General features: G+C 45.3%; 57 protein-coding genes. 26 read left to right on the top strand and 31 right to left on the bottom strand.

Going from position 1 to position 86699, the window contains the following annotated elements; genetic code table 11:
• Window positions 1-8440 (bottom strand): tandem large repeat (locus tag L1076_RS24900; RefSeq protein ID WP_237304685.1); only part of this gene is annotated, 8440 nt, incomplete at its 3' end.
• Between the two features lie 291 nt (window positions 8441-8731).
• On the opposite strand from L1076_RS24900, the gene L1076_RS24895 reads away from it, so the two are divergent.
• From L1076_RS24895 to cqsA, 3 genes are all read left to right on the top strand, one after another.
• On the top strand, window positions 8732-9697 hold the full coding sequence (locus L1076_RS24895; RefSeq protein WP_237304684.1) for a peptidoglycan DD-metalloendopeptidase family protein: 966 nt from the start codon (window positions 8732-8734) through the stop codon (window positions 9695-9697).
• Window positions 9698-10017: 320 nt separating this feature from the next.
• Window positions 10018-10962, top strand: coding sequence for a ribosome biogenesis GTPase YlqF (gene ylqF / locus L1076_RS24890; RefSeq protein ID WP_038867858.1), 945 nt, complete (start codon window positions 10018-10020; stop codon window positions 10960-10962).
• Window positions 10963-11259: 297 nt separating this feature from the next.
• The gene (gene cqsA / locus L1076_RS24885; protein WP_275424176.1) at window positions 11260-12561 is read left to right on the top strand and encodes an alpha-hydroxyketone-type quorum-sensing autoinducer synthase; all 1302 of its coding nucleotides are present in this window, start codon (window positions 11260-11262) and stop codon (window positions 12559-12561) included.
• A gap of 99 nt (window positions 12562-12660) precedes the next feature.
• On the opposite strand, the gene L1076_RS24880 is transcribed toward cqsA, so the two are convergent.
• Window positions 12661-14706, bottom strand: a complete 2046-nt coding sequence (locus tag L1076_RS24880) for a hybrid sensor histidine kinase/response regulator (RefSeq protein WP_237304682.1) — start codon at window positions 14704-14706, stop codon at window positions 12661-12663.
• Between the two features lie 309 nt (window positions 14707-15015).
• On the opposite strand from L1076_RS24880, the gene L1076_RS24875 reads away from it, so the two are divergent.
• Window positions 15016-15633: an HAD family phosphatase gene (locus L1076_RS24875; RefSeq protein WP_039977003.1), complete on the top strand. Its 618-nt coding sequence runs from the start codon at window positions 15016-15018 to the stop codon at window positions 15631-15633.
• 75 nt (window positions 15634-15708) lie between these two features.
• On the opposite strand, the gene L1076_RS24870 is transcribed toward L1076_RS24875, so the two are convergent.
• Window positions 15709-16257, bottom strand: coding sequence for a GNAT family N-acetyltransferase (locus L1076_RS24870; RefSeq protein ID WP_038867865.1), 549 nt, complete (start codon window positions 16255-16257; stop codon window positions 15709-15711).
• 297 nt (window positions 16258-16554) lie between these two features.
• On the opposite strand from L1076_RS24870, the gene L1076_RS24865 reads away from it, so the two are divergent.
• The 4 genes from L1076_RS24865 (at window position 16555) to L1076_RS24850 (ending at window position 22107) form a co-directional block, all read left to right on the top strand.
• The gene (locus L1076_RS24865; protein WP_038878823.1) at window positions 16555-17679 is read left to right on the top strand and encodes a fatty acid desaturase; all 1125 of its coding nucleotides are present in this window, start codon (window positions 16555-16557) and stop codon (window positions 17677-17679) included.
• A 375-nt stretch (window positions 17680-18054) separates the two neighbouring features.
• Window positions 18055-19422 (top strand): anaerobic C4-dicarboxylate transporter DcuC, encoded by a 1368-nt coding sequence (dcuC, locus tag L1076_RS24860; protein WP_042602435.1) that lies wholly within the window; start codon window positions 18055-18057, stop codon window positions 19420-19422.
• A gap of 226 nt (window positions 19423-19648) precedes the next feature.
• Window positions 19649-20239 (top strand): LemA family protein, encoded by a 591-nt coding sequence (locus tag L1076_RS24855; protein ID WP_198593965.1) that lies wholly within the window; start codon window positions 19649-19651, stop codon window positions 20237-20239.
• Window positions 20239-22107, top strand: a complete 1869-nt coding sequence (locus L1076_RS24850; protein ID WP_237304681.1) for a M48 family metallopeptidase — start codon at window positions 20239-20241, stop codon at window positions 22105-22107. Before L1076_RS24855 ends, L1076_RS24850 begins: the two co-directional genes overlap by 1 nt.
• Window positions 22108-22163: 56 nt before the next feature.
• On the opposite strand, the gene L1076_RS24845 is transcribed toward L1076_RS24850, so the two are convergent.
• A complete protein-coding gene (locus L1076_RS24845; protein WP_045407565.1) occupies window positions 22164-22526 on the bottom strand; it encodes a hypothetical protein in 363 nt (120 codons plus the stop codon).
• Window positions 22527-23102: 576 nt separating this feature from the next.
• Between L1076_RS24845 and L1076_RS24840 the strand changes: the two genes are divergently transcribed.
• On the top strand, window positions 23103-24335 hold the full coding sequence (locus L1076_RS24840; RefSeq protein WP_042602439.1) for an OFA family MFS transporter: 1233 nt from the start codon (window positions 23103-23105) through the stop codon (window positions 24333-24335).
• 95 nt (window positions 24336-24430) lie between these two features.
• Complete coding sequence (locus L1076_RS24835) at window positions 24431-26077, top strand: VRR-NUC domain-containing protein (RefSeq protein WP_237304680.1); 1647 nt, start codon at window positions 24431-24433, stop codon at window positions 26075-26077.
• A 253-nt stretch (window positions 26078-26330) separates the two neighbouring features.
• Here L1076_RS24835 and L1076_RS24830 read toward each other — a convergent pair whose 3' ends face one another.
• Window positions 26331-27404, bottom strand: a complete 1074-nt coding sequence (locus tag L1076_RS24830) for a HEAT repeat domain-containing protein (protein WP_237304679.1) — start codon at window positions 27402-27404, stop codon at window positions 26331-26333.
• Window positions 27405-27414: 10 nt separating this feature from the next.
• The gene (locus L1076_RS24825) at window positions 27415-28737 is read right to left on the bottom strand and encodes an anaerobic sulfatase maturase (protein WP_237304678.1); all 1323 of its coding nucleotides are present in this window, start codon (window positions 28735-28737) and stop codon (window positions 27415-27417) included.
• A gap of 176 nt (window positions 28738-28913) precedes the next feature.
• On the opposite strand from L1076_RS24825, the gene L1076_RS24820 reads away from it, so the two are divergent.
• The 4 genes from L1076_RS24820 to L1076_RS24805 all read left to right on the top strand — a co-directional run bounded on the left by L1076_RS24820 (window position 28914) and on the right by L1076_RS24805 (window position 32028).
• Window positions 28914-29702 (top strand): SUMF1/EgtB/PvdO family nonheme iron enzyme, encoded by a 789-nt coding sequence (locus L1076_RS24820; protein WP_237304677.1) that lies wholly within the window; start codon window positions 28914-28916, stop codon window positions 29700-29702.
• A 205-nt stretch (window positions 29703-29907) separates the two neighbouring features.
• Entirely contained in the window at window positions 29908-30891 is a 984-nt protein-coding gene (locus L1076_RS24815) for an HAD family hydrolase (protein WP_237304676.1), read from the top strand.
• A gap of 136 nt (window positions 30892-31027) precedes the next feature.
• A complete protein-coding gene (locus L1076_RS24810; RefSeq protein ID WP_237304675.1) occupies window positions 31028-31675 on the top strand; it encodes an AcfA family outer membrane beta-barrel protein in 648 nt (215 codons plus the stop codon).
• Window positions 31676-31692: 17 nt separating this feature from the next.
• Complete coding sequence (locus tag L1076_RS24805; RefSeq protein ID WP_039976903.1) at window positions 31693-32028, top strand: NirD/YgiW/YdeI family stress tolerance protein; 336 nt, start codon at window positions 31693-31695, stop codon at window positions 32026-32028.
• A gap of 66 nt (window positions 32029-32094) precedes the next feature.
• Here the strand turns inward: L1076_RS24805 and yegS are convergent, their stop codons facing one another.
• The 20 genes from yegS to L1076_RS24705 all read right to left on the bottom strand — a co-directional run bounded on the left by yegS (window position 32095) and on the right by L1076_RS24705 (window position 51780).
• Entirely contained in the window at window positions 32095-33000 is a 906-nt protein-coding gene (gene yegS, locus L1076_RS24800) for a lipid kinase YegS (RefSeq protein ID WP_237304674.1), read from the bottom strand.
• A gap of 12 nt (window positions 33001-33012) precedes the next feature.
• Complete coding sequence (locus tag L1076_RS24795; protein WP_038867898.1) at window positions 33013-33915, bottom strand: LysR family transcriptional regulator; 903 nt, start codon at window positions 33913-33915, stop codon at window positions 33013-33015.
• Between the two features lie 140 nt (window positions 33916-34055).
• A complete protein-coding gene (locus L1076_RS24790) occupies window positions 34056-34481 on the bottom strand; it encodes a bifunctional diaminohydroxyphosphoribosylaminopyrimidine deaminase/5-amino-6-(5-phosphoribosylamino)uracil reductase RibD (RefSeq protein WP_237304686.1) in 426 nt (141 codons plus the stop codon).
• Between the two features lie 249 nt (window positions 34482-34730).
• On the bottom strand, window positions 34731-35168 hold the full coding sequence (locus tag L1076_RS24785) for a F0F1 ATP synthase subunit epsilon (protein WP_054757072.1): 438 nt from the start codon (window positions 35166-35168) through the stop codon (window positions 34731-34733).
• Window positions 35169-35183: 15 nt separating this feature from the next.
• A complete protein-coding gene (gene atpD / locus L1076_RS24780) occupies window positions 35184-36569 on the bottom strand; it encodes a F0F1 ATP synthase subunit beta (RefSeq protein WP_042602448.1) in 1386 nt (461 codons plus the stop codon).
• Between the two features lie 23 nt (window positions 36570-36592).
• A complete protein-coding gene (gene atpG / locus L1076_RS24775; RefSeq protein ID WP_038867903.1) occupies window positions 36593-37453 on the bottom strand; it encodes a F0F1 ATP synthase subunit gamma in 861 nt (286 codons plus the stop codon).
• A 21-nt stretch (window positions 37454-37474) separates the two neighbouring features.
• Window positions 37475-39013: a F0F1 ATP synthase subunit alpha gene (gene atpA / locus L1076_RS24770; RefSeq protein ID WP_038878846.1), complete on the bottom strand. Its 1539-nt coding sequence runs from the start codon at window positions 39011-39013 to the stop codon at window positions 37475-37477.
• Window positions 39014-39025: 12 nt separating this feature from the next.
• Entirely contained in the window at window positions 39026-39568 is a 543-nt protein-coding gene (locus L1076_RS24765) for a F0F1 ATP synthase subunit delta (protein ID WP_039976908.1), read from the bottom strand.
• Window positions 39569-39576: 8 nt separating this feature from the next.
• On the bottom strand, window positions 39577-40047 hold the full coding sequence (locus tag L1076_RS24760; RefSeq protein ID WP_038867908.1) for a F0F1 ATP synthase subunit B: 471 nt from the start codon (window positions 40045-40047) through the stop codon (window positions 39577-39579).
• 43 nt (window positions 40048-40090) lie between these two features.
• On the bottom strand, window positions 40091-40327 hold the full coding sequence (gene atpE, locus L1076_RS24755) for a F0F1 ATP synthase subunit C (RefSeq protein ID WP_004730405.1): 237 nt from the start codon (window positions 40325-40327) through the stop codon (window positions 40091-40093).
• 48 nt (window positions 40328-40375) lie between these two features.
• Window positions 40376-41143 carry a F0F1 ATP synthase subunit A gene (gene atpB / locus L1076_RS24750; protein ID WP_038867911.1) on the bottom strand — a complete coding sequence of 256 codons (768 nt, stop codon included), beginning with the start codon at window positions 41141-41143 and terminating at the stop codon, window positions 40376-40378.
• Window positions 41144-41542, bottom strand: coding sequence for an ATP synthase subunit I (locus L1076_RS24745; RefSeq protein ID WP_005431832.1), 399 nt, complete (start codon window positions 41540-41542; stop codon window positions 41144-41146).
• 606 nt (window positions 41543-42148) lie between these two features.
• A complete protein-coding gene (locus L1076_RS24740) occupies window positions 42149-43456 on the bottom strand; it encodes a BatD family protein (RefSeq protein WP_237304673.1) in 1308 nt (435 codons plus the stop codon).
• Window positions 43453-45198, bottom strand: a complete 1746-nt coding sequence (locus tag L1076_RS24735) for a VWA domain-containing protein (RefSeq protein ID WP_104038362.1) — start codon at window positions 45196-45198, stop codon at window positions 43453-43455. The genes L1076_RS24740 and L1076_RS24735 overlap by 4 nt, the downstream gene beginning before the upstream one ends.
• Window positions 45191-46282, bottom strand: a complete 1092-nt coding sequence (locus L1076_RS24730) for a VWA domain-containing protein (protein WP_039976350.1) — start codon at window positions 46280-46282, stop codon at window positions 45191-45193. The genes L1076_RS24735 and L1076_RS24730 overlap by 8 nt, the downstream gene beginning before the upstream one ends.
• Window positions 46275-46826 (bottom strand): DUF4381 domain-containing protein, encoded by a 552-nt coding sequence (locus L1076_RS24725; RefSeq protein WP_237304672.1) that lies wholly within the window; start codon window positions 46824-46826, stop codon window positions 46275-46277. The genes L1076_RS24730 and L1076_RS24725 overlap by 8 nt, the downstream gene beginning before the upstream one ends.
• Entirely contained in the window at window positions 46827-47789 is a 963-nt protein-coding gene (locus tag L1076_RS24720; RefSeq protein ID WP_042606039.1) for a DUF58 domain-containing protein, read from the bottom strand. It lies immediately after the preceding gene.
• Between the two features lie 12 nt (window positions 47790-47801).
• Window positions 47802-48785: a MoxR family ATPase gene (locus L1076_RS24715; RefSeq protein ID WP_038867926.1), complete on the bottom strand. Its 984-nt coding sequence runs from the start codon at window positions 48783-48785 to the stop codon at window positions 47802-47804.
• Window positions 48786-48850: 65 nt separating this feature from the next.
• Complete coding sequence (locus L1076_RS24710; RefSeq protein ID WP_237304671.1) at window positions 48851-50167, bottom strand: anaerobic sulfatase maturase; 1317 nt, start codon at window positions 50165-50167, stop codon at window positions 48851-48853.
• Between the two features lie 95 nt (window positions 50168-50262).
• Complete coding sequence (locus tag L1076_RS24705) at window positions 50263-51780, bottom strand: arylsulfatase (protein ID WP_237304670.1); 1518 nt, start codon at window positions 51778-51780, stop codon at window positions 50263-50265.
• Window positions 51781-51906: 126 nt separating this feature from the next.
• Between L1076_RS24705 and L1076_RS24700 the strand changes: the two genes are divergently transcribed.
• Entirely contained in the window at window positions 51907-52776 is an 870-nt protein-coding gene (locus L1076_RS24700; protein WP_237304669.1) for a LysR family transcriptional regulator, read from the top strand.
• Here the strand turns inward: L1076_RS24700 and L1076_RS24695 are convergent.
• Window positions 52763-55114 (bottom strand): multiheme c-type cytochrome, encoded by a 2352-nt coding sequence (locus tag L1076_RS24695; protein WP_237304668.1) that lies wholly within the window; start codon window positions 55112-55114, stop codon window positions 52763-52765. The genes L1076_RS24700 and L1076_RS24695 overlap by 14 nt on opposite strands.
• 151 nt (window positions 55115-55265) lie before the next feature.
• Window positions 55266-56813: an arylsulfatase gene (locus L1076_RS24690; protein ID WP_042603309.1), complete on the bottom strand. Its 1548-nt coding sequence runs from the start codon at window positions 56811-56813 to the stop codon at window positions 55266-55268.
• Between the two features lie 345 nt (window positions 56814-57158).
• Between L1076_RS24690 and L1076_RS24685 the strand changes: the two genes are divergently transcribed.
• The 6 genes from L1076_RS24685 to L1076_RS24660 all read left to right on the top strand — a co-directional run bounded on the left by L1076_RS24685 (window position 57159) and on the right by L1076_RS24660 (window position 65758).
• Window positions 57159-58724 (top strand): arylsulfatase, encoded by a 1566-nt coding sequence (locus tag L1076_RS24685; protein ID WP_038867939.1) that lies wholly within the window; start codon window positions 57159-57161, stop codon window positions 58722-58724.
• 206 nt (window positions 58725-58930) lie between these two features.
• On the top strand, window positions 58931-59689 hold the full coding sequence (locus tag L1076_RS24680; protein WP_039976363.1) for a response regulator transcription factor: 759 nt from the start codon (window positions 58931-58933) through the stop codon (window positions 59687-59689).
• The gene (locus tag L1076_RS24675; protein ID WP_186175463.1) at window positions 59686-61026 is read left to right on the top strand and encodes a sensor histidine kinase; all 1341 of its coding nucleotides are present in this window, start codon (window positions 59686-59688) and stop codon (window positions 61024-61026) included. The genes L1076_RS24680 and L1076_RS24675 overlap by 4 nt, the downstream gene beginning before the upstream one ends.
• A gap of 108 nt (window positions 61027-61134) precedes the next feature.
• Window positions 61135-63060, top strand: a complete 1926-nt coding sequence (locus L1076_RS24670) for a TonB-dependent receptor (RefSeq protein ID WP_237304667.1) — start codon at window positions 61135-61137, stop codon at window positions 63058-63060.
• Window positions 63061-63190: 130 nt separating this feature from the next.
• Complete coding sequence (locus L1076_RS24665) at window positions 63191-65548, top strand: fatty acid cis/trans isomerase (protein WP_237304666.1); 2358 nt, start codon at window positions 63191-63193, stop codon at window positions 65546-65548.
• An 18-nt stretch (window positions 65549-65566) separates the two neighbouring features.
• Window positions 65567-65758 (top strand): hypothetical protein, encoded by a 192-nt coding sequence (locus L1076_RS24660; RefSeq protein WP_005447215.1) that lies wholly within the window; start codon window positions 65567-65569, stop codon window positions 65756-65758.
• Between the two features lie 82 nt (window positions 65759-65840).
• Here L1076_RS24660 and torS read toward each other — a convergent pair whose 3' ends face one another.
• Window positions 65841-68804: a TMAO reductase system sensor histidine kinase/response regulator TorS gene (gene torS / locus L1076_RS24655; RefSeq protein WP_237304665.1), complete on the bottom strand. Its 2964-nt coding sequence runs from the start codon at window positions 68802-68804 to the stop codon at window positions 65841-65843.
• 43 nt (window positions 68805-68847) lie between these two features.
• On the opposite strand from torS, the gene torT reads away from it, so the two are divergent.
• A complete protein-coding gene (torT, locus tag L1076_RS24650; protein ID WP_080774396.1) occupies window positions 68848-69897 on the top strand; it encodes a TMAO reductase system periplasmic protein TorT in 1050 nt (349 codons plus the stop codon).
• 64 nt (window positions 69898-69961) lie between these two features.
• Complete coding sequence (locus tag L1076_RS24645; RefSeq protein WP_038867953.1) at window positions 69962-70417, top strand: methylglyoxal synthase; 456 nt, start codon at window positions 69962-69964, stop codon at window positions 70415-70417.
• A gap of 98 nt (window positions 70418-70515) precedes the next feature.
• Here L1076_RS24645 and helD read toward each other — a convergent pair whose 3' ends face one another.
• Complete coding sequence (gene helD, locus L1076_RS24640; RefSeq protein WP_045422263.1) at window positions 70516-72585, bottom strand: DNA helicase IV; 2070 nt, start codon at window positions 72583-72585, stop codon at window positions 70516-70518.
• A gap of 293 nt (window positions 72586-72878) precedes the next feature.
• Here helD and yccS point away from each other — a divergent pair, with 293 nt between their 5' ends.
• The 3 genes from yccS to L1076_RS24625 all read left to right on the top strand — a co-directional run bounded on the left by yccS (window position 72879) and on the right by L1076_RS24625 (window position 75834).
• Window positions 72879-75032 (top strand): YccS family putative transporter, encoded by a 2154-nt coding sequence (gene yccS / locus L1076_RS24635; RefSeq protein ID WP_042606028.1) that lies wholly within the window; start codon window positions 72879-72881, stop codon window positions 75030-75032.
• 259 nt (window positions 75033-75291) lie between these two features.
• Entirely contained in the window at window positions 75292-75453 is a 162-nt protein-coding gene (locus tag L1076_RS24630; protein ID WP_164492032.1) for a hypothetical protein, read from the top strand.
• A gap of 114 nt (window positions 75454-75567) precedes the next feature.
• Window positions 75568-75834: a hypothetical protein gene (locus L1076_RS24625; protein WP_038867958.1), complete on the top strand. Its 267-nt coding sequence runs from the start codon at window positions 75568-75570 to the stop codon at window positions 75832-75834.
• Window positions 75835-75981: 147 nt separating this feature from the next.
• Here the strand turns inward: L1076_RS24625 and L1076_RS24620 are convergent.
• Window positions 75982-86699: cadherin-like domain-containing protein (locus L1076_RS24620; RefSeq protein ID WP_237304664.1), on the bottom strand; the 10718-nt coding region annotated here is incomplete at its 5' end.

Below are 86699 nucleotides of genomic sequence, written 5' to 3'. Positions count from 1 at the left end.
TCTGCAATGAGGCCGCATTGCTACCATCCACATTGCCTACTGGCGTGATCGCCAAGATTGGCGTGATTGGCATTGAGTGGCTGCTGTCATCTGCGCCTGTGTTACCTGACAAATCTTGATAGTCTTTCACCACCAAGCCTACGGTCAGCTCTGACGTGACGGGCACGACAACGTCACCAGTCCAGACTTTCGCATCCGCTGTCTTGGTCAGTGTGAAGGCGGAACCACCCAGCTCTGCACTCGCTGCTTGCAGCGCTTTATCAAACTCCAGTGTGACCGCGACATTTTGCCCTTCCAACTGGTGCGTTGGATTGAAGGTCGCACTGGTTAAGGTTGGCAATGCCTGCGATAGCGTTAAGGTGCTCGTTTCTGTGACCTCGACATTGGATGCGTTGGTCCCCGTCACCACCACGTTGTAGGTGCCATTTGTCTCACCACTGATGTCCATCGCGTTGCTCGTCCAAGCCCCGCCGCTTTGCACCGTGGCATTGCTGCTCACGATAGGCGTTTCAATGCCTTGCGCTTTGATTTCTACGTTCACCGTTTGGCCATCAAAGCGTGTTGACGTCCCCGCAATCTGCAATGAGGCCGCATTACTGCCATCCACATTACCCACTGGCGTGATCGCCAAGATTGGCGTGATTGGCAATGTATATGACGTATTATCCTCACCCACATTACCTACTAGGTCTTTATATTGACTCACCACTAAGCCAACACCGAGTTCTGGTACGTCTGGGACATTAACGGTTCCGGTCCAAACTTTCTTATCAGCAGGATCAGCCGTTAGCGAAGTAACATTGTTCGCACCTAATGTTGCCGTTGCTTCTTGTAACTCTTTGTCAAACTCAAGCTTAACGTCTACTGCCTTTCCAATTTCTTGATGCAGTGGATCAAACGTTACTTTAGTAAGCGTAGGTAACACACCTTCTACCCCCAGAATCAAACTATCCCCTTTTCCGGGGATATTGTTGATGCTCTTATAGCTTCCATCATCGACCCGTATGGTTATGTCTATATTTTCTCTTTCTGGTGTTATGTATCTGACTGTCCAAGTTATGTTGTCAGTGGTACTCCAAGATAAAGGTTTTAACTCACCGCCATTATTCTCATCTAACTTTACGTCTGAAATATCAAATTCTGTGACTTCTTCAGTAAACGTAAACGTAAGCGGGACTTCGACGCCACCAGCCAAAGGTGTGCTTGCAGTCGTCGATATTGTTAGCTCAGGGACTGTCGCTGCCACCACTTCGTAAGTTGTCTGTCCATCCTTTTGATTGCCGACAGCATCAGTCGCGATTACTTTTATCGTGTAATTTCCTGGCGATAATAAGTAGTGAAACACATAAGGGTCGCCATCGTTGGTAGGCTCCGTGATTGACTGTGGCCCTACTGCTAGACCTGAGCCGTTGTCAGCTGTTGATGCTACTGAACTTAAGTTTTTGTCTGTTACCTGAGCAGTTACATCCAACTGATATTTGCCATCATCTGTCGCTTTGTCATCCTGCGTGGTATCGACAATCGACACTTCAGGGTCTTCATAATCAACAACTGATGCGATACCCTCGGCATTATAAGTGTTATTAAAAAGCGTAAAGTCTTTAATAGCACGTCCCATTGAGTCAGTGACTGTCACTTTGTATATGTATTCAGCTTGGTCATCAATTGCAAAATCCATGGTACCAGTCGCGCTTGACGACACAATATTGCCGTTGAAGTTAAGCGGGTCTCCGGTAGTTGGAACCATATCAATGAAATAATGAGTTGCCTTGACATGCTCCCCCTCTGTAGACGTAATCGTGAACGATTGACTCTCTTTAGTGAATGCTAGCTTGCCTCCCAGCAAGCTAGCCATATCATTAAATGAGAGACTAATAGTCGGCGCAGTCAGATCGATAGTCTTGTTTTCACTACTCTGGTTATCTACCGCATCAGTCGCGATTACCTCAACCGTTATTTGATCACGACCTAAGAGCTGATCTTTGGATAGCTCGAAATAAGTCATGTTTTCCGTTTTTTCTTCTTCAAAGCCAAGCGCTCGCACAGTGTACTTAACCTTAGCTAAACCACTGACGTCATCTTTCATCTCGACAAAAGTGAACCTAACTTTGTCATCTGGTTGCTCAGTAACCGTGATCACATCTCCAATGACAGGAGCAGTATTATCGAATCTAATATCTTTAACGGCTTTACTTCCACGGTTATCCCAAACATCTGTGACAGTCACATTTACAGTTAATGCCTTGTTTTCTAGAGAGCTTTCCAATTGTTCACTAGAAAATGTTGAACAGCGATACTTGTCATCATCAGCACAGGTTGTGAAATCTCTGAAGTTGTCAGCATTATTTTTTAAGTCATAGAACTCTCCACCAAAGGTAACACTGACGTTTTCTATATCCGAGTATTCGGCAAGCTTAACTCTAAAATCTACATCGAGAGTTTTACCATTTAGTAGCTCCCCTTCTTGAGGGCTTGTAATTTCAACTACCGGCTTTTCAGTTGGTAATATGAATTCAAACTCATGCTCTGCTGCTAAGTTGCCTGCATTATCAGTAATGTTGGAAATTTTGTAGGCATGCGTAACCGCCGTCTTTTGAATAATATCGGCATACTTTTCTTTGTAACGGCAAACAGCTTCACCATTGGCATTCAAAACACAACTCTCAGCGCTAAACGGAATAGCTCCAGTCATTCTAATTAACGTTGGGTAATCCGCGTTGTCGGTAATATTTACTCCTGACAACTCATCTTTAAATGTAAGGTCGAACGCTAGATACTTTGTATTGGTTGGGTCATCTTTTAAATAGGTCACCTCATAACCCTGAAATACGTATTGATCCGTTTCAGGTGAAACTGTCTTTGGAGCCTCTGCATCCATCATTTTAAAGTCAAACTTCCGCACTGCTTTGGCCCCATTCGTGCCCGTAGTTTGGACAATCAAAACAGCAGGTGAATACGAATCATTTTCCGAGTCAACGCTACAACTAGGCTCTTGTCCCAAAGAAATATTCTTCACGCCAGAAGTAGGCTTTTCTCCACTAGGGGGGGCATCGTCACCATTGTGTTCCTGACGAACCCAACACTCTATGCTTTTTGCTTTTACTTCACTTTTAGTTACGAATTTGACGTCTAATACCCCGTCAGACACATAGTTCTGAAAATCTTTAGGCTCATCAATATCAATAGCTACACCATTACGCTGGACGCTTAACGTACGGTTAATGTTGCTAACTAGTGGAGTACCGTTATGTTGGACATTATTTTCAATACTAATACTTAACGCATAGTTCCCATCAAGACTTAGGTCAGACTGGGTTAACGTCGCTTCCCAAGTGTCCTCTGAACCGTCGACTTTAGAAAATGGAAAGTCTGTCGCTTTACTTTCACCCGAGTATTTATAAGTAGATTTAATTTCTTTAACACCACTCACATCGGTTACTTTTAACGTCAGCTTGATGTCACCTTCGTTATATACAACTCGGTCAATTGGTTCACCACTATCTGCGTAAGCAATCGTAAGATCCCATTGGGGAAGCTTACTGCTCACGTTAACTAAAAAGTCGCTTGTCGATGAGTTGCCACGAGTATCTGAACCTTTAACTCTAATTGTATGCTCACCATCACTTTGCCCACCTAAAGGAATTTTAAGAGCGTCGGCATTGACTATTTTCGTCCCCGGAGTTCCCGGAGCTAGTTCACCATCAAATATCCAATACTCTAGACTTTCTCGATCTACTCCTTCAGGAGAATCGTTGCCATTCGGGCCTAAGTCTGTAGCTCTCAGTTCAAAAATATAATCACTATTGTAATAACTATTAACATCGTACCCCATCAAGCTAAATTCTGGGCCTTGATTATCAAAAACTACACTATTTGTATTCGATTGACTTTCAAAACCATGAACATCTTTTGCTTTAACATAGAGACGGATGCGATTTCCTTCATTCAGGTCAATATTCTTAGTCTCATCTTCCACAAGTGGCATTTCGAACTTTTGACTTGGGTTCTCAGGCTTAAACGTTTTTAACACTGTAGGGTTATCTACCTGGAACAAGGATACTTCTTCAATACCGGAATCATCTGTCACAGATTCAAAAAGCACATTGAACTCACGTCCTACTACGGTGTTTTCTTTATTCAAAGCGTCTTCAATCCAAGGGGTAGAAAGTAGAATTACTGGTCCCTTATTATCAACTTGAAAGCTGAACGTCCCCTTCCTACTCTCGTTTGCTGGATAGGCTTTATCCGTTGCCGTTACATAAAATTCATTTTTGGAATCGTAATTAAAGGCTTCAGCAACCAATTGAACTTTAACATCCGGCTGCTCGCCAATGAGGTATGGTTGATCACAAACGCTTGTTTCAGGATCGCAAGCTTCTAACGTTTGGGATTGACCTGAGCCTTTCCTTAGTTCGACTTTTACATTGCTACCTTGACTAAGATCACCCCAATCGATCACCGGAGTCCAAACATCGTTGCCACCCAATCGCTCTGTAATTTCCACATCATTAACAACCGGTGACTCAGAGTCGATATAAATACGAAACCTTGGGGCCCCATTGTCGGCATCTGATACCGCGTTCCCCAAGTTATCTTCGGCACTAACTACCGCTAACCAGTCACCATCTCCTGGGTTAATTGTTGTTCCTTGAGTCGAGCAATCTTCCTGACCGCATAGGCGTACGACAAACCGATCGCTTTGGTTAGTATAAAACTGCTCATATGAAACTGGGTATCTTTCGCCAGATGTCTTATAGAAAAGTAAGCTACGTTTCTCGAGTTTGTCATCAACCACATCCTCCAACTCAAAAGTTAGATCGTGGATGTTATTTTTAATACTCAGATAAACATCTTCCCCTATAGGGTTTTTATCTGGACCTATAGGAGGGATGTAACTCGCATCGGGATAGTCATTGTCCACATACAAACGCTCTACAAGAGGCTCGGCCTCAGTATATCCATTACCTTTGGTATCGAATACCGCTGTCTCCAGTGCAAACTCGATGATATCGGTGAGATCTGCTGATTCTGTATTTAAGGTAAAGAAGTACTCTTTTCTAAATTTGTTACTATCGCCAGATTCTTGTGGTTTAAGTTCCAATGGAATAGCAGTATTAGGGTCACCCATGGCATACCACATGCTTTGGAATTTCGGGGCTTGGTCACCTTCCTCTACAACCCCAGATGGATCTTCTAACACTACTCTAGATACCACTTCACCCGCGACATAAAGCTTGTCGCCAACCATTGTTTCGCGGCCAGTCTCGATTGTTAACGTTTGTTTCGGAGGGTAAATATCAATACTGCCGCCACCACTATCAAAGATATTGTCTTCGCTAAGTTTAGGATTAGCCGTAGAAATATCATCGGCATAAAGCTGAGCAATATTATCTGGGATACCGTATTTTTCAGTCATGATGTTGTAGTAGGACTGAGCAAGATCTTTGCGGTAGGTATCAGATTTAAATACATAACCATCTAGTTGGATTTGGTTCCCACCATCACCAATACCGTTTGCTTTACCATCGTAGCTAAGATCGTCATAAATAGCGGAAGCGAAATCAGAAGAGTTATTACGAGGTGTGTCCTGAGCTAAGTCATCAATTGCTTCAACAAGAAAACGATGCAGGTAGTCGTTAGATAGATCGCTAGGAATTGGCTCCTTCAGCATCTCGTTTGTAGCGTAAGCCGTTACGGTTGGATCGAATCCAAAGAATGAATCATTACCGCCAGCTAGCGCGTATTTCACTTCCGTAAGAATTTGCGAGGCGCGTTCTGATGTTTTGTCACCGGCTTCTACCTGATTCCAACGATAATCAAACAAACCTGTCTGGTAAGTGGCAAGCTCGGTCACGTAATACGTATTCGAACCGTCAAGTTCAAAATATGCGCCGATATTGGCATTATTTAGATTAACGCTCGCTTTAGCGCCTGCATCGTCTTTCCATTGATAGTAGTGAGGGTCCGTCCCTTCTACACCAATTAAACGTACTCGCATGAATTCATAATTGACAACGTCCGTCGTGGCTTCACACGAAGCCACATCAAGCGCGGTAGTTTGATCACTTTCTGGTTGCTGAATGGTGGTACAACTTGCTAGAGAGGTAAATTCGCCATTTGGGTCCAAACCTTCTAATTGCACACGTGCCCCAATGAAAGGAGTCACAACCGTCATCGTAGGTAGGTCAAAACTACTTCGGAAATAAACTTCTTGAGTCGCACTTTCGTTGTCGGATTCGTCGATAGTTTGAATCACCAGTTTCTGACTGGCGTTTTCTGAAACGTTTTTAAAACCATCACCAAGTACCTCTTTTACGAAAGGGACGTAGTAAATAACTTCATCGACTCTGCCTTCGCTATCTAAAATAGTTTCGTGAGGGATACTCGCGGTGATAGTGTCCGTCGAGGCCAAGGTTTGTGTTGTGTTTTGAAATGCGTAGTTGTTGTCATTGTTTTGGCTTACGTAGTACTTCACGACTAGTTTAAGTTTGTCAGCACTTGAGCCTAAAACCGTATCGGAGTTCACATCAGAAACTCGAACTCGTACGTAAGGGATCTTATTCTCTTTCAATACGTTGACGTGAAAATCGGCGAAATCAACGCCATCAATTGATTTTAAGCCAGAAGCAGCATAGACATAATCGATCTTCAAGTAGTCTCTACTCGACTGAACATTGTCTGATGTATAAGTATCTTGCGTGTAAACCCCTTCGTACGTAGACCTTTCTCCATCGACGGTCACATTGACGTAGTTCATCGATGCCCCTTCAGGGTATGTAATGATCTGAGCAGGCGCTTGATCGTCACGGCTTACTGCATGCTGGTACTCACCGACGTTTTCTTTGGTATCGGTCGCCTTGATATCGAACGTAGTCGTAGATAAGAAATCGTCTGTCGAATACGGTTCGTTAAACTCACAAGCGCTGCCCGACTCTGCGGTCACAGGAGAACAAGACACATCTTTCGGTAGCCCACTCTTAAAAGATACGCTGACAGATTTAATGTCTTGAGACGCTTCTTTTACTATACCTTTTAATACGTACTCTTTAACTACGTTGTTAATAGCGCTTGCCGAAGTAACAGAAATGACAGGTGCATCATTATCCCACTCAAAATTAACGTAATGACCTGAATTGCTACCAGGAACAAGTTCATTGCCTAAAACATCTGCCGTGTAAAACACCAAACGAGCAGCAGTCACGTTAGAAAGGTCGGTTTCTGAGTCAACCTCAACGGCATCAATAGCTTTTGTATCGACACTTACTTTGATGTTTGCTTCACGAACACCAACTTCAAATTCGCTTGCGTCTACCGAACAAAACTCACTGCCAGAAGTCTGTTGGTCGTTACATTTGAATTCGCCTGACCAAGCACCATGTAATTGGTATTCCACATAAGCAGAAACAGATTGAACACCGATATCGTCATTAAGTCTGATATCTACGCTATCTGTTCTTGCTAATACATCACTATCGGTGCGCGTTACGGTTGGTGGTGTTGTATCGATTTCGGTTTCATCGCGTGGTGGAATAACACCATCGGTCGTACCATGACTTCCCAAGTCATTAATTTTTTGACTAAAAGCAACGTAATCATCAGCATCCGTCCCTGAGATATTAAGCTCTGGGTCGTTCACTACAATCAAAACGTGTTGAGAAAGGTCTTGAGTGTAAACGTCGCTAGTAATTCTCTGCTGACCAAACGTAAGCGGCGTCACTGCACCTGTCGAGTCACTGATTTCTAAGCCGTCTAGAAGACCATCAGCGATGACATCACGAAATTGAATATCAGCAAAATGCATTGAGGTATAGACGTTATCTTCTGACTGATCGTATTTTTTAATAAGGTCATAAGAAAATGAAGAGTATGCTGTTAGCAAAGCCCCGTATTGGTGACCAGGAGTGGCAAAGCTACTTTGACCACCTTTCGTTATGTCAATCGGAGTGGTTTCATTGACATTGAACCCGTACATCCCATTGATACTATCTAAGGCTTCAGAGACCGCATCTGAGCCAGATTCGCCGCCAGAAATCTTATACTTAGCTAAACCAGAAACGATATTAGTCAGTGGTGTGAGCATTAATTTCTGATCGCTACCTTCACTAAAATTCACTACCCCTTCTAAGCGCAAAGTCTTGCCCGCGCTCGATGACACAATTTCTTTTGTGAGAGGATCGGTGTAGCTACCTTGCTGCGCGACGACATACAAAGGCATCGAAGAGGATTCGAATTCAAGCTTGTAATCACCAAAGGCATCAGAAGTCGTACCCGCAAGCAATCTGCCGACTTTTCCATCCTTGTATTCAAACACCTCGATCTTGGCACCGTTGACTGGAGCGTCAAAAACGTTACCTGAGATGCTTCCTGTATTCCTAGCTGGCGGGGTGTTATCACCACCATCCCCACCACCACATGCACTCAATAAAAGTGAAGCAGCCATGAGACCTAACGTTGGTTTTAGTGTATTTTTAGTGAACATAGTAATTTGGCAGAGTCTATTTTGCCGAGATTATATTATTGTCTGGAATTTTCTCAACGTGACAAAATAACCATTAAATCAAACATAAACGCTAAGAAAATAGGTAGTTTTAAACCTCTTTAGCAGCGCTACTTCACATCTATCGTTATTTAATTAGTAAAAAAACAGGAATTGGCTATAACGGCGTGTAAGATTTTATTTTAAATATTATACTCCCCTCAATTTTTCGGCCCTAAGCACAGTTTTATTTTAATGACAAGTTTAATATTAAGACAACATGCGCAAAACTTTGCTCTACCCCTTGTTATCATTGCGCTCGCGATCGTTACGGGTGTGTCAGTTACCCATCAATTACTCTCCCCCACGAATGAGATTCAAGCCATTGTTCCTAAAGTAGTAATTCACAGCAACATTCGCCAAATATACAAAACCAACTTTCGTCGCACGACCATTAAAACGGGCCGCATTGATTACTCGTTTGTAACATCTCTGATAAACGCTGGATTATCTAAAAAAGAAATAAAATCACTACTGAAATTAATTGAAAACGAATTTGACATTATTGGCTCCGTTCGAAAAGGCGATAAATTTTCAATAAAAACCCGAACTAATAGGTATAACGAAAAATACATCAGTTCTTTTTACTATTCCGGTAGTAAAAGAGACTTTTTCGTTATTAGTGATGGCAAAAACAACGCATACGATGAATATGGCAATAAGCTCATTCGAAAGCCATATTACTCATTTCCACTAGCAAAAAAGCACAAAGTTAGCTCTGGTTTCAATTTAAAACGAAAACACCCAGTCACTGGATTGATTGCCCCACACTTGGGCACCGATTACGCAGTCCCAATTGGTACACCGATACAGAGTATTGCGGACGGTGTTGTTGTTAAATCACGGTATAACCGCTTTGCGGGCAACTACGTTAATATTCGTCACACCAACGGCTCAATGTCTCGTTATCTACATCTATCTAGTAGCGACGTTCGTGTGGGTGACAATGTCACTAAAGGACAAACCATTGGCCGAACAGGTAATACGGGAAGAACAACCGGTCCACACCTGCATTTAGAGCTGATCGTTGATGGTGTTCCTGTTGATTATGCACGTCGAATCAGAACCAACCCTGCTCCCCCCGTAAACATGCAAATGATGTTGGCGGCAAGAAAAGAGCGTGTAGAGCTCATTAAAGAGTTACATAAATACGCCTCTTAATATCGTTTTGGTTTCTTTTTTCAGTTCATCGCAACACAGAACTTGGCTAGTGAATACCTAAAATCTCGTCACTGTCTGTGAGCTTCGATTCGAAAGTGACCAAATCGGAGCGCCAGCAGTGCTTAAGTCGTTAAATATCTTCCGGTCACTCTTGCTCTAACATTTCCGCTCCCCCAATAAAGTGTTAAGATCATCACATGCTCGCTGTAGTGGTAACGAGTGGTGATAATTAGCCCCACTCCCTTAACATCTTCATACGTGATGTAAATAAGACGAATAACCCACCAGCATAACCATGAAACAATAAGGCGATTTTTCAGATGGTTAACAACTCTATCCAGTGGTTTCCGGGCCACATGCATAAAGCCCAAAAAGAGATTGCAGAAGCAATCCCTCAAATAGATGTCATTATTGAAGTGCTTGATGCTCGTATCCCTTTTAGTAGTGAAAACCCTATGATCGCGGAGCTCAAGGGAGATAAGCCAGTAGTAAAAGTACTGAACAAACGTGATCTCGCGGATCCAGAGTTAACCCAAGTTTGGATTGACCATTTCGAGAAAGAACACAACGTAAAAGCGATTGCCATTACTACCTCTCAACAGCCCGAAGTCCAAAAAATTATGGAGTTAGTACGTAAGCTTGCTCCACATCGCGAAGAAATCGGCAAAAACATCCGCACCATGATCATGGGTATCCCCAACGTTGGGAAGTCGACCATTATCAATGCTTTGGCGGGTCGAACTATCGCAGTAACAGGCAACCAACCGGCGGTTACACGTCGTCAGCAACGTATTAACCTTCAAAATGGTATCGTTCTTTCTGACACTCCGGGGATCCTGTGGCCAAAAGTAGAAAACCCACACAGTGGTTTCCGTCTGGCAGCAACTGGCGCAGTAAAAGACACGGCAATGGAATATGATGAAGTCGCCTTCTATACCGTTGAATACTTGGCCGCTCATTACCCTGAACGACTAAAAGAGCGCTACCAAATTGAAGAGCTTCCTGAATCTGATATCGAAATAATGGAAGAGATCGGGCGTCGTCGCGGTGCTTTACGTGCGGGTGGACGTGTAGACCTTCACAAAGTATCTGAAATCCTTCTTCACGAGCTGCGTCAAGGCACTCTAGGTCAAATCACTCTAGAGCTTCCAGAAATGATCACTCAAGAGCTAATCGAAGTAGAAATCGAAACCGCGCGTAAAGAAGAAGAAAAAGCCAAGCGTAAAGAAGAGCGTCGCAAGCGTTACCTTCGTAACAAACGCTAACCAACACTTGTTCAATACTCATCATTTTGAAGGCGCGTATTTATCGCGCCTTTTTTGCATCAAAAATATATTCTTCTTTTCGTAAAAGTCAGACATTCGTTCTCACATTTTGTGGAACTAAGACCTCTAAAAGCCCTCCCTTTTTTCTCTTTGTAATTTGCTTTCTTCGTTAAGTTTTGTAGGAAATATCAAACAAAATCATTAATTTTTATTACGTAAACTAACGGTTATTTTTCAAGCACGATCTTAGTTAGACCCCCGAATGGTAAGGAGTTACAAACCTCACCCAACCCTTAAATGCCGAGTTTGCAAGGACACGCAAAGTTATGCAACTTGACTAATGACAGTTCATTCATATTCGTCAAACTATATAGCTGTCAGCGCTGGCGTTTTTCTGTATTACGAAGAGAACTTATTATGAGTGATAAATCGAAAACGAAACCACTTCCTTCTTTTGTTGAGGAACGCCTGGATTTTTACCTTCAAGATTTGATTGAACAAAACGAGAACCAAAAGCACTTGGTTCTTGGTAAACGTCCAAAAAGTAACGCGGTAATCATGCAAAGTAATGACTACCTAGCGTTGTCTCATAACGAACAAATCCAGAAAGCACATCGGGATGCGATCGTTGAACACGACGATAACGTGGTGATGTCAGCAATCTTCTTACAAGACGAGTCCTCCAAGCCTGCTTTCGAAGCATTGTTAGCCGACTATGTTGGAATGGGCAGTTGTTTACTTTCCCAATCGGGATGGGCTGCTAACATTGGTTTGCTGCAGACCATTTGTCCGCCTGAAACACCGGTCTATATCGACTTCTTTGCGCATATGTCATTGTGGGAAGGTATTCGGGCAGCAGGAGCGCAAGCGCATCCATTCATGCACAACAACATGAGCCACTTGCGTAAGCAGATCCAGCGTCATGGCTCAGGCGTAATCGTGGTAGATTCGGTCTATAGCACGATTGGTACGATCGCCCCACTCCACGACATCTACGAAATGGCGCGTGAGTTTGATTGTGCTTTAGTGGTGGATGAATCCCACTCATTAGGAACACACGGGCCTAACGGCTCTGGCTTGGTAAAAGCGCTGGAACTCACTGATAAAGTCGATTTCATTACTGTCAGTCTGGCAAAAACCTTTGCTTATCGAGCAGGAGCGATTCTCGGCCCAGAAAAACTCGCGAAAACACTTCCTTTTGTTGCTTATCCAGCGATTTTTAGCTCGACGGTATTGCCTCAAGAAGTGATTCGCTTGGAGAAAACGTTGGACGTCATTAAAGGGTCCGATCATAAACGTAAAGACCTTTTTCAGCGCGCCAAAGAGCTCAGAACTGGATTAAAACAGATTGGGTTTAATATTCGGAGCGAATCTCAAATTGTTGCCTTAGAGTGCGGTAGCGAACGAAATACTGAACGTGTGCGTGACTTTCTCGAAGACCGTGATGTTTTTGGCGCAGTATTCTGTCGCCCTGCAACAGGAAAGAACAAAAACATCATACGTTTCTCGATCAACGCCGATATGACACCACGAGACATCGACCACGTGCTTACGGTATGCCAGGAGGCGTTTAACCATCCAGAATTAGTGTTCGTATAATAAGAAAAGACAACGGCCCTTTTGAATGGAAGCTTGTATATTGCCGCTAAAATAAAAGAGCTCAGCGTGTTGCTGAGCTCTACTCGTTATTGATTTCAGTTAGATCCAGTTTGCAATCTTATCGAAGAGTCGGTTCTTATCTGCGGGCTTAACAATAAAATCAGACATCCCAGAAGAACCAATCTTATCTAATGTTACCGGAGAACTATCACCAGTATGTGCAATAATAGGTACAGCCGAATACGCTTTATTTGCCCCACGAATACGTCTTGACGCCTCTACGCCATCCATTACTGGCATCTCAATGTCCATCAAGATAAGGTCGATGCTATCGGTATCCAACGCATCTAAAGCCTGTTGTCCATCTTCTTTTTGAATAACATCAAAACCTTGCTTTTCTAACAACATTGCGGTGAATTTTCGTAAAGATTCATTGTCATCAACTACCATTATCGTGCGCTTATTTGTCGCGTCTAAAGGGCGCACTGGCAGTGCTGTGACAACATAGCTCGCATCATAGAGCAAACGGTCAATAGTGGCTTTGGTGTTCAAGAGCCACGCTTGAGTTTCGACCCAAATCGCGTCAAAACTCACATTACGAACTCGTTCTATTGGATGGTGCTCAAACAAATAGACGATACGAGCTTCTGTGAACGATAGCAAAGACTCAATTTTATCGAGGTGACTTCCTCTAGAATCCAAGCTTTCCATATCAACAAAAATAAGGTCAAACTCGAACTCATATTCTTTCTTCTTGAGGGCTGACGCAATATCCAAAACGGTCAATTCAAACCCCATAAAGCGCGCAATATCAGTAACTTTTGCAACCAATATATTTTGTTCCGTAACCATTAAAACGGTCTTCAGCTTGGTCAGCTCATTTTTAATTTCTTTAACCGAGTTTGAGGTAATCAGTGGAAACGTCATGGTGAACTGAGACCATTCACCAACTTCTGATTGGCACTTGATGTCGCCGCCGAATGAACGCATCACCTTCTTACAAAATGGCAATCCTAATCCATAATTACCTGATTTACCGGTCGTGTAAAAATCTCTAAAGATGCTGCGAATCACCTCGCTCGGAATACCTGAACCGTTATCCGTAACAACAATTTGGTTCACGACCTCATCACTGTACATGGTGACGTGAATATGAAAATCTTCGGAACTGCGATGATGAAAGGCATTCTTGAATAGGTTGTACATCACATACTTCAACAACGTATCACTACCTAAGAAATCAAATTCACTTCTTACATCCAAAGAGATAGCAAAACGGTCTGTCGAACGTTTATAGCTGAAGCTCTCGATAGCACTCTCCACGACACTTTGTGCCGAGTGTTTCTTGAATGTTGAGCGAGAGACACGATTTTCATCAATCGAGGTAAGCAACAAATCAATCGTCTCGTTTCCAGAGTGAATGATGTTCATTGCGTCATCGCTCACTTCCCGTAACAGTGTCACATCTTCATCACTTAAAACATATTGTTCTTTCCTCCCCTGTTTAGGGTTGGGCAGCACGGATTGAATAACATCAATCGACGTTAGTAAGCCGCTAAGAGGGTTGCGCATTTCATGGGCGATACCAGCCCCAAAAGACTTAGCCAAAGAAACCTTTGCTTCGTGCTCGACCTGATTACGGAAGTAAAACAAGTTGCCAAACAGGTAAATAAACAAAAAGATTGGCACGTGAGTCCAATCCATCGTGAGTTCTAAATGGAAACCTTGAGCAACCCAAGCAAAAAACGTCGCTAGCCCAATCCCGGCAAATGTTTGAGCAAACATTACTCGCGTAATATGTACCAACAAAATATGCAGAAATATCGCCGACATAAAGGACATGACCCACACGTTGGACCAATTATTCATCAACAACATGTAGAAAAAGAAGCAAGGTAAACAAAGTGTGACCGCAACTTGGTAGTAAGCAGGTAAATATCGGCGCCATTGAAAAGGCATACGATTACGAGCAATGATGCCGAAGAACAAAACGGAACACAGTAAACGTAGCGGTAGATTTTCATAGGGTTGCGGGAACATAAACTCCCACACTACGTAATAGATTGGGAATCCAACAAAGCCCATCCATCCTACTAGCGTTAGGTTTGGTTCTGCGTACTGATAAACTTTGCGAATCGCGTCCATATTGAATACTTTATTAACTAAGCCTTAACGTTGTTGACTAATTTTATGGTTTGCTTTGTTTTCATTCTATTTGCCCTTCAATTATATATTACTTAAGGAGCATAAGCAGTGAGACTTCAATCAAATATTTCGCGACGCTCTACTTTAAATTCAGCTCGTTATATTCACAAAATTAATAATTAAGCAAATTCGAATATTAAATAAACAAAAACGCGAACTCGCGCAATGTCTCATGCAGGAAAGCCGTGCAACATCAATTTCTAGAGAGAACACGCTCTCACCGGCTCAACTTATCAAACAAGGAAGCCTATGCAACCAATAGCAATCAAAAATGTCGTATTCGATGTTGGAAATGTACTCGTTAGATGGTCGCCAATCGAAATTGTTAGACTCACTTTTGGCAATGATGCCGATGTGGAATGGCTCGTCAAAGATCTGTTCACAAGCTCAATTTGGACGGACTTAAATAAAGGCCTGATTAGCGAGTCGCAAGCCAAACAGCGTTATCAACAAGAGAAGCAACTTTCAGCAACAGATTGTGAACGACTCTTTTATTATGTAAAACAAACACAATTGCTGATTTACGGCAGTGTCGATTTACTGAAACGTTTAAAAGCTGCGGGTTATGGCGTCTATGCGTTAACCGACAACGTGGTAGAAATTGTTGAGTATCTCAAATCAACGTATCAATTCTGGCCGCTGTTCGATGGCACGACGGTTTCTGCCGAATTGGGGTTATTGAAACCTCAACCAGAAATCTATCAGAACCTTCTTGAGGCTCACCAACTTGTTGCTTCAGAAACGGTGTTTCTTGATGATATGCCTTATAACGTAGAGGGGGCAAAAGCGGTTGGTATGGCTGCAATTCAGTTTGAAAATGCTCAACAATGCGAAACTGCCTTGAAACAGCTTGGATTAATATTCTAATCTTCTGCTTTCCTGTCAGCCATAAAAAAGAGCAGCGAATTCGCTGCTCGTTCATGTTTGATACGTGAGTAATGTCTAAGAATAAATTACGTTTTCTTCAATCCCGCTCACTAAGGATTGAGCACTGGACCAACGGAATACTTTTTCCATGACCTCATTTCCACTAGGCGCTTTCCAACTGCGCTCTTGACACTCTTGCCCACCGATATGCTGATAAAATTCTACCGCGGGTTCATTTTGTGAAACTACCTCAAGATATAAACCACTATCTTTGAAATATTGTTGGTGCCACTCCGCAACCGCAAGTAAAAGCTGTTTACCGATCCCACGCCCTTGATAACCACCATCAACATGTAGCGCTTCAATGAAGCTGCCACGTTCAAAGTCATGATTACCGAACACACAAACAAAACCAAGAAGAAGACCACCCTCTTCTGCTAATACGATGTGTTGGTTAAATGGAGGGTTTGTCAGACGCGTTTGCCAAATCAGTAATTTGTCGTCACTCGCTTCGCTATCCAAATAGCCGTCACTCAGAATGCCACGGTAATGTCGCTTCCAACTGTCCACGTGTAACTGCGCGATGCGTTCATAATCCTTATATTCCGCTAATCGTAATTCCATTACGTATTCCTATTTTCTTACATTTCTTTGCTTCTCTATCGAGCTTTGGCATTTTCCACCTCATTCCGGTCTTATTATTGGCAGATTTTACAAATCTAACGCCATAGCTCATTGATTAATACTACTCATTATTCGTTTAAAAGCAAAATATCCCACCAATAAGCGCGATAAATCATAAACATTGTGCAGCGATAGAGCAGTCACAACTCGATACAAAGTCGTCTAACTTTAGTTTGACTTACACGTGTACGCTGATATTCTAGCGAACAGTTGTTAGCTCAAAGTTAGGGACACATCGTGACGCATAATAAACCGCCCATTATCTGGTTGAATCTATTGATATTTTCTGCCAGTTTTATTCTGACTTTTGTTGTATTGCCTTGGTATGCATACCACTACGGATTAGGTTGGGAACATCTGATCTGGGGTATCATCGCCTTTAGTTTTACCAATCTCTCCATTACCGCGGGTTATCACCGTCTGTGGAGCCACAAAACCTATGAAGCTCACCCAGTTTTACGATTCATCTTTGCCATCGGTGGTGCTTTCTCTCTTCAAAACAGTGCAATGCATTGGTCTTCTGATCATCGTGTTCACCACAAACATGTAGATGACAATGACAAAGACCCATATTCAGCGAAACGCGGATTTTGGTATTCGCATATTGGTTGGATGTTACGCGACTATAATAAATCGAAAGAAAACGAGTACACCAACTGTCGTGATTTGAAACGCGATAAGGTCGTCGTGTGGCAGCATAAATATTATGTTCCACTCGCAATTCTGACCAATATTGGCTTTCCTCTCGCATTGGGTTTGATATACGGCGATGTATTGGGAATGTTTTTAATCGTTGGAGCAGCTCGCCTCTTCCTAAGCCATCACACTACCTTCTTTATTAACTCATTGGCGCACGTTTGGGGTAAGCAAACCTTCACAGACAAAAACACGGCTCGTGATAACGGTATTTTGGCTTTCTTTACCTTTGGTGAGGGATACCATAATTTCCACCATATCTTTGAGAACGATTACCGAAATGGTGTGTACTGGTGGCATTACGACCCAACGAAATGGTTGATAAAATCATGCTCTTGGCTGGGGTTAACAACCAAACTTCGTACGACATCGACTTTCCGTATCGAAAAAGCGCGCGCAACTCAGTTGCTGAAAAAGGCAAAAGAAAAGTTAGAAACGAAACCGAATAGCCAATCGATTCGAGACCAACTTCAGCAGGAATTCGATGCACTTGTACACCACATGCAAGAATATTATGAAGCGCGAAAAGAAGTGCTTGGTGAGAAAACAGCAACGGTAGTGAAAAAGTACGAACGTTCCGTATCAAAGCTGAAATACGAACAAATTAAGGAAGAATTTGAACGTCAACAACGCAGTTGGAACCTCTTAGTGCGACGCTACGCATAACGTGTAACTCGCGCTTCAATATAAAGACGTCAAAACAAAAGCTCCGTTCATTCGGAGCTTTTTTGTTCAATCAAGCCCCTTTAACGTGATCTAGCTCGAACTATCGCTTTTCCTATTTTTTAATCATTTCGTACGATTTTTATTCGACAAATCGTTCATATTTTCCGTTCTTTAAAATCAATAAAACCAGTGCATAACACCTACAAAACGTAATTTAAACAATATAATCCAGCGCAATTATTTATTAATCTATTATTTGTTTTAGATCATGCTAGCTCTAATTTAGTCTCGTGCCACAAGAAAGAATTCTGTAAATTCCTTGTCATAAACTGAAACAGTTTCTTTCTTTTTTTCATAATATCTGGAGACAACCCTATGTTAGAGCTCTTAATTGGCTTGGCAGTGACCATTGCTGTGGGTTATTTCATTGTCAAAGGCTACAAAGCCGCTGGCGTGTTATTAACCGCAGGTATCAGTTTGCTTCTTATGACAGGTCTGCTTGGCCATGACGTTCTGCCATCAAAAATAACCTCAACGGGTAATATGGTGACGGACTCACTAGAGTACGTAAAATACATGCTTCAATACCGTGGTGGCGGCCTAGGTATGCAAATCATGCTACTTTGTGGCTTTGCGTCTTACATGACCCACATCGGCGCAAACAATGTAGTAGTAAAACAGTTCTCTAAACCGCTTTCTGTTATCAAGTCTCCATACGTCCTTTTGGTAGCGGCTTACATCGTGGCATGTTTGATGTCTCTTGCAGTGAGTTCAGCAACTGGCCTAGGCGTTTTGTTGATGGCAACCCTGTTCCCGATGATGACGGCTATGGGTATCTCTCGCCCAGCAGCGGTTGCAGTATGTGCTTCACCTGCGGCAATCATCCTTTCACCAACTTCTGGTGACGTGGTCATCGCGGCAGAAAAATCAGGCCTAGCGCTTGACGTGTTCGCGGTTCAAACTGTACTGCCTGTGTCTATTTGTGCAATCATCGTAATGGCTGCAGCAGCTTTCTTCTGGAATAAATACCTAGATAAGAAAGACAACACACCAATGGAAAAAATTGACGTATCAGAAATCAAAGCTGATGCGCCAGCGTTCTACGCAGTTCTTCCTTTCCTTCCAATCATCGGTGTATTCCTATTCAACGGTCGTACGATTCCTGGACTGACTCTAGACATCTACACTATCGTGGTAGGTTCTATCTTCTTGGGTGCAGTGATTCACTATGTGGTGAACAAGTTCGACGGTAAGAAGTCACTTGAAGATCTCGATTCATGCTATGCCGGTATGGCAGACGCGTTCAAAGGTGTAGTCATGCTGTTGGTTGCGGCGGGCGTATTCGCACAAGGTCTAATGTCTATTGGCGCTATCGATAACCTACTACACCTTGCAGACAACGCGGGTGCGGGCGGCATTGCGCTCATGCTTATCCTAACGGGTCTAACTGTTGCCGCTGCGATTGCGACGGGTTCTGGTAACGCTCCATTCTACGCGTTCGTAGAGCTTGCTCCTTCACTGGCTGCGAAGATGGGTCTTAACCCTGCGTTCCTAATCATCCCAATGCTACAAGCATCTAACTTAGGTCGTACTATCTCGCCAGTATCTGGTGTAATCGTTGCGACTTCTGGTATGGCAAACATCAGCCCATTCGAAGTGGTGAAACGTACATCAGTACCAGTTCTAGCTGGTCTGCTTACGGTTATCATCGGTACGATGGTTCTTGTACCAATGACGGCATAAGCACCGACCGTATAATAGCGATTTACAAAGGCTCGGCTTCTATGTCGAGCCTTTTAGCATCGATTCAACACACCTCGTCAACACTTTTCCTCCCTCTGATACTCCCTATTGAATACGCAATGTGTCTCTTATTTACAAAACACAGCACATTATAAGCCAGACTAATTTGCTTAATATCTCAGCTACTTATATAACGTTCCAATACATTCAAAAAATGGAACTTACTATGACTTCACTTATTGTTTTTATCGTCATCCTTTTGCTTATCGCGGTGTTTGCGGTCAGCATTTACAACAAGCTAGTGACGCTACGTAACCGCTTTAAAAACAGCTTTGCTCAAATTGAGGTTCAGTTAAAACGTCGCTACGACCTGATCCCAAACCTTGTTAGTACAGCAAAGGGCTACATGGAGCATGAGAAAGAAACGTTTGAGCGAGTGATTCAAGCTCGAAACCAAGCAATATCCGGTTTGAAAGCAGCCAGTAACGCACCAGACAGCGACGCAGCCATTAGCCAATTAGCACAAGCAGAAGGCATGTTACAAAATGCACTAGGCAAGTTAAATGTGGTTGTAGAAGCGTACCCAGAACTGAAAGCCAACGAAACCATGAGCCAACTGCAAGAAGAGCTGACCAGCACAGAGAATAAAGTCGCTTTTGCTCGCCAAGCGTTTAACGATGCAGTGACCAGCTACAACACCTACAAGCAAACTTTTCCACCCGTTCTGTTTGCCAATATGTTTGGCTTCCAAGACGGTAAGCTGCTTGAGTTTGCAGACAGCGAAGCAATCCAAGAAGCGCCAAAGGTTGAGTTCTAATGGATTTCTTTGACCATCAAGATACCGCACGTCAACGTACCGGGCTTTTGGTGTTTCTGTTTTCCTTAGCGGTATTTGTCATTACAGGTTTGGTCAGTGTCCTATCGATTGGTATTTACTATGGGGTGACGGGTGAGCCATTTGATCAAAACACAGCCATTAGCTACGTCTTATTGTGCTTTGCGGGTGTCGTGTTGATCGTAGCAATAAGTTCGATGATTCGCCTATCTGACTTATCTTCAAACGGTGGCCGAGGCGTTGCAGAAAGCATCGGTGGCAAGCTGATTTCCTCCAACACAACAGACGCCAAACACAGGCGACTTCTTAACGTGGTAGAAGAAATGGCGATCGCGTCAGGGATTCCCGTTCCTCCTGTTTATGTGATGCAGGAAGAACGAGGCATCAACGCGTTTGCCGCTGGCATGAGTATTGATGATGCTGTAATCGGTGTCACACAAGGCGCACTAGACACCTTCACACGTGATGAATTACAAGGCGTGATTGCTCATGAGTTTAGCCACATCTTAAACGGTGACATGCGCCTGAACACACGTTTAATCGGGGTACTCTTCGGCATCACTTGCATTGCCCATTTCGGTCATCTGGTGTTAGACAACACACACCACACCAGTCGCGTCTCAAGAAGCTCCTCCGATTCTGATAAAGGCTTTGCTGTCATCATGTTGGTCGCGATTGTATGTTTAGTGCTTGGTTGGGTTGGTACTTTATTTGGATCAATGATCAAAGCAGCTATCTCACGACAACGTGAGTTCTTAGCGGACGCGAGTGCGGTTCAGTTTACTCGTAATGACCAAGGCATTTCAGGTGCTCTAAAGAAGATTGGCGGTCACGCATCTGGATCTAGCTTAAATGCACAAGCGAGCAGCCAAATGAGCCACATGATGTTTGGGCAAAGCAGTTTGTCTGGCTTCACCGGCTTCTTCGCTACTCACCCACCTCTGGAAGAGCGAATCCGTCGCATCGAACCTAACTGGGACGGCAGCTTTTTACACAGAAGTCAGAACCACGCTTCAGCGTTTGGAAATGAACAAGTCAGTGGGTTTTCGTCCGATGCCGACTTTGGTTATACGCACCTTGAAACTCAAGTTGAAACACAAACTTCTTCAGAGCTAAGTGAAACGGGTAAACTGCTTATCAGCCAATTGCCCCAAGGCTTGGTAGACATTGCGCGTGAACCCTACAGTTCGCGCTTTATTGCATTGCTTCTGATCTTTGATGGTAGTGATGTGCAACGTGAGATGATTAAAGGTCATATTCCAATGGTCTCGCACGCAAAGCTGTTACCGTGGCTGGATTACGATTTGCCCCTACATTTGAGGCTTCCTCTACTAGAGCTCGCTCTCCCTGCGCTTAAATCGATAAGTGAAGGTCAGAAAAGTAGACTTTGCCAAGTGTTGCGTGAATTGTCTCAAACCGATAATCATTACTCACTAGGTGAATGGTGCGTCATTAACTTGTTAGAAAAGCAGCTTATTGCGCCATTTGGTTCTACTCGCCAGAACAAAACCTTTAAGCAGCTCAAAGAAAGCGTTCACTGGTTACTACGTGAATTGGCATGGGTCACCCATTCAGAGCACGAAGGCGCGCAGCGAGCATTCAACGCTTCGCTCAAATCGCTAGGGTTTGCAGAAACCACGCTAATAGAACCAAATAACGACTGGCGCTTAAGTCGCGCAGCACTGGAGTTGTTGCTGCAACTTAAGCCACTTCAACGACGCCAGTTTGTTAAGGCGTGTCGTTTGGCTATTGAGTCTGACGGCAAGATTACCGTCGCAGAAGGCGAATTGTATCGAGTGATAGCATGCTTCTTAGAAGTGCCAGAACCGCCACTGACTGTGACGCTTTAACTGCACAAAGTAAAACGCCAGCAATGAATGCTGGCGTTTTATATTCGTAAACGGTTTTACGCTGTCGCGACTTTAAAGCGCTCTGGAATCTTAGTGATGCTTTGACGATAGCTGAACCACAAGTAGGTTACCGCTAATGAGAAGAACAAGTAAGACAAAGCAAACACGATTGGAGAAGTAATCAACTCAGCTGACATCCCCCACATTACACCAACTACGGTAATCGTCAATTTAGATAACATGCCACAGATCAGTAAGAACAAAGCAAGCTGTGGGAAACGCGAACTACGGAATGCGAAGAAGTAGCAGCTACCTACTGCAAGCGATGCAATAGAAAGACCTAGCATGAATGAATGGATGTGATCTGCTGATGCGACACCTGCAGAAACAGAAGCCATAAGTAATAGGAACAATTTCATAAGTCACCTCACTACGAGTAGAGAAAAGCATCCTTTCATTAATGAAAACTCATTTTGCGCCCTATTTTGCTTATCTATTTGGCAATTACAAGCACAATTTTTGTTCAATTTATGTTCACTGCATCCTTCCGAATTAAGTTATTACAAGCAGTTAACATTCTCTAATTTATAAACCCTTTAGTTCCTGCACTTACAGAAAACAGTCTCTATTTTGCCCACTTTTGTTACAGAACATTAACACTAAAATATTTTGAAACTTTTTGTTTAAACTGTGAGCCAAACACTCAGCTTCACGCTATCCACCTTGTTTCACTTAGGATCTCACTACCAAACCAGCGGCTCTTTACGTTAGATCAACATTTTCTTCATATATAAAACCATCCCATTACAAACATTTTTAATGCTTCAAATTATTTTTAGTGATAGGGGTAAAAAGAGATTCCAATCACACATTTATTGGTTATAATCCGCGCTCATTACGTTATGTGTTGAAAAACGCAAACTTATTTTGAGCAAACCTTATCTTTAAACCGACCCCTCTTTGCTATTTGCCTAGGGGTATTACTGAGAACAAAAATGAGCAAGATTGATAAAGCTATGCGCATCCTGTTAGCAGGATTCTGTATCAACCTTTGTCTTGGCATCCTGTATGCTTGGAGTGTATTCAACAAAGCACTAGTGACAGAGTCAGGCTGGAGCGCAGCAGAAGCATCTGCACCTTACGCGACTGCAACTATTACTTTCTCTATCTGTCTTCTTGTTGCAGGTATTCTTCAAGACCGTATGGGCCCACGTTTGATCCTTATCCTAGGTACTGTTCTTACAGGTCTAGGCATGATTGCGTCTGGTTTTGTTAACTCGCCTCTAATGCTGAACATCACTTTCGGTGTGATCACTGGTGCAGGTATCGGTTTTGGTTACGCGTGTCTTTCTCCTTCAGCAATGAAGTGGTTCCACGCATCTAAGAAAGGTATGGTTAACGGCATCATCGCAGCAGGTTTCGGTCTAGCAGCTATCTACCTAGCTCCTGTGACTTCTGCGCTGATCGACAGCATGGGCATTCAAACAAGCTTCCTAGTTCTTGGTGTTGGTATCCTTGCTATCGCTGTTCCTCTAGCAGCAACAATCAACAACCCACCAGCGGATTACACGCCAGCAGAGCCTAAAGTAAAAGAAGGTCAAGCACCGAAGGTTGTTAAGAAGTCTGACGACCTAACGTGGAAAGCAATGCTTAAAACGCCACAGTTCTACTCTCTATGGATCATGTACGCGTTCGCAGCTTCTGTTGGCCTAATGATCATCGGTAACATCACGACTATCGCAAGTGTTCAAGCGAACCTACCAAACGCAGTTTACCTAGCGTCTATCCTTGCGGTATTTAACTCAGGCGGTCGTGTAGCAGCAGGTATGCTTGCAGACAAGATCGGCGGCGTACGCACTCTTCTTCTAGCGTTCGTTCTACAGGGCATCAACATGGTTCTGTTCGCAACGTTCAAGACTGAGTTCACGCTGATCATCGGTACAGCAATCGCGGCAGTAGGTTACGGTACGCTTCTAGCAGTATTCCCTACTCTAACGGCTGAATTCTACGGTCTGAAGAACTACGGTACTAACTACGGCGTGCTATACACAGCATGGGGTATCGGTGGTGCAATCGGTGCTGCTGTTGTTGGCTTCTCGATGACAAATGGCGAAGGCTACACACTGGCTTACACAGTATCAGCAGCAATGATGGCGGTATGTATCGTACTAGCGTTCATCACTAAGCCACTGACTGAAGCAAAAGTAGCACAACTGAAAAACGCTTAATCGCCAGTCCAGCTCTATTTATCTAATAGATCTGCAGAAATTGATTCGAAAAAGGCTTAACCTATGGGTTAAGCCTTTTTTATTGTTAGTTGGTTATGGAAAACACGGTCGAACTCGCCCCAGATTACTATCTCAATAACTTCTTTAAACTCACGCAGCACGCCACCGAGTGGTACTGTGATTTGCTCACTTCAGAAGAGCATCTGTGGTTATCAGTTTTTGAAAGCTTATCCAAACCCGCTCAATGTCTTCTCGTACGCTTGTACAGTCGCAACGGCTGTTGGTTTCGTAGCGACAAACTCAACTATCAAGAAATCGAGAATATCGAGTCGGCTTTGGGTGAATTGGCTGGTCATGATTTTGTCTCGCTATCCCCTGACCTAACGACGCAAGAATTAGCGGCGAATCTACTGACCAAGCCAGAGATCGTCACGCTCTATCCTGAGTATCCTAAATCCCTCAAGAAAGAGGCATTAGTGGCATGCCTGAGTGAAGAACGTTTCGAGCTATTTGAGGCTCTGGATTTCACGGTGATTAAGCTTAACTCCGCACAGATGATTGATGTTTTGCTGACGCTGTTTTTTGCTAATACCCATCAAGACCTCAGCCAGTTCGTGCTCGACGATTTAGGTTTACACCAATTCGAACAATACCAGTTAAGTAAAGCGCGTCGATTCTTTGAGAGCAGAAAGCAAATCGATCGGCTTATCGAGCTCAGTGAGCTCTCCAACCTTTATTGGCAATGCGACAGAAAACAAAAAGCGAATCTCGATATTCTTATTGAAGCGATGCCAGAACGGGTTGAGCATCGCTACGTCGAGCGTAAACGCGAACACATGATTAACGACATTGCCCGCGATTACGAGCGCATAAACGAACTTGAAATTGCAATCGCACTGTTTGAGACGACCACACTCGCACCAAGCCGAGAACGTCGTGCTCGCATCTACGACAAGTTAGAACAAAATGATTTATTTAGTGACGTTGTCATGGGCATGCTCGCTGACCCTATTGATATCTCTGAGTTTGAGGTGGCACAGAAGCTCGAACAACGCGTTAAACGTAAACAAGGCTTGAAAGTCCCGAGAGCCACCAAGCCAAAATGCAACGAATACCACATCGAATTAGATCTATCCCAGCAACGTGTGGAGCTGGTAACCAAAGCGCATTTCGAAAGTTTAGGTTGGACCGTCTTCTATTCCGAAAATACCTTACTCAACAGCTTGTTAGGATTAACCTTGTGGGATGCGATTTTTGCGCCAATAGAAGGTGCATTCATTAACGCTTATCAACATCGACCATTGGATTTGTATCACGCCGATTTTGCCGATAAAAGAAAGCAACTTATCGACAATGCGCTTGAGCAAGTTCAACAAGGGAATACACAGGCATTGTTTGATACATACAGAGATAAAGTTGGGATCAGTAATCCCTTCGTCAGTTGGGCATACGTGAACGAAGAGCTGATATCCCTAGCTCTTGAACACATCCCTAATGACCTGTTGGCCGAACTGTTTAACGTACAGTTAAGCGACCTAAAACTCTATCGAAACGGCATGCCGGACTTGATTGCTTTTAAAGATGGGAAGTTTGAATGGATAGAAGTGAAAGGTCCGGGCGATAAACTCCAAGATAACCAATGGCGTTGGATCAAGGAGTTCAATCGCCTCAATGTGCCGTTCTCAGTCTGTTATGTATACCCAAGTGACTTCAAGATGCAGGATTCAGAGCGTTGTCATTGACTCGAGGTCAAGGAAAACGACGCCGCGTAATAGCCAGCTCTTTCCAAGTTGTTTGACGCAGAGATCGGGGCAATGACACGCTCCCGAAGGGCGAGCTGTCTTGGCTTGTATACTTTGTTGTCGATTCTTGATTTAGAGTGACTAGATCTTTAAATCGCCGCCGCGTCTACAAACCAAGTCATTCTCGCTGAACCTAGCATCTCGAGGTTACTTGGGTATAACAGCACAAGCTTAGAAAAGAGCCAGAATGGTCTTAGCTACTTACTTTGGCGTTCTTCTGCCCTTTCTTCTCTTTCAATTGATCAATCACGTAGCTTGGTGCGACTTTCTCTAGTTCGCCCAAGCACTCGTCCGTTTTCGGATTGTCGTAACGAACATAAATGTCGCAAACCGCGTAAAGTTGCTCTGGCGCACCAGAGATCAAATACGCTTGTTCAAAAGATTTCACCGATTTGTCTAGGTTGTAGTCTTCTTGCAGTACGCCATTGAGATACCAGTAGTAGCTGTTATCTTTCGCCATGTTGGCCGCTTTTTCGATTTCTGTCGCTGCATTCTTCTTCTCATCCAAACGTACTAGTGTCAGCGCTTTCGAGTAGTGCAAAGACGCATTATCAGGATGAAGTTTGATCGCAGAATCCAACGTCTTGACCGCATCGGCATCGCGTTGTTGCGCACGGAAGTTATCGGCCAGACTCAACCAGATTTGTGGATTCTCCGGTTGATTGGTCACCAAAGCTTGATAGATTTTATCTGCTTTATCCCATTCATGATGCCAACGATACACATCCGCTAATAACAGTTTCGAGCCGTCATCTTTCTTGTGCTCCAGGTAGCTGATTAGTTCAGCAACCGGCGCTTCAAGCGTTTGTTGTTGCTCGCTGCTCACGTTAGAAAAGTCACGCACTAAGTTGGTCGCAGCAGTAATGCGAACCATGGCCTCTGGATCACTCAACAGTGGCTCAATCATGCGCCAGCGATGTTCAATCGTGTACGGTTCTGCTCCGACAATCGCGGCTTCACGAACCGCGGGGTCTTGGTCTTGAAGGCTGCGTGCAACTGCCACCAGCGCGTTTTGACTTGGGTATTTCGCCAGCTCATGCAACGCTTCAATACGCTTTTCTACTGGCTGTTTCACGTCTTGAGCTTGATAAGACCACTTCGCAACCACTTGCTGTGGCGACATCTGTGCTGAATGGGTTTCCTCAGCACTTGTTACGCTCGCAGAAGAAACTTGGTTCGGTGCTAGCAAGGTTTCATCCTGCGCTGCAACAGATTGGCTTACGGTGACGCCTAGAGCGATGGCTAATAACGTTTTTGAGAATGTCATATCAATCCCCTTAAAATTTGGTTTCGAATACAGGACGCTTCGCCGCTTGTTGGCGTAAAACGGCATCACTGTATTTGCCATGTGCCACAGGGTTACCCGTTGCACGAAGAATGTATGCCATTGCCTTATCAGCATGAGAGAAGAACTTTTTCCAACCTGCACACAGGTAGTTCAACCCAGGTTCACCGTCTTTGGTGCGAATGAAACGGTTTTTCGGACACTCGCCGTAGCAAGCGAATTGGTAATCACACTGTTGGCACTGCTTGGTTAGCGAGCGAGTCTTGGCAAAGCCAAACTTTTGCTGCTCAGGACCATACGCCAACGTGTCTAATTTTTCGTGGTGGATGTTGCCAATCTTGTATTCTGGGTAAACGTAATGGTCACAAGCAAAAACATCGCCGTTTGGTTCCATTGCCAAGCCTTTACCGCAGATTTCACCGAGTGTACAAAGCGGGTTTCTGCGACCCATCCACGCCTCGACACTCGCTTCAAAGTATTGAACGAAGACTTTACCAATGTCGTTTTGTACCCACTCATCGAAAATAGCGATAAGGAAGTTACCCCAAGCCTCGTCCGCGACACACCAAGATTCAACGACCGAGTCTTTGTGACCAGGAATAAGACGCTTGTCGCCTTGTCTCAACTGCTCTTGCGGCTCCCATGTTTGAGGTGCGGTAGTACGGAACGTTTTTTGTTCCACGATAGGAATAAACTGCATTTGAGGAGAGCGAACTTCATCACGTAGGAATCGGTACACTTCAAGTGGGTTACGGCTCGTTAGGTTATTCACACAAGTCAGTGTCGCGAACTTTACTGCATGAGCGTGCAAGAGCTCCACAGCGTTCATCACTTGCTTGAACGTGCCTCGCCCTGCTCGGTTGGTACGGTAAGCATTGTGTAACATCTCTGGTCCGTCGATACTCAAGCCGACCAAGAAATTATTCGCTTTTAGAAATGCACACCAGTCATCGTTCAGCAACGTACCGTTGGTTTGCAAATCGTTGGAAATTATCACACCTTCAGGCTTGTACTTTGCTTGAAACTCAACAATTTTCTTGAAGTAATCCAAACCCAACATTGTTGGTTCACCACCCTGCCAAGAGAAGATGATTTCCGGCGTGTTCTGCCCTTCAATGTACTGACGAATGTAGGTTTCTAGAGTCTCTTCATCCATCACAGGCGTGCAGCCTTTTTTGTACTCAAGTAAGTCCTGTTTGCTGAGGTAATAGCAGTAAGTGCAATCAATGTTACAAGCCGCCCCAATAGGTTTTGCCATGACATGTAAACGCTTAGAGGCTTTACCGTTGAACTGAGGACCTTGAGTAATGTGCATACGTCACCTTTTTCGTTATGAAATGCAGCTGAGAACGCTCATAAGCGTGCCATTCTCACCTTGATGACCTAATCATAAATCCCATTAATACAAGAGGCTTGTTATACCGTTTATAACCTTTTTTCATAGCGTTTATTGCTAATATTTATCGTGACTTTTTTGGCGAGAAACTATTGATGAAATCATTTAAAAGCAAATCGTTAACCGCACTTTCCATTCTATCATTCAGCGTATTAATGAGTGGTTGTGCGACTCAATCACCGCACCCTATCGCGCTCAACATTGATCAAGACATGGTGTTGGTTGAAGGCGGTTCATTTGTCATGGGATCGGACAGCGACTCCGCCAAGAAGGCAGAAACCCCAGCACACGAAGTAAAGGTAGACGGCTTCTACATTTCCAAATTCGAGGTCACTCAAGAATTGTTTGAATCTGTCATGGGTTCTTCAATGAGTTACTTCCAAGGTGCAGACATCCCGGTTAACAACTTGAGCTGGCAGCAGGCGAGTTACTTCATCGAGAAGTTGAACGAGCTGACCGGTGAAAACTACCGCTTACCGACAGAAGCGGAATGGGAGTTTGCCGCAAAAGGCGGTAACAATAGCCAAGGTTTCACTTACGCAGGTTCAAACAACATTGCTGATGTGGCGTGGTATGCCGACAACTCCAAAAACCAAGCTCACCCCGTTGGTCAAAAGCAGCCTAATGAACTTGGTCTGTATGACATGACAGGTAACGTTGGTGAGTTCGTGATCGACGCGTATGACGATACTTTCTACCGCTATGGCCCAACCGAGAATCCAAACAACGCTAAAGATGAAAAAGCCGGCTTAGCACACAAGTCCGTGCGAGGTGGTAGCTTTGCCTATGATTCTGATGAATCAGAGAATTTCCGTCGAGATTTCGCAAGCCAGTCTATAATTATGTCGGACATGGGACTTCGCCTTGCTAAAGATGCTGACTAACGCGTTTTTCACGAACGATGCACAAGCCCCTTTGCGAGTTCTTAACAAGTAATTACGTCTATGGTTAGGGAAAGAGGCTAAACCCGCGTTGTTCTTCTCTATACCCAAGTAACCTCGATATGCGAAGTTCAGCGAAAGTGACTTGGGTAGATATTTCACCTCGAATGTACTCGAACAATACATACAAACTTAGGTAAATAATAATATGAACAAGAAACACATCTGCGCCCTAGCTGTCTTATCTGGCTTATCTTTTTCTGCGATGGCACTAGACTGCGATCCAAACTTATTACCATCATGGAAAGATGGCGACAGCAAAACGGCTATTGTGAACTATGTTGACCAATCGATGGATACAACCAAGTCGACGTTCATTCCTGAACAAGACCGTATCGCGGTATTCGACAATGACGGTACCTTATGGTCGGAAAAACCATTCTACTTCCAACTGGCGTATGCGCTAGACGAAGTGAAACTCATGGCAAAAGACCACCCAGAATGGAAGACAAAAGAGCCGTTCAAATCCGTATTGAATGATGACATCGAAAGCGTCTTTAAGGGTGGTGAAAAAGCGCTACTTGAGATCGTAAAAGTCACCCACAGTGGCATGACAGTAGAAGAATACCAACAGAAAGTTTCTGAGTGGTTGAAAGCTGCAAAAGATCCACGTTTTGGTAAGGCGTATACCGAACTGACTTACAAACCAATGCGTGAAATGGTGACCTATCTTCAAGAACACGGCTTTAAGACCTACATCGTCTCTGGTGGCGGCGTGGACTTTATGCGTGTTTGGGCACCAGAAGTGTACGGCATCCCTGAAGAACAAATCATTGGTAGCGCACTAAAATACAAGTACGACTACAACGACGGTAAGCCAACTGTGACTAAGTTAGGTGAAATCCTAACGATTGATGACAAAGCCGGGAAAGTGGAAAACATTCAACACATCATCGGTAAGAAACCAGTACTCGCTATTGGTAACTCAGATGGTGACCACGCAATGATGCAATGGGCAACAAGCCAACCAAACTCTATGGCAATGATCGTTCATCACACTGATGAAGATCGCGAGTGGAAGTACGACCGTAAATCGAGTGTGGGGCACTTAGACAAAGCGATGGATGAGGCCAACCAACGTGATAACTGGCACCTGATCGACATGAAAAATGAGTGGTGTACGGTTTACTAAATACGCCTTTGTAGATGAGAGACTCCCCTTCATGGGGAGTTTTTTATTTATTTTCAAACGTTAGGCTTTTCTTCACGATCACTTCACGACTCTTCACACACAATGCCTCTCATCAAAACGAAGAGGTAAAACAAAAATGACAAGAACACTCCTGACAATCCTAGCGGCAAGCTCTTTCTCTGTTGCAGCAGCGCCCTATGTAGGTTTGGAATATGGATTCGGCACGACTGACCACGATTTTGAGACATCTTTTGACGCTGACGGTGTGAATCTAAACCCTGAATTGGAAGACGGTATTTTTGGTGGCTTTGTTGGCTACTCTATTAACGACTCTTGGGCAGTAGAACTGGGTTACAACCAATTTGAACTAGAAGATAGCCGCTCAAAGAACCTAGGCATCCAGAATATTGATGGGAAAGACTACCACCGCGAAATGGAATGGGATTCATCCATCAAGGCAAAACAAATCACGCTTGCACCTGTGTTTAGTTATGCATTAAACGATAAATGGACCACCAAAGTAAAAGTGGGTCTGAGCTACACACAATACGAATCGAAAGCCGGTAAGTACGAAGAGCACGAACTGGTTTCAAATGACGATGTGGAAATGAGCAAAACCCTTTTCCACAGCACAGAAAAGAATAACGAGTTGGGTGCCGTCTTCTCTATTGGTGCGGAATACAAAATCTTCCCTCAATTGACCATCGGCGCAAACGCGAAGTACCAACTTGATAGCTACGCAAACACAGCATCGATTAACGTAGGTTCAACCTACTACTTTTAATATAGGAAGCCTCTAGCATGAAGAAACTGATCTTAGCTACCACACTCGCTCTTTTATCAGGCTCTGCGTTGGCCGCTTTTACTGGCCCAACGACATCAGCCATTAATACCGTCAAAGAAGCGCAGAATGCCGCTGACGATAGTTTTGTTCTGTTAACGGGGAACATTGTCCAAGCCTTAGGTGACGAGACTTACTTGTTTAAGGATGAGACGGGCGAAATCCAAGTTGAAATCGACAACGAAGATTGGATGGGCCAAGACGTATCACCACAAGATAAGGTCGCGATTCGTGGTGAAGTTGATTCAGAGTGGACAACAATGCAAATCGACGTTGATACTATCCAAAAAATCTAAGCTCTCCGCGCTAAAAACGACAAAGCCACCTCACTTAGGTGGCTTTTGTGTATAAGTTTAAATTTATTATGAATCGACACATAAGCAAGGGCAATTCGGTGGAAGTACCAAGTTGATGCTTCTAGCTTGAACATCAAAACGAATTTTACTCGAGCGGTAAGGCTCACCATCTAAGTTGAGCGGCAACAACTTAGGAAAATCGATTTCCAACCAACTTGCCTGAGTGTGTTTAACGAATTGCCCTAGCTCGGTTGGATTTTGAATTTCCTGAATGACTTGCGGCAATTCATGAGGCAGAAATGGGTGAACGAGAGTGATGTCCATAACACCGTCGTCAATGAATGCATTTGGGGCGAGCTCTTGCCCTCCGCCAGCCAAACGACTGTTACAGAATGCACCAACTAGGATTTCCCCATTATAGCTGCCTTGTTTTATCGTGACCGTCCCATCGTAGGGTTTAAAACCGAGCGCTTTTACCAATCCCGTCAATGTGTATGCGCCGCCCCCAAGAAAGTTCTTCAGCTCTACGGGCGTCTCTGCGGTAATTTCTGCACCAAACCCTGCAGCCGCAACATTCATAAAATAACGATCATTGGCTTTTACGCTATCGACTGCCACAGCATCACCGTTTATCGCCAGCGCTAATGATTCGCGAATCGTCGTGGGAATTTGCGTCGCCGTCGCAAAGTCATTCGCGGTTCCCATCGGAATAATCGCCAGCTCAGGCCGGCGATCTACTTCGATTTGGTTTAATGCCGTTACCGCTTCATTAACAGTGCCATCGCCACCAGCCACAACAATACGCTTAACGCCTTCATTGACCGCTTCTCGGACCAAACGCGCCATATCTTGAGATTCCCATGTCACGCGAACTTGAACATCTACGCCCAGCTCCCGCATGCGGAAGATCTCGTTACGCAACTCTGGAGTACCCGCTTTTTTACCATTTAAAATGGCACGTATTGCCTTCATACTTACTCCTCGTTATCGAATCGCTTTACCCGCTTGTTTGATTTGCGTTCTTAACCATTGGTGGGCGCTTTCATTGCTACGACTCGAATGCCAAATTGCACAAAGATCATGCTCACTGTCACTAAATGGCAGCGGAACCGCTTTGATATTATAGGTTTTAGAAAAATGGTTGATGGTCGAAAACGGTAACATTCCGATGTACTCACTCCCATCGATCACTGGCAACATTTCCATTGCCCCTGCGGCGCGATAAACAATATTGCGACTCGCCAAGTCTTCAATGTCTTCTCCCGTCAACAAACTGTTTCTAGCATGCCAACGAGACACCACAACGTGCTCTTCTGCCAAAAATTGCTTCACCGTACATGTATCTTGAATTCTAGGGTGCTCAGCATTGCATACCACCATCAAACGCTCGGAAAAAATCGGTTCCATTTTCAGTACGGTGCGCCCGCGAGGCGGAAGATCAATGATCAAGTCATAGCGCTGTAGGCGCAGGTCACTCTCATAATCTTCAGTAAAAAGTGGGTGAACTTCGAGCGTAATTTTTGGGGCATGCTCTCGAATCTGGCGCATTAATTGTGGCATCAACTCATAACTGGCTACCGAAACACAAGCGATCGAGAAAATACGATTAGAAACTTTAGGATCGAAACTACTTGAGGCGGAGAGTGTAGAAGTGAAGTTTTTTAGCGCCGCTACCATGGCTGGATAAATATCCATCGCGAAACTGGTCGGCTCAACGCCAGAATTACTGCGGTGGAACAACGGCTCATCATAGATATCACGCAAGCGTGCAAGGGCCTTGCTCACAGCGGGTTGGCTTATATCTAATCGAGCAGCAGCCTTAGATAGGTTCTGCTCTTCATAGATTGCCACAAAAATGGGGATGAGATTTAAATCAGTACTTTTCATTTCGCCAACATAAAACGGGGAGTTAGTTTTATTTTAGCTAACAGTCTGATCTGAAACGAGTCAAAGAATTGGATTTGAGCGTTTATGCATGTTTTCGACAGTTTTGACCCTCCACTGACGAAGGCAATTCTGAAAACCGCTCAAGATTTTCCTAGATACGGCGTGAGAAACTTGCTGGCCGCTTCGCCACACAAACCGACCTCGACGTCGACACCACCAGCCTTGAGCATATCGATACCACGACCTGCATTGCGAGGGTCAGGGTCTAACATGGCAACCACAACTTTCTGGATACCACAATTAACGAGTGTCGCAGCACAAGCTGGCGTTCGCCCAACAAAAGAACAAGGCTCTAATGTCACATATGCCGTTACTTCGCTCAAGTCACCTTGATAAGCCTTTAACGCTTCAACTTCAGCATGGTTACCACCAATCGCTTGAGTGTACCCCTCTGACACAATCTGACCGTCTTTCACGAGTACACAGCCGACAGGTGGGTTTGGTTGACAAGCAGGCAACGCGTTGCGAGACACTTCCAACGCGCGAAGCATAAATTGTTGGCTCATTTGATGTTGATTCTCAATATTCAAAATTTGGGTGATGGATTCTAACGCCAGCATGCTTTCCTCGCTATATAAAAGTGTTTGCAATATTGATACGTTTTGTCTCATCAAACAATTCACTCTCCTCCCTTTTTCCATAAAAAACGGGGCGAACCGAAGTTGCCCCGCTTTAATTAGACCCAATGAAGTCAACCTCCTGAACGACGAGTTGACTTGGGTACTCACTCTTCAGACCGCATTCCGAAGTGTTGGCTAACGAATTCTCATCGTCAGTTCAACTGCACGAAGTTGTGCCAATGCCTTGTTCAACTCCATGTGTGCCTGTGCAAAGCTAATGTCGTCCAGGTGCGCACGAATATTTTCTTCCGCCGCTCTGCGGGCTTCTTCCGCCCTAGCTTTATCAATATCCTTACCGTGTAACGCGGTGTCAGCAAGCAGCGTAACGACATCCGGTTGAACTTCAACTAGCCCACCAGAAACATATAAGATCTCTTCTGGTTTCGATAAATCCCCCACAATGCGAGCAACGCCTGGCTTGATTTTACTGATCAATGGAGAATGGCCCGGACGAATACCGAGTTCACCATCCGCACCAGCGACAGCAAGTGCATGGGCCGGACCAGAGTAAAGAGTACCTTCTGCACTCACCACATTCAGTTGAAACGTACTTTGGGTAACCGCAATGGCCATAGTGCCTCCCGCGCTTTACAGTTTGTTCGCTTTTTCAAGCACTTCATCAATGCTGCCGCAATACATAAACGCTTGCTCAGGTATATCGTCGTATTCACCCGCTAACAACCCCTTAAAGCCGCGAATTGTATCGGCAAGAGAAACGTAAACACCTGGGTCGCCAGTAAATACCTCTGCTACGTGGTATGGCTGAGTAAGGAAACGTTCAATCTTACGAGCACGTGATACCACTTGTTTGTCGTCTTCAGACAGTTCATCCATGCCTAAAATGGCGATGATGTCTTTCAATTCTTTGTAGCGTTGTAATGTCTGCTGCACACCACGAGCGATGTCGTAATGCTCTTGACCTACTACTAATGGGTCCAATTGACGAGACGTCGAATCTAACGGGTCAATAGCTGGGTATAAGCCCATTGCCGCGATGTTTCGGTTAAGTACCACCGTCGCATCCAAGTGCGCAAATGTGGTTGCAGGAGACGGGTCAGTCAAGTCATCCGCAGGCACATAAACCGCTTGGATAGAGGTGATAGACCCATTCTTGGTTGAGGTAATGCGCTCTTGAAGCACACCCATTTCTTCTGCGAGTGTCGGTTGATAACCTACCGCAGATGGCATACGACCAAGCAATGCAGAAACTTCTGTACCAGCCAACGTATAGCGGTAAATATTATCCACGAACAACAGTACGTCACGGCCTTCATCACGGAAACGTTCTGCGATGGTCAAACCTGTTAGCGCAACGCGTAGACGGTTACCCGGTGGCTCGTTCATCTGACCATAAACCATGGCTACTTTGTCCAGAACACCCGCTTCCTTCATTTCATAGTAGAAATCATTACCCTCACGAGTTCGCTCACCAACCCCGGTAAAAACCGACAAACCTGAGTGAGCTTTTGCAATGTTATTGATAAGCTCCATCATGTTTACAGTCTTACCAACACCTGCACCACCAAACAGACCGATTTTACCGCCTTTCGCGAACGGGCAAATCAAATCGATAACTTTAACACCCGTTTCGAGCAACTCAGTGCTACTTGATTGTTCTTCATAGCTCGGTGCTTCACGGTGAATCTCGTAAGACACTTGCTCGCCAATAGGACCACACTCATCGATTGGATGACCCAACACGTTCATGATACGACCTAGGGTTTCTTCACCAACAGGAACCGTGATCGGATGGCCTGTTGATTCGACTTCCAGCCCACGTTTAAGGCCGTCAGAAGACCCCATTGCGATACAGCGAACCACACCGCCGCCCAACTGTTGCTGAACTTCCAGCATCAGTGAGCCATCGCTGCCATCGTTTACTTTCAGTGCATCGTAGACTTTCGGGCCTTCACCTTGTTCGAACTCGACATCTACCACCGCACCGATGACTTTGACGATTTTGCCAATACTCATAATCTAAACCTCAAATTCTCTCTCTAAACCGCTTGCGCGCCGGATACAATTTCACTCAACTCTTGAGTAATCGCCGCTTGGCGCGCTTTGTTGTAAACCAGTTGTAGGTCTTCAATAAGTTGCGCTGCGTTATCAGTCGCGGCTGACATTGCCATCATCCGCGCGGCTTGCTCACAAGCGATGCTCTCAACCACACCCTGATAAACCAGCGATTCGACATAACGTTGAATCAAGTGGTCGAGAATGTCTTGAGGAGACTGCTCGTAGAGGTAATCCCAACGAGCTTCTTTATCACGTGAAATGTCTTCTTTCGGGAACGGCAGCATTTGCAGTACCGTTGGCTTTTGCACCATGGTGTTTACAAACTGGTTGTAAACGAGGAACAAGCGGTCGATTTTGCCTTCGGAGTAGTGCTCCATCATGGCGTTAACCGCGCCCAACATGTCTTCTAGTTTTGGTGCATCACCAAGGCCAGAAGTTTGCGCCATTACTTTCCCGAGGGACTGGAAAAAGCTGATTGCTTTCGAACCAATGAGCGTCGTATCTACTTCAACGCCCTTCTCTTGCCAGTCCTGCATTTCTGCCAATACTTTTTTGAACAAATTACTGTTCAGGCCACCACACAAACCCCGATCGGATGAGATGATGATGTAAGCCACTCGCTTCACTTCGCGTTCTTGAAGGAAAGGATGGCTGTACTCCAGCGTACCGGACGAGACGTGACCGATAACCTTACGCATGTTCTCCGCGTAAGGACGAGACGCCTGCATGTTCTCCTGCACTTTGCGCATCTTGCTGGCGGCGACCATTTGCATTGCACTCGTAATTTTTTGCGTGCTACTCACGCTAGCAATTTTGGTGCGAATCTCTTTGGTATTTGCCATAACGGACTCCTGTTAGTGGTCCTACGATTGCAGCGCAGTGAACTCTGTCAGCAAGCTGTTCAATTCACTCTCAATCTCATCGTTGTAATCACCAGTTTGGTTGATTTTATCGAGTAGCGGTTGTGCGTTAGTTCGACCAAATGCCATCAGCTCTTCTTCATAACGAGACACTTGATTTAGTGCCACATCATTGAGGAAACCTTTCTCAGCAGCAAAAATCGCCAACGCTTGCTCTGCGACCGTCATTGGTGCGTATTGTTTTTGCTTCATGAGTTCAGTGACTTTCTCACCGTGGTCAAGCTGACGACGTGTCGCTTCATCTAGGTCAGAAGAGAACTGAGCAAATGCGGCCAATTCACGGTATTGCGCCAACGCGGTACGAATACCACCCGACAGCTTCTTGATCACTTTGGTTTGCGCTGCACCACCTACACGAGATACCGAAATACCTGGGTCAACCGCTGGACGTAAGCCTGAGTTGAATAGCTGAGTTTGGAGGAAGATTTGACCATCGGTAATCGAAATTACGTTGGTGGGTACGAACGCCGATACGTCACCCGCTTGGGTTTCGATGATTGGCAGTGCGGTTAGAGAACCTGTTTTGCCTTTTACTTCACCGTTAGTGAATCGCTCAACGTATTCTTCGTTAACACGTGCTGCACGTTCTAATAGGCGTGAGTGGAGGTAGAAAACATCACCCGGGAAGGCTTCACGACCTGGTGGACGTTTTAGAAGTAGTGAGATTTGACGGTAAGCCACCGCCTGTTTTGATAGGTCATCGTAGACAATCAGCGCATCTTCACCACGGTCGCGGAAGTATTCGCCCATGGTACAACCTGCGTATGGCGCTAGGTATTGCAGCGCTGCGGCTTCTGATGCTGACGCAACCACAACGATGGTGTTTTCTAGTGCGCCGTGCTCTTCTAGCTTACGAACCACGTTGGCAATGGTCGATGCTTTTTGACCAATTGCGACGTAAATACATTTAACGCCCAGTTCTTTTTGGTTGATGATGGCATCAATCGCCATCGCGGTTTTACCTGTCTGACGGTCACCGATGATCAACTCACGTTGACCACGACCGATTGGCACCATGGAGTCTACCGCTTTGTAACCAGTTTGGATTGGCTGGTCGACAGACTTACGGTCGATTACGCCTGGGGCAATGACTTCCACAGGGTCCATACGTTCAAACGATACAGTACCTTTGCCATCAATGGGCTGACCAAGTGTGTTCACCACACGACCGAGAAGTCCGTTACCCACTGGCACTTCCAAAATACGGCCTGTGCCTTTTACTTTCATCCCTTCAGATAGGTCCGCATAAGGCCCCATCACGACCGCGCCGACGGAATGACGTTCTAAGTTGAGTGCCAACGCAAAGCGATTGTCTGGCAACTCTAACATCTCACCTTGCATAACATCCGCAAGGCCGTGAATTGTGATGATACCGTCACTGACAGAGACGATAGTACCTTCATTTCTCGCTTCACTTTCGAGGTTGAAGTTATCAATTCGCTCTCTGATTAATTCACTAATTTCATTTGAATTTAATTGCATTTCTATACCCCGTTACACATGTAGGTTGGTCGCCAATCGACTGAGATTGGTAAGAACACTGCCGTCATACACGGTCTGTCCTGCTGTGATTACCACACCACCTACAAGGGATGGATCCAGTTGTGTTTCTAACGTAATGGCTTTACCGTATTTTTCGGTTAATGCTTGTTTAAGCCTTGCCATTTGTTCCTCATCCAGAGGTTCTGAAGCACGCACTGTTACTGTCATGGTTCGCTCGTATTCGGCTTTCATTTCAAAGAACTGAATCGCCACTTCTCCCAGCGCTTTTAAACGCTTGCTCTCTTCCATAATGCGAAGAAAGTTCTCGAAACTTTGATTTAGCCATTCGCCACCAGCGTGAAGAATCAAATCCAGTAATGGCTGTTCCGAGCCTTCTTCACTGAGATCATCCAGAATCAGAAGTGTGTTTGGTTGTTCCATGATGACTTGAGTAATGGCAAACATCTGTTGCCAGTCATCCAAGCACTCTGCGTCACGAGCGTAATCAAACGCCGCTTTCGCGTAGGGTTGAGCCACTATTGTCAAATCGGACATGTGCCCTCCTACATTTCGTTGATGAAGCGGTTCACCAAGTCGCGGTTAGCCGAGCTATCCAGATTGCGATTTATCAGCTTACTGGCACTTTCAATCACCAGATCCGCCATTTCATCTTTCAACTCTTGGCGAACTTTGCTGCGCTCGCTTTCCACTTCTGCTTTGCCTTCTGCGACAATGCGCGCTTTCTCTTGCTTTGCCAGTTCAACGGCGTCTGCAACCATTTGATCTTGACGTTGCTTACCTTGGTTGATGATGGCCTGAGCTTTAGAGCGAGCTTCTGTCAGTAGCGCTTCACCATTCGCTTTTGCCAGTTCCAACTCTTTTGCTGCTTTTTCAGTTTGTTCAAGACCTTGAGCAATTTCAGCACGACGCTCATCAATCAGTTTTACAAGTGGTGGCCAGACATATTTCATGCAAAGCCAAACGAAAATCACGAAGGAGATCGCCTGACCAAACATTGAGGCATTTAAGTTCATAGCACCCTCTCTTCTATAACGTTATGAAATTGATTAATTCGAATTACGCTACAGCGAAGATGATGTACAAACCGATACCCACACCAATCATTGGCACCGCGTCCACAAGACCCATCATGATGAAGAACTGAGTACGAAGCATTGGGGTTAAATCAGGTTGACGAGCGACCCCTTCAAGGTATTTACCTGCAAGGTTACCGATACCCGATGCGGCACCCGCTGCACCAAGACCAATCAGCAATGCACCCGCCACGTAAAGAACTGCGCTAACGATATCCATAACAACTCCTAGAATTGAATTTTTTAATTAAGAAATAAATTTTTTGATTTAGTGCTCTTCAACAGCCATTCCGAGGTAAACCACGGTCAGAACCATAAAAATAAATGCTTGAAGCACAACAATTAGTATGTGGAATAGTGCCCAAGGAACACTAAGTGCCCATTGCATCCACCATGGCATTAACGCAATTAGTATGAATATCATTTCACCTGCGTACATATTGCCAAATAATCGAAGACCTAAAGATATTGGTTTAGAAATTAATGTTACCAATTCAAGAACTAAGTTCACTGGGTATAACAGAGGATGAGAGAATGGTTGAGTAGTTAACTCTTTAATAAACCCTTTCACACCTTTGTTTTTAAACGTATAACCTAAAACCAAAATAAATACGCCTAATGCCATCGACATCGTAATATTGACGTCGGCTGAAGGTAAGTCACGGAAGTGCTCGACACCTACTGAACGAGTCAGCGCTGGAATCAAATCAACCGGCAACAAATCAACGGCATTCATTAATAATACCCAAACAAATATTGTCAGAGCTAAAGGGCCTATAATCTTGTCTTTAGCTAGAAATATTTCTTTTACGATATTATCGACGAACTCAAATACCATCTCGATCAAACACTGGAATCGCCCCGGAACTCCTTTCGTTCCTTTCGTCACCGCAAAGCGGAATGAAAGGATGAAAACAAGTCCCGTCAACCAAACCATGATCATGGAATCAAGGTTAATTCCAAACCATCCGTTTCCGGTGGTGAGAAAGGTCAGGTGGTGCTCAATATACTCATGAGCGGACTGGACAGTATCCATTTATGCCTTCCTTTCGAAGCGGTCTCTGAACAGCGGCGTTAAGAAGTGACCAAACATCGTCACACAAAAGCCTATCAGGACCACGATGTTGCGAAGAGCCATAAATCGAAACGTCAAAACAAACATTACAATGGTGTAGATGACTTTGATATTTCGACTCAGATGCATGAGGTCACGCAAACTCTCTTCTGGTTTCACCCTAGATTTAATGGACGCGAATACCATGCCGAACAGAGATGGTAGAATCGCGATGAGCACCCCAGTAATCGCTGACTCAGCACTTAGAGATCCACTTCGCATGTATTCATACGCGATGAATACCAGACCCAAAGTTGCTTGAGCAATAAGAATCCTTTTACCAGCTACCAATATTGGATCGTCGTGAATATTAGCTTCCATAAATCACCCTTTAAAATAATTTCGAATTAAACTTCTGATAATTAAACTTCACAAAATACATCAGCCAAGTGACGACAAATTATATTCTGATAAAACCTACTCACAGAATTAATTTAACCTGATAATTATTGTTCACATATTAATAAATCAAAACGGAACCACTCCGTATTTCCGTTTCCCAAGAAATATACACCGATAATTTTAATAATCTGAATCGAAAAACTTGCAAATTATCATTCCATTTTTGAAGTGTTATTTTATTTGAACATTCCAAAAATGAAATATACATTGATTAAGCCGTCTTTATCAGGGTTAAGACGAAAAGCTTGTCACATGGAAGTGACACTCCATCACGAAAGGAGTTAAAGTGATTTATAGGTTATATAATTTTAAAATATACCGACATTAATATATAGCCTACTAATAAACCTGTTTAATATTGCAATGAAATAGCTTTTAAATAGAAACTTAAAAGATAAGAATTAAATATATGTGAAATATATTATTTCTTTGCGTCATTTGTAGCACGTTAAAATAGATATTTCATGTACTTATTGCGATTAAAAAGAACAAAAAAAGGACGCTGATTCAGCGTCCTTTTTCGTTTTATTTCTTATTACTTGCCTGCTTATCGAGTTGCGGCAAGGCTTTGGGTATTGCCCACTTCTGGCGTTTTGGCTTCAGTGCTTGTATCCCTTTCCAAAGCGCATTCATCAAGCTTGCGTCCTCTTGCCCCTCATGTAGGCGCTGTGAACGCTTCTGCCAAACGTCAGAGTCATTGGCTTTACTCATTTCAAGACCACCCGTGTTGCTTCTCAGCTGCTTATACAAGCTTGCTCGAGCAGCGCCCCATCGATTCGCTTTCACCATTCGTCTGAACACTAACCATGGCGGCGTAGGACGAGAACGATAATAACGGTGAATGCTCAAGGCGGCGATAACGAGAACAAATAGCGTCACTGCGCTGCCAATCAACCAGCCCGAATAAGCTCTAACAAACGATTTGAATGTATGCTTGGCTTTGAAGGTCTTACCCTCAATCACCACCGTTTCCAGCTCTTTACTCTTACTATTCCACCATTGGAACTTGTGTTCAGGCAAAGTGAACTCACCGCCCTGTTGGATCACATACACGCTTTCTTCTATTCGACTCGATTGGTAATCGCCACGCGTTTGCTTATCGTCTAAGCGGTTTGGTTGAGGGTATGCTTGATAACTGGCAGTAGAATCATTGGATAACAAGTCTGGAAGCAACACTGACAAACTGTCTTGTGCATTAATCGTAATAGTGCGAGTGATTGCATCACCGACTTTCAATTCATCGTTAGACGTTGTCCATTTCTGATCCACACTCACCTTAGTCGCGGTAAACCATGCAGACTCATCACTGAGCAAACCAGAAGGCATAGACGCTTCGAACTTAATTGGCTGCGTATAAAGCGTACCAGCCACTTTCGAACCATCAGGCGCAGAGACTTGCACACCAACGGCGACCGGTGGAATCACAAATTGTCCCGAGGCTTGCGGATACAAGGTTATTTCCCAACGCTGACGAGACCACGTTTGCCCCCCTTTACGCTCGGTATAGTTAGTTGCTAATTGGTTACGCTGCTTCGCAATCACGTTAGGGATTTCTACGCTGCCAATGCGTGTACCACCGGTGAACCAGCGAGGCGTTGCTACTTCGATGTACAAGATCACCTGCTCATTCACACTGAACTTAGGTGCTTCCTTCGTATCGGCCCCTGCTCCCTGCTTACCAACCCATGCTAACAATTCAACATCATTGCTGCGCTGCAAGTCTTGAATGTCTTGCGCGTTCGCCAAGCCAGTAAAAAACAAGGTAAACATCATCAAGATAGTGCTTAGACGCCCAACCACGGAGTCAGCGCCAAGTTTGAATTCATTCATCATTGTGCTTGCTCCTCTTCTTGTTGCGGTTGTGGCTGCGGCTCCGTTTTCACGGGCTCACGCAGTTGAATTTGGAATTTAGCGCGCAAGAAGTACTTAGGATCGGCCTCTACGCGTTTTAACCACTTATCCGCCAATTCTTGGCTTCCAAGGATTTCGTTCGCATTGAGTTTCTCTTTCAGCATTAATTCAGCAGCGGTTTTTTCATCCGCCCCATCTGCCGTTTGCGGGTTGTCACCCAGTTCAAACGACTCTTCGGGTCCGTCTGTTGTCCCCGCTTGGCTTTCACTGGTACGGTTAATCTCTTCGACAATGCCACCAATGACTTTTAGGTTGTGCTCGATGTCTGGTCGTAATTGCTCACTCAAGGTGTCTTTGTCTGCCAGTGTTTGCAACAAATTACGTGCGGCCAAATACTCACGTTGACGCGCCAACGCACTCGCAGCGTTGTATAAGCCATAGTCTTTTACCGCATCTGATGGGTCGTTTTGCATCTCCAAGAAAGCGGTATGAGCCAGTTTGTATTCGCCTGCGTAATAATAAGCCGTCCCTTTACGCAACGGATCCGTAAAGTGCTTTGCTGCCTCAAGGTATTCGTTTTTGTTGAACAAACGCTGTCCTTGTTGATTTGGCGTGAGCCATAAATCCCACCACCATTGAGACGCTTTATCCCAAACGGTTACCTCTTGCACCACTTCAGGTTTGTCCGCTTTGAGCGAGACCGTTTCCGCCATGGCTTTTGGCGTCATAAACAAAGACGTTGATACCATCGCCACCACACACCATTGCACTAACCAGCCTTTGCGGAACCAAAGCATCATAATGAGAGCAATAGGGAACAGCAGTTGATAACCCATATCTTTCCAAGGCATGGATGATTCGCCGTTGAGTTGCATGTTTCGCTCAACAAAGCGATTCAGCTTCTCTATGTCGCTGTTATCTACCGTCACTTCAACAAGGCGTCCGCCTGTCGCGCTGGCAAGATTATTTAACGAGTCCAAATCGACCGGGTTGTTAGAAACAATGTCCGAGTTACCCGCTGCCAAGATAAGCAATTGATAGGGCTTGTCTGCAAAGTAGTTTTTGTAAGCGGTAATGGTTGCCGGGTTGACCCCATCTGTAACCAACAGAACCGTAGAACCCGGTTGGCCTTGTAATTGTTGGTCAATCAAAGGTAACGCCGTTTCAGCAAGTTTACCTTCAACTGGCATGATTTCTGGTGTTATCGCCGCTAGAAACGGTTCGAATACTTTGCTGTCCTGCGTCACAGGCATCGCGACATGAGCAGAACCCGCATAGACAACCAACCCAGTGCTGCCACCTTTTCGTGCGGCCAAGAGGTCACGGATCTTTTGCTTAGAACGTTCCAAACGGCTTGGCGGAAGGTCTTTTTGCAACATCGAATCGTTGTTATCCAACACCACCAGCATGGAGGCTTTATCTTCGCCAAACGGTGAAGCTTGGCGCTCCCAAGAAGGTCCCGCACAGATGATGATGGCAATCGCCACTATCACCATAAGCAGCTTGAGCGGCAGTTGTTTTCGCCAACCATAGTCGCCAATCGTTAAGGCTTTACGTAAATGCTCAGGAAGAATGTCTTTCCAACTTGGCTTGGATTCTTCTCGCCATCTTAACCAAAGCAAAAGAAACATTGGGATGAACGCCAATAGCCACATTGGACGAATGAAATGAAACTGTGTGACAAACTGTTCTAGCCCCATGCTAGAGAAAGGAGAATCAAACATGGCGCTCTCCTTCTACGTTGTCTGTTTGTGTAGAAGCTTCACTGTTCACTGATAGTCGACGACGCTTAAATGTCGCTAACGAGAACGCGGTTAAATACATCGCAACCACCAAAGCCATTAAGTAATGATGCAAGCTTTGCTTGGGACGGTAAGTGGTACTTTCATAAAGCTGTGGCTCTAACTTACCAATCTCATCATAGGCTTTAGCAAGTTCGTCACGGTTGAGCGCTTCAAACGCCTCACCACCGGATTCTTTGGCAATACGTTTGATCGTATTCATATCTAGTGCAGTTTCACCCACGGTTTGTGGATCACCCATTGCAATCACGTGGATACGTACATCTTTGGCTTTCGCGACTTTCGCCGCATCAATCGGCTCAACGAAGCTTCCGGTATCATTACCATCTGTCAGAACAATGGCGACTTTCTCTTTGTTCTCTTCTACGTCGGTACGCGACTTTTCACTTTGCTCAAACACCTTAATCGCCAAGCCAATTGCATCACCTAAGTGAGTACTTTGCCCAGCCATCGCCACATCCGTTTGGTTAAGCAACTCTAACCACACTTTTTGATCGGGCGTGAAAGGGGTTTGAACAAATGCCGCATCGCCAAACAAGATTAACCCTAAGCGGTCGCCTTTGCGCGTTTTGGCAAAGTCACTCAATACTTCTTTGGCTGCATCGAGACGAGAGATCTTTTCACCGGTTTTGGATGTGAAGTCTTGCTCTGCCATTGAGCCAGACAAATCGACGACGACCATAACATCGCGGCCTAAGCTTTCACGCACCTGTGGCTCGCCAAGTACTGTCGGCTTTGCCATTGCGGTCACGACCAAAAGCCAAGAGATGATGAGCGTTGCGCGCTGCCACCAGCTCGGAGTGAGTTGGCTTGCGCCTTCTGACGGCGTTTCACCAATCGCATCCACAAGCTGACTAAAGAACGGCACTTTGATGGCCATTTGTTTGGTGCGGTAAGCTGGGACGAGGAAATACACTACCAAAGGCAGCGGCAAGATGATGAACCAAAGCGGATGCTCAAACTCAAAACTGCTCATGCCAAGCCATGAAGCAAGAAGATCACCCATGGCGACCTCCTTTTAATGCATGCGCTTTGTAGGCAAGCGTGCGCTTTTCAATGTTGTGAGCGTTCTCATCGTGCTCTTTCACCCACTCAGTTGCACGTTCAAAAAGTTGTAAACGCTCTGTTTTTTCCAGTTCAACACTTGGGTCAACGATACTTTGCAGCCATCGCTTAGATACTTCATCATCAAACAATTTGTGCTTGGGGTTAAGCTCATCTAACTTGCGCAGGAACGCGGTATCAAACAAGCGAGCATGAGAGCTATCAAGATGGATTAAGACGATTTTCAGAATCGAGAACAGTGCTTTCGGCATGCTGGCGTCATCTGGTGTTAAACGAGAAATCGCTTCAATAGCTTCTTTACGGTAACGGTTATCCCACCAGTGGTGTGCCAGTCGGTAGCCGACATACATGAGTACAATCGCACCCACAATGGCAAGGATCTTCCAACCAATGGTTTGTGGCACCCAGCTTACGCTTTCTGGCACCGCGACGTCATGCAGCTCACGCAGAATATACGTGCTTGGAGGCGTGTGTAAGTCTGTCATTTATCGGCCTCCAACGAGTTTTTGGAATTGAGTAATGTGGTCACCTGTTGTATCGATTTCGATATGAGGCAGCTTTTTGATTGCCATGAGTTGCGCCAGTGATTGACGTTTTAACTGCGCTTTCTCAACCAAACTGGCACTGGCGGCATCGACTTTGGCTTTGCTATCTAAGTTGAGCTGGTAACGACCATCACCAATCACCCATTTCACTTTCGCCAAATTTTGAGGAAGCGACTGCTCTAGAGGATCGCTTACCATCACCGCTAACACGTCATTATGCTGTTGAAGCTGCTTAAGGTGATCAAGGTGGTGCTCTTCGCAATCGCGCCAATCACTGATGAAAATCAGCGTGGATTGTTTTAGTTTCATCCGTTTAATGAGCTCAATCCATTTACTGAACGTCACTTTGTCTGAATCTAACGAGTCCACATTTAAGCGCTGGTTGGCCTGAGAGAGTCGCTTCAGTTGAGCGAGCAAATCGTTTTGCGAACGCTGGGCTTTGCTGTGGTATAGAGCAGAGTCAGAGGCGATAACAAATCCGACTCGGTCACCGTCTTTCAATACTCGCCAACCACACATAGCCGCGACTTCAGCAGCGACTACAGATTTCATGACCTCGGTAGAGGCAAAAAACATCGCACTGCGCTGATCAACACAAACAATCACATTGCGGTCTTTTTCTTCGGTGTAACTGCGCACATGAGGCTTGCCCGTGCGCATAGTGACTTTCCAATCTAGGTTTCGGATGTCGTCCCCTAGCTGGTAGTGACGCAGTTCTTCAAAGTTCAAACCACGTCCGCGGAATAATGAGTTATGACGACCAGAAAGCACACTGCCCGCTTTCAAGTGAGGCAGCAGGCTGAAGGATTCGGCTTGCGCTTGTAAACGTACTAAGCGTGAGTAATCGCAATACAAGCGAGGATCGAGCCCTTGGGATTGAGGAGCAAGCGTTGGCTTTGCCATAGTCCCTCCTGCTTATCCGATTTCTACACAATCAAGCAACTCTTGCACCACTCGCTGGTGATCGACACCATCGGCAAGTGCATCGTAAGAAAGTGAGAAGCGATGTCCCAGCACCGATGGCACCATTGCACGCACGTCATCAGGCGTGACGTGGTCACGGCCTTGCAACCAAGCATAAGCTCGCGCACATTTGTCTAACGAGATAGATGCACGAGGACTCGCACCGATTTCGATCCATTTTTGTAGTTGGGAATCGGCGTAACGCTCTGGTTTACGTGTCGCCATTACCAACGCTACGATGTAGCTTTCGACTAATTCAGACACGGCTATAGAAGGAAGTTGGCGACGCGCTTCAATCACTAATTCAGGCTCGATGTGTTTTGGCGTCACTAGCTCATTACTGGTTTCTGAACCCAGCTCTTCACTGCGTACCAGACGAATGATATCGCGCTCGGCTTCATCTTCTGGGTAATCAACAGTCACTTTCATGATAAAACGGTCCATCTGCGCTTCTGGCAATGGATACGTCCCCTCTTGCTCCACAGGGTTTTGCGTTGCAAGCACCATGAACAACTCAGGCAAGACGTGCGTCTTATCACCCACCGTAATCGTACCTTCTGCCATTGCTTCTAGCAGTGCGGCTTGTACTTTTGCTGGCGCACGGTTCACCTCATCCGCTAACACAATGCTGTTGAAAATTGGTCCCGGTTGGAAGTGGAGTTGAGGCTTACCATCCAACTCTTGGTACACTTCGGTACCTGTTACGTCTGAAGGTAATAAGTCGGGTGTAAACTGAATACGACCAAAGCTGGTGTTAAGTAGGTTCGCAAGCGACTTCACCGAGCGCGTTTTTGCCGTTCCCGGTAAGCCCTCTAAAAGTACGTGACCATTGGTCAATAACCCTATCACCAAAGCCTGAACCACATGGCTTTGTCCAATGACGCTTTTTTCAGTTTGTTCGATTAATTCATTAATGGCTTGTTGTGCGTGGTTCATAGTCTACCTATTGAGTTTACGGGAGCCTGAGCGTTAAAAGTTGAGTATAAGACTGAAAGTAATAACTAAAGGTTATATTCGCTATATTCACCTGAGTTGTAAGACTTTATTAACCTTGATATGCCAACCAGAATTGGCAGCGAATGGTCAAAGAACATTTTTATTCCCGGACACAAGTAGTTTAGACCAGCCTCACCATTCGGCGCGCTAAGTAACCGATTTTTTGGGCATTCTCCCCAGCAATACTTCAAATACGGGCAATCAAGGCAGTATTGCGGCAAAGAAGACTTTTTCGCCATGCCAAAGCTGTATTGACGAGTTGAGATTGCAATTTCATTCAGAGATCGGTCATGAATGTTAGCCAGTTGGTATTCCGGATAAACGTAGTGATCACAGCTAAACACATCCCCATTGTGCTCAATCGCTAGGCCTTTGCCGCAGAACTCTGCGCTAACACACAACTGCGAAGGCATCCCCATCACTTGCGCGACAGCGGTTTCGAAAAGGTTGACCAAGACTCTGCCAAGATCGTTGTTCACCCATTCTTCAAATACAGCAATCAGAAACTCGCCCCACTCTTCTGCATCGACCGACCAGTCCGTAACCACTGACATCAAATGTCCCGGCTTTGCTAATTCGCTGCCAAGTTTTGGAGACATATTTTCTTTCCAGAAATGGGGAGCGGTTAGAGTGAAAGACCGAGGTTCAACACAAGGTGTGAATTGGATATAAGTGACGCTGAGTTCTTGAGTGAGGAAGCGATACACTTCGAGCGGATATTTGGCGTTAAAGCGGTTTACTGTCACCAACGCATTGAATGACACATTATAACGCTTCATCAGATCAACGGCTTGCATGACGCGTTGAAAGGTCGGTTTTCCACTTCGGGTTTTGCGGTATTTATCGTGGATAAATTCAGGGCCATCTATCGATAAACCAACTAGAAACCCGTGGTCATGCAGAAACTGACACCAAGCCTCGTTTAATAAAAGGCCATTGGTTTGAAGGTCGTTTTCGATGCGAACGCCGTGTTTAGCGTATTTGTTTTGCAGTTCGACAACCTTCTTGAAGTAATCCAACCCCAACAGTGTTGGTTCACCACCCTGCCAAGAAAACACAACCTCCTCACCATCTTGGCTTTCGATATAGCTCTTTATGAATGCCTCAAGTGTTGCATCGTCCATTTTTGGTTGAGTGCCTTGATTGAATAATTCATCTTTGTGCAGATAAAAACAGTACTGACAATCGATATTGCATTTTGCCCCGCCCGGTTTCGCCATCACGTGAAAACGTCGTTCGACTTTATCACTATTAGATACAAACGCCGTTTTGAGGGGAGTTAATGCCATTTGAGTAGTATGAATGTGAGTTTGTTTTTTCATAAAGAACGATCTCGAAAGCAGAAGAAAGTCAGCGCCCAAGTTGGGCGCTGTATTTAAGGACAATAACTAGGGTCTATAGACCTATGGACAAAACGTTATTTCGGAACAAAAGAGCCCGGAGCCATACGCGGCGGGTACTCTTTGAAGGTTTCCATGACCTCTTTTACTTTTTCAACCGCAGGCATCATCAAGAATGAACGTTCGTACATCCAACGGTCGTAACCCATACCAGTATCGCCACGCTCAAATGGGTCGATACTCAAATCATAGATTTGTGGTACACGGAGTTTAGTAAATGGTTTCTTCCAGATATCCAAACCAGTTTCGTTTTCTTGAATCAAGAAGTGATATTTGTATTTGCCATAACGTAAAGCCAGTAAATCGCCGTCATCACTCCAGTAAACAAATTCGTTACGAGCAGACTTGTCCGTTTTACCCGTTAGGTAAGGCAGTTGGTTGTAACCGTCTAAGTGAACGTTGTAGTTCATATCGCCCACTTTCTTGCCTTTCAACAGTTCTTCTTTGACGTTGCTGTTGCCCGCCGCAGCGACCAATGTTGGTAAGAAATCTTCCAAAGACATAATGCCGTTAAACGTCGTGCCCGCTTGGATATGACCCGGCCACTTAATCACTGCAGGAACACGGAAGCCACCTTCCCAACCGGTGTTTTTCTCACTACGGAATGGCGTCATACCCGCGTCTGGCCACAAGTTGATCATTGGGCCATTATCTGTGGTGTAAACAATGATGGTGTTGTCATCAACGCCAAGCTCTTTAATCTTATTGAGCAAGTGACCAATTTGATCATCGTGTTGCTTCACACCATCGGCGTAAAAACCTGCGCCTGTTTTACCTTTGTAGTCGTCTGGAACGTGCGTGAAGTTGTGCATGCGCGTGGTGTTAAACCACGTAAAGAAAGGCTTGTCGGCTTTGACTTGTTTCTCGATAAACTTCTCCGCTTCATCTAGGAACTCGTCATCAACCGTTTCCATGCGTTTGCGCGTCAATGGGCCGGTATCTTCAATCTTGCCATCCGCATAAGAGTGGATCACACCACGAGGACCGAACTTCTTCTTAAATTCAGGATCTTGTGGGTAGTCTACGTTCTCCGGCTCTTCTTCCGCATTTAAGTGGTAAAGGTTGCCAAAGAACTCGTCGAAACCGTGGTTGGTCGGCAAGTGTTCATCGCGGTCACCAAGGTGGTTTTTACCAAATTGACCCGTTGCGTAACCAAGGTCACGTAGCAGTGTCGCAATAGTTGGATCTTTCTCAGAAATCCCTTCTTTCGCTCCTGGCAAACCAACCTTAGACAAGCCGGTACGTTTTGGCATTTGTCCCGTGATGAACGCAGAGCGACCTGCCGTTGAGCTTTGCTGAGCGTAGAAGTTGGTAAACTTAGCACCGTCTCTTGCAATGCTATCAATATTTGGTGTGCTGTAAGCCAGCATGCCACCGTTGTATGCACTCAAGTTCCAGTAACCGACATCGTCACCAAAGATAACGAGAATGTTTGGTTGTTCTGCCGAGTAAGCGGTCGCTGATGCCGCTCCGATCGCAAGCGTACAAGCGTTTAATACCAGCTTCTTGACGCGTTTTTTATCGTGGTTTGCCATAAAAGGGCTCCATAAATCCGTTGCTGCGAATCTTGGTCGAAATCAGATACCAAGATTTGATTAAGATAAAACTTGTTATTTGACGGATAAATAGAGTTCAGATACGTTGATATATAAATTTAGTTTATGGGTAACAAGATGGACTTAAACTTGATTCAAACTTTTTTGGTGGTCGCTGAATATCAGTCCTACACCAAAGCGGCCGACCATTTAGGCCTTACGCAACCTGCGGTGAGCGCTTCGATTAAGCGGCTTGAACAAGTGGTAGGAAAACAGCTTTTCGTCAAACAAGGACGAGGGATCGCACCCACTTCAACTGCGTATCAACTCATGCCGCAGTTTCGTCAGGCAGTGAGCATCGTAGACAACGCCATTTCAGAAAGAACCACTTTTCAAGTCTGCTGCTCAGAAACCTTACTCCACAGTTTAAATCCGATTGAAAACGTTGTTTTCCACGAGTCTCCACCGGAAAAGTACTTGTTGTTTGAACAAATTCGACAGCAAAAAATGGATTTAGTGATTGATACCATTATCACCAAAGACTCCTCTTTCGTGATAGAAAACGCCTACGATGAACCCGCAATGATCATCTGTCGTCAAAGTCATCCAAGAATCCAAGGGACACTGAGCCGAGATGATTTTTATCGTGAAACTCACTGTATATTTTCAGGCAAGTGGAACAACACTTCTGGCTTCGAGCAACTGGCAAAAGAGCCGATTCAGGAGCGAAATGTAGAGATCGTAACGTCATCTTTGGCGGGGATGGCAATGTATGTTGCACAACGAGATTGTCTAGGCGTTGTTTCTCGATCGTTTGCGATGAAATGGAGTAAGGCACTCAAGTTACAGATCCTTGAATGCCCGATTGAAATCGACCGTATCCCCTATAAATTCGTCTATCATAAGCGTGATGAGCACAATCCCGCTCATCAGCGCTTAAGGGAACAGGTCAAGCAACAACTTGAGTTTGCCCATGCCGCTCCTATTGATTTATAGAGGCTCTTAAACGCTGAATCACATCAGCTGGCGCAAACTCTCCTAGTTGCTTCAAACACTGCTCAAAAGCAAATGCAACAGAGCCATCTTTGTAGTTTCTAGCCAGCACCTCACATTCCGCAAACAAGTGCTGTGGGTTGCCTCCCACCTTGTAAGCGGTGTTCAACGCTTTACTGGCCGCAAGCACGTCTGAGTTCTCCAGAGCGAGCCCATAAACATACCAATACTGGGGGTTTCGCTCTGCGGTTTCCGCCGCTTGTTTTAAGTATTGGTTTGCTTTCACACTGTCACCCACTCGCAACCATGCTAGACCCGCGCTGTAAGGCAAAGCACTCGATTTCGGCTGAGCTTCAATCCCGGCCATCAAGGTTTCTAATGCTTTTTTGTCATTGCCCTGTGCACGATACAAATCGGCTAAGTTTGCATAGCTGTTCTCGAAGTAAGGTTCTATTTCAATCGCCTTTTGGTAAGACGCAATGGCTTTGTCTGTTTCGCCAAGGTCTCGATAGACATTCGCTAGGTTCGTTCGTCCAAAGCCTCGGTCAGCATTAAAGCGTTGGATTGATATGTAGTCTTCCAATGGCTGTTTGATCTTGTCACGTTGCAGAGGATTCATTTCCGGATAATGGCGAACCAGTGCACCTGCGGCTTCTGCACGTACTGATAAGACTGGATCGCTCAGTAATGGTTCGAGGATTTGCCAGCGATCACTGAACTCATAACCAGAAGACCCAGCAACAGCCCCAAGACGAATCATGTCGCTTTCATGCTTCACCGCTCTTGCCAATGACACTAAGGTGTTTTGCCCAGTATTGCCGCCCATTCTCTCCAAAGTTGATGCACGAATAATGTCACTCAACGATGAGTCTTGAGCAGAATACGCTAGCGCATCAGGCGCACCACGATGACCAATAGAATCGGCGTAGAATGCCACTGCAAAGTGTTTTTGATTGCGGTATTTCGAATTCGGGAACCACTCACCTATTTTCTGATCCGCCCACTGATTGGTTTCGTTTTCATGGCATGATGTACAGACGTTTGGCGTATTGATGTGCTGGCTCAGATCTGGACGTGGCACATGCCAACTGTGGTCACGACGCGGGTCGACTTGCATGTAAGTCGTTTCAGGCATGTGGCAAGTGGTGCATTTGGATGCTTCGGTATTTGCCTCATGGAAGGTGTGATTCTCCGGCATGTAGTCAGACGCAATATGGCATTGTGCGCAAACGGCTTCTTCAGGAATTTTTAACTTGGCAGTATGAGGATCATGGCAGTTGGTACAGGTTACCCCTTTCTCTGCCATGGCAGACTGCAAAAATGAGCCATAAACGTAATCTTCATCGTAAATCTGACCATCGTGATAATAGAGCTCCGGTGTAATTAGGCTTAGACGATATTTATCCAAGAAGGAGCCTTTAACATGGTCCGCACTTTCATTTAACTGTGTACGACGGCTATGACACTGCGCACAGGTTTGAACTTGATGAGTCATCGTGATTTCTTTTGGTTGGAGCGTGCTGTGCCCTTCTTCGTAGACCCATTCTTTTACTGCCATACCTAAATCTCGATCAAAGCCATAATGGTTCGCTGAGGTGATGGTATTCCCAGATTTTTCCGCTTGTTTGGCAAGTTCTACGTGTTCACTGGCTGGGCCATGACATGCTTCGCAACCCACATTGATTTCTGACCATGTTGTTGAATACGTATTGGCAGTTGCATCGTAGTTTTTTTCTAGATTGGTTGAATGGCAATCAGCACACATGAAGTTCCAATTCTGACCCGTGTTCGTCCAGTAAAACTCATCTTTGGGGGTGGTGTCGGGATAAAGATGGAACCAGCGCTGTCCGCCTTCTTGCTTGGCTCTCGAATCCCAAGCGAAAGGAATTAACTGCACACGCCCGTCTTCAAATTCCACCATGTATTGTTGAAGCGGCTCCCACGCAAAGGTGTAGCTGATTTTGTAATCATGCCACTCACCATCAGGCCCTTGGATATTGACCCAATATTCACTCCCTTTTCGATAGAAGCGATTTGGCTTACCTTCAAAAGTGAATGTGTGGTCATCAAAATCACCGAGAACGGATTCCGCATCGGCATGACGCATCGCCATATCGTGATGAGAACCTTGCCACGCTTCGGTTTCTTTCTTGTGGCAATCAATACACGCTTCGCTGCCTACGTAAGTTTGCGTTGAAGAATTGATTGATTGTGGTGCGACCGACACGGTTTCTTGTGCAGAAGCTGACCGTTTAGATACTGTTTCCTGTGCAAACAGAGAAAAACTGACGAGCGCTGCTAGGCCGATCAAAGCCTGCTTCCAACTTGCCCACTGAGTCATAACTGTCCTTGTGTGTGATTCTTTTTATTCTCTAATCAAAGATAGAAGTGTTTTTCCTTTTTAGACAAGCAATTACATGCGTTTTAAGAAAAAATTAAACACAGTGCAAAAAAAGAGGCTCCGAAGAGCCCCACATTTGGTTGCAATCAATTTATTTGTTGTGACTTTCCTGCAACTTCTCCATCACTTGATCAAGTGAGAAGCTTGCTGCTTTTTGTCGCGGTGGAAATTCTTCGAACGTTGCCAAGAATTTACCTACATAAGCCTGTGCTGGAACCAGCATGTATGCGTGGTCAATCAGCCAGTCGTAATAAGTGTTAGACGTAATGTCCGCCACTTCGTATGGGTCCATGCGTAGGTTGAAGATCTTAGGCACACGTAATGGCGTAAACGGTTCAGCCCAGATACGTAGTGTGCCTTTTGCGCGCTGCTCTAGGAATACGATCTTCCAGTTGCGGAAGCGAAGTGAACTCAAATCACCATCATCAGTGAAGTAGAAGATCTCTTCACGTGGGCCTTTCTCTTCTTTACCAGTTAGGTAAGGCAAGAAGTTGTAACCATCGAGATGATTCTTAAATGTCTTATCACCCGCCGTGTAGCCTTTCAGCAACTTCTCTTTGATTTGGTCATCACCAGCCGCCGCCACCAAGGTTGGCATCCAGTCCATGTGGTGCATAATTTCGTTAGAAACGCTGCCCGCTTCAATCTTACCCGGCCAACGTACCATTGCAGGAACACGGAACGCACCTTCCCAGTTGGTGTTCTTCTCACCACGGAATGGGGTTGTACCCGCATCTGGCCAAGAGTTCATGTGCGGGCCGTTATCGGTTGAGTAAAATACGATGGTGTTGTCTTTGATGCCCAAGTCATCCACTTTTTTCAGCAGCTCGCCTACTTGGTTATCGTGTTCTACCATACCGTCGGCATAAAAACTGATGCCAGTTTTGCCCAAGTTTTCTTCTTTCACGTGTGTGCGGAAGTGCATGCGTGTTGCGTTCCACCAGACAAAGAAAGGCTTGTCAGCCTTCACTGCTCGATCCATAAAATCAAGCGCCGCATCTAACGTTTCTCCATCCACCGTTTCCATACGCTTACGCGTTAGAGGGCCGGTATCTTCGATTTTGCCGTCAGCAAAGGACTTAATAACCCCACGAGGACCGAATTTCTTACGGAATTCTGGATCTTTCGGGTAGTCCACATTCTCAGGTTCTTCCTCGGCGTTCAAATGGTAAAGGTTGCCAAAAAATTCGTCGAAGCCGTGATTGGTTGGAAGGTGTTCGTCTTTATCGCCAAGGTGGTTTTTACCAAACTGACCTGTCATATAGCCCAGTGGTTTAAGCATTTCTGCAATCGTTGCATCTTCTGCCTGAAGACCCAAATCTGCCCCCGGAAGGCCAACCTTACTCAAGCCCGTTCTCAATACCGTTTGTCCGGTAATGAAGGTAGAACGGCCTGCAGTACAAGATTGCTCGCCATAGTAGTCGGTGAACATCATGCCTTCTTTCGCAATGCTATCGATGTTCGGTGTTTTGTATCCCATTAAGCCAAATGTGTAAGCACTGATATTAGATTGACCGATATCATCGCCCCAAATGACCAGAATATTCGGTTTCTCTGCTGCGATACTGCTACTTGTCGCGCCGATAAAAGCAGCGGCAAGAATCGCTAATCGGCGTTTCACGCCATAATTCGCTGTCATATAAACCTCTGTATGTAATAGAAAAGTGCATCCTGCACACAAACGTATAGCTCACAAAACAGACTAATGCGAATCAAATAGCATAATTATACTTTGGTTAAAACTAAGGTCTTATATCCCTATTTAGAAAGCGGATTAACGTGACCTAAGTCTCGCTTCAGTTTTCCCCACAAATTCTAAGGTCGAAACAATCAACTGATAAAACAACAAGTTATTTCTCTACATAACTTATGGTTATAAACACTATAAAGCGACATTCTTCAATTGCATCATTAACTTAATAGCCAACGAAGCATGGGCGGTACCTAGGCTTCTTTTCCAACTTACAACCAATTTGGAGTTTTTATGGCTAACCAAATGAGCAAGCTGGCTGTCGGTCTCGGCGTACTGGCAACCTCAAGCGCAGCAGTGGCAGCAGACAAACCAAACATCCTAGCGATCTTTGGTGATGATGTTGGTTACTGGAACATCAGTGCATACAACCAAGGTATGATGGGTTACGAAACCCCGAATATCGACCGTATTGCAAACGAGGGTGCACTATTTACTGATCACTACGGTCAGCAATCTTGTACTGCAGGCCGTGCAGCATTTATCACTGGCCAAGAACCGTTCCGTACTGGCTTGCTTACAATCGGTATGCCAGGCTCTACTCACGGTATCCCTGATTGGGCACCGACCATTGCAGACCTGCTTAAAGGTCAAGGCTACATGACGGCTCAGTTTGGTAAGAACCACTTAGGTGACCAAGACCAACACTTGCCAACTAACCACGGTTTCGACGAGTTCTTCGGTAACCTTTATCACCTCAATGCTGAAGAAGAACCAGAAACTTACTACTACCCGAAAGATCCAGAGTTCCGTAAAAACTACGGCCCTCGTGGTGTAATCAAGTCTTTTGCTGACGGTAAGATTGAAGATACAGGCCCAATGACGCGTAAGCGTATGGAGCACGCGGATGAAGAATTCCTAGAAACGTCACTGGCGTTCATGGAAAAAGCCGTGAAAGCAGACAAGCCTTTCTTTATCTGGCACAACACCACCCGTATGCACGTTTGGACTCGCCTTCAGGAAAAATACCAAGGTAAATCTGGCATCAGTATCTACGCCGATGGCATGTTAGAGCATGATGATCAAGTGGGTATTCTACTGGATAAACTGGATGAGCTAGGTGTCGCAGACAACACCATCGTAATCTACTCAACCGATAACGGTGCAGAGACTGTATCGTGGCCTGACGGCGGTGCAACACCATTCCATGGTGAAAAAGGCACGACATGGGAAGGCGGTATGCGCGTACCTCAACTTGTTCGTTGGCCTGGCGTAATCGAACCAGGTACTAAGATCAACGAAATGATGGCGCACCAAGACTGGCTACCAACTCTAATGGCTGCAGCCGGCGTTCCTGACGTGAAAGAGAAGCTAGCGAAAGGCTACAAAGCGAACGGTAAAGACTGGCGCGTACACATTGATGGTTACAACTTCATGCCTTACTTCCAAGGTAAAGAAGAGAAAGGTCCTCGTGAGTCACTGCTTTACTTCACTGCTAATGGTGAGCTAAACGCAGTTCGTTGGAACGACTGGAAACTGCACTTCGCAACCCTAGAAGGTAACATTACCGATGCAGTTCGTTTCTCTCCAAACTGGCCGAAGATCATCCATTTACGTGCTGACCCATTCGAGAAAGCACCGCACGAATCTGGTATGTACCTACGCTGGATGGCAGACAACATGTGGTTGTTCGTACCAATCCAAGACGTTCTTGGTGAGTTCTTCAAGACGCTGCCAGATTACCCAATGCAGCAAGGTCAGATGATGAACCCAGCGTCGATTAGCTACCAATCTCTTGGCCTACAAGGCAAGATGAAGCAGCTAGAGCAACTTCAGCAAGAAGTTAAAAAAATGAACTAGTTTCTTTTGCAACTACCGAAAAAGCCCACCGATTCAGGTGGGCTTTCTTTTTGTCGCGACCTTCCCCGCTTAAGTAAAACTTCTAGACATGTCGCACTTTGAAGGCTCTTTATAAATAACTGATAGCTTTCTCATTCATCACGTTGATTTTAACCAAGTCATTATTGATAATAGTTCGCATTATCGATAATAAGTGATATATCAACATGTTTAGCCCAACGTCAGTCCCCGTTCAGCCAAAGCCAAACTGGTCATCGAGTTCATCCGTTCCTGCTCCTTCAATCTTATTGGTCGAAGATGACCCAGATCTCAACCTTCAACTCACCCGACTACTTAAAGAGCAACGCTATCAAGTCATCTCGATGTTTTGCGGGGATGAAGCCGTTAAGGCTTTTCAGCAGCAAGACTTTGATTTGGTCATACTCGATGTCAACCTCCCTAACCTCGATGGTTTCGAAGTGCTTAATGTCATTCGTTCTCAGTCACAAACACCCGTAGTTATGCTGACTGCATTTGGCGCAGAAGAATATCGAATTCAGGGCCTTAAATGCGGAGCGGATGATTACATCACCAAACCCTGTAACTTCACCGAAGTGAGTTTACGTATAGAAGCAATTCTACGTCGCACCCAACTCATCAAGCAGCCCAATTCAGCAACGCAACTCAGTGAGAGAGAGTTACTCCTCGATAAACAAACTCACACGGTAACGCTCCATCATCGTCCTGAGATGAACCCCATTCAACTGACACCTATTCAATTTAAACTGCTGTGGACGTTAATCGAGCACCGCGAAGAAGTACTGAGTAAACCCTTCCTTTACCAGACCGTACTAGAACGTCAATTTAGCCAATATGACCGAGCCCTAGACATGCACTTAAGCCGTGTGCGTAAACGCCTTATCTCGGAAGGTATGTCGAACGACCGTATCCAGACCGTGCATGGAAAAGGGTATATTTTCAAATGAAGAAAATGTTGTTCTGGCGGCTGTTTGTCGTCTTATCTCTCGGCGTGGTGATCTTCTTTTCTTTGATTCATAGCGCTGCCATTCTTTCTAATGAAAAGATGAGCTACCTTAAGAAGTCCCACCGTCAACAGATCCTCGATTGGGGCTCTACAGCACAAACCTATATCGACCAGCAAGATTGGCAAGGTTTGGACGCTTGGTTAGAAGAACTCGCTTCTAATGAGTCTACTTGGGCAACGGTTCTGCAATCACACCTAGACGTAAAAGGCGGTAATCCGCTCAATGAACGGTTTTGGGAAGGCTACGGCATTGGTCGAAGTGTTGAATGGAAAATCCACCTCGATTTTCCAGACAATCCAATCATGGAAGTGCCGCTTTCTCCTTTTGGGTATCATTTTCTGATTCTACTGCCCGACCGAATGCGCCCCGGAACTTACATGTCCCATGCGTTTTGGTTGTTCCGTTTTGTGATTCCATTTCTCTCTTTACTGGCACTTACGGTATATTTGTACCGTTACGTCATGCGTCCATTACAGCAGTTCCACCGAGCAAGCCAAGCTTTCAGCCAAGGGGATTATTCGGCGCGCATTGAGCAAACCATGAAGTTAGGCAACGATGAAATAAGCCAAGTCGCGCGAACTTTCGACAAAATGGCGGAACGAACCTCAGATGTGATTCAACACAACAGAAACTTAATCGCCGACATGTCACATGAGATACGTACCCCACTCGCTCGAATAGAAATGGCCATAGACTGCGTCGATAAAAACATTGAGCGCGAGCAGATGTTACAACGCATCAAAAGCGACACTCATAAGATGCGCAGTACAGCAGAAGACACTCTCACCCTTGCATGGATTGAAAACGAACAACCGAACCTCAGAACGGAAGCATTTGACTTAGCAGAACTGGTTGAAATCATCGTTGAAGATGCACGATTTGAATACCCGGATAGGCACGTGTTACTGCAGCAAGACGAATCATTACCTATCAATGACTCCAACCAAATGGCACTCAGCCAATCGTTAGAAAACGTCATTCGCAACGGTTTACGTTACACCCAACCTAATGAAGCGCTAAAAATTGAGGTGCGAAACAGTAGCGAGCATTATCAAATCGTCATTACCGACTCTGGACCTGGTATCGACCCAAGTTTGTATCAACAAATTTTCAAACCTTTCTTTAAGGCCAATAATCAAGTCGCATCACGTAAGGGCTTTGGTGTTGGGCTCGCGTTAGCGAAAAGGCATATTGAAGCCGTTGGCGGCAAGATCGTTGCCTACAATGCGCCAGAGCGAGGTTTAGTGATGGATATTACCTTGCCCAAACGACGTTAAGCCTCACCCATAACAAGGATTGTAACAGTTGTAAAAGTCGTTTACTCAGCGTGGAAGAATCACCAAAATCTCACTCGATAATAATTCTCATTAACAATGGAGGTTACGGTGTCTGCTTCAACCGTATTTAAGCTAAGCCCACTTACCATCGCGCTTTTAGTGGCGTCACAAGCGACTTACGCCAAGGATGATATGGAAGTTATCGAGGTGACTGGTCACACACCGGAAGGTGTCGATATCTCGATAGACTCTGACCAACTAGCAAAATCCCAAGCTCAAGATCTTAATGATATTTTCAGAAAGGATGCCGAAGTCAGTGTCGGTGGCTCATCAGGTATTTCTCAAAAGATCTACGTCCGAAGTCTAGAAGATACGATGCTGAATGTCTCTATAGATGGTGCAGAACAATCCGGTAACCTATTTCACCACCAAGGCCGATTATCGATCGAGCCAGAGCTGCTTAAGCAAGTCGATGTGAGTGCAGGCTCCGGACGAGCAACAGACGGCCCTGGTGCTCTGGGTGGCGCAATTAAATTCACCACAAAAGATGCACAAGATCTACTCGCTGCAGACCAAACCTACGGTGCAATGTTGAAAGGTGGCTACTACACCAACAATGAAGGCTACAAAGTATCGGCAAGTCTTTATGGTGAAGTCGCCGATCAACTTGGTTTGTTGGCATCATTCGGTTACATCGATGGTGACAATATTCAAGATGGCAAAGGTAAAGAGCAGCCTTATACAGCGCTAGAACAGCAAGTTGCCCTCCTTAAGCTATCTGGTCAACTCAATGACGAACACTACCTCTCAGTCAGCTACGACTATCGTAATGACGATGGACGACGCTTGAATCGCCCGCACTTCCAACCAAGTTTCAAAAACGAACCTTTAGACCAAGAGACGGACCGCTCGACATTCACCTTAAACCACAAATACAGCGCGAGTGACCTATTCAATCTCGATACGACCTTCTACTACACGGACAGTCGTCTTGCCCACAAAGATCACCCACGTTGGGGGACGAGCGATGGCTCAATTCAAACTTCTGGCGTGAAGATCTTCAACACTAGCAAACTCACCGACCATACTTTGGTTTACGGCCTAGATTACAAGAAAGACAAATCAGAATTTGAGACCAATTACGATGGTAAAAAGGATGATGAAGAGAAAGGCACTGTCTACGGTTTGTTTGTTCAAGACGACTGGATGCTGACAGACGCTCTCATTCTCACCGCTGGTGCTCGTTATGATTGGTATGAACTGACCGACAACATGGGCCAAGACTTTGACTCAAGTGGCTTTAGCCCTAACGTTGGTATCAATTACAACGCTTTTGAAGGTTTGAACCTATTCGCGAGCTATGCGGAAGCGTTTCGTGGGCAACAAATCAAAGAGTTATTTGTCATCGACTACCGCGAAAATGATCCAAACCGTAAGCCAGAGGAAGCGCGCAACCTAGAGCTGGGTGCAAACTACCAATATGACGAATTCTTTGCTGGCTTAACCTTCTTTGACAGTACCATCAAAGATGTCGTCACCAATCAAGGGGCCGTGTACACCAATGTTGGCGATTTAGATAATCAAGGCATCACCGCTTACCTAGGTTATGCGATTTCAGATGTGTCAGCTCGCTTGAGCTACAACCAATCACGCCCAGAACTCAACGGCACTCCACTTTCGGATGATGACTCTACCCTAGGCACATCTATCGGTGACACTTGGGTGCTTGATCTGATCTATCAGCCGATGGAAACACTGGAGTTTGGTTGGAATGCTCGATTTGTTGAACGTCTAACCGACGTGGCGGATCCAACCGTTCATCCAGAAAAACCAGGCTACGGCGTACACGATGTTTACGCATATTGGATGCCACTCGCTGACGAAGAGTTATCTCTAACCTTGTCAGTTAAGAACGTATTCGACAAATACTACTTTGACCATGCGTCGTACATGGAATACATCGGCAGTCCTGTCGCCCAAGGCTATGCAAGCCCGGGGCGAGACTTCCGCTTTAACGTGACTTACGCGTTCTAGGTTTGTCTCTTACTTTGGCATTGAGCTAACAATAACAACCCGGAAATCGGAGCAATTTGCTCCGATTTTTGGTATTTGGCGGCTTATTTTGCTTTAATTAACGCAAATTCAATTTACTCAAAATAACTCAATGAATTTACGTTTAATTTTTACACTGTGTATTGCCACTCTGTTTGCAGGTTGTGCGACCTATGCGGGCCTAAACTACGACAAACTGTTTGGCCCTGAAGAAGTGCGTGAGCGTACTGTTGCTATTGAAACGCCGCAGGCGGACTTCTTTCAACATGAAGTAAAACCTATCGTCGATAATCGATGTGTGGTTTGTCACGCCTGCTACGATGCCCCTTGTCAGTTAAAACTCTCTTCCGTAGAAGGCATCGACCGTGGTGCAAGCAAAGCTTTGGTTTACGAAGGCACACGCTTGACCGCAGCAGCCCCAACTCGCTTATTTGAAGACGCGCAAACTACGCAAGAATGGCGTGATGCTGGCTTCCATCCTGTGCTCAACGAGCGTGAGCAGAGCATGGCGGCTAATATTGATGCAGGTTTGATTGCTCGTATGTTGCAACAAAAGGAACGTCATCCACTCCCTGATCAAGTTCAATTAGAAGGCTTCGATTTTTCTATCGACCGTGAACAAACGTGTCCGACGATAGAAGAGTACGCAAAATACGAACAAGACAACCCGACATGGGGAATGCCTTTCGGGATGCCGAACTTAACGGCGATAGAATATCAAACGCTCATGCTTTGGCTGGAAAATGGCGGCATCATGAATGCGCATATCCCGCTTACCGAGCAACAAAAAGCAGAGGTTCAGAAATACGAGACGCTGCTGAACAAGAGTTCTCGCAAAAACCAGCTCGCCGCTCGTTATATTTACGAACACCTTTTCTTATCGCACCTGTTCTTTTCTGAGCTGGACGGTGAGCAACCTCGCTTCTTCACTCTCGTGCGATCTTCGACGCCACCGGGAGAGCCAGTAAAACGCATCACAACGCGTCGTCCGTATGATGATCCGGGGGTTGAACGTGTGTACTACCGAATCATTCCTGAGCAAGGCACTATTGTAGATAAGACGCACATGCCGTTTGCGCTGAACAAACAACGTATCGAGAACTGGAAAAAATGGTTCATCGATGGCGATTATGAAGTAGCAAAATTACCAAGCTACGAGCCTGAAATCGCCGCAAACCCAATGACCGCATTCATCGATTTGCCCGTGAAGTCTCGCTTTAAGTTCATGTTGGACAACGCTCAGAACACCATCATGGCTTACATCAAAGGTCCGGTATGTCGTGGTCAGCTGGCATTAAATGTAATTAATGATCGCTTCTGGGTATTCTTCCTAGACCCAGACAAGGCCGACATTCCTGAAGTCAACGAATTCTACCGCTCACAAGCAGCGAACCTAAAACTTCCCGGCGAGCTTGAAAGCAATACTGTGCCAGTAACCAACTGGGTGAAATACTCGCGTCAGCAAGCACGCTACCTAGAAGCCAAATCTGACTTCATCAACAAGTGGTTTAAGAACGGTGAGCACCTATCGACCGACGTAATTTGGGACGGCAACGGTACAAATCCGAATGCAGCTCTTACGGTCTTCCGTCACTTTGACAGCGCGTCAGTGGTGCAAGGTTTAGTGGGTGAACAACCAAAAACGGCTTGGGTTTTGGACTATGCCCTGCTTGAACGTATCCACTACCTACTTGTTGCCGGCTTCGATGTTTACGGTAACTTTGGCCACCAGCTGATTACCCGCATGTTCATGGACTTCTTACGCCTTGAAGGGGAAAGTAACTTTATTGCCCTACTTCCTGCTGATATGCGTCACCAAGAGCATTCAAGCTGGTATCAGGACCAACCGCGTCAACTAAGTGACTTCTTACAACGCAACGTTGCACCATTTAGCCAACCGACCAGTGTTGTGTATCACACCGACGATCCTAAATCGGAGCTATTGGATATTCTGCGCAAGCAAGTATCACCAGTCTTGTTGCCACGATACGACATCATTGATACCGCGCTTGCCGTAGAGAATGAGCAGCAATTGGCGAGCATCAACCAAGTTCGTGGTGAAGGGCTAAAAACGGTACCGCAAATCACCATGCTGATGGTGCGCAGCAAATCTGGTGAGGATGAGCTTTTCACTCTTATTCATAACAACGCTCACATCAATATTTCTAGCCTGTTTGATGAGGAGAGCAATCGAGACTTCGCGAACGATGACATGACTATTGTTCGAGGCGTGGTTGGCAGCTATCCAGCGGCGTTTTTCTCAATCGAAGAAGATCAAGTAAAAGAATTTGTCGATCAATTTAGCACCCTTAAATCCGAGGATGATTACGTTAAGTTACTGGATAATTTTGCTATTCGCCGAAGCTCTGAAAAGTTCTGGCCATTTAGCGATCGTATCCACGATTGGTATCGTACAAAACAACCGATCGAATTTGGTTTACTTGACTATAATCGTTTTGAGAATCGATGATGATTTAAGGGGGTTCTCATGAGTATCCGAGACAACATCGCCGCTCTCGAGCAACAGATATACGTTGCCTGCTCAGAGGGAGATTACGACACGGTAAACATGCTTGAGCACCAACTCGAATACTTGCGTGGCAGAATGGAACATCCGTTCGAAGATGATCCTTATGCTCTAGACACTCGGTTCGAGTGGGAAGATGATCTGACCGAATAGAAAAAAACCTCCGGCGCAAACCGGAGGTTTTTGTTTTTAGCCCACGAGCTAACCGCAAGACGCAAGGCGCATCACACGCCTTTTATTCTGCCATCAAACGGTCAAGTTCAACGACCGAATCGGTCACTTGCTTCTTAATAATGTCTTGCTCGCTTGAGTACACTTCTAATGGTTCTGACGCAATTTCAATGCTTTGGCAGGTATCCATCAATGCCGTCAAACCTAAGCTGCCTGCACTGCCTTTCAACTTGTGAGCAAGATCTTTTACTGCTCGGCTATCGCCATTATCCGCAGATGTTTCCATCTGACTCAGTACGTCAGTACTGGTTTGTCTAAACAAGTCGATGATGTGCAGCATTTTCTCTCTGCCCAAGATCTTCATGTCTGACTGAATCACATTCGGATTGATGATAACCATTGCTGGCTCCTCTGCTGTCGGCTCATTGATGACCGGTGTCTCGTTAATATCAGTGATTGTTATGGTCTCATCCTGAGGGGCACACTTGCTCATTTGGGGCAGCAAAAGCTGTTTGCCATCTAACATGTCTTGAATAAGCGTAGCAAGTGCTTCTTTTTCCATTGGTTTCGGTAAGTAGCCATCGAAACCCGCTGCTAAGTAGCTTTCTACCTCTTCAGCAAATACGTGAGCAGAAACCGCAACCATTGGTGTTGGTGCAAGTGCTTTCTCTGCTGGTTTATTACTTTCTATGTGTTTCAGTCGATGAATCAAGTCAGTGCCATTACAGTCAGGTAAATTAATATCGACTAATGCGATATCGAAGTCCTGTTTTTGCATGATTCGTTCCGCTTGCGCACCATCTTCCGCCATGACGACTTCATGCCCCATGCTTTCTAAGAAACCTTCCGCAACCACCCGATTTACCGGATTATCTTCGACAATGAACACCTTCGCTTTGATCTTGCACCGTGCACTCGCAATAGAAACGGTTTCAACTGGTTCACTTTCCTCCAAAGGAATCGAAAACCAGAAACGGCTACCATGACCTTCATCAGAGTCAACGTCCAGACGTCCACCCATGGCTTGAATAATACGGCGGCTAATGGCTAAACCTAAACCTGTACCACCAGTTTGATTTAAACCACCTTCCGCTTGGGTGAAGGCATCAAACAACGTCTTCTGGTCTTTTTTCGCAATGCCAATTCCGGTATCTGAGACTTCAAATAAAACTTGTGATTCGTCTTCTGGATTCAGGCTGACGTAGATATCAATCTCCCCCTCCTCAGTAAACTTAATCGCGTTACCAACTAAGTTATTCAACACTTGGTTGATACGTGTCACGTCACCTTTCCAATAACGACCTACATCGCTTTCAATATGGTAAGAAAAGAGCAACTTCTTCTCTTGTGCCTTACCGTTCATTAGCTGGAAAGTGTCTTCAACGATCTGATGCAAGTCGAAACCTAAACTTCGTATCTCTAAGTGCCCGGCTTCAATTTTGGAGTAATCTAAAACGTCATTTAAGATCGCCAATAGAGTTTTACCACTGCGGTTGATGATCTCTGCATAACGCTTTTGAATTGGGTTTAGCCCTGAGTCTATCAGCAGGCGAGCAGTTCCAAGCACTCCGTTCATCGGTGTCCGAATTTCATGACTCATTGTTGCCAAGAAAGCAGACTTCGCACGGCTAGCTTGTTCGGCTTGTTTCCGCGCTTTCGCGTGGTTAAGCACCTCTTCATTTAAGCGACGGTTTGCTTGTTTCAACTGAGAGGTACGTTGCTCGATCAACTCTTCTAGGTGCTCTTTGTGTTCTTCTAATTCTCGCTTAGCTTGCGCTTCGCCTTCGGCCACGACTTTAAGCGCTTGCGCAGTGTTACGTGCCGTAATGATCGCCTGCCCCATATGTGCAAGTTCGTCTTTGCCTTTTACTTCTAACTCAACCGCCAAATTACCTTGTGCAACCGACAATAGCGCTGCCGAGTATTCCCCCAGACGCTTAACCACCGAAACATACACGACACGCCACAAGATCAAGACAACGATGATCAAACCAATGATAGAAATCACCGTCAGGGACCACTGTGCGAACTTCAAGGTATTCGTAAGCTCATCGACAGCCACACGTGTCGTTTGGTTTGAGTCATCCACCAGCTTGTTGACGGTACCATTTAGCTCAGAGAAGAGCTGTAACGTCCCCTGCATTAACTCTTGAGACTGCTCGTTGTTTTCGTATTGTTGAAGCAGGATAGTAAACACAACTTGTCGTTTACCCAGCTCTTTTAGTAGTTGCCCCATCTGCTCTGAGCGAGTCGGGTCTTCTACCGCCAATACACGTCGCTTCATGATTTTTAGATTGTCTTCAAACTCAGTTTGGATTTGTTGAATACGATCCACATTGGTGAGGGTGCGAGCTTCTTCAATCTGGTTGAGCATCTTAAACGCCAATAAGTGCAATTCATGCAGTCGCTCAGTCAGATCGAGATCGACTTCTACGAGCGCATCCAAAGCTTGGTAAACTTGAGCTTTTTTGTTGGTTTCAAGAAGGTCATAAATATGGGTGACGTTAGCAACCGCGATCGTACTGGTGTTTTGAACTTGGGTGCGAGTCAGTTGCTCAAGCTCTTCACTCAATAAGCGCATTTCTTCTACGCGCGTATCGATCTCTTTGGCGAGCCACAGCTTTCTTTCTACCGTCACACCCAATTCAGCTAGATTATTGATGACGTTTTGAACGTGATTTTCTAAGGTTTCGAGTAAATCAGCGTCAAACGACTCGCCACCCAGTTCTTTGATGTGAGTAAGCAGCGATTCAAGCTGATCAAACAGCACTCGTCCCGCCTCTTTACGCTCTTGTTCATTTTGCGCATTCGACAACATTTGCACCGATGAAATAATGCGAGTGCTGAGCTCCGAAACTTGTCGAGCTTCAATCATTGCCGGAATGGCAGCGTCCACCACGTTCCTTTCTGTTTTTGCCACCAGAGAAAACCCTGATACACCGATTAGCGCAGACAGCATGACCAGCATTGCCATCGCAATGAAAGACAATAACAGTTTGCGACCGATGCTTGCGGTAGCTAGCAACATATTTTCCTGACCTTAATATTCGTGTTCGGCGACATATTACGTTATATTTTGCAGTGTTTACTTAATCTATGCCAACGAACTTCATTTCATGGTTATAAATCAGCGCTCATTTCGCACAATTTTCAAGCATTCAGCTCTCGCAATGTCACTTTTCGCTTCAGTGCCAGCTTTTGCGACAGAGAAAGTCTGTGCTATTTACCCTCATTTAAAGGACTCATACTGGTTATCAGTAAACTATGGAATGGTTTCCGAAGCGGAAAAACTTGGTATCAACCTTCGTGTTTTAGAGGCTGGTGGTTACCCAAACAAAACTCGCCAAGAGCAACAACTGGCTTTGTGTACCCAATGGGGTGCAGATGCCATTATTCTTGGAACGGTCGATCCACAAGCTTACGAACACAACCTGAAAAACTGGATAGGCAATACGCCCGTGTTTGCGACCGTAAACCAACTTGAACTCGATCAAGAACAAAAACAGCTACTTCAAGGTGAAGTTGGTGTTGATTGGTATTGGATGGGTTACGAAGCAGGTAAGTTCCTCGCAGACAAACATCCGAAAGGGTCAGGCAAAACCAACATCGCTTTATTGCTTGGACCAAGAACACGTGGCGGAACAAAACCGGTAACAACGGGGTTTTATGAAGCGATCAAAGACAGCGACATTAACATCGTCGATTCCTACTGGGCAGATAACGATAAAGAACTGCAACGCAATCTAGTCCAACGTGTGATTGATATGGGCAACATTGATTACATTGTTGGCAGCGCCGTTGCGATTGAGGCCGCAATCAGTGAATTACGCAGCGCGGGTAAAACCGAGGACATTGGTTTAGTTTCGGTTTACCTCAGCCATGGTGTTTACCGAGGTTTGTTGCGTCACAAAGTCCTATTTGCACCTACCGATAAAATGGTCCAACAAGGCCGTTTATCAGTGATGCAAGCCGTGCATTATTTACGTCAGCAACCGTATGAGAAACATGCGTCACCAACCATTAAAGCGCTAACTCCGAAGACTCTTCATGACGACACAATTGAAGAATCGTTATCTCCGTCAGAATATAGGCCGACATTCAGCGTTAATGCAGTTGATTGATAGATAAAAAACGTGTTTTATTGGACAGCAACGAATTTAAAATCATAAAAATGGAAATAACTTGATGCAAAAAAAGACTCGTACCATGCCGGCGCACAAACATGTGGCATTGGTTGCCCACGACAACTGCAAGCCTGAGCTACTTCGTTGGGTTAAAGAGAATAAAGAGAAACTGCAAAGCCACTTCTTGTACGCTACAGGCACGACTGGCCACATGCTAAGCAAGGAAACCGGTCTAGCAATCAAGAGCATGATCAGTGGCCCAATGGGCGGTGACCAACAACTTGGTGCTCTCATCTCTGAAGGCAACATCGATGTACTCGTCTTCTTCTGGGATCCACTGAACGCCGTACCGCACGACCCAGATGTAAAAGCGCTGTTGCGTATTGCAAGCGTGTGGAACATTCCGGTCGCGACAAACCGCGCTACAGCTAAGTTCCTATTCAATTCCCCACTGATTGACCAAGAAGTGGACATTGAAGTGCCAGACTACGACGCTTACCTAGCAGAACGAACCTAAGCTCTGAACGTTAAATCACACATAAAACAAAGGCGATACCGAGTATCGCCTTTGTTGTTTCTAACCGAAGAGAAACGCTTCTAACGTGAAGTCTTTATCTAACGAGAAGTGACAATTGGATAATCGCCGTTCACCAATTCTTGAACAAACCCAGAGCCAGCACCGGTGTGCGTGATCCATACTTTCTCTTTAGCACGAGTCAGCGCAACATAGAACAAACGACGCTCTTCCGCATAAGAGAATTTGTCTCTTGACTCCGTCAATGCGCCATCAATGTGGGCTTGCTTCTTCTTAGCAGGGAACTGCCCTTCGTCAACAGACAAGATAATAACAAAATCAGCTTCCCTACCCTTACTTGCATGACACGTCATAAAGCGAATCTCAAGGTTCGGGAAACGCTTCAACCAATCGTCATATAGATCGGGTTTGTGATAATGGTTTCGCCCTAACAGCAGTACCGATTTCGTTTTCTTCGCTTGCTGGTTAAGTTGATCTAGGATCTTCTCAACTTGATTGCTCGGTGCAGTATGCACGCTCTTTTGTTTACGTTGCTTATGGCTATTGAGTGTTTTCGGCAATTGCGATGGGTTTTCTTGGATGAACGTGTTCGCAACGTCACCAATTTGATTGTTAAAACGGTAGGTCGTATCAAGGTAATGAACCGTTGAGTGAACAAAGCGATCTTGGAACCCAGTTGTTAAATCCACGTCCGCTCCAGCAAATTGATAAATCGCTTGCCAATCATCCCCCACAGCAAACAAAGTTGCGCCGGTTTGCTTCTCTGTCGATTCACACAGAGCTTCAATCAAAGCTAAGCGGTCTGGAGAGATATCTTGATACTCATCTACCATCACAAAACGCCAAGGTGAAATGAACTTACCTTTGGTCACATAATCCGTCGCACGACTGATCATGGTAGGGAAATCGACCTGATTGGTTTCTTTGAGCATTTTTTGCCATGCACTAAAACATGGCCAACACAAAGCCAGTTCGCTATTCAAGCGCGTGTAGTCTTGATGATTCACTAGCTTCTCTTGCACTTGCTTTTTGGTCAAACCGACCGCAGCAAGTTGCGAAAGCTGACTGTCTAACCAAGCAATCAACTTAGGGTTTTCTGAATGGCTACCTAGCTCATCGTCACCTTTCAAATAAGCAATCGGCCATTTATCCAAGTGCTTCTGCCAACGCTTAAAGTTGGTTGGTGTCATCCAATGTTTCTTAAGCCAGTCAATACACCAAGCCGAGCGTTGATTATCGTCTAAAGCCAGCGGACTAATTTCGACCGGTTGAGGCTCGACTTGATTAAGAATGCGTAATCCAAGCTGGTGGAAGGTGTTCACGCGCACGTTTTCTGCCGCGAGGCCAACCTTATCAACCAAACGCTCCTTCATCTCTTTAGCCGCATCACGGCCAAACGCTAACATCAACAATTCTTCTGCTTGCGCTTGGTGACTTTGTAGTAAATATGCCACGCGTGCCGTCAATACACTCGTTTTACCAGACCCAGCACCCGCTAACACAAGGTTATGATCATCATTGAGTAAGACGGCATGCTGTTGGGAGAGGTTCAGAGGTGACGACTCAATACGGTTGAACAACACTTCCCAATTCGGACGTTCGTTCTCTAGCCAATCATGGTTACGTTGGCTCAAAGTTTTCGACGTTTCAGAAATCCAAGGTTCGATTTCAGCCATGCGCTTTGGCATGCGCATTTTCGCTTCAAGGAGACTGGTTTTAATCTCAACCAATTCGTTGTTGAGTTTATCGACCCAATTTTGTACTTGAGAATGCGGTAAATAAGCAGGCAAGTTTTTAAGCTGATATAACTCGTCTTCCCACTTAGGCAGAAATTCGGCAAGCTTACGGCATTGAGTATTATGCCAATCCTGATATTGACGCACCGCTTCTACAGCAAACTTGCGACATTGTGGCCAAGGTAGACCTTGAACTAACCAGCTTTGTTGTTTGCCATCTTGCTCATGAGCAAAGAATTGCAAAGAGCTCCATAAAAGACCTCTTTTGACCGACACTTTGCCATTCCAAATCGTAAACGGGATGTGTTCTTCACTACCCACTGAACATAATAAAACACTGTTTTCTTTTATTTCGACTTGGTAATACTCATTTTGAATAAAAAACTGTGCTTTATTAGAGGCAGTAAGCTGCATGAAAGGTGCGCCTTTTGATATAGAAGTTCCCGTTTTATATCATTTTAGACGGTTAAATTGTAGCGATGGATGAAGCACAAATCGCGTTCTGTCGGTATTCTTAATTAAAATTCACATTACTGTTGAATTTGTGAACAAGAGACACGCCTCCATCACAAGCCTCCTTCAGTAAGTCAATGACAATTCTGTTGATTTCCTGAGCAACTGATGATTTTTATTAAATTAGGTCATAAACACGCTATAGTGAGTTTGTTAAAATTCTCTCGTTTTCCACCGGCAACGAAAGGCGCATCGTGCAAGCAGCTTTAAAACTTCGGCTCTATTGGGCAAACAAAACCATCAACTATAGCATTCTCATTTTGATCACCTTGCTTGGTGTGGTGATACCTACTTGGTATTTCGGCCAGAACACCTTGATCACTCCGCTTATCTTAGGTGTCATTGCCGCAGCTCTGGCAGAAAGCGATGACAGTTTTACAGGTAGGGTGAAGGCGTTATTCCTCACTTTCATTTGTTTTGCCGTTGCTGCCTTCTCTATCGAGATATTGTTTGATACACCGTGGGCGTTTGCTATCGGCCTGTTTGTCTCTACCTTCGGCTTTATCATGCTCGGTGCCATTGGACCTAAATACGCTAGTATTGCCTTTGGCTCTTTGTTGATTGCGATCTATACCATGCTAGGGGCGCACGAAAGCACGAATATTTGGTTCCAACCGCTTCTGTTGTTGACAGGCGCTGCGTGGTACTACTTTATGTCGATGATCTGGCAGATGTTCTGGCCGCTTCAACCCGTTCAACAAAGCCTCGCGACTGTCTTTCTTCAAATTGCAAACTACCTAGATGCCAAGGCAAAGCTGTTTCATCCAGTCACCAATCTCACACCACAACCCATGCGTATAGAAGCAGCAAAACTCAACGCTGCGACTGTGAATGCACTGAATGCTTGTAAAGCGACGTTGCTTAGCCGTTCTAAGCGCGGCCATATCGATGGTCCAAGTGACCGCTTCTTGAACATCTATTTTATCGCACAAGATATCCATGAACGCGTCAGTTCAAGCCACTATCGTTATCAAGATCTTGCGACAGAATTTGAGCGTTCTGATGTTCTGTTTCGCTTCAAATACCTGCTTGAATCACAAGCACAGGCGTGTCGCGACATCGCCCATGCTATCCGCTTGGGTAACGAGTATACTCACACAGACCAATCTATTTTGGCTTTGGCAGAACTGCAAAACTCACTAGGCTATTTAGAAGAGCAAGACCAAAGTCACTGGAAACGCCTATTAGCTCAGTTGACCTACTTGTTCAATAACTTAGCGACTGTTGAGAAGCAACTGAGCAACATCAATAACCCAGATGCTGAACGCCTAGAAGAAGACGTGCTCGATGACACCAACCCACACACGTTTAAAGCAATGTGGCAACGTATTGCGGCGAATCTACATAAAGATTCGATGTTGTTCCGTCATGCGCTGCGTATGTCAATTGCTTTGACAGCCGGTTACGGCATCATTCAAGCATTTGATATCGACCGTGGTTACTGGATTCTATTAACCACCCTATTTGTTTGTCAGCCGAATTACAGCGCAACAAGACAAAAGCTGACTGCTCGTGTGATCGGCACATTAGCGGGCTTGTTAATTGGTGTCCCGCTACTTACCTTCTTCCCCTCCCAAGAAAGCCAGTTAGTATTCATTGTTTTCTCGGGGGTGATGTTCTTTGCATTTCGTATTAACAACTACGGCTATGCGACGGGGTTTATTACCTTGTTGGTTTTGTTCTTGTTCAATCAGTTAGGCGAAGGCTACGCCGTAGTACTGCCACGTTTGGCGGACACGTTAATTGGTTGTGTTTTAGCAGTCGGTGCCGTCATGGTGATTCTGCCAGATTGGCAATCAAAACGTTTACACAAAGTGATGTCCGATGCGATTGATGCCAACAAGCAGTATCTCGGGCAGATCATCGGTCAATACCGTATTGGTAAGAAAGACAACCTCAGCTATCGTATTGCTCGCCGCCAAGCACACAACAATGATGCAAACCTCTCTTCTGCCATCAGTACAATGTTGGCGGAACCAGGTAAGTACCGCACTGCGGTAGATGAAAGTTTCCGTTTCTTAACGCTTAACCACGCGATGCTGAGTTACATCTCAGCGTTAGGCGCCCACCGCACGAGAATTGAAGATGAATCTATTCATCAACTTGTGCTCGATGCACATCGCTGCATTCACCAGCATTTGGATGTGCTGCATCGCCAACTTCATCATCATTGTGAAGAATGCGACCTATCATCAATCAATGATGCAGATCTAGAGCAAAGACTGAATGAATGGCGTGATGAAGACGACCATTCAGCCCGCATGGTGCTACAACAACTGCATCTGATTTACCGTATGTTGCCGGAGCTGCATTCACTCGCTTCTAAGTTTGCCGTTCGCGTGAACTAACCCAGCCTAGAACGAACTAAGAATATTGAACTAAGTAACCATATTAAAGGGGTAGACTATGATTCTACCCCTTTATGATTAGCGTGCTTATTCATAAGAAAAGTCTTACAAGGCACTTGACGCTTACTGACATTACTCGGACAAAAAAACACCATTCAAAAACTAATCTAAGAATATTAGAACATTCTTTAATTGTGACCATGAAGGTCGCTGAGGTGGGTGGATGAAGGAGAAGCCCAAGAAATGTGAGGAGATCGAGATGACTACTCAGCAATTTAATGAATTAAGAAAAAAGATTAATGACCTGACAGCGAGCCAATTAAAGTCGCTTCAAGGCGATATTAATCACTCTCTGAATAAAAAAGAAAGCCCACTCCTGTCGAGTGAAGAACGTGAAATGCTTTCAAAACTGTTTGCTTAATCAAACAGATTAACAAAAGCACTTGCACGAATTTACAACACTTCCTATGCTAACAAAAGCATAACAAGTGAGAGAAGCAGCATGCCAATATCAGGAATTCAATCCGGATATCAAATGATTCAGCTATCGCAAAAGATGGCTGAAGACGCTGCCCATGACATCCAAAAAGACTTTGTGAAAGAAAACGACCTAGACTTCAATAAGGTTGAACTAGTCAAAGATTCCGAACTCTCATTTAACGCTCCTAACTTTACTCCCTCTTCAAATGCCGTCGAACCTTTGGTTAATTTGACTCAAGCCGCAAGCTACAACCGAATCGGCGCTTCTGTCGTTGATAAAAGTAATGAAGTGATTGGTAGCCTTCTCGATATACACGTTTAAGCATCCAAATTTCCAGTATTAGCTCCATCTGATGCACAAATATTTGGGTTAATTTGTTTGTATCCACTTGCTTTCAAAAACATCACCTTTCAGATACAAAAAAGCGCGATAACTCATTGAGCTACCGCGCTTTGGCTTTATGTCCGTTTAACCGTTAGACAGAATGTTATTATTGAGTAGAGATTCAACGATCTCATTCGAGCTGAGCCCATTGAAGTCAATCGCGTCACCTAAGTGCTCAACTACAATGGTCTGATGCACATTCGTATCGGTGGTAATGTTCAACGATACCGCTTCTGTCGATGCGTCATAATCCGCTGAGATATGTCCTAACAGATCATCCATATCGATCATCGGATTATTAAGATCAGAGATGACCTCACGCAAATCGATACTGTCTTCGTTCACCGTAAAGTCAGTGATGGTATCCACAGCCCCTTCATCAACCGAATCCACTGTCCACTTGAAGGTATCGCTGCCGTCACCACCAGTTAGGATGTCTGAGCCTAGACCACCGATAAGCACATCATCACCATCGCCACCCACGATAAGGTCGTCACCTTCCCCACCGATTAAGTTAATGCCTGTGTCTCCACCAACTAGGTAGCTGTCGTCTGTTGCACTTGACTGATCAATATCGTCGTTATCACCGCTCACATCCAAGCTAATTTGGACAGGTGAAGACTGGGCTTCATCACCATTAGATTCTGTTGATATCGCGGTAACCGAAATATCGTAAGAACCGGTATCAATACCACTGTTGGTGTCCGTCGCCACAATTTCTAGTGTATCAATTTCATCGCTTGGTACTGTCCAAGTGGTGCCATCGAAACTAATGCCTGATGGAGAAACACCACTTGTCACCTCTGCACTAGCAGGTACACCCGTTAGTTCCAGTGAAAGTACCTCGTCAATGTCAGTCAACGCCGCCATGATACCCACAATTGCAAGACCTTGACTGCTCGCGGTTTGACTAGCAGCAATTTGACGAACGTAGTTAAACTGAGGATCGATACCCAGTGTTGGGACATCAGCCACAGGATTCACATTGATAGTGAAGTCTTGATTCGCCTCCAATGCTGTACCCGATGCATTTTCAAAGTACACACCGTTGTCTTCGACTTTCACCGATAAGGTGATTGAAGCGGCATCCACGTCTCCTGCATCCACAAATACGCCCTCAGAAGCATCTGTCGCGCCAAGAACGGAGTTAATGTTATCTGGTGTACCCATTAGGATAATTTCACCAAACATTCCCGCACCTACAGTGACACCACTACCTGCCGGTGGCTTAACACGAACGTCACCTTCTGTCACCGCTAGAGTTACCGTCATGATTTCATTCGCCTGTGCACCAGTAAAGTCGATGTCGCTTACACTAATACCAGTAATTTTCTGGCCATCGGCTTCGTTGATCGTATCCGTTACCGACGTTGCTGTGATTTCAGGTGCGTCATTGGTCGCTTCTATATTCAACACTGCTGTGCCAGCAATTGTGATTGGGTCTGGCGCACCGTTAGTGGTTCCGTCATCTGTGATTTCATAAGTGAAATTAACGTCGCCAAAGAAATCTGCAGCAGGTTCAAACGTCCATTCTGTCGCACTGACTTGCGTTAACATACCCGCCGAAGGGTCTGCCAAAGCTACATTACTAATGGTCAAATTGTCCGATTCAGGGTCGCTCGCATTACTCAGAAGTTCTGTCGCAGTAATCGTCACCGCGCCACCATCTTCTTCCGTACTGCTTAGCGTTACCTCAGATGTTACAGGAGAATCGTTCACCTCGGTGACTTCAAAGGTTGCCGTTCCTGACACTGTCTGAGGATCAGAAGCGCCGTTCGTCGTACCGTCATCAGTAATGGTGTAAGTCAGACTCACCGTGCCGTTATAGCCCGGCGCAGGTGTAAATGACCATGTACCTGAGACGTTATCGAAATCCAATGTACCGCTACTTGGGTCGGCCAATTGAACACTACTCACCGTCAACGTGTCGTTCTCAATATCAGACGCATTCGCTAATAAATCAGCTTGGGTAATCTCAACCGCCGCACTGTCTTCCGCAACATCAGAAAGTGTCACTTCAGACGTTGTTGGTGCATCGTTTACTTCCGTTACATTGAACGACGCGCTGCCATTAACCGATTTAGGATCAGATGCACCATCTGTCGTGCCATCATCTGTAATGGTGTACGTGATTTCAACTGGACCGTTGTAATCTGTTGCTGGGGTAAACTCCCACTCGCCAGTGCCACTGTTGAAAGTAATGCTACCGGAACTAGGGTCAGTTAATTGAACATTGCTAACAGTGAGGTTGTCGTTTTCTACGTCTGTCGCATTCGCAATAAGATCCGCTTCAGAGATAGAGAACACACCACTGTCTTCTTCAATATCCGGTAGCGTCACTGGCGTAGTTTCTGGGGTATCGTTCACCGCTGTCACTTCAATATTGAAGCTGCTGCTGTTGGTATTTAGGGTGTCATCTACCCCACCAATCACGATACCTTCATTGCCTTGGTCATCGATTGTCACGTCCACCTGAACGTCACCAAAGAAGTTCAGGTCCGGATTAAATTCAATCAAACCGTTTGCAATGGCATTGTTTAGATCGGCCACAGTGCCTTTCAGCTCAACGGAGTCCGTACCATCACCGCTCACGGTTAGGTTGTAAGTAGTGATGAGCGTTGGGTTGAGCTCCAAGATACCGCTGTCTACATTGACATTGAGCACGTACTCAGCGTTCGGATCATCTAACACCGCATCAACGTCTGTAATGCTGAAGCCATCAAGCAGTAACGGAGTATCCTCTTGCGTTTCAACATCCACTGTATTCACAAACTCTGGGCGATCGTTAACAGCTTCTACTTCGACATTAATGTCGAATTCTTTTGGTGTGCCTAGGCTTTGACTTCCATCTAAGCCAGTATCAACGGTCTGCACTTTAAACTCTAATGTGCCATTCCAAGAATTGTCGTTGCGATCGCCAGAGTTAAAGACCACTTTATCCAGATCTTGAGCATCAATCTCTAGAACGAACACACCGCCACCTAGGTCGGCAAATGCAGTGCCGTCGGTAAGTTCAATGCTTGCACCGTCTGGCACATTCGCGATTTCTACACGAAGTGTTTCTGGATCGTTCTCTTCATAATTCGCACCATCACCAATCGACTCTTGGTTATCAACCACAAGGGCATTGATATTGATTTCGATGTCTTCACCCTCATTACCTGAAACTAAGGTATCTGGGTTTACATCAACATCATCACCAATTGGATCAATGATCACTTTGAAGTTGCCAGTGTGTTCCGTAGGTACTTTAAGCAACTCTTCCTGTGTGAACGCTGTAATGCCAATATCAACTTCACCACTGAAGTTTTTCGGTGGTTGGATTTGAATTGAGCTCAAATCAACAGATGTTTGTGTCAAATCATTCAGTTGAATACTCCACTCACCACCACCATTGTTTTTCACCGTGTAATCAGGAGAGCTAGAAGTCACAATAAAGTCGGTCGGTAATCCAGTAAGCTTCAAGGAAACAAACTGTTCTGAACCATCATCATCATTTAGACTCACCGATACGCCGGAGCCTGACTGCGTCAATGAAATAAGGGTATCTTCATCGCCTGTGACAACGATAGGTTGAGAAGGATCTGTACCACTTATCGTAATGTCATCAACCACTGGTGTGATTTCAAACGACACGTTATCAGTGAAGGTGCGAACATCGGTATCGTCGCCAGGGTTAGCAAGCGTGGTTTGATCGATGATTGCTGTATCCGTGATCTCCCCTTCGATATTAATTTGAACGGTATTTTGACCGCCACCGACTGGGTAATTCTCTTTCGGCTTGAACAACACTTCATCCAATGCGCCCGCAGCAATTTCAGCAGCACTGAACTCGATACTTGTGCCTAATGGGTTGCCGCTCGCGTCAACAAACTCACCTAACGTCGTGTCATCAAGCGTGAGCTTAATGTTGGTGAGCGTCTCTCTGCCCGCTTGCAAGTTATTACGGTTGTCAGCAAAGTCGACATTCAAGTTGAGTTGAATCAAGCCATCTTCGTAGCCAATACCATCGTTGGTTGGGACATCATTGTTAAGGTCGTTCACTGGTTGCTTGTCAGCATCTAAGCCTAACGTACCAGTGATATCGACTGTCACATCTGGTGTCACATTGCTATCAAGAGGTTGATCCCCCGAAGAACCAGGGACATCCGCAACTGGCAAGATCTGAACAGGTAGCGACTCTAGCGTAGTGTTTTCATCACCCGATTGAGTATCGGTGGTAACAAACAGAACTGGGAGCGTGAAGTCACCTGCCCAATCTTCGGCAACACGTAGGGTCAAACCATCGAGACCAGTAATGTTGCCACTCGCATCAATCGAAGCTTGGAACACGTATTTGCCGTCAACGAAGTCAACATCAGTGCCACCAATAACTAGGCCTGGAGGTACACCAGGTGATGAAGGGTCAATAACAAGCGTTAGGACATCTTCTACGCCATCGGCATTAATGGTGGTGACTTTAGATGACAATTGCGTACCCAAATCAACAGTATTGTCTTCGTTGCCATCAATTTGAACCGTGTTATCAAGGTCAATTTCAGCTGCTACGCTGGTTTGAGGCGTGATATCTGTTGGGAACTCAAGTGTGATGTCAGTTTGACGTTGAACTGTTGCATCTTCTTCGACCGTATCTTCACCCAAGTCGTTCACTTGTGCGTAGATGGTCAAGCCAATTGAAGAAATACCGTTGTTATCGCCGTCGTCGGTGTCATCATTAGGTGTAAGATCCAAACCTGCTGGCGCAATAATCGAGAAGTTCTCTTCATCAGTGATCGTCCAGCGACCACCACCTTCATTCGATGCACCAACAATGACTAGCTGATTCAAGATTTCTGGGTCAGTAATACTGAATTGAACCACCAATTGAGTCACGACTTCATCAGAAGAATCATCAAACTCTTGATATTTGATGATATTAGCACCGGCTTGGCCACCAGCACTGGTGTTAATCGTGAAATCGATATGGCCTTGAGCGTCGGCACGAACCACATCTGTCGTTGTACCACCAGACTCTTCAACCAGAAGGCGAGTTTGATCAGCGACATCACCTGTTAAGTTCTCTGGTTCAACAACCGGATTCACTTGAACATTGACTGTACCGTTGATCACGGTAGATGCGATGCCCTCACCCGGATTTCCTGAGTCGACATACTCTGCATCAATTTCTTTCACCGTCACCTGTGTACTCAAGCTAAAGTCAGTACTTGAGTCCTGTTCAAGCTGAACTTGAATATAGCCATCTTGAGTGATTCTGGCAGAGAAGTCTTGCTCTGACTCGTTAGTTCCCGGAGTGAGCGTGATGCTGCCACCTGTCACGGTTTGCGCGACACCGTCAACATAAACAGTACTGCCATTTGGGAAGCCACTGATTGTTAGGCCAGCAAAGAATTCGTCCGCATCCGGGCTTTGCGTTGCTGTCGGCTCCCAATCAATATTAATGCGCGTGTCTTCATTGCCTTCAGAGCTAACGACATAGTTGTCTTGAGCATCAATCACAGGGGCAACTTTAACGCGGATTTCACCTGTTACCTCACGCGTATGACCATCGTTCTCAGTCACGATAGTGGTTGCTGTGATGGTAATATTTTCTGTCGACGACGCTTCAGGTCGAATAACGATGCCCGAGTTGACGTTAGCATCGGTAATGTTTGCTTCGTAAATCGGTTGGCCTGCTCCATCGTATCCAACAAACGTCAAGTCGATAGAGGCACCATCGTTATCAAACAGTTCTACACCATCAGGGATATTTGACAGCAACACTGTGATCGACTCTGAACTATCAGCAGGGTTATCTTTCAGCTCTCCAGATACCACACTAAAGGCCAAGCCAACTTCTCCATTTTCGTCGATTTCCGCTTCGATACCACGAACGGTACCATCGTCAAAAATATTCCAAATGCCGGTTTTATCATTCAGCTCGATGTCTGGGATATCCGCTACACCTTTCACCGCGACAATCACCGATTGCGTACCCAAAGAACGAATATCTTGAGCGGTGCCCGTTGATAGAGAGGCGTTGTCTTTCACAATACCCTCTACGTCAAACGTGAAGTCTTCGTTACTGTGTAACGGAGGAAGCACTTCAACATTAGCAAGGCTTGATTCTGGAATTTCGTAGTAAAGAACATTACCGCCACTGTCTGTAACTGTATTGATTTGGCTTGGATTTGCGGTATCAAGCCAAACTAACGTCACACCATCGATGGAGAAATTGTCTATGCGTACAAACAGCTCTTCTGACCCATCTATATCCGCAGAAGGTGTCATCTTAATCACTTCGCTCAGTTGCAGTGGATCATGATCAGTCACTGGATCTACGGAGTCTTGAGTGCGAGCATTGTCCTCGAAGATATTAATTCGGTGAACCGTGAAGCTACCTTCATCCGCAATAGGATTCACGTCTATAACAATTTCTTCTGTATCAGAACGCGCTGTTTCTTTACCGGTTAACGGATTCGTTCCTTCGGTTGTGATGGCAGTGACATCGAGCTTGATTTGACCCGAGAAGTGCTCTGAAGGATCGACTTCAACCTCATTGATACGGCTTGCGTCAACAAGGTATTTGCCACCCGCTTCTGGAATAGGTGTACCATCTGAGTATACCAACGTCGCATTGTCTCCACCCTCGGTAAAGACAAGTTCGTATACGATGGACTCTGGGTTGCTGATATCTTGCGTGTTCGCCTCAATGTCTAACTCAACATTGTTGCCATCTTCATCAACGGTATAATCGAAGGTGCTGCTCGCGTTCCACGTTGCAATATCTGCAACCGCATCAACTTCAATATCCAAGCGACCATTAATCGTATGGTCTGGCGTACCATTGTTGAGAATTTCCACACGGATACGAGGATCGATACCAGATGCACCGGTTGATGAATGGCGATCTGGCACAAAGTACAAGTTATCTAGCGATACAAGCTCACCGTTGAATGACTGCTCGACATTTGAAGCATCAAGAACAACCGTATTACCGACAGGCGTTAATTCAATGTAGTTACCGCTAGCGTCTCGATAATAGAATGTACCATTGTGCGTGTTCGCATCACGAATGGTGATATCGCCTAAACTTTCCGTACGGTCAATATCGTGCAAGTTAACGACAAGATCGACTTTCGCCGGTGTTACATCCAAGGTCGATAGGTTATCTTGCGTATTCGCCGAATCGACACCAGCAACAACACCGCCACGGCCTTGATCCTCAAAGGCTGTAACGGTAGATGTATCAATTTGCGCGTTACGGTCGGTGATTGAGATATCAACATCTGCATCGCTAGTATCACCGTCGCCATCGGTTGCTACGACATTAATGGTGAAATCAATAGAATCTGTTTCTGTATGGTCAAGATCGTCATTCGGGCGGAAAGACACGCGGCCGTCAGTTCGAACAATCAAACGACCGATTTCGGTATCCACTCCGTCAAGAACTTTGTGAACGAACACAACTTGGTTGCTACCGTTCAAATCAACAGAATCCGAGTCAACACCGTTTTGCTTGAAGTAAATGCCTGAATCATCAGCCGAGAATGAAGTCACTTGCGCGCCGTCAGCACCAAGATCATCATCGCCCTCTACAGGGTCTCGGAATAAGCGAACCGTGCGGTTTCCTTGTCCCTCAACACGTGAAATAGACGCATCGTACAAGGTTGGAACATCATCAGTAATTGTCACTGGTAAGTTAATACCGGCCGTATCACCATCGACATCAGTCGCGAAGACAGGGAGATCGAGTATAAGTGTATCTTCGCCTTGGGTTGAGTGGTCTAGCGCACCCTCAAGCGTAAACTTGTAAGAGCCGTCAGCGTTCAAAACTAACGTGAACACTGAGTTACCATCCGGTGTTTGACCTTGATAAGTAAAGTTGTTGTTGCTTACCGCGGTTTGAACTAACGTTACCGCGAGGCCACCTGAAGTGACTCCTGGGATCGGGTTAGAAGTAAGATCCAACTGATAAGAAACAACGGTATCTGCCCCTTCCACCGTATCGAAATTGCCCGTTGCTTCTAGGCTGTCTTTGTTGGTTGCCTGAGAGCCATTAGCGAGGTTATCCTCGTCAACAGCCAAAGCATCTGCTGATGTGATTTCAGGAATATCATCAACAATGGTGATTGGAAGGTTCAGTGATGATGACGTGTCACCATCAAAATCTGTAACTGTAATTGGAATATCAATGACAAGGTTGTTTTCACCTTGAACAGCGTCATGGTCGATCGGTCCCAACAGTTCAAATTGGTAGCTGTCATTATTCGCATCAAGAGACAGCGTGAAGATCTTGTTTGAGGTGCCCGTAATCACTGCTTCGTAACTGGTTACACCACCAACCGAGCTCACCACATTCAACTCGATACTACTACCGTTCGAAGTTAAGCCAGACACAACGGCATCGAGGTCAGAAACTTGGTAGCTGACAATCTCATCTGCACCATCAACGACTTCAAATCCACCAGTCAATACCGTTGAATCGCTACTTGTCGTGTCTGAGCCACCAGCAAGGTCATCTTCATCAACGGTTTGTTGGCTAGAGTCTGTCACTTTCACAATCGCTGGAACATCGTCCACCACGGTGATCGGCAAGGTGATGTTATTGGACACATCGCCGTCAAAATCGGTCGCGTTGACAGGGAAGTTGATGACTAACGAGTTTTCATCGTTACCCGCAGGATGATCAAGTGCACCCAACAGTTCAAATTCATAACTGTCTGCTGAACCATTTAGCGTCAGTTTAAAGACGGTGTCCGTCGTACCTTGTACATAAGCTCGGTACTCAATCACACCGTTTGAATTTGAAAACTCAACCAACTCAAGCGGTTGACCACCTGAGGTAAGTCCAGAAACAGGCGACGTTAAGCTATCCAACTGGAAGCTAACGATAGAATCGGCACCATCAGTAACGTCAAAGTTGCCACCAATGATATTGGATTCTGGCGTGTCGTCCGAACCTTGGCTTGGAATATCATCCTCATCCACAGACAAGGTACTACCAGAGCTAATAGCATCAATGGTTGGCTTGTCATCTACGATCGTCACTGGCAAGGTCGCAGTGATGGTATCGTTGTCGCCATCTGTAATCTTCACAGGTAGATTCAACAAAATCTCATCAGAGTTAACCGCGTGATCTAACTGACCAGATAACTCAAAGTCGTATTTACCATCTTGATGAAGTGTCAACGTGAAGACCGTCACTCCACCCGGAGTTTGCCCCACGTAAACAAGCGCGTCAGTTGTTGAAGCACTGACGTCTTGAGACAGCGTTACCTCTTCTCCACCCGATTTCAGATTCGGGATAGGATTTGAGCTCAGATCCAATTCGATCGCATCAATACCATCTGCGCTGGTAACTTCAAATTCACCTGATACCGTTAATGGCTCTTTCGTGCCATCAGAACCAAGAGGTAAGTCATCTTCGTCGACACGTAGACTTTCAATATTGGTAACAACTGGAACATCGTCCACAACGGTAATTGGCAATGTGAAGGCTGGTGAAGTATCACCATCATTATCTGTCGCCGTCACAGGGAGGTTAATAACAATCTCGTTTTGCTGATTACCATCTGGGTGATCAAGCGGCTTCTGTAAATCGAACTCGTAGGTGTTGTTCGTTGCATCCAACGTCAGTTCGAACACCACTTCAGCAGGATTGCCAGCGACACCTTGGTATACGTTCACGCCGTTTGCGCTAGAAGACAGGACTAAGGTGATAGCTTCGCCATCTGAAGTCAGTGACGCAACAGGCGTGGTCAGGTCACTCAGCTGAATAGAAGCAACTTGGTCAGCACCTTCGGTGATATCAAAAGTACCTGAAATAACAGTATCTTCTGCACTTGCAGCATCCGTACCTGCTGGAAGGTCATCTTCATCAACGGTTTGTTCGCTGCCTGCTAGTAATCCATCAATGGTCGGAACATCATCCACAATCGTAATTGGTAAGGTGATGTTGTTCGACACGTCTCCATCAAAATCAGTCGCGTTTATCGGCAAATTGATGATTAGTTCATTTTGGCCATCAGCATTTGGATGATCGAGAGGAGCAAGCAAATCGAACGTGTAGCTATCATCAGAGGCATCAAGGGTCACACGGAATACTGGTGTCGTCGTGCCATCAATACGAGCCTCGTAAACTGAAACGCCACCTGCGTTTGATACTTCAACCATAACCAATGATTGACCACCAGAGGTCAGGCCTTGTACTGGCGTTGTTAGGTCAGAAACGCCGTACTCCACAATGCCATCAGAGCCATCAGTCGCAATGAAGTTACCTGCAATGCTGTTCGACTGCGTACCATCAGATCCAACTGTTGGGATATCGTCCTCGTCAGCCGTTTGCACACTTGTTGCTTCGATGCCACCAAGTGTCGGCTTGTCATCAACGATCTTGACAGGAATTGTCTCAGCAGAGGTATCGCCATCAAAGTCTGTTGCGATGATTGGGAAGTTGAGCGTCAACTCGTCGCTATCTACCGCGTGGTCGATTGGACCTTCAAGCGTGAAGTTATAAGAGCCATCGGTATTCACTGTTAGCGTAAAGACCGCTTCAGTACCCGCTGTCGCCTCGTAAGTAAAGCTGCCATCACCATTTGCGGTTTCCGTCAGTGTGACTGCCACGCCTTGTGATGTAAGGCCATCAACTGGTGTTGCAGAAGCGTCAAGCTGATAACTCACTACTCGGTCCGAGCCTTGTGTGGTGGTGAAGTTGCCATCAATTGAAATCGGGTCAGTCTGATCTGAGCCAATCGTACCTAAATCATCTTCATCAACGGTAATCGCATCGACATCGGTAATGGTCGGCTTATCATCCACGATGG

It is taken from the genome of Vibrio sp. MMG023, assembly GCF_021654215.1.
Lineage (GTDB): Bacteria > Pseudomonadota > Gammaproteobacteria > Enterobacterales > Vibrionaceae > Vibrio > Vibrio jasicida.
The sequence above is the reverse complement of the archived record's forward strand: the minus strand, read 5'-3'. Positions and strand labels throughout refer to the sequence as shown.

Excerpts from the sequence above, each read along its gene's own strand:
- L1076_RS24810 (WP_237304675.1), top strand. The coding sequence starts at position 31,028 with ATGACAAGAACACTCCTGACAATCCTAGCGGCAAGCTCTTTCTCTGTT.
- L1076_RS24765 (WP_039976908.1), bottom strand. The coding sequence starts at position 39,568 with ATGTCCGATTTGACAATAGTGGCTCAACCCTACGCGAAAGCGGCGTTT.
- L1076_RS24840 (WP_042602439.1), top strand. The coding sequence starts at position 23,103 with ATGAGCAAGATTGATAAAGCTATGCGCATCCTGTTAGCAGGATTCTGT.
- L1076_RS24665 (WP_237304666.1), top strand. The coding sequence starts at position 63,191 with ATGAATTTACGTTTAATTTTTACACTGTGTATTGCCACTCTGTTTGCA.
- atpE (WP_004730405.1), bottom strand. The coding sequence starts at position 40,327 with ATGGATATCGTTAGCGCAGTTCTTTACGTGGCGGGTGCATTGCTGATT.
- L1076_RS24825 (WP_237304678.1), bottom strand. The coding sequence starts at position 28,737 with ATGCACATTACTCAAGGTCCTCAGTTCAACGGTAAAGCCTCTAAGCGT.
- L1076_RS24895 (WP_237304684.1), top strand. The coding sequence starts at position 8,732 with ATGACAAGTTTAATATTAAGACAACATGCGCAAAACTTTGCTCTACCC.
- atpB (WP_038867911.1), bottom strand. The coding sequence starts at position 41,143 with ATGGATACTGTCCAGTCCGCTCATGAGTATATTGAGCACCACCTGACC.
- L1076_RS24845 (WP_045407565.1), bottom strand. The coding sequence starts at position 22,526 with ATGAAATTGTTCCTATTACTTATGGCTTCTGTTTCTGCAGGTGTCGCA.
- L1076_RS24685 (WP_038867939.1), top strand. The coding sequence starts at position 57,159 with ATGGCTAACCAAATGAGCAAGCTGGCTGTCGGTCTCGGCGTACTGGCA.
- L1076_RS24790 (WP_237304686.1), bottom strand. The coding sequence starts at position 34,481 with ATGAGCCAACAATTTATGCTTCGCGCGTTGGAAGTGTCTCGCAACGCG.
- L1076_RS24745 (WP_005431832.1), bottom strand. The coding sequence starts at position 41,542 with ATGGAAGCTAATATTCACGACGATCCAATATTGGTAGCTGGTAAAAGG.
- ylqF (WP_038867858.1), top strand. The coding sequence starts at position 10,018 with ATGGTTAACAACTCTATCCAGTGGTTTCCGGGCCACATGCATAAAGCC.
- L1076_RS24725 (WP_237304672.1), bottom strand. The coding sequence starts at position 46,826 with ATGACAGACTTACACACGCCTCCAAGCACGTATATTCTGCGTGAGCTG.
- L1076_RS24720 (WP_042606039.1), bottom strand. The coding sequence starts at position 47,789 with ATGGCAAAGCCAACGCTTGCTCCTCAATCCCAAGGGCTCGATCCTCGC.
- L1076_RS24715 (WP_038867926.1), bottom strand. The coding sequence starts at position 48,785 with ATGAACCACGCACAACAAGCCATTAATGAATTAATCGAACAAACTGAA.
- L1076_RS24820 (WP_237304677.1), top strand. The coding sequence starts at position 28,914 with ATGAAATCATTTAAAAGCAAATCGTTAACCGCACTTTCCATTCTATCA.
- L1076_RS24625 (WP_038867958.1), top strand. The coding sequence starts at position 75,568 with ATGATTCAGCTATCGCAAAAGATGGCTGAAGACGCTGCCCATGACATC.
- L1076_RS24785 (WP_054757072.1), bottom strand. The coding sequence starts at position 35,168 with ATGGCCATTGCGGTTACCCAAAGTACGTTTCAACTGAATGTGGTGAGT.
- L1076_RS24795 (WP_038867898.1), bottom strand. The coding sequence starts at position 33,915 with ATGAAAAGTACTGATTTAAATCTCATCCCCATTTTTGTGGCAATCTAT.
- L1076_RS24735 (WP_104038362.1), bottom strand. The coding sequence starts at position 45,198 with ATGTTTGATTCTCCTTTCTCTAGCATGGGGCTAGAACAGTTTGTCACA.
- helD (WP_045422263.1), bottom strand. The coding sequence starts at position 72,585 with ATGCAGCTTACTGCCTCTAATAAAGCACAGTTTTTTATTCAAAATGAG.
- L1076_RS24630 (WP_164492032.1), top strand. The coding sequence starts at position 75,292 with ATGACTACTCAGCAATTTAATGAATTAAGAAAAAAGATTAATGACCTG.
- L1076_RS24700 (WP_237304669.1), top strand. The coding sequence starts at position 51,907 with ATGGGTAACAAGATGGACTTAAACTTGATTCAAACTTTTTTGGTGGTC.
- L1076_RS24645 (WP_038867953.1), top strand. The coding sequence starts at position 69,962 with ATGCAAAAAAAGACTCGTACCATGCCGGCGCACAAACATGTGGCATTG.
- L1076_RS24805 (WP_039976903.1), top strand. The coding sequence starts at position 31,693 with ATGAAGAAACTGATCTTAGCTACCACACTCGCTCTTTTATCAGGCTCT.
- dcuC (WP_042602435.1), top strand. The coding sequence starts at position 18,055 with ATGTTAGAGCTCTTAATTGGCTTGGCAGTGACCATTGCTGTGGGTTAT.
- L1076_RS24870 (WP_038867865.1), bottom strand. The coding sequence starts at position 16,257 with ATGGAATTACGATTAGCGGAATATAAGGATTATGAACGCATCGCGCAG.
- yegS (WP_237304674.1), bottom strand. The coding sequence starts at position 33,000 with ATGAAGGCAATACGTGCCATTTTAAATGGTAAAAAAGCGGGTACTCCA.
- L1076_RS24730 (WP_039976350.1), bottom strand. The coding sequence starts at position 46,282 with ATGGGTGATCTTCTTGCTTCATGGCTTGGCATGAGCAGTTTTGAGTTT.
- L1076_RS24835 (WP_237304680.1), top strand. The coding sequence starts at position 24,431 with ATGGAAAACACGGTCGAACTCGCCCCAGATTACTATCTCAATAACTTC.
- L1076_RS24705 (WP_237304670.1), bottom strand. The coding sequence starts at position 51,780 with ATGGCAAACCACGATAAAAAACGCGTCAAGAAGCTGGTATTAAACGCT.
- L1076_RS24675 (WP_186175463.1), top strand. The coding sequence starts at position 59,686 with ATGAAGAAAATGTTGTTCTGGCGGCTGTTTGTCGTCTTATCTCTCGGC.
- atpG (WP_038867903.1), bottom strand. The coding sequence starts at position 37,453 with ATGGCAAATACCAAAGAGATTCGCACCAAAATTGCTAGCGTGAGTAGC.
- L1076_RS24830 (WP_237304679.1), bottom strand. The coding sequence starts at position 27,404 with ATGACATTCTCAAAAACGTTATTAGCCATCGCTCTAGGCGTCACCGTA.
- L1076_RS24850 (WP_237304681.1), top strand. The coding sequence starts at position 20,239 with ATGGATTTCTTTGACCATCAAGATACCGCACGTCAACGTACCGGGCTT.
- atpD (WP_042602448.1), bottom strand. The coding sequence starts at position 36,569 with ATGAGTATTGGCAAAATCGTCAAAGTCATCGGTGCGGTGGTAGATGTC.
- L1076_RS24880 (WP_237304682.1), bottom strand. The coding sequence starts at position 14,706 with ATGGACGCGATTCGCAAAGTTTATCAGTACGCAGAACCAAACCTAACG.
- L1076_RS24855 (WP_198593965.1), top strand. The coding sequence starts at position 19,649 with ATGACTTCACTTATTGTTTTTATCGTCATCCTTTTGCTTATCGCGGTG.
- L1076_RS24690 (WP_042603309.1), bottom strand. The coding sequence starts at position 56,813 with ATGACAGCGAATTATGGCGTGAAACGCCGATTAGCGATTCTTGCCGCT.
- L1076_RS24875 (WP_039977003.1), top strand. The coding sequence starts at position 15,016 with ATGCAACCAATAGCAATCAAAAATGTCGTATTCGATGTTGGAAATGTA.
- atpA (WP_038878846.1), bottom strand. The coding sequence starts at position 39,013 with ATGCAATTAAATTCAAATGAAATTAGTGAATTAATCAGAGAGCGAATT.
- L1076_RS24660 (WP_005447215.1), top strand. The coding sequence starts at position 65,567 with ATGAGTATCCGAGACAACATCGCCGCTCTCGAGCAACAGATATACGTT.
- torS (WP_237304665.1), bottom strand. The coding sequence starts at position 68,804 with ATGTTGCTAGCTACCGCAAGCATCGGTCGCAAACTGTTATTGTCTTTC.
- L1076_RS24710 (WP_237304671.1), bottom strand. The coding sequence starts at position 50,167 with ATGAAAAAACAAACTCACATTCATACTACTCAAATGGCATTAACTCCC.
- L1076_RS24695 (WP_237304668.1), bottom strand. The coding sequence starts at position 55,114 with ATGACTCAGTGGGCAAGTTGGAAGCAGGCTTTGATCGGCCTAGCAGCG.
- L1076_RS24680 (WP_039976363.1), top strand. The coding sequence starts at position 58,931 with ATGTTTAGCCCAACGTCAGTCCCCGTTCAGCCAAAGCCAAACTGGTCA.
- cqsA (WP_275424176.1), top strand. The coding sequence starts at position 11,260 with ATGCCGAGTTTGCAAGGACACGCAAAGTTATGCAACTTGACTAATGAC.
- L1076_RS24760 (WP_038867908.1), bottom strand. The coding sequence starts at position 40,047 with ATGAACTTAAATGCCTCAATGTTTGGTCAGGCGATCTCCTTCGTGATT.
- L1076_RS24740 (WP_237304673.1), bottom strand. The coding sequence starts at position 43,456 with ATGATGAATGAATTCAAACTTGGCGCTGACTCCGTGGTTGGGCGTCTA.
- L1076_RS24815 (WP_237304676.1), top strand. The coding sequence starts at position 29,908 with ATGAACAAGAAACACATCTGCGCCCTAGCTGTCTTATCTGGCTTATCT.